Genomic DNA, 115343 nt, shown 5'->3' with positions numbered 1-115343 from the left:
TCGAGGCGATGGGCGGCGTCGTGCCTGCCATCGAACAAGGTTTCTTCCAGAAGGAGATCTCCGACACCGCCTACGACTACGCCAAGCGCAAAGCCAGCGGTGATCGGCCGGTGATCGGCGTCAATAAATATGTCGATGAAACCGAAGACCAGAAAATCGAGATCCACAAGCTCGATCCAGAGTCCGAAGCGCGCCAAATTCGGCGGCTCAAGCAGACCCGAGCCGACCGCGACCCGCAACGCGCGCAAGCTGCGCTCGACACTCTGCTGGCGGTGGCGCGCGACGAGAACGCCAACCTGATGCCCGCGACCATCGAAGCCGTCCGGGCGCATCTTTCCATGGGAGAGATCACCGGTGCCTTGCGGGAGGTGTTCGGCAGCTACCAAGAGACACCGGTGTTCTGACGGCTCGCCGTGATGGCCGACCACGACACGGATAAACCAAGGTGTGGTCGGTACCATCGGGGGAGACGAATTTGTTGCTCACAGAAGTGAGGTGCGAGGTGGTCGAGGAAATTCCGTCGCAATGGAAGCCCATCCCGCGCTTACGCGCGCACGAGCAGGTCGTGGCCGAGATCGAGAGTCGCCTGATCGCCGGAACGTTGAAGGCGGGCGACCGGCTGCCCGCTGAACGGCAGTTCGCCGAGGCACTCGGCGTCAGCCGCGGTGCGGTCCGGGAAGCTCTGCGGATCCTCGAAGCCATCGGGGTCGTCGAAGCAGGAACAGGTTCGGGACCCACGTCAGGATCGATGATCGTCAAAGACAGCATCGCCGGGATGGCGATGGTGCTACGAATCCATCTGCAACTGGCCTCGTTCACTCAGGAGGATCTCGTCGAGATCCGCCTGCTGATCGAAGGGCCCGCAGCACGCAAGGCAGCACAGAGCGCCACCAGCGATGACATCGCCACGCTGCGGGGGCTGATCGACGACATGCGCGGAGTCCACACCACGGCCTCCTACAACGACCTCGACGCCGCGTTCCACGTGCACATCGTGCGAGCTTCCGGCAACGCCCTGGCTGCTGTGCTCATGGCGGCGCTACGAGAAGCCCTGCGCCAAGCGATGGTGACCGCATTCGAGACACTCGAAGACCCCGTCGCGACCATGACGGTGCTCACCGACGAACACGCAGCCATCGTCGAAGCCATCGCAGCGGGTGACGGCGCGCAGGCTGCGGCGCTGGTCAGCGAACACATCCGCGGCTTCTACCGCTCCGTCGGATTCAGTGACATGAAGTGGGCCGGCTAACCGAAGCTGGACACTCAGAACGAGACAGCCAACCACACTGCGGGAGGTCTAGGGCGACCTCACTGTGGATCCCACACGGGAAACGGAGCGTGTCGTCACGCATATCCCTGAGGGATTTCTGCCACCCCTGCACGCCACCGCGTGGACCGTCGCGGCGACGTCGTTTGCCATCCCCGGTGTGCGGGCGGTAGTGCTGCGAAGCCCGAGAACGGCTCGAATGACGCCTGTTGTTACACCGCAGCCGGCGTGTTCACGTTCGTCTTGTCGGCCATCAAGTTGCCATCGCTAACCGGCAGCTCGAAGCCATCCCACCGGTACTGGGCCTGGGCGCGGTGTTGTTCCGGCCCTCGGTCATGGCGTTCCTAGGCGCCGTCGTCCTGCTCTTTCAAGAGCTACTGCTCGGACACGGCGGCATCACCACTCACCCACCAGTTGTCGTTCGGGCAGCGAAAACGGGGCGCCATCGCAGGGGCCGTCGCAATGCGACCCTGTGTGCTCCTGCTGGATGAGCCAACCGCCGGCATCGATCCAGCCGGCATCGAGGCCCTTTTCGCGACTTCAGCCAGATTGGGAAGGGCGGGCACGACCGTAGCGCTATCGACCCATGACACCACATTGGCACTGGAGTGGGCTGACTCCGTCGCGATCATGAGGAGGGGAGTGGCTCGTCAGGGCCCTCCATCGTCGATCTTTGCCGACGGAGATCTGTTGAGTGGAGCGCAGTTACGCGTTCGTTGGCTGGTGGCCCTCACGGGGAGCTGATGGCCGACGGCATTCTGCCTCCCGGCGGCAAATCCAACAACGCCTCAGCAACTACGTATCGCGGTCAAAGCGATGTACACGCGCTCGACACGGCAGATATCCACAGGCAGCTCTTTGCCGTAAACTTTCGGTGCGTGCCCGATGAAGTTGGTGAGATTCCAGCGCAGTCGCGCTACTGTGACATCCCTGCTCATGGGGATGAAGTCAGACCTGACGGCCCGCAGACGAATCCATTTATCAGGGACGCTGTTATCCCTGCGGGAGGTCACTATGGCGAGAGCCGATGCTGCGTTGACGACGCTATGGAAACCCTTGGCGCGCATGCGCACACACGAGCAGGTTGTAGCGGAGATCGAGCACCGTCTGATGACTGGGGTTCTCAAAGCTGGGGATCGACTGCCCGCGGAGCGTCAGTTCGCGGAAGCATTAGGAGTCAGCCGAGGTGCGGTCCGGGAAGCCTTGAGAATTCTGGAGGCCATCGGCGTGGTGGAGGCTGGAACCGGTTCGGGACCGTCATCCGGTTCGATGATCGTCAAGGACAGCGCCACGGGGATAGCGATGGTACTGCGACTACATCTGCAGGTGGCATCGTTCACCCCGGACGATCTCGCGGAGGTGCGGCTCCTGATCGAGTGGTTGGCGGCGCGGAAGGTCGCTGACCTCGCCACCGACGAGGAGATCATTGAATTGCGTTGTGTGGTCGACCGAATGCACAAGACCACCGACGTCACGGAGTTTGACGACCTCGAGCAGGAGTTTCATCGACGCATCATTGAGGCAGCTGATAATGCCTTGGTGAAGGTCTTGATCGGAGCTGTGAGGGCGACCGAACTCCCTGGCGGCACAACAATTCCCGCAGAACCGGACACCGCAGAGGAGGCAGCGCGGTGGCTGGCGGACGAGTACTCGGCCGTCGTGGCGGCGATCATAGACGGTGACGGTGACCGGGTCGCCGAGCTGCTAGCCAACGTGAGTCGAAGTGGCCGCTGCCCGACCAGCGCTAGCGCCCTGAAATGGGGCGGTTGAAGGTCGGCTCTGCGATGACTGGGCCAGCCGCTAGGGGATTCCTGGGTTCGAGGGTCCAGTCTGTGATGTCGAGGACCGCGCGCAGGAATCCTTCAAAACTTCCGAAATGGAAGTGCTTGAGGCCGGGACGTGTCCGGTAGATTTCGCCGGACCATGGTTCGTGGGTGGCGATAATGAATTTACGTTTCGTTGATGGATTCGCGTATGGCGGTGGCGGTTTGGGCTGACAGCGCTTTCGGCGGCCGCTGTGTGTTCGCTCGGGAGTTGTTGCCCGGTCGGTCTTCTGAGGAGAGGTCGCATCAATTGACCATCCGGTGACTGCGAGCAGCGAACTGCAGAAGGTTTCCAGTGTGCTGAAACGCAGTCGGAGTCGGCCGGGATAGGTGCCGTAGATCTCCCCGGCCCACGGCGCTTCTGCGGCAACGATCAGCTTGCAGGACACCGCCGGCGTAGGCGGCGGCGAATCTGGGCGCTGCCGGTCACTGTCTGGCACGATTCAACCCCGCGCAGCGGTTCCCGTGTAGTCCACGTCGACGTCCTGCCGTTGGATCCAGCTCATCAGTTTGCGCAGGTCACGGCCGGTGCCTTCGATGGGATGTCGCTCGCCCTGGGCGCGCAGCTTATGGAACTCAGCTGCACCGGTGTCCTGGTCCTCGATGAAGCGCCGCGCGAACGAGCCGTCGACGATGTCGGCGAGAACAGCTTTCATATTCTCTTTGACGTCCGGTGTGATCACCCTGGGCCCGGAGACGTAATCGCCGAATTCTGCTGTGTCCGAACATGACCAGCGCTGTTTGGCGATACCGCCTTCATACATCAGGTCCACGATGAGCTTCAGCTCGTGCAGACATTCGAAATAGGCGACCTCAGGTTGGTAGCCGGCTTCGATCAGAGTCTCGAACCCGTACATCACCAACTGAGACGCGCCTCCGCAGAGCACCGACTGCTCGCCGAACAGATCGGTCTCGGTTTCCTCGGAGAAGGTGGTCTTGATCCCACCGGCGCGCAGTCCGCCCAGGGCCTTGGCGTACGACAACGCCAAGGGCCACGCCTGACCTGAAGAATCCTGTTCCACCGCGACGAGCACAGGCACGCCTTTACCGTCCACGAACTCGCGGCGTACCAGATGTCCGGGTCCCTTCGGCGCGACCATGAAGACGTCGACATCCGGGGGCGGCACGATGTACCCGAATCGAATGTTGAAGCCGTGACTGAATACCAGGGCATCGCCCGCGCTCAAAGCTGGAGCGATCTCGTCGGCGTACAGCGTGCGCTGACCCTGGTCGGGGACCAGGATGACGATCACGTCCGCTTCCCGGGTCGCCTCGGCGGGAGTCAGTACCGGTAAGCCTTCCTCCTGCGCTTTCAGGCGACTGCGCGAGTCTGGCTGCAGACCGATCCGCACGTCGACGCCACTGTCCCGCAGAGACAGTGCCTGGGCATGGCCCTGACTGCCGTAGCCGATGACTGCGACTCGTTTCCCTTGGATCTGAGACAGGTCGGCATCGGGGTCGTAAAACATCTTGGCGGGCACGGCAAACTCCAACCTTCATCACTAAGAAGATCAACTTGACGGTAGACCAGTGGTGTGGTCGGACCATATCGCGCAATGTCGAGAAGAGTCAAGGGTCGCTATGTGGCGGGTGCAACGTTCCCGTATGGCTTGTGGTGCGAACCACAGTTGTGGTAGGACCATAGTAAGATTCATCCACTATTGGAGACGCCCATGCATCAGGACAGCCCAGCTCTGACCGCTGGCCAAGAACGAACCGCTGAACGTCGTGGCCTGCGCAAAGTCGGAGCCGCCAGCCTCGTCGGCACCACGATTGAGTACTACGATTTCTTCGTCTACGGCACCGCCGCCGCGCTGGTGTTTCCCAAGATTTTCTTCCCCGGTACCAGTCCTGCGATGGGTACGATCGCGTCGTTCGCAACGTTCGGAGTCGCGTTCTTCGCTCGCCCCATCGGCTCGATCCTGTTCGGCCACTTCGGTGACAAGATCGGTCGCAAGCGGACCCTGGTGTGGACGCTGCTGATCATGGGACTCTCGACCGTCTTGATCGGGCTTTTCCCCGGCTATGAGACCGGTGTGTTCGGCATCTTCGACAACGGCATCGGGATCTGGGCACCGATCCTCCTGGTCGGCATGCGCTTCCTGCAGGGTTTGGCCATGGGCGGTGAATGGGCAGGCGCGACGCTCCTGGCGGCCGAATATGCGCCGAAGGGCGAACGCGGACGAATGGCCGTGTACCCACAGCTGGGGCCGGCCTGTGCGTTCTTCCTGGCGAGCGCGACGTTCTTCCTGGCCTCGGTAACGGTCGGTGCCACCAGCGAGACATTCATCAACTACGGTTGGCGCCTCCCGTTCATCGCATCGCTCTTGCTCGTCATGGTCGGGCTTTGGATTCGGTTGAGCGTGGAAGAAACACCGGTCTTCAAGACGCACCTGCAGAACAAGAAGCTCGAGAGCGAACCGGTGAAACTCCCGTTCGCCGACGCTGTGCGGGTGCAGTGGAAACAGATCGTGCTCGCCGGACTGGCAATGTCCACGCTGTTCGCGATGTTCTATATCGGAAGCACCTTCCTCACCAGCTACGGAACCGGAACGCTTGAATTCAGCCGGACGATGATCCTCGGCTTCGGCATAATCGCCGCTGTCGTGCTCGCGATTGCCACAGCCGCAGCCGCCATCCTCTCGGACCGGATTGGCCGCAGGAAAGTCATTGCAGGGTCCTACGTCATCGCGTTCTTTTGGTCGCTTGCGCTATTCCCACTGCTCGACACCGGTTCACCCATTGCCTTCTTGATCGGCGTGACCATCACCCTGTCGCTGTACGGCATCGCCAACGGACCCGCCGGCGCGTTGCTCCCCGAGATGTTCCAGTCGAAATTCCGCTACACCGGAGCGGGTTTGAGCTACAACCTTGGCGGCATCATCGGCGGAGCGATTCCGCCGATACTGGCGGCCCAAATCGTGGCGCATTACCCCAGCATCTGGGTGGGGGTGTTGCTGGCCGGACTCTCCGCCGTCAGCCTGATCTGCGTGTGGGCGTTACCGGAAACCAACAACAACGACCTCAACGACGCGCCCGTCGACGAAGCTCTGCAGCCCTGACCCCGGGCGCGAAGATGTGCTCCGTCAATGCGATCCACGGGCCTGCAGACGGGCGCCTCATTGCCCCAATCCGCTATCGGAACAAGAAATGGATGATCTGTGCGATGAACCATGAATCCGTCCGAAAGTCACGTCAACACACCATAACTCAGCAACCGACGATTCCGATCTGGAAGGCGCAAGCTAATCCGGCGCTTGTTGGAATGGCGCTGTGAGTAGCGCGATCGACGGGGTTGGTGTCGTCGGATGTGGCCTGATGGGGGCTGGGATCGCCGAGACTTGTGCCCGCTCCGGGCAGCCTGTGACCGTAGTGGAACTCAGCACCGCAGCTGCCGACGCCGGGCGGCGGCGACTGGAGAATTCGTTGGCAAAGGCGGAATCAAGAGGAAAGATCGTCTCCGCCGCGGAAGTGCTGGGAAGGATTCGGATCGGCGAAGACATCGACGCTTTGGCCGAGAGCACACTGGTGATCGAAGCAATCATGGAGGACGAGACCGTCAAAACCGCGCTGTTTCGGCAGCTTGACCGGGTGGTGGCCGACCCAGACGCGATCCTTGCCTCGAACACATCGTCGATTCCGATTATCAAGCTGGGTGTGGTGACCGAACGCCCGGAGAGCGTGCTGGGCATCCATTTCTTCAATCCCGTCCCCGTGTTGTCGCTGGTCGAGTTGGTGCCGAGCTTCCTGACCGCAAACGAAACCACCGAACGAGCCCGCGCTTTCGTTCAAGATGTGCTCGGCAAGCATGCAATTAATTGCAAAGACCGCGCCGGGTTCGTCGTCAACGCGTTGCTGATCCCGTTCCTGCTGTCCGCGATCCGAATGGTTGAAGATGGGGTTGCGGTACCAGCGGACATAGATGAGGGACTAGTCCGCGGCTGCGCCCACCCCCAGGGGCCTCTCGCGCTCAGCGACCTAATCGGGCTCGACACCGTCAGAGCGATTGCGGACTCGTTGTACGACGAGTTCAAGCAGCCCCATTATGCGTGTCCGCCGCTGCTGGCGCGGATGGTCGAAGCCGGGCTCCTCGGCCGGAAAAGTGGCCGCGGATTCTTCAGCTATAGCTGAGTTCGCCGTGCCGATAAACACGTTATGGGTGCGGCATGGTGAGTCGACGTGGAACCGCGCTGGATTGATGCAAGGGCAAACCTCCGAGCCGCGGTTAACCCCAATGCCGCTCAGTTAAGGTCATGGGCCGGTTGTCAACTGGCCGTTGATGGTGACGTCGACGGTGATCTTGTAGCTGTTGCGGTCGATGTCGCCTTTGGCGCGGTGTTTGGAGATGGCGCGTTTGACGACGCGGGGACTGGTTCTGCGGCGGTGGGCCGGGAGCAGGTGATCGAGCACGGCGTGGCCGATCTTGCCGATGAGGTCGATAGTGGTGTCGGCGATGACGCCGGCGGCCTGGATGACCTGGTCACGGGCGGTGTTGAGCGCGATGCTGAAGCCCGCGCGGTCAGTGGTGGCGGCGGCGGTGGCGGTGGCATCGGATATCGCGATGCGCAGCGCTTGGTAGGTGACCAGCAGGGCATAGATCTCCTGGGCGATCCCGTCGGGTGTGCGGGCGCGCAGCACCCGGCCGCCGAGGATGGTGGATTTCAGTTCCAGGTAGGAGGTTTCGATCTCCCACCGCTGGTGATAGAGGGCGACCAGTTCGGTGGCGGGGTATCGCCGGTGGTCGGTGAGGGTGGTGATCAGCAGGTAGCGCTCGCTGCGACGTGGGCCCCCGGCGAGTCGCACGGCGACCTGGGCGTCGATCACCCGCACGGTCGTCGTGTCAATCCGCGACAGCCACGAGCCGTCACCGCAGTGGCCGATCACGGGGAGTTTGCGGTTGGTCTTGGCGCGGAACAGCAGGTCAGCGCCCGTGGCGGCGACCTGCTCGATCAGGCCCGCGGCGGCGAAGTTACGGTCGGCGAGCAGCAGCATGCCCTGGCGGAGGCAGCCCAGAAGCTTTGGTGCATAGTTGGTTTCGCCCACGCTCAAGGTGCCGAAGACGGCACCCAGTACGGTGCGGGTGCCGCACGCGACCACGGTCAGCATCCGCAGCATCGGATACCCCGACGGGCCGTTGCCGCCGCCGACCCGGCCGAACGCGGCCAGATTCGACGCGGTGTCGGGGGTGAACATCGACGTGCCGTCGATCGCGCATACCAGCAGGCCCCGCCATCGCGCCGCACCGGCGGCCGGACCGCGGACCAGGTCGAACAGCTCCCGCAGCGGCTTGACACCGATGCGGCGACGGGCCTGCGCCAACGCCGAGGACACCGGATCGGCGACGTCGATCCCGTCCAGGCCCGCGGTCATCCGAGCCCACACCTGGCCGTAGCCGAGCTCGGCGAACAGCGCCGCCGCCAGCAGCAGGTACACCACCACCCGCGACGGCAACGCCCGCACCCTGGCCTGCACCGTCCGGGTCGATTCCAGCACCGCATCGACCATCTCGAACGGGACGATCTGGGTCAACCCACCGAGGTGACCGGGCGCGAACCGACCCGCACCAACCACCACCGAACCACGAATGACAGACTGAACAGACAGCGGAACTCCCAGGTGAGATGGTGTCTTTGGTCGGACAATCCATCCATACCGGGAGTTCCGCTGCCCCAACTCCCCGACACGCCGCACCCGTCACACTTGACCCAACAGTCACACCCTTAACTGAGCGGCATTGCGGTTAACCCTGCGAGGTGTTCGGCAGGCGCATACAGCGGCAGATGAGCTCAGCCGCCACAACCCTGTCCTATTGCTCAGTTCGGACCTAAAGCGGGCTTGTCAAACAGCTCGCATCATCGCAGCCCGACTAGCACTGCCGTTCGACCACACTCCCCTTCTGCGCGAGCGGCATTGGGGAGTATATGAAGGCCGACCCGCGAGCGAAGGGCATCAAGCGGAATCAGCCATAAGTCCCAACGAGGCTGTACCACAGGGTGAGTCACGAAATGAAGTCGCCGAACGACTACACCGCCTGCTGCCGCTGCTGGCCCCGGCACAGGGACCGATCGTGTTGGTCACGCACGGCGACGTCATCCGGGAAGGGATCAGATTGTGGGCAGACGGGCCAGACGAGTATCCACTCGGAAACGGTTGCATCATCAAAATGTCGGGTCAACAAGCTGCACCACAACCATCGTGGACACTGAGCAGGAACTCCGAATGACCGAATCGGATGACGAGCGGACCTCAGACCGAACATCGAGGCGTCGCGCGCTGCGTACCGGGGCCATCGCCATGCTCCCAGTCCTCATCGGGATAGCCCCCTTCGCCGCCGTCGCTGGTCTCGCCGGCACCCACAATGGGTTCACTATCGTTGAGACAGCGGCATTTTCGCTCTTCGCCTACGCAGGTGCGGCACAGATCGCGGCAGTGGATCTGATCGGCAACGGCGCGGCGACAAGTGTCGTGATCACCACGGCTCTCATCATCAACCTTCGCTTTATCGTCTATTCGGCCAGCCTCGCACCAATGTTCGTGGGTGCCAGTGTTAGGACGCGCACCCTGGGTTCCTATTTGCTTGTCGATCATGCTGTCGCGCTCACCGTGACCCGCACCAAAAACCTGCCGTTACGCGACACGGTCGCGTTCATTGATCGGCCTCCTCGCGTCTGGTCCGGCCAACCGCACCGGGAGCTACAATGCCACACTATATGTGGATATGTTGCATACGGCTAGACTGAATCGGAGGAGGCGGTACTCGATGGGTTCTTCCCCGGTGTTGCAACTGCTGCTGAGCGACAACAGCTCCGGCGATGTGGTGGACACCCGCATACTCGACGCGGCACTCGAACAGTTCGCCCTGGTCGGAATCAGACGCACCTCAGCCGACGACATAGCCCGCCGCGCCGGGGTGAACCGCACGACCCTCTACCGCAGAATGGGCAACAAGGACGACATCGTGCGATCCGCGATCATCCACGAGATTCGCCGACTACTCGCCCAGATCGAGGCCGAAATCGGAAGCATCCAGGACGTTTCCGAACGCATCGTGGAGGGCATGGTGGTGACTGTGACGCTGCTGCGCGACCATCGAGTGTTTCGTCAAAGCCTCGCCGTAGACCGAGGCGAAACCTTGGCGCAGATCACCCTCGGCGCTGGCGAAGGCTTACGTGTTGGTGCCGCGTTCGTCGCCGAACAAATTCGCCGCGGCAGAACCGATCTCGGACTACCGGCAGGCGATGACGTCGATACCCTCGCGGCCATCCTCGTCCGCCTAGTCCATTCGCTAGTGGTGATCCCCGACGGACCACCCGATCTCACTAGTCCCGAACAACTCCGCACCTTCGCCCGAACGATGATCCTTCCCCTCATCACCGGGCGTTGAACGCCGCCCGCTAGATCAGTCACTGTCCTCGGGGGGGGCTCCCTAGTGCCGTGCAGTGAGACTTATCTCCAGGTAAGGGTTGTTGGTGGTTATGTCTCTGCGTGAATGCGGTCGGCGACGTAGGCGCCGTATTGGCCGGATCCGCGGCGGGCGTGGCGGATCGCCGTTTGCGGGTTCAGGCCGAGCGCATCGGCCAGCACCGGTGGCGGGGTGGTCTGGGTGATGGTCTGCCAGGTGCCAATGCGCGTGGAGAGCGAGGGAAATCCGAGCTTTTTCAGCCGGATCCGGACGTGGTTGGCGTTGAGGTGGCTTCCGGGTCGATAGCCAGGGAACACCCACGGGGTGACGGCGTTGGCGGCGGTTTGCCGATTGGCAACGGATTGGCTGACCGCGACGACGAGTTCGTCGAGTGGGGGTTCGAGGATCACCGGGTGCTTGCCCAGGGTGATGGCCTGAGCACCGTCGCGGATGGTGATGTCTTTCCATTGCAGCGCAACGACTTTATGGGTCGGTTGCCCAAAGACGAGGATGAGGGCGGCCATCAGCCGATCCTGGGCGTTCATGTCGGGGTGAGCGAACAGATTCTGCAGTTGCTCGATCTGCTCGTCAACGGTCTTTTCCCGGGTGGTGTCTCGCCGATGAGGCGTGATCTCCAACTTCGTCAGCCGATAGCTCTTGATCGCCCAGGGTAGGAATCGGGTCAGCAGACGCCGCGTCTCGGGTCCCTCGGCAATATAGCGGTCGACATCGGTCTGCGAGACTTCGGTGAATGGGATAGATTGTGCCGCAAGCCAATTGAAAAAACTGACCGCGACGGTGACGGCTTGCTTGCTGGCGAGGAATCGGCCTTCGCTGCACGCGTCGTGCAGCTTGTGGGCGAGGTGCCAGCGCAGGTAGCTGCGGAGAACACGTTGGGATGCCGGGTCGTTGACCTCGGCGATCTTGTCCAGCGACCAGGTGTCGAACCTGTCGCGGTAGTCGACCTTGGCGTCGGTGACGCCGTGTTGGGCGAGCAGTGCGCGGATGTGGCTGGTGTGCCGCGATGGAGGAAGGCCCTCCAGCAGTGATTGGTCGATGGTGGGGCTCTGCGCGAGCTGGCGCAGGATGGAACGCACCTGCTGGTTGCGCAACCACGTCACTCCGCTGTTGGGTCGCGACATCGATTTCAGGGCCGAGGCCAGGGGTTCGAGCTGAACGTTGATCGTGCCGGTCGCGGGGTGGGTGAGGAGTTGGTCGACTTGGGCGCCGAGTTCACACCGCCAGCAATGGCCGGCGCGGTAGAGTTCGGCTTCATCGCCGCATTGGACGCAGTCCACGTTGAGGCGGATGCCGCTGCACTTGCGGCACAAGAGCTCTCCGGTGGGGGTGCGGCCCGGACAGATCCCGACGTGCCGGCAGCGGACGCAGCGGCCGGTGGTGCGTTTACCGGCCAGGTAGCAGTAGTTGCAGATCGGCTGGCCTTGCCACCACGCCACGGTCGGGTAGGCCTGGTTGCAGCGCTGGCACGGGGTGTACTTGGTGGGGTCGGGGAGTGGTTTTGGGCGGGCCAAGGTTCTTATGTCTCCTCGTCCTCGACGACGCGAACCCGGCGAACGCCCGGGGCTTTCTGGTTTGTGGGTCTGGCCGTCGATCCGGGGTGCACGTCGGGTGCATTCGCCGTCGCCCGCGCTTCCATCACCACGATCGGTTCGAACAGTTCCGCGGGCGAACAGTCCAGGATGTCGCACAATGCGGCGAACACCCGGGTGTTGATGCGTTCAGGCTTGCCGGTCATCAGCCGGTAGGTTTGTGGTTGTGAGAGCACGATTCCGCGCGAGCGCAGCAGCGGGATGAGTTCGGTGGATTTCCACAGGTTGCGGGCGGCCATGAGCTTGCGCAGGTTCCACTCGAAGTCGACCCGCTTCTGCGTGGTCATGGCGTCTTCCCGTAGCTGATGTCCGCCGATCCAAGGCGCTGGCTGATCATGCGTTGCAGAGTCTTCTGCCGGTAGTCCGAGGACACCTGCGTGTAGAGCGCCGTCGTCGAGGATTGTTCGTGCCCGACCTGCTGCTGGACGAACAGCGGGTCGTAACCGGCCTCGATCAGATGGGTCACATACGACCGCCGGAATCCGTGCAGTGACAAACCGTCGGGCAGTCCCGCGGCGCGGCGGTGATCGGTGAACCGAGTCGCATAAGAGTCGAGCGTCAGCTGGGCGCCGCGCTCGGAGGGCCACAACCAGGGTGATGCCGCACCGAAGGTCATCCGTTGCCGACACTCGGGATCGTTGATCCAGGCATCCAGGATCTCAGGGGCCCAACCCATCAACGGCACCGTCAGGACTGTTCGTCTCTTGGCTTGAGAACCCCGCGATCCCTTGCCCCAACGCACGTACATGGCGCCGAACGCACCGTATTGCGGGACATGAGGATTCGGGCCGAAGTCGACGGTCTGCAGCCACAGCAGCTCTTGTCGTCGCACACCGTACGCGTAGGCGACCTTCGCGATGCAGGCATCGCGCAGCGTCGTCAGCCACGCCTTCTTGTTGGCGGCGTACAGCTCGTCGACGCGGTTGTCGAAGTAGTCGAACAAGGTTTGCACCTCATCGCGTGAGAACGCCCGCCGCTTGGGCTCGGCCTCATTCTCCGAGACGTGGACGGGCAGGTTGTACTCGAAGCACACTTGCGCGGGATATTCGCCGAACAGTTTGTGGCACAGTTCGGCCCACCCGTAGCGCGGTTCGCACAGGAAGCTGCAGAACGACCGGATGACCATCAGATACCCGCGCACCGTCGACTTCGCCGCCGTTGTGCCGCGCCGCTCGTGCGCCCGCGCGTGCAGCACGGTCACGTAGTCGCCCACGTCGGCGGGGCTCCAGTGCCACGGGTAGTCGTTGCAGACCGTCTGGAAATCGGTCAGCACTCGCACATAGTTTCGGATGGTGCCGACGGCGCTATTGCGTGCCAGCAGCGACGCACGCCAGCCCTCCAGCATCTCCGACCAGACCTGCTCGTCGGCTCGCAGCAATCGCGCGTCGCCGCGCAGCAACCGCAGCGGAGCACCGCCTGGGAGTGGCTCGTAGTCAGCCATTCATCGATCATAACACCGTTTCATTCATCTAACGATTGATTTATGGTTCGGCAGTACACCGGCGGCGCGTCAACGCCCGTTACGCCGGCGCGGGCCACCAGTCGCGCTTGATGTCATTCGGCGAGATGCGAATGCCGAGAACCACTGTGACACAGACTATTACGTCACAGTGACGAATGTGCGCCAGGGTGCTGAGACGGGTTGGTGATCAATCGAACGGGATCGGAGAACCCGTCACGCATGTCGTCAAGCGGCCACCGCGCAACTGCAGGTTGCATTCGTTAGACGAATGAAGGTGCAATCCATGCAGGTAGATCGGATGGCCACAGAACCTTCTCGTCACGGCGGCCCGGGGCGGCCGCAGACGAACGTGCAGGTCAGGCCGAAAAGCACTTCGCCGCGAGTATTCATCTAGTGATGACCTCGATAGAAAATTTTGCCGATAAGCCACATTATGTCAACTTAACGTCGCCGTTTTCCGGCCAAACCGTCACACCCACCCACCGAAACTGTCCTGTCTCGATATACCTGGCGGTTTTCGCAAAACATCTGGCGGTCTTCGGCGCGTCGCTATTTTCTCAGTAAACCTGGCGGTAATGTCGGACTGCGCCTGTAGCCTCCGGGCAGCTGGTTCAAAGGGGTCGAGAATGGCAACTCCACGTCTGCGTTCGCTACCGCGGAACGCCACGGACGTGACGCGGGTGCTGGCGTGCGTTGACGGGACCGTTCAAAACCTGGAGCTGTCACTAGGCGTCGGGTCGGTGCGGGTCGAGCGTGCCACGCCGATCCGTGAGTTCTTCTCCTGGCCGGGCAAACGGAACTACGAGGGCCTGTACTGGTCAAGCACAAATCGCGGACACGTGGATTTCGAGTCACTCCTCGAACGTGAGTTCCTACTGTCGGCAGATGCCGCGACCGACGTTGTTGCCATCGCGGCCCAGCCGTTGGCGCTGCTATGGCCACGAGGCACGGGCGGCCACCACGACCACGTACCTGACTTCTTCGTTCGGCTTTCCAACGGTGATGGACGGGTCGTTGACGTTCGGTCTCCCGAGCGAGTCGAGAAGAACGCCGAACAGTTTGCCCTGACACGCAAGGCGTGCGACGAAATCGGTTGGCAATACGACGTCTTCACCGGACTCCCGTCAGAGCACGCGCACAATCTGCGCTGGCTCGCCGGGTACCGGCATGACCGTAATGCTCCCACCATGGGCACTGCTGAGTTGATCCGGGACTGCTTCGAAAGGCCACTTCCGCTTCAAGACGGTCTACGCCGTATCAGCGGCGCGACGGGTCTCAGCACCGAGGTCCTGACGGCCAACGTGCTGCACCTGTTATGGCGGCAGATTCTGTCAACAGATCTGAGCCGGCCATTGTCGATGTCCAGCGAGGTGTGGGCATGAAGTCCGTTCGCCTGTTCGACTGCCTGCAGTATGACGGTCAGACATGGCAGGTCGTAGCCCAGGACGGACCGGAACTGGCGCTGAAAGACCTTATGTCCGGGCGGATTCGCCGGATCGGGGTTGCCGAACTGCTCGGGGACGACAGCTTTCTCCCGGACGTTCCAGATCGGCTTCCCCGCCTCGACTCGGCCGCGGTCTTGGAGACTCTCGATACCGATGCTCGCGAACGCGTATTGTTCCTCCGCCATCATGTCATCGAAGTGCTTACCGGCACACCTCCAGCGAATCTTGACGGCCACGACGAACAAGATGCACCACCGTCCCGTCGGGAGTACGACCCCAAACTTCCACTCAAGGACCGGATTGCCGCGAAAGTGTCCGAGTTGGCAGCGGCCAACACTCCCATTGGCTTCAGGAGTCTGGAACGCCACATCAAGGCGTATCGCAATGACGGTGTTGCAGGCCTGGTCGACGGGCGCATGCATAGGCAGGCCTCTCCTACCGGTCGAATCGACCCGGCGGTGGCATCCCTGCTCGAAAACGCCGTCAGGGCGCAAACGAACGTCTCGACCGGCACGCGCTCGCGCGTAATCAAGCAGATCAGCATAGAGGCCACCCAGTTGGGGCTGCCACTCCCCTCGCGGTCGACTTTGTATCGCGCACTGGACAATATCGAGAAATCCCGGCATCCCTTCGGAAATGCGACAACTCGACGAACACAGGCCAACCGGCCGGACCGAACGTGGGGTCATCAGGCACCTTCGCGGCCAGGTGAACTTACCGAAGTCGACAGCACGCCAATGGATCTGTTGGTCATATACCCCGATGGGACCACGGGACGTGTGGACCTGACGGTAATGCTAGACATCGCCACCCGCACTTTGTGCGCAGCGATTCTGCGACCAGTAGCTACCAAGAGCGTCGACGCGGCAGTACTTCTCGCTCGGGCACTCACGCCCCTTCCAATGCAGCCCGGGTGGCAACCATCCGTAGCGTTTTCACGTTCCATCCTTCCCGCAGGAATGATCGAGGGCGACGACGAAATACGGACCAGCGTCGCCGCCAAACCCGTGATTGTGCCCGAGTCGATCACCGTGGACCGCGGCAAGGTTTACGTCGGCTCGACCTTTCTCAATGCTTGCGAGCGATTGCAGATCAGCGTGACCAAGGCTGCGCCACGCACGCCTACCGATAAACCCCACGTTGAACGAGTCTTTGCGGCCATCAACAGTGGGTTCACCCAGTACCTCGCCGGATACGTCGGACCAAACGTGGTCAATCGTGGAGCGTCCCCACAGACCGAGGCTATTTGGACGTTGGCCGAGGTGCAGAACCTGCTGGATCTTTGGATTGTCGCTGTCTGGCAGAACAAGCGGCATCCAGGACTCCGCCACCCCGCGATGCCGAAGAAGGATCTCACCCCCAACGAGGCCTTCGCGGCGCTGGCCTCGGTTGCACCAACGGTCAATGTCGCGCTGGATCGCGACGACTACATTGGCTTACTTCCGGTGGCGTACCGGACAATCCAGGGCTACGGCGTCAATTTCGAGAGCTTGCACTACGACAGTCCAGCGCTGCACCCCTACCGTGGCGTCAAGAGTGGTTTGCCGCTCCCAGCGAACGACAGATGGGAAGTCCGATACGACCCCTATCGGCTGCAGTCGATCTTCCTCCGTGACCATTTCCGGGGCGAATGGATTGAGGCCGAGTGGAGCCTCGCCAAACAGGCGCTGGCGCCGTTCTCCCTCGACGTTCTGCGCGCCGCCCGCCAGGCAATAGAGCGCCGCGGCGACACGCCCACCGGAGTTGATGTCCTTGCCGAGATCAGCCGCATCCAAACCGGTGGTGCTCGCACAGTCAAGGAACAGCGAGCCGCGAAACGCGACAGCGTGAACAAACCCGTGGTGCCACCGCTCTCCCCCGTCACCGAGAAAAATCGTTCAGATGTGGGGACCGAACACTTGGCGACTGTTTCCGCAATCAACGAGACCGCTGCAGCCCCAACGCGTCGGCCGGCACGGCGCATCGATGACGCGGGCGAGGAGTAGCCGTGGCCGTACCCGATTCACTAGCCGCGTGGCGGGAGTTCGTCAACCGTCGCAACGTCGAGCCTGAGCACCTCAACTTGAAGCAGATCAAGACCCTCTCCCCCGCCGGGAAAGAGGAATACGACCAGCAGCGATTTGCCTGGCTTGGGGCAGACGTCGTGTTGGAGACGCCAGACACCGAGGCGTTGACACATCAGACCCGCGTCTTAATGGCGAGGAACTCTGCTGAGTCTGCCACCGCACGCCGCGGCCTTGCGATCTCTGGGTCCGCGGGCCGTGGCAAGTCCACCGCCGCACTGCTGATCGGCCGCCGCCATGACCGGATGATGCGAGCCAAAATCAACCGTTACGACGACGGGTTCGCCCCGGTGGTCTATACGGTCGTCCCGCCGGGGACTACCCCAAAGATGATGATGCTGGCATTCGCCAACTTCCTCGGCCTCTTGGTTCCGAACAAGTCAACCGCTCAGGACCTGACCGAGCAGATCGTGGGCGTCATGCGGAGCCTCTCGGTTTCGCTAGTCCTGGTCGACGAGGTGCACAACCTCAAGACAAATCACCAGGCAGGCAGCGAAGCCGCATCAGCACTGAAGGTGTTCTCGGAAAGACTCGACGCAACATTCATCTACGCCGGCATCGACCTACTGCAGGCCGATCTGTTCGCCGGTCACATGGGACGTCAGCTCAAGGGTCGAATGGCTGTCCACCAGATGCGGAAGTATGAGTACGGGACCAAGGCGCAACGGGACAGGTGGGCCGAACTCATCCTCGGCATCGAAGCCCTCCTACCGCTAGGTCGCCATGCCGCTGGATCCCTCGAATCAGAGGCGACCTACCTATATGACCGCACCGGAGGTTCAATTGGTTCGCTCCGCGCCCTCCTCAACGACGCGGCGATTGCGGCGATCCTCAGCGGCGACGAGTTGATCAATAGGAAGCTTCTCGACATGACTTCGACTGATTTCGCGTCTGAGGAGGCTGCAGCGCGGACGGTGGCAGGCGACATGGCTACCCCGATGCCGTTGAGGAGGGCTGAGTGAGGATCCCACCCCTTCCAGTTCGCACACGTCTTTATCACGGTGAGAACCTGGACTCGTATATGCGGCGGCACGCTGGCCGGAACTTCTGCTTGCCCTCAGATGTCGACCGCGCTTTGCGCGAGCGCGGTGTCATCAAATCGAAGAGCCGGCGCAATCCCGATCGCCTCCAGGCATGGCGGGATCTCGGTGATCTGCGAGCCGAGGCCTTCACTGCCCCCGAGTACGTCCTCGACCAGGAGGTGACGGAGCGGGCTCTGTGCCTCCGCTGTACCAAAGGCGAGCCCGCCCGAGGAAAACTCACCCGTATTGGGCTGGTGTGCGTACGGCACAGGAGGTGGCTCGGATCTCCTCAGATCGACCTGCATGGCTACTACCCTGCTCTCGCCGCTGAGCGACACTTTCGGCGCCATCTCGCCGCTCGCGACGTCTTGCATGATTCCCTGCTCATGCGGGTTGGCCGAGAGAGCGCTAGTCCTGGGATCGTAGGGGCCAGTGAGATCGCCCGTCGTAGAGACGAATTCGGTATCGATGACGTCGACGCGCTGATGTATCCAGAGCAAGTCAAAATCGCTCGACTACTCGCCCTGCCCGGATTCCTACGCGCAGCGACCGATCCTGACACCGACGCAACTCAGCGCAGTGCGTTGGTCGCAAGGGAAGTAGAGAAGATCATCCCCGCTCGCAACGACTCGGACCCGTGGCGAGCGACCAACCGGGTATGGACTGCGATCACACATGTGACCGCGCGTCGCCGGGACGCACGGATCTACGGGGTTCCGATGCGAGACACGTACTACAACATTCTGCGGTTCATCGATGGACCTTGAAATGAGAGCCCTCTGCAGGGCGAGGAAGGCGGGACAGTTTGAAGACCGATGATCTTGCGCAGGTCCGCCGGACGCTTTGGGCTGCCGCCGACGAGTTGCGTGCGAACTCCACGCTTTCTCCCGCCGAGTATCGCGGTCCGGCGCTCGGCCTGATCTTCCTGGCCTACGCGGAGTTCCGGTTCGAGCAGGTCCGCCCCGAGCTGGAGGCCAAGGCTACGGCGCGTCGGCCGGTGACGCCGGATGACTACCGCGCCAAGTCGGCGCTGTTCGTACCGGACGCGGCGCGCCTCTCACAACTCGTCGACCTTCCCGAGGGCCAAAACCTCGGCAAGGCGATCGACGAGGCGATGAAGGCGATTGAGGACGCCAACCCAGAGCTGCGCGACGTGCTGCCGCGGGGTTACCAACGCATGGAGAAGTCCACGCTCGCCGAGCAGTTGCGGCTGTTCGCTCCGCTGCCGCGCCAGCTGTCCGGTGATGCGTTCGGCCTGATCTATGAGGACTTTCTGTCCAACTTCGCCGCCAGCGAGGGCCGCCTCGGTGGTGAGTTCTTCACGCCCTACTCGATCGTCCGGCTGATCGTGGAGATCATCGAGCCGTTCCACGGACGGGTGCTCGATCCCGCATGCGGGTCGGGTGGCATGTTCGTGCAGTCCGCAAAGTTCGTTGAGCGACATCACAAGTCGGCCGCCCGAGAGCTCTCGGTGTTCGGCGTCGAGCAGAAGGAGGGAACGGTCCCCCTCGCGAAGATGAACCTCGCACTCCATGGGTTGTCGGGCGACATTCGTCTCGGTAACAGCTACTACGAGGATCCGCACGATTCGGCGGGAGCATTTGACTTCGTTATGGCCAACCCGCCATTCAACGTGGACAAGGTCGACAAGAATAAGCTAGCCGGCGACAAGCGATTCCCGTTCGGGATTCCCAAGCCCGACAACGCAAACTACTTGTGGATTCAGCTCTTCTACTCGGCCTTGAGCGAGAATGGGCGCGCTGGATTCGTAATGGCGAACTCGGCGGGTGACGCCACGCACTCCGAACGGAACATCCGGCAGAAGCTAATCGAGTCCGGAGTTGTCGACGTCATGGTCGCAATTGGAACGAACTTCTTCTACACCGTGACTCTGCCGGTGACTCTGTGGTTCCTTGACCGCGGCAAGCGGAGTACGGGGCGCGAAGATACGGTCCTGTTTATCGATGCGCGACACTTGTATCGGCAGATTGATCGGGCACACAGGGACTTCTTACCCGAACACATCGAGTTCCTCGCTAACATCGTGCGCCTATATCGTGGCGAAACCATTGAGGCGACGGATGGCAGCGAGCCGCTCGTCCATGAACATTTCCCGGGTGAGAAGTACGTTGATGTTCCTGGATTGTGTAGGGTCGCCACCCGCACTGAGATCGAAGCGCAGGGCTGGAGTCTCAACCCGGGCCGTTACACGGGAACGGCCGAAATCAAGGATGACGGCGAAGACTTCCGTGAGAGATTGGCTGGTTTGTACGAGGAGTTCTCACGGCTCAGTGACGAAGCCGTCATTCTGCGAGCCGAAGTCGACACAGCGGTGCAGGGAGTGCTGGACGCGTGAGCGAGATTCACGCTATCGGGGACCTGATTGAGGCCCTCATCGATTACCGAGGTAAGACCCCGCCGAAGTCGCCATCGGGCGTCCCGCTGATAACGGCGAAGGTGATTAAAGGCGGATTCATTTTGCCCGAGCCCCGTGAATGGATCGCGGAGGAAATCTACGACAGTTGGATGCGCCGTGGGCTTCCAAGAACAGGTGACATACTAATCACGACAGAAGCTCCGTTAGGTGAAGTTGCGCAGGTTGGGACCGACGCGCGAATCGCACTGGCGCAGAGGGTGATTCTGTTGAGGCCCGACCCGGCGAGCGTTGACCCGCAATTCTTGTTCCACTATCTGAGATCGCCGCAGGCCCGAGCAAGTCTTCAACGGCGTGCCAGCGGAACCACCGTGAGCGGTATCCGGCAGCCTGAGCTAAGAGCGGTAGAGGTGCCGCTACTTTCCCGTCCGCTACAGGAGATCGTGGGACGAATCCTTGACGGACTCGATGGCCTGATCGAAAACAACAGGGAGCGGCTCGAGATACTTGAGGAGATGGCGCGCACACTCTATCGAGAATGGTTCGTGCATTTTCGGTTCCCCGGGTATGAGAACCAGGCGTTCGTCAGTTCGCCCATCGGCCTTGTACCCGATGGTTGGCCCATCGCGAGGGCGTCCGATGCGATCACGATCAACCCGCGCGTTCGCGTGGACCGGACTGTGGCGCATCCGTTCATTGCAATGGCAGATCTGGACGAACGCACGATGTCCTGCTCGCCGAGCGAGATGAGGATCGGTAGTAGTGGATCGAAGTACGAGAACGGTGACACGTTATTTGCAAGGATCACGCCATGCCTCGAAAACGGCAAGACCGGATTCGTGCAGTGTCTCGGAGAGGGAGAGGTCGGACTCGGATCCACCGAGTTCGTAGTTCTCCGCGGTCGCACGATCGGCCCAACACATACCTACTGCATTGCGCGATCGGATGGCTTTCGAGCTCACGCGATCGCCAGTATGAGTGGTGCGAGTGGCCGACAGCGAGTCCGCAACGAGTGCTTTGGTTCCTTTCTTCTCGCCGAGCCGCCAAAGGAGATCAGCGAAAAGTTCGAAGCAGTAGTGCAACCGATGTTCAAAGCGTGTCGAACACTCCAACTTCAGTCGGAACAGCTCTACAGCATGCGTGATTTATTGCTACCGAAACTCGTAGCGGGTCAGATCGATGTGTCGGGCTTGGACCTGGACACGCTGGTCAGTAGTGCGGTGGCGTAAATGGGTGGGAGATACACCGAGAGCGGTCTGGTGGAGCAACCTAGCCTGGGCTTGCTTGAGCAGCTCGGCTGGACAGTCATCAACGGATTTCAGGAAACGTTCGGTCCTGCAGGAACTTTGGGCCGTGACTCGATGCACGATGTCGTGCTCATTCACCGGGTCCGCGATGCCCTCCGAGATCTGAATCCGCTCATCCCCGACACGATCCGCGAGGAAGCACTAGCTGCCCTCGTCCGAGACCGGTCACTGATGGACCAGGTGCGCGCGAATCGCGAAACCTACAAGCTGGTCCGCGATGGTTACCGCGCCGAGTGGACGGACGACCACGGCGAGCGTCAGTACGCGACGGTGCAGTACATCGACTTTCGTGACTCGACGAAGAACGAGTGGGTCGCTGTCCCGCAAATGTGGTTCGCCGGTGACCTGTACCGTCGACGGACCGATACGGTGCTGTTCGTAAACGGCATCCCATTAGTGCTGTTCGAGTTCAAAGACCCCAACCGCCCTGTGAAGGCGGCGTACGACGAGAACCTCACCGACTACCGCGACACGATCCCGCGGCTTTTCGTGCCGAACGGACTTATCGTTCTCTCCAACGGACGAGACGCGAAGGTTGGGGCTACCTACGCATCGTGGGAGTTCTTTAGTGACTGGACTGTTATCGACGCCCAGGGCAACCGAGGCGTTATCGCGTTAGAGACCGCGATCCGAGGCACCTGCACTCCGCACATACTGCTCGACCTAATCGAGAACTTCGTCGCCTACATCGAAAGGCCCGGCGGCCTGATCAAGACGGTCGCCCGCAGCCATCAGTACCACGGCGTCAATGCCGCGATTGACAACCTCTACCAGGTGCGCGCGACAGGCGATAAGCGACTCGGCGTCTTCTGGCACACCCAGGGTTCAGGCAAGTCACTGTCGATGTTGTGGTTCACGCAGAAGGTGCTGCGCCAGATTCCGGGGTCGTGGACATTCGTGATGGTCACAGACCGCACAGAACTTGACCTTCAGTTACACGGCGAGTTCGCTGACGCCGGCGCGATACCTGCGGAGGCCAGGGTTCACGCCTCGTCCATCGCCCACCTGCGCGAGTTGCTCGCCGCCGACCACCGCTACGTCTTCACGCTGATCCACAAGTTTCAACCCGGCAAGGGCGAGAAGTCGATGCCGGTGCTGTCGGACCGATCTGACGTTATTGTCATCACCGACGAGGCGCACCGAAGCCAATACGACACTCTCGCACTGAATATGCGACGCGCGTTGCCGAACGCGTCCTTCATGGGCTTCACCGGAACTCCGCTGATCGTCGGCGAGGAGCTCACCAAGCAACAGTTCGGCGACTACGTCAGTACGTACAACTTCCGTGCCGCCATCGAAGACGGATCGACAGTTCCGCTCTACTACGAGAACCGAATCCCAGAGCTGCAGCTCGTCAACGAGGACTTCGAGGAAGAACTTGAGAACCTTTTGGAGGCGGCAGAACTCGACGAAGCAGCAGAGGGCCAGCTCGCTCGGCGATTCGGCAAGCAGTACACCCTTCTGACCCGTCCCGAACGGCTGCGCAAGATCGCGCAAGACCTCGTCACACATTTTGTAGGACGGGGTTTCACGGGCAAGGCGATGTACGTAGGACTGGATAAAGCCGCCGCTGTCCGCATGTACGACTATGTACGTGAGGCCTGGGACGAGCATCTCGGCGAACTACGGATGCAGCACGACGCCCTACCCGAGCTCGAAAGGCCCTGGCTGGCAAGTCGAATCGAACTAATGGAGACGACCGATATGGCCGTCGTTGTCTCCCAGGGTCAAAATGAAATAGCGGCACTCGACAGCGTCGGCTTGGACATCCGTCCGCACCGCGAGCGGATGAACCGCGAGAATCTGGCCGAGAAGTTCAAGGACGCTGACAATCCGTTGCGGTTGGTGTTTGTCTGCGCGATGTGGATTACTGGCTTTGACGCTCCTAGCGTATCGACAGTTTATCTCGACCGGCCGATGCGCAACCACACGTTGATGCAGACGATCGCGCGCGCCAACCGGGTGTTCCCGGATAAGGACAACGGCCTGATCGTGGACTACGCCGGTGTGTTCCGGAATCTTGAGAAGGCGTTGGCGATCTACGGCGCTGCAAATGCCGACAGCGATGTCGGGTCTCCGATCCAGGATATTGATGCACTCGTCGGCGAGCTAGCCTCCGCGCTCGACAATCTCGTTGCCTTCTGCACCACTCAGGGCGTCGATCTTGCAGCGTTGCGTGATGCGTCCGGATTCGAACACATCGCGTTGCGTGACGCAGCGGTTGAAGCCCTTCTAGCCGATGAGGACGTGCGTACGACTTTTTTGGCCGGCGCTCGGCAAGTACGCAAGCTCTTCAAGGCTCTACTCCCTGATCCGAAAGCTGCTTCTCACCAACAAACAGTGGCCGCAATCCGGGTTGTCGCCGAGCGGATCGCCGATGTAAGCCGGCCAGCGGCGGCCGATATATCCGCTGTGTCGGATGCGGTGGACGCACTGCTTGACCGATCCGTCGGTGCCGAGGAGTACGTCATTCGAGCTGCCGCAGAAGGCAGCGAGCCGGATCCTCTCATCGACCTATCGAAAATTGACTTCGATACTCTGGCAGCCCAGTTCGCTGGACGTAAACGCGCAGAAACTGACCGGCTTGCTGAGTTGCTAAAACAGAGAGCAGCATCTGCAGCGACTCGCAACCCGACTCGATACGACCTCGTTCAGCGGATCGAGGATCTAATCGATGAGTACAACGCCGGCAGTGTCAACATCGACGAGTACCTACGGCGATTGATCGAGCTTTCTCGCACTCTCACCGATGAGGAGCAACGCGCCGCGCGTGAGGACTTGAGCGAAGAAGAGCTGGCCATTTTCGACCTACTCACCAAGCCTGACCCAGTGCTCACAGATGATGATCGCGCCGTCGTGAAGTCCAGTGCCAAGCGACTGCTCTCGCATGTCCATGACAAGGTTGTTCTGGATTGGCGTCGAAAAGCTGCGACAGCTGCTGATGTGCGATCGACTATCCGACAAGTACTCGACGAGAGTCTCCCGGCAGACCCATACCCCCTTGATTTGTTCAATGTGAAAGTTCAGGCGGTGTTTGACCACCTCTTGAGCGCGTACGGCGATGACGGATCCACGGTGTACCGCGGAGAACACGTGCAGCCCGTGCCGTCTCGTGCGTCGGTGGCCACCCTTGAGCTGCCGGACTTGGCGAATATGAGCGATGAAGTGATCGAGCTGATCCGCACCAATGAAGAGGTCGCAGCACGCGTTGCGGACGAACTCCGCCGGAGGGAAGCACAGCTACGTACTGTCGAGCAACTGATCGAGAATGATGAGGATTTCTCCGTGGAGTTCAAGTCCACGGCCAGGTGGGATCTTCGGGAGAGCCGAAAGAGCAAGGCGATTGAAGACGCAGTGGTCAAGACCATCGCAGCCTTCCTCAACACAGATGGCGGAACCCTCCTGATCGGTGTCGACAACCAGGGTGCGGTGCTCGGGCTCGAAATCGACTATGACTGCGTGAGACCGCCCAACGGCGACGGCTTCGTGAACTGGCTGACCACACACTTGATCAATGCGCTCGGTCATAACCCCACAACCCTTGTCCGGGCCAGAATCGTTGTGCATCAAGGAAAGGAGATCTGCCGTGTTGATGTTGGTCGCTACGAGGAAGGTACCTGGGCGAAGACCAGTAAGGGCGAAAGTGTTTTCTTCGTGCGCGTGAACAACTCGACTAGGGCTTGGCCTGAAGGCGATGTGGATGGTTATCTAGCTAGTCGACATCTCTGATGCAGGAATTGGTCAAGGTGATTCCGGGAGTCCTAGTGGATCGCTTTGCCGTAACCAGCGTCAGAATGCGCGACAGGAGGATGCTCCTCATGCCTCGCTCAGGCAACAATGACAACGTGGGGCTCCTCAAGGAGACCGCGGCATCCGAGCGGACATACGCGAATGTGGGAAGTGACGTTCAACTACTCGCAAATGGCTTCGCCCCCACACTTAGGAAGAATCCCTTGATGGAGGCACTCCCCATGTCAAATTGTCCACTTTGGTTGAAAGCGAGGTGCGACGATGCGCGTCACGCACATTAGCGCTAGCAACTGGCGCAACTTCAAATCCCTGGAATTTCCCCTTGAAGATCGACTGTTCATCGTCGGCCCCAATGCGGCCGGTAAATCCAACCTGCTCGACCTGTTTCGCTTTTTGGGCGATGTTGCAGGTCCCGGAGGTGGGCTTGCCGCAGCGATAGACAGTCGCGGCGGATTATCGAAGGTCCGCAGTCTGTTCGCCCGTAACAACAAAAAGGGTAGGCTCATCGTCGACGTCGAGCTGCAGGACGGTGACGATACGTGGCGTTACCACCTGTCAGTGCGTGGGGAAGCAAAGGGACGTAACCGCCCGCTTGTTAGTGCCGAACGTGTGGAACACAACGGCGAAACCCTTCTCGAACGCCCGGACGCGGCCGACGTGGCCGATCCCGAGAGACTCACGCAGACTCACCTCGAACAGATATCGGCAAATCAGAACTTCCGCCCGATCCCTGAGTATTTCGCGAAAGTCCGCTACTTCCACCTAGTCCCGCAGCTGATCCGCGATCCCGCACGGTATGGCGGCGTGTCAGACGATGTCCACGGAGGCGATTTCATTGCGCAGATCAACTCCATCACACCCCGGAATCGGAATGCCTGGTTGAAGCGGATGCAGAATGCCTTGCGTTTTGCGGTACCAGGGTTCGAATCACTGAATTTGGAGGTAGATCCGGCTGGCCGCCCACACCTGGTGGCGGGGTACCGCAACTGGAGGGAGGCGCCGGCTCGCCAGAGTGAAGCCGACTTCTCGGATGGAACATTAAGGCTCATCGGCTTGCTTTGGACGCTGGTGAGCGCTCCGGCCAACGGAGGCGTATTACTTCTTGAGGAGCCAGAACTATCGCTCAACGCTGCCGTGGTCCGGACTCTGCCGACGGTGCTCGCCACCGCTCAGCGAGATCGCAGCATGCAAGTGCTGCTATCAACCCACGCCCCGGAACTGCTTGATGACGAAGGTATCTCGCCTCGAGAGGTTCTAGTTTTGCAGGTTACCGATGATGGCTCAACGGTGACGTTGCTCTCCGATATCGATGAGGTTGCCGATGAACTTGCGGCGGAATTGCCGACGTCGCAGATCGTTGACGGGCTCGTCTCCCCGCAAGACCTTGCTGGCCTCATCGTGGTGGGCGAAGGGAAGCGTCGTTGATCAATCTCGTGGTCGAAGGTGATTCTGACCGAGAAGCGGCCAAAGCGATTGTGGTTTCGACAGGGCGGACGGTCGCGAAAGTCTTTGTCGCCGGAGGTAAGACGCGGCTTGACCCAAAGATCGCCAAGTACAACCAGGCTGCGCGTCAGTCCAGTTGGATCGTCTTCAGGGATTCCGACGGAAAGTGTCCCGCTCGGCTCCGCGCAGAACTCACCGCCGAGATTACGGCGTGGAGCCCAAGATTCTTGCTGCGCATCGCGCATTCGATGACCGAGGCGTGGCTGCTTGCTGATCGGGTCGGCTTCGCTGACTTCTTCCGCGTAAAGGTTGGGCAGGTCCCCGCTGACCCCGAAAGCCTGCCTCACGCGAAGCAAGAGGTTCTGCGACTGTGTGGAAATTCGAGGGCTCGGACAATCCGGCAGGATATGGTCCGATCGACGGGAGAGACCGGCCCGCTATATGTCAACAGACTTAACGAGTTTGCAGCCACGAGATGGGATGTCAGCGGCGCCTCAGCGAGGTGCGACAGTCTTAGCCGGGCAATCCGAAGCATTCAGGGCCTCCCATAACAAGGATCCGCGAGCGAGGTCGGCAGCATCTGCAACTTCATTTGATGCATGTTCGCGATGGTGGAACCTACACACGCAGCCGCGGTTCGTATCGGTGCGATCTTCACGAGTCCTGGTGAGACACGAAACCGCCAATTATTTTGATACAGATATGCGCCTCGCGAATGCAGTTTTGTTGGCGGTTCCCAGCAGGTAACCGCCGACTAAGTTGAGACCGGACAACCGCAGTCATGCTCCCTATCGGTGATGCGGGTGGGTGACCGATCGGAGTTCCAGTCGAGGGATTCCTACGAAGTCGGCGGGATTGCATGTGTATAGCGGTACCGCATGTGCGATTGCGCTGGCTGCGATGAGTGCGTCGTATGCTCGCGCAGCCGGCTTGCGCCCCGACGCGCGCAGCGCCGCCGCTACGCTGCCAAATGCTCGGGCGCAGCCTCCATCAAATGGAAGTACGTCAAAGTCCGCCTCTGCCTGCTGGAGGTGTTGTTGACGGGCACCGCGCTCGGCATCGTCGCGCGCGACGTGCGGACCTACGGACAGCTCGGCCAGCGTTATCGCGCTAATCACCGATTCGTCGGGGAGCTCGGATGGGTCGGATAGCTGGCCTAGGAGGATCACTGTGGAGGTATCCAGCATCCCCCGGTTCTGAGCTTCCGTCACAGCGACGGGTCGATCAGGTTGTCGATGTCGCGTCGAAGGGCACCCGGGTCCACCTGTGGAAGATTCTTACGGCGACCAATCAGTTCCGCTGGTCCGGCGCTGGAACGAGGTAGAGGGCGAAGCTCTGCAACCGGCGTGCCGTCCCGGGTGATGACGATGCGCTCACCGTGCTCGACACGGCGCAGGACTTCTCCTCCGCGGTTCCGGAGTTCGCGCACCGTGACTGTGTCCACAATCGCGAGTGTATCACCGGTGAGACGGTGGCGCGAGGGCCGCAACCTGCGCTTCCTCGTGCGGGCGAATATGCAGGAATCGAATATGTGCAGACCGACCAAAGTCACTTGAGCAGAGGAGTCAACGCGGAACGTTGTCAGGTCGGTCCGTTCGACCTCGGCGGCACGACGAATCAATGCGTCCCGCTCAGGCGTCAGCCGCACCGTGAAACGTTCAGACCACCTACCTACTGTGTGCCCGATAGGCGTACACTCAACCATGACCACGTTTGGCGCGGGCTCGCTGCCCGCGCGGGCCGCGCCAGCAAACGATCGCTCTGCGCCCCGTTCCCTCCGTGTCGGTCCGTCGGAATCAGATACTGCCGCCCGGTTGTCGGGCGCCGCCCCGTCCGCGCCAGCCGAAGTCACCGCCGGCGGGCTGAAGGAATACGGCCAAATCGAATACGGCGGGTTACCAGTACTCTATCCGGCCACACCCACAACCACATCCCGCGCCGCATATCTAACCGGAGAGATGGTCGAGCGGCCCGCACCGTACGCCGTATCGTTCGCGGATCGTGTCGAGGGTCTTGCGGTTGCGGTCGCGCCCACGGCGGTGGTTGAGCCGGAATTTCATGAGGGCGGCCAGCCGCCGCGGCAGCGGATACCAGAGCATCAGGTCGGATCCAAACTCGACGAACACCTTCTTGGGAAGGTGGTCGAAGGCGAGGCTCAAGTTGTACCCGGTCAGCGGGAATACGACCGGCGTCGGCGACTTTCCGGTCTTGGCGCACAACTCTTCGATATCCGCCGCGTATAAAGGGAGGGTGTTGAGCCCGCCGGTAAACATCAGGTGGGTCAGGAAATAGCCCGCTTGTAGCGTGAGCGGGATGACCGCCGATCGGAGCTGTATCGACAGCGTCCGGCCCGAGGGCGAGACGAACGGCTCGAACGGATGCGAGCTGCGGAGTAATAGACCCGTGCAGTTGACGATCCAGGTGCCGTCAGCGAGGCGCTCGGTGTGGCCGCTGCGAAACACGAATTCGGCGGCACCATCGCGGTCGACTACATCGGCGAGGTGTTCGTTTTCGGCTCGGCACAGGCCGTTGGTGATGACCGCCATCTCCGCGTCGGACGTACAACCTCCGAAGCCATGGGCGAACTCGCCTTTGTCGCCCGTTGGACCGGTCCCGAGAACGGAGTAGAACCAGCGCCGGACCTCCTCTTCGTTGGTCCCGTCGTATCGCTTCGCGAACTCGGTGCTCAGGGCGGCGAACGGCAGACCGCCGAGCCAGCGGCGCGCCCCGGTGGCGAACAGGACATCGCGCCGCAGGGCCATGGATCCGCTGCCGACCAGCATGTTCACTTCGCGTCCGGGGCATTGCGTGATGAGCGTGTGGGCGGTGTCGAGACCGGTCTTGCCACCGCCGATGATCCACACCGGGGCGTCGGAGTCGATGATCCGGGGCATGTCGTTCGGGGTCGCCGATTTCACCCGGGCGCTGGAGAAGTTCAGCGGCGGATTCGGCACAACCTGAAATCCGAAGGCCTTGATCAGCCGCTTGGCGGTCACCACCCGGGTCAGCCCATCGGGAGCCCGCAACGTGACCCGGACCAGGCTGCCGGTCTCCTCGTGCGATACGTAGTCCCAGCCAAAACGCTCGTCAACGTCCATCCGACGGGAAAGGACGTCCAGGCAGTGCTGCAGGTGGTCGAGAATCTCCGGCTTGGTCGCCAGGTAGCTGCGCTCCTTATCGAGCGTCCACTTGATGTTCCCGGCGGTGAACAGTTGGTGTGGCTGGTGCAACCGGACGTAGTCGTAGGTGTCGGTCCACATCCCACCGACGCGCGTACGGCGGTCGACGAGCACCACCCGGTCGTTGCGGCCAAGGTACTGACTTGCTGCGAAAAGGGCGTTCAGGCCGGCGATTCCCGCGCCGACAATGCAGATTTCGCACTGATCGATTCGGGGCGTGTCCATGGCTGCCACCCTTCCCCGCAGCTGGGTCCTGGCAGTTCAGTGTCTCGCAGACCAATCCGGCCGACCAGAGTAATCGGCTACTCGATTTCTGGACGCATTCCCGCAGCTTTGTCGGCTCTCGGTGATTGTCAACCAGGCTACTACTCCACTGGGTCGACAGTTCTGACACAGTAAGCGCGGGAGGTTGGCATGGGATGCCGAACGTGACGAACGACGGTGTTTTTCCGGGCGGACCGCTCAGATGGATCCTCCTGCCGTTCCAGCTCACGGGATACGGTTGGTGGCTTCGCGTCATCAACCTTCGTTCCCGGCAACCCGTCGTTGGCACCTGCAACGTAGATGTTTCGCTGGCAAGTCACGGAGTGCGGGTTCGCACGGTGTGGAAAACGATCGAAACAATCGGGCGCGGCGTCGAACGGCCTCGGCGCGTGATCCTCTGGCTGGCCGACGAAACTGCGGTCAAGAGACCGCCCCGTACGTTGCGGCGCCTGGTGCGGCGTGGCCTGGAAATCAACCACTGCGGGGACTTCGGCCCGCACAACAAATACTTTCCCTACGTCATGGCGAGGGAACCGACGCGCACGCTGGTCACTGCCGATGACGACGTCTATTACCCGCGGAATTGGCTGTCACGGCTGGTGGCCGCGCATCGCGACGGCGAGGTCACCGCCTACCGTGCGCGGATTCGCTCCGACGAACCCTACTCGAAGTGGCCTATGTGCACGACCAGCGAACCCTCCGATCGAGTGTTCGCAACCGGAGTCTCTGGTGTCGCTTATCCGCCGGAACTATTGTCGGTGCTGCGGCGTCGTGGTGACGTCTTTGTCACGGTGTGTCCGCATGCGGATGATGTCTGGCTGCACTTCGCGGCGGTAGCCAGCGGAATCCCCGTCCGCCAGGTGTCGAACGTGGCCGCGAACTGGTGGCCGCAACTGGGAGTGGCCGGCATCGGACTGTGGGCCGAGAACGTCATGAACCATGCCAACGACGTGGTCATCGAGCCCACACGCCGCGCATGGTTGGACGGTGCTGACTACCGCAACGGGTAACCAACAACATCACCGCCACGTACAACACGCGCACCGCCACAGCCGCGCATTCTCGGAGTCGGCGGCCTCCAACTCGTAGTCGCGCTGCCGGGCCGCCGTACCCGGTTTGGAAGCGGCCAGCGCCCAGTTGGTCGACAAGGCGCCGGGCGGTCCACCCCGGCCGCACAACGGTCCTACGCATCGCCGACCACTTCCCATTGGAAGCCTACCCACCAGCGGCCGCCGTAGACTTGCGAATAGCGATGTCGTATCCCTCCGCGATGGCCTCGGCGATTCTTGAGTCGGGCCATGTTCATCGGATGGATTCCGCGTTCCGGTTGCCGCACGAACCGCCGCGCTTCCTAGCACTCGGCGGCGGGTTACTCTCAGCGTCGTTGCGACTACTTCCAGTCAAGGGGTGACCCGATAGCAGTCGAACGAGGCGCCAATGACCGAATTAACCCCGTTCTCGAGGTAATCGACAAGGGGCGTTGCAGTGAGGCCCACCCAGCTCCGCTGCTATTCGTTCACGGCGGCTCACATGCCGCGTGGTGCTGGGACGAACATTTCCTAGATTTCTTCGCCGACAGGGGCTATCGCGTTCTGGCCCCGAGCCTTCGTGGTCACGGTAGTAGCCCGACTTCGAAACGCTTGCTGACCTGTTCGATCGCCGACTATGTCGAGGACGTGTGCTCGGTTGCAAACAACCTGACTGCAGCGCCGGTGCTGATAGGGCACTCGATGGGCGGGTTCATCGTGCAGAAGTATCTTCAAACCCACAGTGCCCCCGCCGGTGTATTGATTACATCCACACCGCCGCACGGACACCTCGGCGCCCAGTTGCGATTGATCAGGCGCCATCCGTGGCGTTCAGTTAGATCCCTGATCTTGGGCAAGACGTCGATTCTCTTCTGCACTCCTGATTTGGTACGCGAGAGCTTTTTCTGCGCACACACACCGGAGTCGATCGTCGCGCGCACCACTGCTCGGATTCAGGACGAGAGTCCACGTGCGATCGCTTTGGACATGACGCTTTTGAACCTGGTCAGGTCCAAGGATGTGACAACTCCTCTGCTGGTCGTTGGCGCCGAAGAAGACGGCACCTATAGCCACGCGTATGTGCGGGCCACCGCAGCTGCCTACCACACCGAAGCGGAATTCTTCGCCAGCGTGGGCCACGACATGATGCTCGAGGACGGTTGGCGCGCCGTCGCGGATCGAGTCCACACCTGGCTCGGCTCACACGGACTGTGAAGCCACAAGCAGGATCTGCTCCAGTCGCCGTTTCTCGGTGAACGTCCGCCGCCGGACCCGTTCGGGTACCTCGGGATCGGGACGTCGCGTTCCATCCCGGCCGGTTTGGGCCGGCAGCAAACACCGCGGTGCCGAGCATTCAGCGAGCGAGTCAGCACGACGAGCCCGACCATCACGAGAGCCAGGACCCGACTGGGATCCTGGCTCTCGTACACCGACGTCCACCGACAAGCCTCGTGCTATGCCTGCACCTGTCCGAGGGTGACCTGCACCGTGTGCGACGACCCTGCCGGGTCCTGGTAGGCCAGTGCGACGGCGTCGCCTGGCGCCTTGGAATTGATCGCCGCGACAAGGGCTTCCGGGCCATCGATGACCAGGTCGTCGACCTTGGTGATCATCGCGCCCTTCGGCAGGCCGGCCGCCGCCGCCGGACTGCCCTGAACGACTCCGACCACGGTGGCGCCGTGCCCGCTGTCATCGGAACTCAGTTTCACACCCAGTGAAGCCCGCTGGACGGTACCGGTGGAGATCAGTTCATCGGCGATGCGCTTGGCCTGATCCACCGGAATGGCGAAGCCCAGACCGATCGATCCGGGCTGCGCCCCTGGTGAATCCTGGCCGCCCATCGATGCGATGGCGGAGTTGACACCGATCAGGTCGCCGTTCATGTCCACCAGAGCGCCACCGGAGTTGCCGGGATTGATTGCCGCGTCGGTCTGGATGGCGCTCATCACCGAGTGCTGGCCGGTCTGCTCGTCGCCGGTGGCCACCGGACGGTTGAGTGCACTGATGATGCCGGTGGTCACCGTGCCCTGCAGGCCCAGCGGCGAGCCGATTGCCACGACGTTCTGCCCGACCTTGAGGTCCTTCGAGGAACCGATGGTGATCGGGGTCAGCCCGGAGAGATTCTGCACACGGACCACCGCGATGTCGTCGGCCGGGTCAGTGCCGACAACCTTGAACGGGGCTGTGCGACCGTCCGACAGCGTCACGGTCGCCTGCGGGCCGTCACTGCCGCGGGCTGAGGGCCCGCCGGTGGGCCCGTCGGCCGGATCCTGAGCGTTGGAACCGTCTTGGGGAGCACCCGGCAGCTGCCCGCGCGGCAGGCCGGGAATCTGCCGGTCTGGTGCCCCGTCGGTAGCCAGTTGCCCCGGGTTGCCCGCGCTCTGGGCCACCGCAGCCACCACGTGGTTGTTCGTCAGGATCAGCCCATCGGCGCTGAGCACGATGCCGGAACCCTCCTCGCGCTGCCGCCCGCTGTCGATCTGCAGTTTCACCACGCTGGGCAACACCTTGGCCGACACCTGCTCGACGGATCCGGGCGTGGTGACGGCCGTCTGCTGGCGTTGCGTGGGTGACGACTTGCCCGCGACTACCGGCGCGGGTGCCGAAGCACTCGGGGGGCCCGAATGGTTGACCACAGCCCAAGCTGTGGCGGCGCCGGCCGCCATGGCAACGGCGGCCGTGCCGGCGACCAGGATGCCCGCCCGCGGTGTCTTTCTTTGCCGTAGTTCGCGGCCGGTGGGCGCAGCCGCGAACTGCTCCCCCATGTCGGGACGCTGGCCGTAGGGCTGCTGATACGCCCGGCCGGTGGGTGCCGATCCGTGAGGCGGGTGATACCCGCCCGGGCTCCAGTAAGTCGAGAGCTGTTGGTCGGCAAATTGATTCGACTGGCGCGAATATTCGCTGCCTTGAGACGGATAACTGGAACGGTCGCTCATTGGGCGGGGCTTCATCTTCCTCGAGACACGGACATAATTGCGCCGAACCGGCGATCTCCCCCAGGGTGCCGACGGCGACTGATGATTTGCTGAGAATGGCTTCAGCGCTGCCAAAGACTTTTCGGGTCGCAAACGGCCGTCCGGTCGGGCGCAGCGCTAGCACCGGTCAGCGAAAGCTCGCCCTTTGCAATCCAACTCGCGTTCCGTTCCCCGGCAAACCATGCTTTTCGGCGTGTATGGCCGCTGGTCACAGTTCGGTCTCGGGGGTCGTCCTCGGCTCGGGAATTCTGTTGGCATAACAGCGCTGGTGGGACATGAGCATTTCCGAAGACTCCATTTTCAGCCGGCACGGAATGCGGCTGTAGCGTGGCGGGCGTGAACTCCTCTCGTGTCTCGTCCACTGTCGCACTAGCCGCCTGTGCCGCCGCGTTCGCCATGACCCTCGCCGCATGCGGCTCCGAGGCCAAGACTTCGACGTCGTCGTCAAGCACGCCCTCGGTTGCCGAAGTGGCCACCTCCTCGGTGACGGCGCCGACCACGGCCAGCGCGGCCAGCTCGTGCCCGACGGTGGCGCCCCAGACCGCTGGCACACCGGAGTGGACGCTGACCGGCGCCACCGGCAGCGTCGCGGTCACCGGATCCACCGATACGGCGGCACCGGTGGTCAAGGTCGAAGCGCCGTTCAGCGTGACCGAGACCCAGGTGCACACCCTCAAAGCCGGCGACGGACCCGTCGTCGCCCCCACCGCCACCGTGTCGGTCTGCTACCAGGGCGTCAACGGGCGCGACGGGTCGGTGTTCGACAGCAGCTACGAGCGCGGCGCACCGGCCGAGTTCTCCCTCGACGGAGTGGTGCCCGGCTTCCAGAAGGCCATCGCCGGCCAGAAGGTCGGGTCGACGGTCGCGGTCGCGATGGTCCCGGCGGACGGCTACCCCGAAGGCCAGCCCGCTGCCGGCATTCACAAGGGCGACACGCTTATCTTCGCGATCAAGATTCTCAGCGCCTCGAGCTGAGCCGCCGCGGTGTAGCATTCTGCTACACGCTATTGCGAAGTGCTGCAAGGAGGTGCGATGGCCGACGTCGCAGACCGCGTCATCCGCATGGCCGCCGACCTCGTCGACAGCGCGGCCGCCGAAGGCGCGCGCCAAAGCCGTTCCGCCAAACAGCAACTCGATCACTGGGCTCGAGTGGGGCGTGCTGTCTCCAGCCAGCACACGGCGTCGCGGCGCCGCGTCGAGGCGGCGCTGTCCGGCGATCTCGACCTGGTCGAGCTGACCGTCGAAGAGGGTGTGGTCTTCAACTCCGAGGTCTCCGCGGCCATCGAGGAGAACCTGACCCGCACCCACTACGGTCATCTTCTCGCGGCGAGCGGTGTGGCCGCGGTGGCACTCGACGATGCCGGCGACATCGTCGAGTACCACCCGGAAGGAACCTCGGCGGTGCTGTCCCACGACAGCTGATCGCCGCTGCTCCGCCGCCCGATGAGACGGCTCGACCTCGTCGTTGGACCCAACGGCGCGGGCAAATCGACCTTCATTGCGGTGACGCTCGCGCCACTGCTGTCCCGCAGTTTCGTGGTCAACGCCGACGAGATCGCGTGGCAGCGCTGGCCGCAGGATCCGCCGGGGCACGCCTATGACGCCGCACGCGTCGCCGCTGCCACCCGTTCGGCGCTGATCGCGGGCGGACGCTCCTTCATCGCCGAGACCGTGTTTTCCCACCCCTCCAAGCTGGGGTTACTGGCCGAGGCCCAGGCTGCGGGGTACATCGTCGCCCTGCACGTCGTGATCGTTCCCGAGGACCTCGCCGTGCAGCGGGTGGCCGCCCGGGTGCGCGCCGGCGGCCACAGTGTTCCCGAAGACAAGATTCGCCAACGCCATCGCCGCCTGTGGCCTCTGGTGGCCACAGCGTCGGCCCGTGCCGACCTCGCCACGGTGTACGACAACAGCCGGCTGGTCGGCCCGCGGATCGTGGCTCAGCTCGCTGGCGGTGAGGTCATCGGCTCACCGTCCTGGCCGTCGTGGGCTGCCACGCCACTCACCGCGCGTTGGCCGTGATCGGCTACTGACCGGGAACGGGCACCACGGTCGTCGTCGGCGCGGCCCCGTTCGGCGCGGGCGTTTCGAACTGGTAGCCGGGCGGCGGAGGCCCGCTCGTGGAGTAGTAGCCGGGCGGAAGTGCCGGACGACCGGTCGCCGGCCCGCCACCGCCGCCGGTCGAGGGGGTCTCCGAACCGGGAGCGTTGGTCGACACGTAGCCGGGTGGCAACGCCGGTGCCGGGCCGGCGCCTGGCGGCGGTGCTGCCCCGCCTCCGGAGCCCATGGCTTCCTCGGGGGCGTAGTAGGGGTTCTGGGCCTGGTGCCACAGATCCTTGAGCGTTCCGAGCACGCCTCCGCCGCCGCCGGACCCGTATGTCGGGTTCTGGATCTCCGGCACGTGGGGCTGAAGGACGGGAGGAGCGGGCGGGGCGACGGCCGGATCGCCTGCCGGCGCCGGGGGCTGGTTGGGGGTCATGCCCTGGGGATCCGAAGGCGGCGCAGGCGGTGCTGCCGGGACCGTCGTCACCGGTGCCGGAGCCGGCTCCGCGGGATCGGCCGCGGACAGACCCGCTCCGGCCAGCGCCGCGCCGATGATGCCTGCACCCGCGAGTACCACTGTGATTACGCGATGCCGTTCGGTCATGAATCCGGCGGTCCTCTCTGTTGCGCTCGCTGGGGACTGCTGCCGGGCACGGGATCAGCGAACTCTAGAGGCATCGTCGCACACATCGGCCCCACCGTTACGGCGTGCCGTTGTCCGCCGGTGTGCTGAGATGGTGGTGGCCAACCGGATTCAAACCCTGCTCGGCGTAAACTATCCCGTCGTGCAGGCCCTTCCCCTGGCGGCCGAGGCGTCGACCTGCCCGTCATTGCGGCGGGGGGAATCTGCGACGCGCGCTCGGCAGCGGCGGTATTGCCCCGGTGCCGAGGGCGTCCAGATGGGTCCCCGAATGCTGGAAGGAGGCGATCGTGGCTGCTGACGACGCGGGCACCGTCCTGCTCGACGTTCCGGGCAACCCCACCATGCGGATCCTGCGAACCGGGCGGGGAGTGCAGAACGCGCTGACGTCGGCGACGGCACGCATCGGGTAGCCATGGGCGCTAAGACGGACTACTCGAAGCGGTCGGTGACCTCCGCGGACGGTACGACCATCGGCTTCCGCCAACTCGGCCGTGGCCCCGCCGTCGTGATCCTGCACGGGGGCGCGCTGGCCTCCCAGCACTACATGAAACTCGCGGCAGCGCTGGCTGATTCGTTCACGGTGTGCATCTCCGATCGCCGTGGCCGAGGCATGAGCGGTCCCTACGGCCGGGACTACAGCATCGACCGCGAGGACGAGGACCTGGCGGCGGTCGTCGCCGAGACCGGTGCGCAGTTCGTGTTCGGCGCGGCGGACGGTGGACTGTTCGCGTTGCACGGGTCGGTGGCGGTGCCCGAGATCCGGAAGGTCGCCGTCTTCGAGCCGGTGATCTTCGTCGGCCAGCCTGGTCTCGACGAGTTCATCAAGACCATCGAGCGCGGTGAGGCGCTGGTAGCCAGGGGCGACCTCGCCGCTGCGATGTCGAGCCTGGCCGCCGACGCGGGCAATGACCCTCGGACACAGGCGGTTTCGCGTCCCTACCGGGTGATGGCGCGACTGCTGGCGGCGCCGATCGCGTGCCGCGCCCTGCTCTTTCTCGACGCGCTGGCCGCGCGCGGTGGCACCGTCGCACTGCGCGACCTCGTGCCGGCCCTGATCCCGGAACTGCAGTTGGTCAAGGCCACTGCGGGAACCATCGACTACTACCGCAATGTCACCGCGCAGTGCCTGCTGATGTGCGGCACCGGCGCGCCGCAGCTGTTCACCGCCACCCAGGACGCACTGCAACAGGTGCTGCCGCACTCCAGCGCAGTGGTGCTCGCCGGACTCAACCACGGCGCGGCCCAGGACCAGGGCGGCAACCCGGCCGTCATCGCCGAGCAATTGAGACAGTTCTTCACCTGATCGCGACACGTCCGGCATCTTGATCACCGGGCCACTCCCCTAGCGCCGGCAGGACCGCAACCAGGCCGGCCAACCCGCACCCCAAGCGAAAAGGCAACGGCGCAATGGGTCAATGTACCTTCAGGCTGCCGTCGAGGTATTCCGTACGGCATGCGCGTCGAGCCAGCTTCCCGCTTGTGGTGCGCGGGATCGCCCCGGCCGGCACCAAGTGCGCCTGGGCCACCTCGACGCCGTGCTTGGCCAGGACCGCGGCGCGGATCGCGTCCCGGGCCACCTGCGGGTCGGCGCGGCTGGTGCCGGCCGCACGTTCGGCGATGATTACCAGCACCGGTGCGGCGTCGTCGGTCTGCGATCCCGGTAACTCCCTCGCGGGTGCGCAGAACGCCGCGACGTATCCGCGCCGCACGATCGGCGACGCCTCCGCCGCCGTGGCCTCGATGTCCTGGGGGTAGAAGGTGCGGCCGTCCACGGTGACCAGATCCGCGATGCGGCCGGTGACATACAGTTCGCCGTCATGATAGAAGCCGAGGTCGCCGGTGCGCAGCCAGGTGGCCGAGTTCGGTGTGCCGTCGGCATGGCTACCCACCTCGAGACGCTGTACGAGATTGGCGCCGAACGTCTTTCGGCTCATCTCGGGCTGACCCCAGTACCCGCGGCCGATGTTCGCACCGTGTAGCCAGATTTCGCCCACCTGGGAATCTGGCACTTCAGTACAGTTGTCCGGATCGACCATCACCGCCCATTGGCTCCGGGCCACCTGGCCGCAGGACACCTGCGCCACGGCGTCGGGGTGGTCAGCCGCTACCGGTACAGCCCGCCCCGCGGCCAGTCGGGCACCGTCGAGATGGACGACGGTGGCCGTGGCGTCAGGTGCGATGGTCGAGACGAACAGCGTCGCCTCGGCGATCCCGTAGGACGGCTTGAACGCGGTGGCCGGCAATCCATGTGGCGCGAACGCGACGTTGAACGTGCGGATGGCGTCGATGCTGACCGGCTCGGAACCGATGATCAGCACCACGTTGCTCAGGTCGATGTCCTCGCCCGGATCCGGCAGGCCGCGCTGCGCGGTCCATTCGTAGGCGAAATTCGGTGCGGCAGTGACCACGTGGCCTTCCCGGGATCCGGCCGACATGGCCTGGATCCACCGTTGCGGCCGCCGGACGAACGCTGTCGGTGACAGCAGGGTGGAATGCCCGCCGTAGACGGTGGGAAACCCGATCATCGACAGGCCCATGTCGTGGTAGAGCGGTAACCAACTGACGCCGTGGGTGTTTCGGTCCAACAGGTCGATCGACAGGATCATCTGGATGAGGTTCGTGCCGACGGCCCGATGGGTGATTTCCACGCCCACCGGCGGGCGGGTCGAACCCGAGGTGTACTGCAGGTGTGAGATGTCGTCGACATTGATGACGGTGGCTGCGAAATCCTCCGCCGCCGAGTCCGGGATCTCGTCGATCACGATCACCTCCGGTCGCCGCGCGGACGGCAGCCGGCTCAGGAAGCCGCGTACCGATTCGTGCGCCGCCGCGGTGGTGAGGACCACGCGGGGGGCGGCGTCTGCGAGCGCGATGTCCAGGCGCTCGGCGTGCCCGGGCAGTTCCGGGGCGAACAGCGGCACCGCGATGGTGCCCGCCTTGATCGCGGCGAAGAAGCCCGTGATGTACTCCAGTCCCTGCGGCGCGAGGATGGCCACCCGATCGCCCCAGGACGCGGCCTTCTGGATGTGCGCGCCGACCGCCAGCAGCCGGCGGCCCAACTGCATCCAGGTCAGCTCGGCGACCTGTCCCTCGGCGCAACGGCTGTAGTCGAGGTATCGATAGGCAACGGAGTCACCGACATTGGCGACATTGCGCTCGATCAGCGAGATCAGCGTCACGCCCGCGGGCAGGACCACGCCGCCGTCGGAATCCAGGCAGTCCTCGATGCGGAGCAGGCCGTCCGGTACGTCGTCGTGGCCCCGAGCCATTGGTAGTCAGGGGCGCAGTGCCCGCAGTGCGGGTCTGTTTCCCCATCCCCCTTTCAATCCGTGCGTGCGGTACTCCCGCACACGGCTTACCGATGATCTTCTTGACATGGTCACGCAGCCTTCGGGTAGCGGATGGTGCCGCCACGAAGCCGGTGCAGGCCGTGCCCGTTAAACCACTGTTCGCTCCGCTGATCGGCTCGTCCGGCACGCAGATTACGGCCCCGCTCGTTGACCATCAAGCAGAACACTCGCCACACCTCGATACCCCCGGTCTTCGCCCGACGCAGGCGGGGTAGACGGCCCCCTCCTGTTCCCGACTGAACTGTGCGCACATGCCGCTCCCCGTACCCCCGGAAGGACCCGCTGACCTCAGCCAAGGGCTCGACAAACATAGACCTTCGCCGCGACACGAGCGCCTCGGCTCCGGCTGACCGCGGACGCTGTACTGGCCAATCGCCTCTACATGTTGCCGCACGCCAAGTCGCGCGGATCGATCCGGCGCCGTTTCGACAGGATCGACCGAATCTTCGATGAACAGGCTGCCGAGGGCTGGATGCACTAGCCTCCCACTGCCGTGGTGTTTAGGCGGGGCGCGGTTTGGGAACAAACCCGCATTCGGCCGCGTTTACGCGTCGGTCGAGACCAATAGGACTGGAAAGGCACGGACATGACGGTTGATTACGACGCCCCCCGCCGTACCCAAGCCGAGCCTGAGGAGGAGTCGCTCGAGGACTTGGCGGGCCGGCGCAACGACCCCACCACCGCGGTGATCGACGTCGACGAGGCGGAGGCGGCGGATTCGTTCGAACTGCCGGGTGCCGACTTATCCGACGAGGAACTGACGGTCCGGGTCATCCCCAAGCAGGCTGACGAATTCACCTGCACCAGCTGTTTCCTGGTGCATCACCGCAGCCGGCTCGCCGACCCCGCACAACTGATCTGCACCGACTGCGCGTAGGTCAGCGCACACGCACCACAATGGTCGGGCGCCCAGCGTCGAAAAGCCGCCTTGTTGCCCCGGCCATCCGCCTGAGCGGCCGCGGAAAACCGCTCTTCGGTCCGCCGCGCCGGCTTTCGCGACGACCGCGAGATCACCGTTGCTGATCAGGCGATGACGCGGACCAGGTAGGGGGCCATGTCCTTGGTGCGCACCGGCGAAACGGCGACGACGGTGTCGGTGACCTCGAGCATCTGCCCGTTACCGAGGAACATGGTGACGCTCTGGGTGCCGTCCGGCCCGTAGAAGATCAGGTCACCGGGCAGCGCCTGGTCGGCTGTGACGCGCTGACCGACCTTGTACATGTCGCCTGAGGACCGCGGCAGCTTCGCCCCCACCCCGGCGTAGATGTACTGGATCAGGCCTGAGGAGTCGAATCCGACCGTCGTCGCACCGGGGCCCTTGCCCAGCGTGGGACCGTTGATGTCACCGCCGGCCCACGAGTAGGGCACCCCGCGCTGAGCAAGCCCACGGTCGATCACGATCTTGACGTACTGATCGCGGCTGACCGGCGCGGCGCTCGCCTGACCCGACACCAGGGTAGGGATCGCCAGCAGCATCGCCAGGCTGATCGCGAAGGCGTAGAACTTCTTCATCTCAACTCGCCTCTCCGGGCTCTCCGGTCGTTGCGCCATCGGCCCACTACGTCCCCGTGCAAGTGCCGGGAGCAAACCCGGTCTCAGTCACAAGAGTCACTACTGTCACTTCTATAGCAAACACACAGGCCGCTGCTACCCGGCGACGGGGTTGCTCAGGAGTTTTGTCCGAACCGTGACACGACGGTGTCCCAAGCGCTTCCGAATGTTCGCCGAACAGTTGCGGTTTCGAACGGCACGTCGGTTGCGCCGGGCGCGAACGGCTTGCCGACCAGCCTCGTGCACGCGCTGGCCGTTGGCGCGATCTCCGCGAACTGGTCGGCGACGATCCGCTGGGCCGAGTCGGCCAGCCCCGGAAGGTAATCGTCGCGGGCGGCCGGGCCGGCCAAATCGCAACTTCCGGCCGCCCGGCGCGCAGTGCCGGAAGGTCCAGAATCTCGCGAAGCGTCGGCCGCATTTGACACCTCGATCGCCAGGCGCACCCCGCTCCCGGTGCCCGCGGCCGACTACAGTTTCGGCGGGTGGAAGGCGTCGCTGTTCGGCGACACCCACGCCCACGAAACCGAGGGCGTGCACTTCTTCGCTCGTGGCAAGGTGGTCACCAGCCGGTGGCTCGACCCAGCCGCGGCGGCAGCAATCTCGGCTTCCCACAACAACTGAGCTTGAAAGAGGCACGCACCCCATGACTGCAACCACGTCCGACCTGCTGCCCAACGGCCAGGACGTCGAGACCGCCCGCGCCGAAGCCGCCCGGACCTACGAACTCGACCGCCAGCACGTCTTCCACTCCTGGTCGGCGCAGGCGCAGATCAAGCCGATGACGATCGTCGCCTCGGAAGGGTCCTACATCTGGGACGGCGACGGCAACAAGCTGTTGGACTTCTCCGGCCAGCTGGTGTTCACCAACATCGGTCATCAGCATCCGAAGGTCGTCGCGGCCATCGCCGAACAGGCCGCCAAACTGTGCACCATCGCGCCGCAGCACGCCAACGCCGCGCGCTCGGAGGCCGCCCGCCTGATCGCCGAGCGGACCCCGGGTGACCTGAACCGGGTGTTCTTCACCAACGGCGGCGCCGACGCCGTCGAGCACGCCGTGCGGATGGCCCGCCTGCACACCGGCAGGCGCAAGGTGCTGTCGCGCTACCGCTCGTATCACGGCGGCACCGACACCGCCATCAACCTCACCGGCGACCCCCGGCGCTACCCCAACGACTACGCCAGCGCCGGCGTCGTGCACTTCAACGGTCCGTTTCTGTACCGCTCCTCGTTTTTCGCCGAGAACGAGCAGCAGGAGTCCGAGCGTGCCCTGGACTACCTCGAGCGCCTGATCGCGCACGAGGGTTCGTCCTCGATCGCCGCGATCATCCTGGAGTCCGTGCCGGGCACCGCCGGCATTATGGTGCCGCCGCCGGGCTACATGGCCGGTGTGCGCGAGATCTGCGACCGCCACGGCATCGTGTTCATCGCCGACGAGGTGATGGCCGGTTTCGGCCGGACCGGAAAGTGGTTCGCCATCGACCATTTCGACGTCGTGCCCGACCTGATGACGTTCGCCAAGGGCGTCAACTCCGGCTATGTGCCGCTCGGCGGGGTGGCCATCAACAACGCGGTTTACTCGACGTTCGCAGACCGCGCCTACCCGGGTGGGCTGACCTACTCCGGCCATCCGCTGGCGTGTGCGGCCGCGGTGGCGACCATCAACGCGATGGAGGACGAGGGCATGGTGGCCAACGCCGCCCGGATCGGCGAGCAGGTGCTCGGACCCGGGCTGCGCGAGCTGGCGGCCCGCCACCCGTCGGTCGGCGAGGTCCGTGGCCTCGGCGTGTTCTGGGCGGTCGAACTCGTCGCCGACCAGACGACCCGCGAACCGCTGGCCCCCTACGGCGGCTCCAGTGAGGCGATGAATGCGGTCCTGGCCGCCTGCAAGTCCGGCGGGTTGCTTCCGTTCGCGAACTTCAACCGGATTCACGCGGTGCCCGCCTGCAACGTCACCGCCGCCGAAGTCGCCGAAGGCCTGGCTATCCTCGACAAGGCACTCGACGTCGCCGACACCTACGTCACCGGCTGACCCGAACCGACCGCCGCAGGCGGGCGGCGCACCCTGTACGTCGCCCACCACCCGCCGTCGCTGTGGGTTGCGCGGCTGCAGCATAGCGGGTTCAGTACGGCGACGTGTGCTGGGTCAGGATGAACAACACCAAGCCCATGCACAGCAGCATGTTGATCGCCACGACGATGCCGGCGATCACCATCAGCGAGTGCGTGCACCGGCGTCGGGCGCGTCCGCGTCGGGACCGGCGTTTTTCGTTGAGCAGTTCGGTGACGGTGAGCGCGAAGCTGACGTCGACGAGTTCGTCCTCGGTGGCCGGACGGCCCATGGCGATGGCCCGAATCCGCTCGGGCGCGATCCCGACACCGACGGCCTCGAAGCGGCGACTCATCCGCCGTGACTGCCGACGGCTGACCGACCGTTGCCCGAGCATCACCGGGGCCGACCAGGTCGTCATAGCTCGTTGAGCTTAGTGGCGGTTCGCCTCGGGCGCGCCCGAATTGCGCTGTCTCACAGCTCCTAGAGACCGGGCTGGTCCTCGATGATGCCCAGCCAGATCTGTGCGGCGTCGATGGCCGCCAGCTCGCGCATCCCGCGTGCCACGGCCAGGACCTGGTCCCCCGCCTCGAGTGTCGACGTCATCGTCGTTCTCCGATGTTGTTGCGGCGGCGATGCACAGCCAGTGAACAACTCTGGAAAACTGGATGGACCCGACTAGTGGTGGGGCAAGAACAACTCCGGATCGCTCGACGCGCGCCGTGTCCGCCGATGGGCCATAGTTCACGTGAGCGACTCGCCGGGCTCGCCGGGCTGAAACACGGCAATGCCACACTGCGGTCCTCAGCAGCTGTCCAGAAGCAGGGAGCATGCAATGACCGATGTGGTGAGCACCACGCCCGGGAACGCGGAAGCTTTCGATCCCGCCGCACCGCCCGCACCCGCACCTCACGAGCACAGCCGCACCGGCCTGTCGCCCGACGCGCTGCGCCGCGCCATCAGTGACCACCTCACCTATTCGATCGCCCGGCCCGCCGCCGCGCTGACCGCCGAGCACTACTACCGCGCGCTGGCCCTGGCCGTGCGCGACCGGATGCAGCATCGCTGGATGGCCACCACCCAGGACTGGCTCGATCAGTCCAACAAGGTGACCTGCTACCTGTCGGCGGAGTTCCTGATGGGCCCCCAGCTCGGCAACAACCTGCTGAACCTCGGAATCGAGGAGCAGGCCCGCGAGGCGCTGGCCGCACTCGGTCAGGAATTCGACGAGATCGTGGCGTGCGAAGAGGAGCCCGGACTGGGCAACGGCGGCTTGGGCCGGCTCGCGGCGTGCTACCTGGATTCGCTGGCCACCCTGGAGCGCCCGTCCATCGGCTACGGAATCCGTTACGAGTTCGGGATTTTCGACCAGGAGATCCACCACGGTTGGCAGGTCGAGAAGACCGACAACTGGCTGGTGCGGGGCAACCCGTGGGAGATCGACAAGCCCGACGCCAGTCACATCGTCAACTGGGGCGGGCACACCGAACAGTACGAGGACCTCGCCGGCCACCATCGCGTGCGGTGGATCCCGCAGGAGGTGATCAAGGGCGTCTCCTATGACACACCGATCCAGGGATACGGCGTCAACACCTGCAACACGCTCACGCTCTGGAGCGCCCGCTCCGTCGAGTCCTTCGCCCTGGAGGCCTTCAATACCGGCGACTTCTACAAGGCCGTCGAGGAGGAGGTCGCCGCCGAGAAGGTCTCGAAGGTGCTCTACCCCAACGACGAACCCGAGGCCGGCAAGCGGCTTCGGCTGCAACAGCAGTATTTCTTCGTGTCGTGCTCACTGCAGGACATCCTGCGCATCCACACCGAGCGGGCCGGGCTGCCGCTGTCGGCGCTCCCGCAGAAGTGGGCCATTCAGCTCAACGACACCCACCCGTCGATCGCGGTGGCCGAGCTGATGCGCCTGCTCGTCGACGACCACCACATCAGCTGGGACGACGCCTGGGCCATCACCGTGGAAACCTTCGCCTACACCAACCACACCCTGCTGCCCGAGGCTCTGGAGACCTGGTCACTGGGCATCTTCGGGGAATCCCTGCCCCGGCATCTCGAGATCATCTACGAGATCAACGACCGTTTCCTCGACGAGGTGCGGTCACGGTTCCCCGCCGACGAGGACCGCATCGCGCGGATGTCGCTCATCGGCGAGGAGCACGGACAGTGCGTGCGGATGGCACATCTGGCGACAGTGGGCAGCCACGCGGTCAACGGCGTCGCCGCGCTGCACTCGGAGCTGCTGAAAGCCAGTGTGCTCAAAGACTTCTACGAGCTGTGGCCGGAGCGGTTCGGCAACGTGACCAACGGTGTGACACCACGACGTTTCCTGGCCCTGTCCAACCCGGGACTGCGCGGCCTGCTCGACGAGACCATCGGTGACGGTTGGCTGACCGACCTCGACCAGCTGCGCCGGCTCGAAGACTTCATCGAAGACCCCGCCTTCCGGCAGCGCTGGCGAGAAGTCAAGCGCGCCAACAAAAAACGGCTCGCCGAGTTCGTACACTCCACCACCGGTGTCGAATTGGACCACACCTGGATGTTCGACATTCAGGTCAAGCGGATCCACGAGTACAAGCGTCAGCACCTCAACGTCCTGCACATCATCACGCTCTACAACCGCCTCAAGCAGAACCCCGGTTTCGCCGTCGCGCCGCGCGCCTTCATCTTCGGCGGCAAGGCGGCGCCGGGCTACTTCATGGCCAAGCGGATCATCAGGCTTATCACCGCGGTCGGGGCAACGGTCAACAACGACCCCGACGTCAACCGCTTCATGAAAGTGGTGTTCCTGCCGAACTTCAACGTGCAGAACGCCCATCTGATCTACCCGGCGGCCAACCTCTCCGAGCAGATCTCCACCGCCGGCAAGGAGGCCTCCGGCACCGGCAACATGAAGTTCATGATGAACGGCGCCCTGACCATCGGCACCCTCGACGGCGCGAACGTCGAGATCCGCGAAGAGGCGGGGGCGGAGAACTTCTTCCTGTTCGGGCTGACCGTCGACGAGGTGGAGCGGATCAAGGCCGAAGGGTACCGGCCGGCGAGCTACATCGAGCGCGACCCGGAGCTGGCCGAGGCGCTCGAGCTGATCCTGGATGGCGCTTTCACGAACGGCGACACCGAGATCCTGCGTCCCGTGGTGGACAACCTCATTCACCACGACCCGTTCCTGGTGCTGGCCGACTACCGCTCCTACGTGGACTGCCAGGCCAAGGTCAGTGCAGCGTGGCAGGACGACGACACCTGGTCACGGATGTCGATCCTCAACGCTGCCCGCAGCGGGAAGTTCTCGTCAGATCGCGCGATCGCCGAGTACTGCGACGAGATCTGGAACGTCGAGCCGATGCCGGTCGTTCTGTAGACCTTCTCAGTCCTCTGGCTGGATTGGGGCAGAGGACGGCGGCGGAGATGGTCCCGCCCGGCTGTGCGGGCTCCCCGGATCTGTGCACCTACTCGTCCAGCGTCTTCATCATCGCGTCAGATTTTGCATCGCGTTCACCGTTGATTAACCCCGCCGGACTATACATAACCCCAGTCGATCCGTCAGCCGGAGGGGAGTTGGCGGGTGTCTTGCGGTGTGCCGGCGGCGCATCGTCCTAGTAGGAACTTGTTCGTCTAGGCATTCAACTGAGTCGTGGTGCTATCTCAGCACCTCCAGAGCAGAGCTTTGTCGTGGGTAAGTCCCCTGGGGTGGGGTTTCGGCCCTGGGTCGACGGCCGGGGGGTGTGCCTGGCGTGTCGTTGAGGGTTTGGGGTGGGCGATCGCGTAGGAGTGAGCTACCTCCCAGAGTGACTCAAGCAAAGGACACATCCCGCGATGACCCAGGACCGTCCTGCATTGCTGGCCCATGTCAGGCCCGCAAAGGCGGCCTCAAACCAACAAGCGAACCCACCCAGACCCGATCCCGCGACTGGGGAACCGTTTGCTCACACGCCCAACTTGTCGCAGCCCGGGTTTACCCTCGCATGGTGGCGATAGCGTCGTCGGTGTTGCGCTACCAGCGCCTCCAGAAGGAGTCGCCGGAGTGGTCACTGCTTCGCGCCCGAACCGCAGGCCTGATCGTCGCCGTGATCCAGGACTACTTCCCGCCCGAGCGTCGCACCCGTCCGGCGGCCGAGATAATCGCCGCGCTCGACCAGGATCTCGAACAGCTCAGGGAACTCGGCGCCGAATTTGAATCCACCGCCGCCGCCTACGTGGCTGACTGGGTCGGTGCCGGTTATTTGATCCGCCGCCCGGGCGAGACGCGCGGCAGCGAAACGCTGACGCCGTCTGCGGCTGCCCTGAATGTCGCGGCCACAGTGGGCGGAATCGAATCGCCGCAGCGCACCGCCTCGGCATCCCGACTCGGCTCGATTGCTTCGAACCTTATTGCGCTGCAACGTGACTCAGATCCCAATTCGGCGAGCCGGCTGTCTTTACTGGAGGCCGAGCGCGACGCCGTCGAACTGCGGATAGCCGAAGTACGCAGCGGCGATTTCGCGATACTCGATCCGGACACCGCAAAGGAGCGGGTCGCCGAGACATTGGGCCTCGCGCAGGAAGTTCCCGTGGATTTCGCCCGGGTGCGATCGACCATTGAAGATCTGAGCCGGGAGCTGCGGGCCAAGATCCTCGACGATACAGCTGAGGGCGGCGCGACGCTGAACAATGTGTTCCGCGGGGTCGACCTGCTCGCCGAGTCGGACGCGGGCCGCTCCGTGAACGGTTTCTATGACGTGATCCTCGATGCCGAACAGTCGGCCCGGCTGCAAGAAGCCATCACGGCGATCCTGTCTCGCGACTTTGCCTCCGACCTCGACCCGCAGGCGCGCTCAGACCTGAACATGCTGCTCTCGCGACTGGAAGACGAAGCCGCCACCGTCCGACAGACCATGCTTGTCTTATCCCGGTCGCTGCGCCATTTTGTGTTGTCCCGCCAGTACGAGGAACACCGCCGGTTGCGTCAGTTGATCCAGCGTTGCCAATCGCTGGCGGTGCAAGTGAGTGCCCACCACCGTCCCGAGAAGCCAATGAATTTGGAACTGACGCGGATCGGCATGCAGATCCGGTCCATCGCCGCGCTCAAGCTGCACAATCCCGGCGAGGGGCGGGTGCCCACCGATTTCGAGCGGCACGACACCGACGACGTTGACTTTGCCGAACTCGCTGAGCAGGCACGTGAATCCGATATCGACTTCGAAGAGCTGCGCAGCAACATCATCGCGACATTGCGGCGTGTCGGCGGTCCGGTCACCGCCGCTCAGGTGCTGGCCGAACACCCCGCCACCCAAGGTCTGGCCAGTATCGTCGGGCTAATGGTTCTCGGCGCTGAGCATGGTGACACCGCCACCGAGGACACCGAACGTGTGATGCTGGAGCGGCGCACCGTCACACTGCCAACCATCACCTTCGGTCCCGACGCTTTCGAGGGTCACCGGTGAATCCCGAGGAGATCTTTCCATTCGAAGCCAAGCGCGCGCTCGTCCAACTTCTTCGCGGGCCGGTGGTGACGCACGACGCCCATCGCCAGCAGTGGTCGGCGATTCTGGCCCACCGTACCGAGATCGAACGACGCCTCGCCGACGTATTCCTCGACCTGGTCCTCGATGAGGACGACGGTATCGCGTTCACCCGGCCACAGCCAGCACCCGAAGATCCCAAACTCACACCCCCGCAAGTGCTTCGAACTGAGACGCTGACCTTCATGGACACACTGGTGGTACTCGCGCTGCGATATCAACTCCTGGTGGCAACCCCCGGCCAGCGCGTGATCGTCGAGTACGACGACGTCGTCGCCAACATGGACCCCTACCGCGGGCGCTACGCCACCGATGACGCCGGGTTCCGGAAACGGATCGACGCGTCCTGGGAAAAGATGAAGAGGTATTCATTGGTCTCCGCCGCAGACACCCCGGGCAGGTTCGAGGTTTCGCCAGTGCTTCGTCAGTTGTTCGACGCGGACGAGGTTGCCCTTGTCGAGGCCGAGTACCAGCGCCTCGTCCCGGCTGACAATGACCAACACCCACAACACGAGACCGTCGATGGCTGAGGACCTGCTGCGGCACGGGCAACACCGACTAGCCCGCGTGCAACTGTTCAACTGGGGCACCTACGACGGCTACCATGACCTACCCGTCGCCCGTCGCGGCTTCCTGATCACGGGCCCCTCGGGGTCAGGCAAGTCCACGCTGCTCGACGCGATCTCAACGGTGTTGGTGCCCCCGTCCAAGCTCAGCTTCAACGCCGCCGCGCACGGGCGCGGCCGTACGATGGCGTCCTACATTCGCGGTGCCTACGCCCGTGGATCCGATAGCGAGACAAGAGAACTGCGGGCTCGATACCTGCGTGAGGGCGCGACCTGGAGCGCCGTCGGACTCACCATGACCACCGCAGACCCCGGCGACGACACCGTCACCACGCTGGTTGCCCTGTTCCACCTCAAACGCGGCAGCAACGACGTCGGTGAATCCGGCCGCGCTTTCCTGCTCTTCGATGACCACATGGACATCACCGAGCTGAGGCACGTGGTGACCAACGGGATCGACGTCCGCGGACTGAAGAAACGCTGGCCGAACGTCCTGTACAACAAGAGCTATCCACAGTTCGGGCAGCGGTTGCGCGCCAGGCTGGGCATCGCCGACGAAAACGCGCAGCTGCTGTTGCACCGTGCGATGTCAGCCAAAGGCCTGGACAGCCTGGACCGGCTTTTCCGTGACTACATGCTCGAAGAACCGGATACATTCGCCGAGGCACGTCGCGCGGTGGAGTTCTTCGCCGACCTGGATGAGGCGCACCGCAGAGTGGTCCAGACCCGCGAGCAAATCGCCGCCCTCACCCCGTTGGAGGAGCTGACCGCGACCCGTCGCCGCGCTCATCGGGAAACACAGGAACTCGGGGAGGAACTGGCTGCGCTGGACGGCCTGGCCGCTCGCTTCGAGCTCGACCTAGCGCAGGGCTGGCGCGCCGATGCCGAAGCCGCCCACGCCAACGCGATAACTCAGGAAAACCACGCCCGCTCTGCTCGTCACATCGCCACGATCGCGCTCAAGGAGGCCGAGCGGGCCCGTGACGGCAACCAAACCCTGCGTGAACTCAGCGACGCCCTCGACCATGCCGCCGAACGCGTTCAACGGGTACTCACCCAGCGCGACCGCCTGGCCATGGCGCTGCAGCACTGGGATGCCACGGTACCTGACTCCGCCGAGGAATTCGCCACCGTTCGATCCCAAATCGACAGGGAAGCAAAGGAATTGGAGGACACTTTCGAAAGGCATGATGCCGCGTACGGCCTGCTCATGCTGGCCTCTGCCCGCGCCGATGAGCATGCCGCCACCCTGACACAGCAGATAACCGCACTCGCACGCGAGAAGTCGAATCTCGACCCAAAGCTGCTCGCGGCGCGCGAGTCGATCGCGCGGTCCACAGGGCTGCCCGTTCGATCGCTGCCCTTCGTCGGCGAGCTCATCGACATCACCGACTCTGACTGGGCGGGAGCGGCCGAGCGGGTGCTCGGCGGGCTGGGCCGCACACTCCTAGTCGCAGACGAGCATGCCGACGCCGTGGCGGCCGCCGCCGATGCCTCCCACCTGGGCACCCGATTGGTGTGGCGTCGGGTGGATCTGCGCCGCACGCATCGGGTGCCGGCGGTTGACGCCGAGTCCATCGTGAACGTGCTGAAGATCGCTGACTCACCGTGGCAGCATTGGCTGCATTTCGAACTCGCGTCCAGGTTCGATTACCGCCGGGTCGAGGACGCGCGGGAATTGGGGCGTCATCAGCGCGCCGTCACCCGGGCGGGTCAGACCAAAAGCGGCGACCGCCACATCAAGGACGATCGGTTCGCCATCGACGACCGGACCCGGTACGTGCTGGGAACCAGCAATGACGCCAAGCTTCAGTTCTTGCGCGACAGGCTGCGCAGCGCCGAAGCTGCCGCGGTGTCCGCGCGTCAGCGATCTGACGCCGCGCGCGACGAGTCCCGTCTTCGCCGTAACCGAATCGCATCCGCGCCGATCATCGCGTCGGTGCAGTGGGACGAAATTGACGTCCGAAGCGCCGAATCCCACCACCTGGATGTGAGCGAACGACTCGCCACACTGCGCGGCGACCCCGAGATCGACCGGCTGGAGGCAGCCGTTATCGCAGCTCAGGACTCAGCCAAAAAGTCTGAGGACGCCTACCAGAAAGCGCGCGACGCGCTCCACACGGCACGCACGGATGCCGATCGGGTCGCCGCGCGCATTGAGTCGCTGCGCGAGACAGCGGCGCAGACAGCCGAACCTGCGGACGAGCTGACCCCGCGCTACCGCGCCCGCTTCGATGACGGGCGCCGAGCCGCATTGCGACTCGACGGCTTCCCCGCCGCCGAAAAGGCTGTGGCGAACCAGATTCGGGCCGCACATTCATCCTCCGAGAAGTCGCTGATGCAGGCCCAACACGCCATCGAATCGGTTCTGCAGCGGTACCTGCACAACTGGCCGCACCCCGAGTTGGCCGCCGAGCACGGCTACGGCGACGACGCCGTCACCTTCCTGCGCCGGCTGCGCGCCGACGACTTACCGAGCGTGGAGAACCGATTCTTCGAACTCAACGAGCAGCAGTCGAATCAGAACCTCGGCACGCTGGCGATGCGGATTCGGCGCGCACCGGGCGAGATACGACGCCGGATCGACGAGGTCAATTCGTCACTGGCACGTTCGGAGTTCGATCGCGGCCGATTCCTGAGGATCGACGTTCGTGATTCCCTGCACCCAGACCTCACCGAGTTCCTCGCGGCGATCGCACGGGTGCAGGACCGCTCGCTGCTCGCCGACGACCGCCAAGCTCAAGAGCAGCGGTTCGAACGGATGCGGGAGCTCCTCGGGCGACTCGGTTCCTCAGATCCCGGCGATGTTGTCTGGCGCAATCGCTGCCTCGACACCCGCCGCCACGTCACGTTCGTGGGCGTCGAGCATGACACCGCCGGAACTGCGGTCAATCATCACGACTCATCGGATGCCCTGTCGGGCGGGCAGGCACAGAAGCTCGTGTTCTTCTGCCTCGCCGCCGCTCTTCGGTACCAATTGGTCGGGCCAGACGGCGATCTACCGAAGTACGGCACGGTGATCCTGGACGAAGCATTCGACCGGTCGGACCCCGAGTACACCCGCCGGGCAGCAGACGTGTTCGACCAGTTCGGTTTTCATCTCGTACTTGCCACGCCACTCAAGATGATCCGGACGCTGCAGGAGTACGTCGGCGGCGTCGCCACCGTCTCGATCCGAGATTCGAGGGCGTCCCGGCTGGGAGTCGCGTCGATCACCGAAGCCTCCGATGGCTGATCCACCGAAGCTCGTGCTGCCCGCCGATGTCGCCGAGAAGGCACGGCGGATGTTGGACCGCAACCTTAAGGCCTGGCTGTTCGGTGACGCCGCCGCGTCTCTGACAGTGCGACTGGGCAGCCCCAGCGAAGCAACCGTCGCGGCCCATCGCGTGGCGGTGGAGGCCTGGGTCCGCGCCTGGCAGGGTTCACACCTCGACGTCCGCTGGGAGGAGCGGCACTGGCCCAGTCTCGGCCGGCAACTCCTACCACTGTCGGTGACGCTGGAAGGGCGCGGTTCGATCGCCGCCGCGGCCGGTGCCACCGAGCGCTGGCAGACGGTCCGGCGGCGGTTCGCCAGGTTGCAGGCGCTCCATGAAGAACCGACCTGGAACGTGGTTCTGTCCACTGCGTTCCGACACTGGAATGCGTTGACTGACAACGACTTCGACCGCCTAATCGCCGTACTCGCCTGGCTGCAGCAGAATCCCGCCTCCGGGCTGCTGATCCGCCAGTTGCCGATCCCCGGCGTCGACACCAAATGGCTGGGCACCCACCGCATCGCAGTGACATCGCTTGCGGTTCCGCTGGGCATACCCGAACATCTGGGGCTACGGGAACGCGAACTGCTGCGGGCTGTCGCCATCCTCGATCCTGCGCATCGGCGAGGTCGTCCGCGCCTGTTTGCGGCCTCGGACAGGGAACTCACGGCCCTCAAGCTGGCGCCGCCACAGGTCCTGGTGGTGGAAAACCTCCAGACGTTGGAAGCTCTGCCCGACGTACCGGACACCGTCGCCGTCTTCGGCTGGGGCGGCCACGCGATGGCGGTGGCCGAGTTCCCCTGGGTGCGTGATGCACCACGCGTGCTCTACTGGGGCGACCTGGATACCGACGGCTTCGCTATCCTCACCCGCTTTCGCGCGAAGCGCTCCTGCGAAAGCCTGCTGATGGACCTCGCCACGATAGAACGCTGGCGTGACCTCGCGGTGCCGCACCCCGCGACGGAACCCGTTGACGCCAATCTGTTGACGAAAGACGAACTCGCGGCTCTGGAACTACTGCGCCGCGAACGTCTACGGCTGGAGCAGGAACGGATTCCGATAGATGTCGCCATGGGCCAGATTCGAGTCTGGCGAGCCCCCGCAGTACCTGCCTTAAGGACCTGATAGGAGAATCCTCGACCCATGATCGATGCCGGTCGCATCACCTCCATCTGGCGCTACCCGGTGAAGTCGATGGCCCCCGAGCGCGTCCCGTTCGCCGACGTGGGTCCGCTGGGCCTGCACGCCGACCGGACCTGGGCCGTGCGCGACGTCGAACACGACACCACCACCAGCGCCAAGAAGCTGCCCGGGCTGCTGTGGTGCACGGCTCGCTACGCGCACACCCCGCCCGCGGAGGCCGGCCCGGGAAACGCACCGGAGGTGATCGTCGGACTGCCCGACGGCCGCGAGTTCTCCAGCTCCGACCCCGGCGTGCACCGCGCGTTGTCCGAGCACGTCGACCATGAGGTCGAACTGCGCGCGCTGCCGCCGATCACCGACCGTCAGCAGTACCGCACCCCGATGGCCACCAAGACCGACCTTCGCACTGTGTTCGGTCTCGAGGACGACGAGCCGCTGCCGGACCTGTCGATGTTCCCGGTGCGCAAGCTCGCCGAGATCACCCGCTACGCCACACCGGTGGGCAGCTACGTCGACGCCTACCCCGTGCACATCCTGACCTCGCAGAGCCTGGCCGCCATGGCGGCCGTGGCGCCGGACTCCGAGTTCGACGTGCGGCGTTTCCGGCCGAGTTTGCTGATCGACTCCCCCGACACCTCCGAACATCCGGAGTGGGGCTGGTGCGGCGGGGTGCTGCACGGCCCGCATGCCGACCTGCAGCCGCTGATTCCGACCATCCGCTGCGTGATGCCCTCCCACGACCAGCCGGGGCTCGAGCGCGACCGGGAGATCACCCGCGCCATCGCCGCCCATTCGCGACGGTGCCTCGGGGTCTACGGCAACGTCGTCAAACCCGGCCGGATCGCAGAGGGCGACGTACTGAAACTCGAGCCACCGGCCCGGCCGGCGGCGGAGTCGGGGGCGGTCAAGGTCAAGCGCGCGTTGATGCGCGCAGTGGCCGCAGCCATCCCCAACGGAGGAAGGAATTAGACCTGCGTCACGCAGTCGGCATCGTCGCTGTCACCGACGCGACGTCTCAAACATTCAAATCAGCTCTTGGACGATTCGCAGCAGTTCGCGCCACCGGACGACCCGCGCAGGGTCGCCGACGGCGAACTCGGCGAGCCGGTCGCGGTCCGGCGCCGGTGGCATCGGCGCCACCGGGAGGTGGCCGTCGACCGGAATCAGCGAGCGCCCCGGCGACACCAGGTCCCCAGTGAGCACCGCCGCGGTGCCCAGCCCGCAGTCGTGGGTCAGGTCCGGCAGCGCACCGGCCAGTGCCAGTCCGCCCGCCAGCCCGACGCTGCTGTCCGGTTCGGCGGCGACCACGCACGATAACCCGCAGGTCTCCGCCATCCGCATCGCCCGCCGCACGCCTCCGAGTGCGGTGACCGTCAGCACCGCGATGTCGGCGGCCTCGGTCAGCGCGAGGCTGAACGGGTCGGCGGCCAGGCGGATCGACTCGTCGACGGCGACCGGCACGGACACGCGGCGCCGCACCTCGGCCACGGCCTCCAGCGAGGCGCACGGCTGCTCGACGAACTCGAGCCCCCCGGCCGCCTTGTCCAGTTCCGCAATCACCGCCACCGCGGTCTCGACGTCCCAGGCGCCCCCGGCATCGCATCGGATGACACCGCCGGGCCCCAGCGCGTCGCGGACGGCCTCGAGTCGGGCGATGTCCCCGCGCAGCGACTCCGGCCCGCACGCGACCCGCACGTCGGCGGTTCGGCATCCGCCGGTGCCGGCGATCCTCGCGGCGAGTGCCGGCTCGACGGCCGGCACCGCGACGGCCACCGGCACACGACCGCGCATCGGGTCGGGCCAGCCGACGGTTCCGGCCTCGATCGCCGCGGTCAGGTAGCGCGCTGAGCGCAGGTCGGCGATCCCGTCGGGCGGGCTGAACTCGCCCCAGCCCTGCGGCCCCTCGAGCAGCATGCCCTCGCAGCCGGTGAAGCCGCGGTAGCCGTCGCGCGCCGGGATCGCGAAGACCGGCGCGTTGTCGAAATCGATCAGGGTCTGCACAGCTGGAACGCTACGACGATGCGGGGTCCGGCGGCGACCAGTAGGCCAGCATCGCCGCGAAGGTGTCGAAGGCCGGCCGCGACATTCCGTAGGTGGCCTCGAAATGAATGCTCAGCGCGAAACCCAGCTCGCCGACGCCGTCGATCACCCGCTTGTAGAGGTCGATGAGCATCTGGCACTTGACCTCCGGGTCGCTGGCGGCCAGAGTCCGCACGACGTCCTGTTCGGCGGCGACGGCGGCGTTGCCGGGGTCCTGAATGAGCCAGTTGATGAGCCCGACCCGGGTCTCCACCTTGGGCACGAAGCCGAACGACAGCAGGATCTCGGGGCGGCGCTCGTTGTCTCGTGCGAAGTCGGCCAGGAATCGCACGATGGCGTCGGAGTACAGCAGTTGCGTCAAGCCGTAGGTGGCGCCCTGGCGGCATTTGAAGCCGAACCGTCCCGCCTCCCCTTCCCGCGTGGGGATCAGGATCGCCCCGCGGTTGGGTACCAGGTCGCGATAGATGCCCAAGGCGTCGGTGGGCGCGACGCCCGAGCCTTCGCCGTCGCTCAAGGTCCGGGGCACGCCGACGAAGACGATGCCTTCCATGCCCGCGGCGATCAGCTCGGTCAGCCGGGTGCGCAGCGCGGCTTCGTCCATGAAGGCGGTGACCTGGGTGCACAGCCCCTTGATGCCGGGCAGTTCCGGGGAGATCCTCGACCAGTAGTCGAGGACGTCGAGCTTGGGTTTCATCTCGACCGGCCGGTCGTCGTCCTCGGCGATCATCCCCGGGATCATCACGTGCCGGATCCGGCCCTGCAGGCCGGTCTCGGCCGAGAAACGCACGACCTTGCGCGCCTCGTCGAGGATCTCGTCGGGGCTGCGGTCGGTGTTCGGCGGCACGAGTTCGAGCGCGACCGTGTTGAGGGGCACGACACTGCTCCTGTTGTGAGGACTGGTTCCCGGGGTGCCGGGCGGCTGCGACCGCACATTAGTCATCCGCCGGAAGGTTCACCATACCGATCGGCCTGCGGAAAGCGGTACCCGTCGCTCCACTCACCCCCACCGCAGGTCCCGGGCAGAGCGGTACGGGTCCCCTGATCACGTGCTTCTTCCGAACCTGCGACAAAATCTTGACTCAGTCCAGAAAACGGTGCCACAATCGTAATTGTGACGTCGATGGCGGATTTCGAGGACCAGCTGCGTGCGGCTGACCTGCGGGTGACCCGCCCCCGCCTCGCGGTCCTCGACGCGGTGCACGCCAACTCGCATGCCGATACCGAGACGATCTTCGGCGCGGTCCGGGCCAGCCTGCCCGACGTCTCCCGCCAGGCGGTCTACGACGTGTTGCACGCGCTGACCGCAGCCAGGCTGGTGCGTCGTATCCAGCCCTCGGGCCTGGTGGCGCGCTACGAGTCGCGGGTCGGCGACAACCATCACCACATCGTCTGCCGGATCTGCGGGGTGATCGGCGACGTCGACTGTGCCGTGGGCGACACGCCCTGCCTGACCGCCTCCGACGACAACGGTTTCGCCGTCGACGAGGCCGAGGTCATCTACTGGGGCCTGTGCCCCGAGTGCTCGACTGAGCAAGCTTCGGGATCACGTCCGTGATCGCGGTGGGTGTCTCACCAACTCCTGAGAAAGAAGGACGAAGTGTCTAACAGCGAAAGCCAAAACCCGGGAATCAATCCGCCTGAACCCCAGGCGCACCGGCCCATGAGGAACCAGGACTGGTGGCCCAACCAGGTCGACGTCTCGGTTCTGCACGCCCAGCCGGAGAAGGCCAACCCCCTGGGAGCCGACTTCGACTATGCCGAGGAGTTCGCCAAGCTCGACGTCGACGCCCTCAAGGCCGACCTCGTTGCGCTGATGACCAGCTCGCAGGACTGGTGGCCCGCCGACTACGGCCACTACGGCGGTCTGTTCATCCGCATGAGCTGGCACGCCGCGGGCACCTACCGCATCTTCGACGGCCGCGGCGGCGGTGGCCAGGGCGCCCAGCGCTTCGCCCCGCTCAACAGCTGGCCGGACAACGCCAACCTGGACAAGGCCCGCCGCCTGCTGTGGCCAATCAAGAAGAAGTACGGCCAGAAGATCTCCTGGGCCGACCTGATCGTGCTGGCCGGCAACGTGGCCCTGGAGTCAATGGGCTTCAAGACCTTCGGCTTCGGCTTCGGCCGCCAGGACATCTGGGAGCCCGAGGAAACCCTGTGGGGCTACGAGGACACCTGGCTGGGCACCGACAAGCGCTACGCGGGTGACCGCGAGCTGGACAACCCGTTCGGCGCCACCACGATGGGTCTGATCTACGTCAACCCCGAAGGCCCGGAGGGCAAGCCCGATCCGCTGGCCGCGGCCAAGGACATCCGCGAGACGTTCGGCCGGATGGCGATGAACGACGAGGAGACCGCCGCGCTGATCGTCGGTGGGCACACCTTCGGCAAGACTCACGGCGCCGCCAGCGGCGACCTGGTGGGCCCGGAGCCCGAAGGCGCGCCCATCGAGGCGCAGGGCCTGGGCTGGAAGAGCTCCTACCACTCGGGCAAGGGTGAGGACGCCATCACCAGCGGCCTGGAGGTGGTGTGGAAGCCCAACCCCACCAAGTGGGACAACGGCTACCTGGAGACCCTCTACGGCTACGAGTGGGAGCTGGTCCAAAGCCCCGGTGGCGCATGGCAATTCGAGGCCAAGGATGGACCCGAGGTCATCCCGGACCCGTTCGACTCCACCAAGAAGCGCAAGCCCACCATGCTGGTCACCGACGTGACCATGCGGGTCGATCCGATCTACGGCAAGATCACCCGCCGCTGGCTGGAGCACCCCGAGGAACTCGCGGACGCGTTCGCGCGGGCCTGGTACAAGCTGCTGCACCGCGACATGGGTCCGGTCAGCCGCTACCTGGGCCCCTGGATTCCCGAGCCGCAGCTCTGGCAGGACCCGGTCCCAGCGGTCGACCACGCACTGGTCGACGACAGCGACGTCGCCGCGCTCAAGGCCAAGGTGCTCGATTCAGGCCTGTCGGTCAGCCAGCTGGTCAAGACCGCGTGGGCCTCGGCGTCCAGCTTCCGCGGCACCGACAAGCGCGGCGGTGCCGACGGCGCCCGGATCCGGCTGGAGCCGCAGAAGGGCTGGGCGGTCAACGAGCCCGCCGAGCTGGCCACGGCGCTTCCGGTCCTCGAGAAAATCCAGCAGGACTTCAACGCCTCGGCATCCGGTGGCAAGAAGATCTCGCTGGCCGACCTGATCGTGCTGGCCGGTTCGGCCGCGGTGGAGAAGGCGGCCAAGGATGCCGGCGTCGCGGTCACCGTGCCGTTCGCGGCCGGTCGCACCGACGCCTCGCAGGACCAGACCGACGTCGAGTCGTTCGCGGTTCTCGAGCCGCGGGCCGACGGGTTCCGCAACTACATCCGGCCGGGTGAGAAGACCCAGATCGAGCGTCTGCTCGTCGACCGGGCGTACATGCTGAACCTGACCGCCCCGGAGCTCACGGTGCTCGTCGGCGGTCTGCGTGCCCTCGGCGCCAACTACGGCGGCAGCAAGCACGGCGTGTTCACCGACCGGCCCGGTGTGCTCTCCAACGACTTCTTCGTCAACCTGCTCGACATGGGCACGGAGTGGAAGCCGTCGGCGGAGTCGGAGAACGTCTACGACGGCGTTGACCGGGCTTCCGGCAAGACCAAGTGGACTGCGACGGCCAACGATCTGGTCTTCGGCTCGCACTCGGTGCTGCGCTCGCTGGCCGAGGTGTACGCCGAGGACGACGCCAAGGACAAGTTCGTCAAGGACTTCGTCGCGGCGTGGGTCAAGGTCATGAACAACGACCGGTTCGACCTGCACTGACGCTCAACGCTACGAACCCCCGCGGGCAGCGCCCCCGGAGGTTCGTAGCGACGTGCAGCGGAGTAGATAGCCGCTAGCTACGCCGACCGGGGAACCGCGCTGCGACGTCGCCGTCGTCGCGCCCACACCACCGCTGCCGTCACCGCCAGCAACACGACGGCTAGCACCCACGGCCACGCGCCGTGCTCGTAGACCCACCCCGCCAGAGCCCGCTGTAGCCGGCCCGCGGCGTTGATGACAGGATCCTGCGCGTTGCCCTCGGCGCTGAACAGCCGGATCTCGTAGACGCCGTAGTAGCCGACATACAGCCCGACCACCACCAGCACCACCCCGCTGATCCGGTTGACGTAGGGCAGCACGCGACGCATCCGGTCGACCAGCGCGGCATTGGCCACCGCCACCGCGACCGCGAGCACGCCCACCACCAGCGCAATGCCCGCCACGTAGGCGAGGTAGACCAGCAGGCCGTGGAGAATCGACCCGCTGCGCATGCTGCTGCCGGTGACCGCGAGGAACGGCCCGACGGTGCACGACAGCGAGGCGATCGCGTAGCCGACGCCGTAACCGAACATCGACCCCAGCTGCGCCGTCGGCGTCCACCGGCTACCGAGGCGGGCCGGATTCCAGCTCACCGCGGTCAGCTCCCGGCCCGATAGCAACCAGATGCCAAGGGCCACAAGCACTATGCCGACCACAACTGTCAGATAGGGCGTGTACTGCTGCACGGTCGACGCGACCGACACCGTCAGCAAACCGAACACTCCGAACACCGTCAGGAAGCCCAGCGCCATCGCCGCGGTGGCCGCCAGTGCCCGGCCGATCGCCGCGGGGCGCCCGACATCGTCACCGTTGACCACAAGCGCCAGGTACGCCGGCAGCATGGCGAATCCGCACGGGTTCAGCGCTGCGACCATCCCGGCGGCGAACGCCAGGGCGACCAGATTCTGGTCCACGGCCGCCTCAGGACGCCAGTGCGCGCACCCGGTCGGTGAGCTCCTGCTGCGACATCGCCAAGGTGGGGTTGTTGACGAACGTCGAGGTTCCGTCCGGGCGCAGGAAGACATAGGCCGGCTGCCACGGCACGCTGAACCTGGCCCAGATCGATCCGTCCGCGTCGTTGAGGTTGGTGAAGTTCAGGTTGTACTTCGACACGAAGTTCTCCATCTGGCCGACGTCGGCCCGGGCCGCGACCCCGACGAAGGTGACCTTCGGATTAGCCGCCGCCACCGCGCTGACGCTGGGGGCCTCGGCGTTGCAGAACGGGCACCACGGCGTCCAGAACCACAGCACGGCGGGCTTGCCCTGCAGGCTGGCGCCGCTGAACGGTGCCCCGCTCAATGTGGTGCCGGTGAAGTTGAGTTGGTCGTCGGCGCGGGCCGCCGGCGCCTCGGTGACGCTCACCACCAGCGCGGCGGCGCCCAGCATGAGGGCGGCCGATCGGAGCAAACTGTGCAATCGAAGCTTCATGAGATGACCTCCCGGTCGTCGACTGTCCCGTGCAACGCGCAGCCGACGGTGCAGCCGGCCCGTGTGTATGTCACGGTTTTGGCGGTTCTGGGGTTCACGGTATCGGCGTTGTGACACCGCTGCTACGGCGTGGGGCCCAGGGTCAGAATTGCCTAACCGCCGAGCATCCCCGCGACCGCTTCGTCGGCTGAACCGGGGTGCGGGCCAGCCGCGCCAGGCGGGTTCGGTCGACCAGCACGCAATTGTGCACCTCGGCCAGGTGCTGTGCGGCACTGGTGTAGCGGTGATTCGACACCACCATGGTGGCGGTGCAGTCGTGCACGGCGGCACCCGCGACGACCTGCTGGATGGCCGCACCGTTGACGGCGCGGGCCTGCCGCTTGCACTGCACCGCGGTACGCACGCCGTTCCGGGTGGCGATCAGATCAACACCGAAATCGCCAGTGGCCCTGGTGAACTCGACGCTGTATCCCCTGCCCCGCAGGACGGCGGCCACGTAGTGCTCGAATTCGACACCGGTCATCGAGTCGACAGCGGCCTGCCCGCTCGAGCGGTAGAGCGCCTCGAGCCGCAGATTCCGGCGATGGTTGAGATAGGCCAGTAGCGCGCGCCATGCAGCGACCACAGTGAGCACTGCGGCCGCGGCGGCCAGGACCCACACCGCCCTGTTCAGCAGACCCCCGAGGGCCAGCAGCGCTGTCGCGGCCAACCACAGCGCCAGCCACTGCAGGGCAGTCGTGAAGGCGGTCGACTCCTCGCGCACGCCGTCACCGTATCGGCGCGGTCGGACACGACGGCCCGCGACGGGCCCGGTCTGCCCAAACCGTGATCCGGTGGACGGTATGCCGGTCGAGGTGGCCTGGAAATCGGTGCAGCCGCTGACCAATCGGGTCCTTCCGGCGCTGAACGAGAGGTCAGCGGCGTCGCATTTCCTGCCGACGTTGCTCGATGCGGGGGTCTCCGGTGAAACATGCGTTCTTAACAGGTTTTTAGTCACTGCTCCCGGTGACCTTAACTTTGCGGCATAGCCTACGAGTCAAGGGTGGGGCAACCGCGAGGGGCCACGCGACGCACACTATGACCGGAATGAGGCCGCACATGACGAGTTTCACCTCGCGCTACGGCAACCCTGCTGTTGACCACAAGGGCGCACACGTTCGTGCTCATTTCCGGCATGCGGCGACCGTGGTCGCCATCGGCGGTCGCATCGACGCCTCGAACGTCGACCTGGTCGCCGAATGCGTCAACCGATTCGTCCTCAACGACAAGCCGTTCGTCCTGGACCTCAGTGGTGTGAGTTCGTTCACCCCGCAGTCCGTCCGGTTGCTTGCCGAGATCGACGAGCGGTGCAACGCCGCCGGTGTGGACTGGGCCGTTGTCGGCAGTGACGTCGTGATGCATCGGCTGCGCGCCCGCAACAACGACGTGCTGTTCCCCATCGTCGGCTCGGTGGCCGAGGCGGAGCACGAGTTCGACGACGCCATCCTCAACCGCCGCCGGTTCCTGCTGCCATTGCTGAGCAAGACCGCCTAGCCGGATCGGCTCCATCGCGGGCCCGCGTACCCTGTTGTCGTGGTCCGATCGAACAACATGGTCGTCGCCGCGGCCCTGGCCGCCGGGTTCCTGGTGCTGGCTGCGGGTGTCGCATCCGCTGATCCGAGCACCCCGGCCCCCGCACCGCCGGTCATGCCGCGGACCGCGATGGACCAGGCGGGCACCTATGCGATCGGCACCGACATCGTGGCGGGAACCTACGTCTCGGCCGGACCGGTCGAGGGCGACAAGTGCTACTGGAAGCGCGTCGGTGGCGACGACGGCAAGACCACACTGGACAACGCGATGAGCGCCAAGCCGCAGGTCGTCTGGATCGACCCCACCGACACGGCCTTCAAGACCAACGGCTGCCAGCCGTGGCACCTCACCGACGCTCCCCCGCCGGGTGACACCCCGCCGTGGCTGTCCCAGCTGCAGCTGCGCCACTACCTCGACGTCCTCAACGGGCTGGCCGGTCAGTCCGGAAACGGTCAGCTGCCTCCATCCTGAGGCCGCCTGCTGTGCGGTGGAGTTCGTCGCCGGTAGCTGCGCCGGACAGAAGTCGTGGTCCTGCAACTGCTCGCCCCCTGCGAAGTCACCGGTCTCACCGTCGGCACGGTCGGCCAGCATGATGAACCCGGGTCCACCGCCCACATTGTCAGCGCCGGCGACCACCAGCGTGTAGTTGCCCATGTCGGCGCGGGCACCGGGCACGCCGTCGGCCAGCAAGGCGAAAGGGTCGGCCTCGAGCTCACTGCCGGGCACCGCCATGGCCGTATAGCTATGTCCAGCAAGGGGAATGGGCAACGGAGCCGGCTTGGCGGGTGCCGATCATCCGTATCCGTGAGGCAGCCGAGCTGCTCGGGGTCAGCGACGACACGGTCCGCCGGCGCAACCGGTTCGCCGCGGCGGCCGCCCGGTGGTGTGTGAATGCCCGATTTTCGGCCCCGTTAACGTCATGCGTCGTGATCGTGCTGCTGCCGCCGTCGGAGACCAAACGCCCCGGCGGTGACGGGCCGCCGCTGCTGCTCGACTCGCTGGGCAGTCCGGAGCTCGGCGGGCTGCGCGCGGCGCTGGTCGACGAGTTGGTCGCGCTGGCCGGCGACCGGGAGGCCAGTCGGCGCGCTCTGGGTCTCTCGCCGTCGCAGGACGCCGAGATCGACCGCAACGCCGCGTTGCGTACCGCTGCGACGCTGCCAGCCATCCAGCGCTACACCGGTGTCCTCTTCGACGCGTTGGACGTCGACTCGTTGCACGATGTGGAGGCAGCCCGGGCCCGGGCCCGGCTGTTCGTCTCCTCGGCCCTGTTCGGCCTGCTGCGCGCCGACGACCGGATACCCGCCTACCGGCTGTCGGCGACCTCGAAGCTGCCCGGCCGACCGGGCCTGGCCACCCGGTGGCGTCCGGTGCTCGAGCCGGTGCTGGCCGAACTGGCCGGTCGCGACCTGGTGGTCGACCTGCGTTCGGGGTCCTACGCCGCGCTCGGCAAGGTGCCCGACGCGGTCCGCGTCGACGTTCTGGCCGAGCACCCCGACGGCAGGCGCACCGTGGTCACCCACTTCAACAAGGCGCACAAGGGGCGGCTCGCCCGCGCACTGGCCACGACCAGATCCGAGGCCGGGGACGCGGCGGCTGTCGCCGCCGTTGCCCGCCGGGCCGGGATGAAAGTCGAGCGCAGCGGCAACGAGCTGACCGTCGTCGTTTCGGCCTGACCCGCCCGGGCGGAGTTCTGCCACGATGAAGGGCATGACCCGGTGGCAGTAATCCGAGGCACCGCGCGGTGATGACTACGACGCGCGCTGGCGCATGCAGGCGGCGGCGACGTCCAAGGCGCCCGAGCTGTCCTGGATCGAAGCCGACCTGGCGGAGTTGGGGTCGGCTGTGCCCGGGCCCTTCGACGTCGTTGTGCTGGCCGGCAACGTGATGATCTTCCTGGAGCCGGGCACCGAGGCCAGGACGTTGGCCGCACTGGCCGGCCGGCTGACCGCGGGCGGTCTGCTGGTCGCCGGCTTCAGTATGCGAGCCGACCGCCTGACGCTCGAGCGCTACGACGGGCTGGCCGTCGCCACCGGTCTGCAGCTCGCGGCGCGGTGGGCGACGTGGGACCATGAACCGTTCGAGGGCGGCGATTACGCCGTCTCGGTGCACAAGCTGGCCAGTGTCGGTGGTGTTCGCTAGGCTCGGGTCCCGGCTATGGCGGACGGGGTGTTCGGGGATTGCTGGGCACACCGGGGATTGCTGGGCACACCGAGCAGTCAGCGTGATGACTGAGGGGAACCAATGATGAGGTTGGGGTTCAACGGCCGCAGCCCCGATCACTATTACCGCCTCACCGCCATGCTCGCCGCCCGTGGTGCGCAGACCCTGACCTCTAGGGTGATCGCGGCGATCAGCTTCGGCCTGGGGTTTCTGGCCGCGCTGGCCACGTTCAGTTCCGCAGCCTCCCAGCTGCCCATGGGCCGGTTGATCTGGGCGGTGGCGTCGGCTCTGGCACTGGTCAGCGGGTTGAGCTGGCTTCGGCGCCGCTGGCCGACGCGCCGCGAATCCATCATCCAGGTGTTCGTCGTGACCGTGGCCATCGTCGTTGGCTCCGTGATCCCCAAGGATCCGCTGCAGGGGGTACTCGGGGCGACGGCGCTGACGTTCGTCATCGGCTACACCTCGCTGTTCCACGCCCTGCGGCTGACGGCGCTCATCATGGCCACGGGGCTGGCGACGACGGTGTTTCTCGCGGTGCGTATCGCCGCACACGATATTGCCCTCGGCTTGATCGCGGTGGTGCTCAACACCCTGCTGTACGTCTTCGCCGCGTTCTCGCGCCGGGTGGTGGTCGAGTTGACCGGCACCGACGCCTGGCCCGACGGAGTCGAGCCACTGACCGGGCTGTTCAACCGCGACTCGTTCTACGAGCAGGCGGCCACCCTGCTCGGCGCGCGCAACCGGACCGACGACCGTTACTTCGTGATCGCGGTGGTCAACATCGACAGCTTCGCGGCCATGGTGAGCATGCTCGGCAATCGCGGGGGCGACCGTGCGCGCGTCTCGGCCGGGCAGGCCCTGCGTGAGACCGTTCGCCGCGACGCGATCCTGGCCCATGTGGGCGAGGCGGAATTCCTCATCGCCGACACGTTCACCGGCCCCGACCCCTCACCCCTGGTCGAGCGGGCCCGTGGCTCGATCGCGACCACGCCGAACGGGATGACGGTGAGCATCGGGGTGGTGAGCACGCCGCTGCGTCCGTTGACCGAGCATCCCCCCCACGGGGTGCTCGACGAGATCGTCGCGCTGGCGACCACGGCGATGCACGAGGCGCGGCGGGCCGGGGGCAATCAGGTCCGTTTCGTCACCGACCCCGACCTCAGCATCTCCGACGACGACGATGATGATCTGCCCGAGTCACTGATCTGACTGTCCGGCGACGGGATTCAGCGCGGAATAGTGTTGGCGGCGCGCCGTCGAGCGCACGGCGCAGCGTCGCCCGGACCCGCTCGGACCACCCGCTGACCCCGAGGCCGAGCTTGGCGATGGTCCCGGAAGCTTCGTGGCCCTGGGTGACCACCGGGCGCTGAGCGGGGAAGGTGCCGTTGATCAGGCTCAGGTCGGAATGGCAGATGCCACTGAACGCCACCTTGACCAGGACTTCACCCTCGCCCGGCGCGGGATCGGAACATCCTCCTGCGCAACAGTTTTGGTGTCGGCGTCGAACCGCTCGGAGCGCGTGGTCGCCATGGCTACTCGACTCCGATCATCACCTCGGTCGACTTGACCAGCACCGTCGCCGGCTGGCCTTCGGCCAGCCCGAGCTCCTCGGCGGCATCCTTGGTGATCGAGGCGGTCACCACCTGATCGCCGCCGCCGAGGCGGACCTTCACCGTCGCCATCACCGCACCGAGCTGAACCTCGACGATGGTGCCTTTGAGTTGATTGCGGGTCGACAAACGCATGAGATCCTCCGTTGGTTCGAAGTCGGCCGAAAGCGGTGCCTCCCGAGCCTACGCAGAACTCTCGCCGTCGGGCTTAAGTTCTGTGGTGAGACGCCGTCGTCACACCGGCGGAGAGTCAACAAGACCGCCATCTGAGGCGGCGGCGCGCCGGGCGGAGCGCTCATGCCAGCGCAGGCGCAGGATCAGCAGCCCGCGATGCGCCTCGAAACCCACCGACAGCGGATCGCGCAGCCGGCGTGCTCGGTGCCGACGTGTTGGTGCCATGTCACCAGTGAACCGCATCTCGGCGAACCCGCGCTGACGTACAGGTGGCGACCGGTGTGCCGGCCGGCCACAACTCGATATCGGACGTGGTGGCCCGGCTGTCAGCGTGCCCCCAGCCGCTGCACAGGGAATCACCAGAAAAGTGGGCCTGACCTGTTGTTTCGCCTCCCGCTGTCGGTGACGCACCGGGGGGCGCTCGCCGGGCGGCAACTAGCGCCGCACCCGGGTTGCCACCCCCGGCCGGGGCGGCGAAGATCCGTGCAATGGATGCGACGCTGGCCGCTGAACTCGCCGACACCGACGCGATAGGACAAGCCGAGCTGGCCGCTGCCGGCGAGCTGTCGGCCACCGAGCTGCTGGAAGCGGCGATCCTGCGGCTGGAAGCCGCCCGCGGACTCAATGCCGTCATCACCGACCTATTCGATCGCGGCCGTGAGCGGGCCGCCGCCATCGACGCCTCCGGCGTTGTGCGGGCAGGCTCGGCCGGCCCGCTGGCCGCAGTTCCGTTCCTGCTCAAGGATCTTGGTGCCTCGCTGGCCGGTGCGCCGGAGGCGATGGGTTCGCGCGCGCTTCGCACCCACGTGGCGCAGCACAACGCCTGGATCGTCGATTGCTACCTCGACGCCGGGCTGGTCGTGTTCGGCAAAACCAACACCCCGGAGTGGGGCAACCACTGCACCACCGAGCCGTCGCTGTTCGGTCGCACCGTCAACCCGTGGTCGCCGTTGATCACCCCTGGAGGCTCCTCGGGCGGGTCGGCGGCGGCGGTGGCCGCGGGCGTGGTGCCCGCCGCCTCCGGCGGGGACGGGACGGGATCGATTCGGGTGCCCGCGGCGTGTTGCGGACTGGTCGGGCTCAAACCGCGCCGCGCCCGCACCTCGTTCGCGCCGGACGGCCATCTGCTCGAGGGCCTGGCCGTCGAACATGCGCTGACGAGGACCGTTCGTGACAGCGCCGCCCTGCTCGACGCGGTGACGGGATCGGCTCCCGGCGATCCGTACAACGCAACACCGCCGAGTCAGCCGTTCCTGCAAGCCATTCGGCAGGCACCGAAACCTCAGCGCATCCTGGTGTCGACCTGCTCCCCGTTCCCGGCACCCGATACCGACCCGGGCGTCGTCGACGCTGTCGAATCGGCGGCGCGGGTGTTCGAAGGCCTCGGGCACCGGCTGGAAACGGGCGCGCCGTCATTCGATGCCGACGCAGTGGCCGATGCGATCGCCGTCCTGCACAACGTCAGCAACGTGCGGCTCTACAGCTTCGCCCGCGCGCACCTGGGCCGCGACCCACGCGAGGACGAGTTCGAGCCCAGCACCTGGGTGATGATCCGGGAGGGTTTCACCACCACCGGCGTGGCCTACGCCGACGCCATCGGCACCGTTCATTCCCAGACCCGCAGCTTCGCCGCAGGTATGGCGAACCACGACGTGTTCCTGGCTCCGACACTGGTGAGCCCGCCGCCGTCCTATGGCGTGCTGGACCAACCGCAGGGCACCACCCGGGCCTTCTTCGACGTCGAGTTCGCGCACACCGGATGGACATCTCTGGGCAACGTGACCGGATGGGCGGCCATCTCGCTACCGCTGGCGGTCAATGCCGACGGGCTGCCGATCGGCGTGCAGTTGATGGCGCCCGAGGAAACGGTTCTGCTGCAGCTCGCCGCCGCGCTCGAGCAGGAACTGCCCTGGTCAGCGCGTCGGCCAGCGGGGTGGGTAGGTCGATAGCCCGGTGGCCGCTTCGCCGTTGGCGGAACCCGCGGGCGCCGCATGTGGCGCGTGGGACACTGGGCCCATGGCCCTCTCCGTCGCCCGCCCCAAGCTTGAGGGCAACATCGCTGTCGGCGAGGACCGCCAGATCGGCTTCGCAGAATTCGGCGATCCTGCGGGCCGGGCCGTCTTCTGGCTGCACGGAACGCCGGGCGCGCGGCGCCAGATCCCGATGGAGGCGCGGGTCTTCGCCGAGCTACGCAGCATCCGGCTGATCGGCATCGACCGCCCCGGAATCGGTTCGTCGACCCCGTTCCAGTACGACAACGTGCTGGCCTTCGCCGGCGATCTGAGCACCATCGCCGACACACTCGGTGTCGAGAAGATGGCGGTCGTGGGGCTGTCCGGCGGTGGGCCGTACGCCCTGGCATGCGCCGCCGCGATGCCCGAGCGGGTGGTGGCTGCCGGTGTGCTCGGTGGCGTGGCGCCGACGGTAGGGCCGGATGCGATCGGCGGTGGGCTGATGGGGCTCGGGACGGTCGTCGCCCCGCTGATCGAGGTCGCGGGCGGTCCGATCCGGCTGGCCGCCAGCACCATAATCCGGCTGATCCGGCCGGTGGCCGGGCCGGCGCTGTACCTCTACGCCGGGATCTCCCCGGAGGCCGACCGCAAGATGCTGGTCCGTCCGGAGTTCAAAGCGATGTTCCTCGACGACCTGCTCAACGGCAGCCGCAAGCAGCTGGCGGCACCGTTCGCCGACATCGTCGTCTTCGCCCGGGACTGGGGATTCCGGCTCGACGAGGTGAAGGTCCCGATCCGGTGGTGGCACGGCGACCGCGACCACATCGTGCCGTTCGCCCACGGCCGGCACGTGGTCGACGGGTTGCCCGACGCCGAACTCTACCACCTGCCCGGTGAGAGCCACTTCGCCGGACTCGGCCGGGCCGAAGACATTCTGAATAGCATGCTCGACATCTGGGACCGTGACGAAAAGGATTGACAGTAAACTGATTTCGCTCGTCGCAGCCGCGATGTCGTGGCGGTGGCGGCCTCGGCACCTGCCGACCGGATGATCGCCGGCTACGCGCCGAGTCGACTCTTGATCAGCGCATCCTGTTTCTGGCCCATTTCGATCACCAGGTCCGAGGGTGCCGGGTCGGCGGACGGACCGGCGAATTCGATTGTCGATGCCGCATTGCCCTCGGTGAAATACAGGACGCTCAACGACCGCGTTCCATCCGGTGATGTGCCGCTGATCAGTTGGCCGCCGGAGCCGACGGGTGCCGACACCAGTTTCTGGTTGGCGATGGCGAGGTTGCCCTGCGCCTGGTTGATGGCGCTGCTGGCGGCGGCCGGATCGGTCAACACCCAGACCGTGTCGGTGATCGTGCGGCCGTCGCGGTGGGTGAATACCGTCCTGGCCCCCGGCTGGCCACCAGGGTTGAGCGTCGGCGGTGTCGCGGTGTACGCCTGCGAGTCGGTGACCACGTTGGGGTCGATGATCAACGCGGTGTAGTCACCGGGGTCCGCCACTGCCAGGCCGGCACCGAAGGTCAAAGCTGACGAGAAGAGCGCGGCGGTGAGCCCGCCGAGGCGACGAGTGTTCATGGCGAAGCCTTCCATTCGGGTGAATGCTTGGACGGATCCGGGCTGAGTGCCGGGTCAGCAGGGGTAACAGCCCCACCCGCGCCAGCCGTCACGCCAGAAGAAGCCGGGCCCGCAGCCCATGTTGCCGGTGGTGCCGTGGCAGTCGAGCGCGGTGACGATCGGTGCGGAATTGTTCGGACTCGACGGGGTGGCATGGTTCGGTTGCGCTGCATTGGCCGTTTGCGCACCCGTCAATGAGCCGGCAATGATGCCGGCCGCGGCAAAGCCCATGATGATTTTTCGCATTCTCGTTCTCCCACCGACAATGAGACGCACTGAGCGGACGGGGATTACGTTACGCGCGCAATTCCGCTCGAACCGGGCAAACAGATTGATTGTTCACGGGCGTTTTGACCTCTGGTCGGTTTGTCAAATTGCCCGCCAAGACAGGGCCACAAGTCCCTGTCGGCGACGGCGCCGGAGCGGCAGTCTGAACGCGTGCTGAAGAAACCGGTGCACGGACGGCTTGGTCGCCGCACCGCCATCGAAAGGCTGCCCGAATGAGTGAATTCGCAGACGAGCGGCGTTACGCCCGGCGGATGATCCGCGCGGCGCGTCAGGTCCAAGCCGCCGGCCTTCGTGTCAACGGCGCGGCGATGTGCCGTGACGAGATCCTCGGCTTGCTCGACGCCGCCCTCGATGCCGGCCTTGACCGCGCCGAACTCGTGGTGGAACTGGCGAACCTCGGTGCCCGTTTCGACACGCTGTGCGATCCGGACAGCGCCGTGGCGTATGACCTGGCGGTCGAAGACGCCCAGATCTGCCTGAATTAGGCTTCCAGAGCGCCGAATTCGCCGAGGAGCGTGCGCCGCAAGAGGTGCATGGCCACGGTCGTGGACCGGTCCCGGATGTCCGAGCGCTGCCCGGGCAGACGAAGAGATCGAATCACCGTGGTGCCCTCGGCCAGCTTCACGCAGAACCAGACGGTGCCCACCGGCTTGTCCGCCGTCCCGCCGCCGGGGCCGGCGATCCCCGTGATCGCCACGGCGGTATCGGCGTCGAACCGGCGCAGCGCCCCGTCCGCCATCGCCTTGGCCACTTCCTGGGACACCGCGCCGTGTGCGTCGATCAGAGCCGCGTCGACTCCCAGCAGATCGACCTTCGCCTCGTTGGCGTAGGCCACCACCCCACCGGCGACGTAGGCCGACGAGCCGGCGATGTCGGTCAGCCGGGCCGCGAGCAGACCGGCGGTGCACGATTCGGCGGTCGCGATCCGCCGGCCGGCCAGCAACCGTGCCACCAGGTCGTCGACCAGGGATCCGTCCTCGGAGAACACCAAGGCGCCGTGCCGGTCGCGGACGACGGCCATCAACTGCCGGTACGCCCCCGCACTACGCGGCTCATAGCGGGTCACCATCTCCAGCTCGCCGCGGCGCAGGCAGGTGGTGATCTCAAGGTCGGCGAATCCCGGAACGACTCTCTCGGCCTCGCGCAATGTCTCGGCCAGACCTGACTCGGCCAGCCCGAACATGCGGACGGTGTCCTGGTGATAGATGGTCCGGCCGACGATCGCCTGCTGCACGGCGTCGCTGGCCATCGCGGCCGGCCACATGGCCTGCAGTTCCCAGGGCGGCCCGGGTAGAACCAGCACTGTCGGCTTGCCGGGCACCACCACCCCGGGCGCGGTACCGACCGGGTCGAGGACCTGCGCGCCGACGGGAACCATGGCCTGCTTGCGGTTGGCGGCGCGCACCGCATCGAAGTCGACGCCGGTGTAGCGCGCCATCAACGACTTCAGGACCGCCGCGATCCTGGCTTCCAGCTCAGCGTCCAGGACCAGCTCCCGGCCGCAGAAACGGGCGACGATCTCCACCGTCATGTCATCGGCCGTCGGTCCCAGCCCGCCAGTCGTCACGATCAGGTCCACGCCTTCAGCGGCGAGGAAACGCAGCTGCGCCTCGATGTCGCTCGCCCGGTCACCGCAGATCGTGATGTGCGCCAGCTCGACGCCGAGCTCGAACAGCCGGTCGGCCACCCACGGGCCGTTGCGGTCGGCCACGCGTCCGGTCAGCACCTCGGTGCCGGTGACCACGATTCCCGCACGCGTACTCATACCGTGCGACACTACGCAGCACCCCGCGCGCGGCTCAGGTCTGGTCGACAGCAATCCCGGCGAGGTCAGCCCGCGCCGCCCCCCGGTGCGCGCACCACCAGTGGAACCGCCGGGAAGTGCGCCGCCATCTCCGATCGGGATTTGCGCAGCGCGGCGGTGCCGTAGCCCTTCTTGCGGTGGTCCGGGTGAATCCAGATGCGGACGTTGACCTCGCCGCCGGCGAGCTCGCCGAAGACCATGCCCACCTTGTCCTCACCGTCGACGGCGACGAACCACGCCGCCTCCTCGGCGTGCAGACGCTCTCGCGCGGAACGGATCTCGGCGTCGAGATCGGCGGCCGGGGAACCCGATCCGTCGCCTGCGGCACCCATCTCGTCGGTGCGGACCGCGAAGATGTCGCGGTCGGCGTCGTGGGAGAACGGCCGCAGATACAGCCGGTCGTCGGAGCTTGCCGGGCGCTCACCGAGGGTGAAGCTGAGCTGGCTGTTGAGGTCGTCGAGTTCCTTGGCGATCCGGCGTCGCGAGTCCTTCGTCAACTGGTCGAAGGACATGCCCATGATGGCTTCACCGCCCCTCCGGGACTTGCCCAGCAGCGCGGTGATGGCCTCGATCGCCGAGGAGCGGTCGGGCGATTCCACGATGACGTCGAGCACCTCGTGGCGGCGTTCGAGCGCGGTCAGCAGGGCATCGGCAATCTCGCGGCGGGCTGCCGCGCGGTCCTGATCAGTCATGGCGTAAGCCTAGATCGACGGGCACGGTTCCGCGGCGTCCCTGCTAAGTCGGCTTTCCCTGGGTCTTCGGCGCGGGGTCCACGAAGTGGTCGTAGCGGCGCTGGTCTCAGTGGGAACCGAACTGTTCCCGGATGTTGTCCGCGACGTTGAGGCGTTCGGTCAGCTCGTACGGTTGCATCAGGTACCTGTGCTGCGTTCCACATAAACCAGACACGACGACCAGACTGCGGCTCTGCCAAGATGTATCGGCGACACCCGGCGTTCGCCGAGCCGTTGTCTTGTCGCAACATCGATGCAAGGAGTTGGAGGACGGTGGCGAAGACGTTCGGAGCGATCGTCGTCGTCGTGCTCCTGTTGGTGTACGCCGGGGACTGCCGGATCTTCGGAGCTTCCCCGCCGCAGGCCGCCCAGGACCTCGAACTGTCCACCGGCTGGAAGCTCCAGTCCGCCACCGATCTGGGCGCCGACGGCAAGGCGGTGTCCAGCACCGGTTACGACGACTCCGGGTGGCACCCGGTGAACCGGATGCCGGCCACGGTTCTGCAGACCCTCCAGGATGACGGCACCTACCCCAACCTGTACTACGGCAAGAACATACTCACCGAGGTCCCGCAGGATCTCTACAAGCAGGACTGGTGGTACCGGACGACCTTAAGTCCCCCGGCCGGGCAGCGCACCTACCTGCTGGATTTCCCGGGCATCAACTACCGCGCCGAGATCTGGCTCAACGGCCACCGGGTGGCCGACAACCGCCAGATCGTCGGGATGTACGACGACCACCAACTCGACGTGACCCCGTGGATTCAGCAGGGCACCCCGAACGTCTTGGCGGTCAAGGTGACTCCGGAACGGGCCATCCAGGACATCAACGGTGTCGAACTGGCCGACAGCTGGTACGACTGGATCAACTGGCGTTACCTGGGCTACCAGGGGCCGGACAAAAATCCGGCCAACGGTAACTCGTTCGTCCCCGACCGCAACGCCGGCATCTGGAAACCGGTGTACCTCAAGACATCCGGCGCGGTGGCCATCGGCGCCGCCACGGTCAACACCGAACTGCCGCTGCCGGACACCGACAGCGCGCGGCTGACAATCTACACCGGCCTGCGCAACTACTCCGACGAGAGAGTGAGCGGTGTGCTGCGCGCGACGATCACCCGCGACGGCAAGGCCCCCATCCACGTCGACGAACCCGTCTCGCTCAAACCAGGCGAAGAGCGGGAGATCAGCCTGACCCCGGACCGGTTCGCCGCGCTGACGGTCAGCCACCCCGACCTGTGGTGGCCCTACACGATGGGTCACCCCGACCTGTACGACCTGAAGCTGGACTTCGTCCAGAACCGCACGGTCACCGACACCGCCTCTTCAAAGTTCGGGATCCGCACCATCACCCAGGGGCGCGACGGCGATGACTCGTTCGCCCAACTGGGCACCGGGGGCAACTTCTACCTCGAGGTCAACGGCAAGGACTTCCTGGTACGCGGGGCCACCTACACCCCCGACCTGCTCTACCGGTACGACCCCGACCGCGACGCCGCGATCCTGCGCTACGCCAAAGACCTCGGGCTGAACATGCTGCGACTGGAGTCCAAGATCTCCTCCGCGCGGTTCGTCGAGATGGCCGACGAGATGGGCATCCCGCTGATGTACGGCTGGATGTGCTGCAACCAGTGGGAGAAGTGGCAGCAGTGGGACGACGAGGACCGCCGCGTCGCCCAGGAGAGCATGCGCTCGCAGATCGACATGCTGCGCTCGCACCCCTCGGTGTTCGTCTGGGCCAACGGCAGCGACGGCCGCCCGCCGGCCGAGGTGCTCGCCGACTACCACCGCATCCTGACCGACCTGCACTGGCAGAACGCCACCGTCGACACGGTGTCGTCGCTGAACCGGGACAGCAGCGGCCAGCCGACGTGGGACGGCATCCAGATGGCCGGCCCGTACAGCTGGCGGCCGCCCTCCTACTGGTTCAGCGGCCGCTACGGCGCGGCCCGCGGCTCCTCGGCCGAGCAGGGCGACAACGAGCACATCCCGCCTTATTCCAGCTTGCGCAAGTTCATCCCGCCCGACAAGCTGTGGCCGATCAACGACACCTGGTTCTTCCACGCCGGGTCGGGCCCGCAGAACTCTCAGCTGGTCAACGTGCGCCGGGTGATAGACCGCCGCTACGGTCCCTCGCCCAACGCCCAGGTATTCGCCGACAAGGCGCAGCTGGCCCACTACGAGGCCACTCGCGCGCAGTTCGAGTCATTCGCCGCCAACGGCTGGGACGGCCACAAGATGACGATCTATTGGATGCTCAACAGCCACTGGCCGTCGTTCTTCGGCAACATCTTCGACTACTACCTGCGGCCCGGCGGGGCCTACTACGGCGCCAAGAAGGGCCTGCGTCCGCTGTCGGTGGTGTTCGACTCCTATGCCACCGGCAACCACCGCCAGGCGCACGTCACCGTCGTCAACCAGACCCCCTACGGGCAGGACAAGCTGCGGGTACGGGTACGCACCTACGACGTGTCGGGCCGGCTGCGCGACGACCGGGCCTCCGACGACATCGCCATCGGCCCCGGCAGCGCTGCACCGGTCATGACGCTGCCGCCCGGGCCACCGGACTCCCCGGTGTTCTTCGTGCGCTGCGAACTGCTCGACTCCGCCGGTCACCTTGTCACCGGCAACGTCTACTGGCAGTCCCGGCGGGTCGACGATGTCGGGCCGCCGTCCAATGACGCGGCCTTCGACACCAAACAGGTCAGCTGGGCCGACATGACCGCGCTGAACGCGATGCCCAAGGTGCCGCTGGACATCAGCGCACACGCCGACGGCGACGACGACGCCCAAGGCCAGAAGGTGACCATCACGCTGCACAACCCGACGCCGCGCGTCGCCTTCTTCGAGCGCGCTGAGCTGCTGCCGAGTCCGTTGGCCGACGAGATCCTGCCGATCGAGTACGACGACAACTACGTCACCGTGTTTCCGGGCGAGACCGTCTCCATCGGGGGGCGCGTTCCCGCCGGCGGGCCCCCCGCCGACTGGGTACGGGTCACCGGCTACAACAGCACGCCGACGGTCGTGCAGGTGCGCTGACGCTCGCGTGGCCTACATTCGGTGCTACAGCCGACACCGCGGAAGGGACTGACGACATTGCTGCAACACGCCCTGGTTGTGGCAGCAGCCCTCGCGGGTGCGGTGTTCGCAGCCATCGGCATCGTCGTCCGCCAGCGGGCGACGATGGACGTTCCGGCTGACCAAGGTGTCAGCACCGTCATGGTGTCGACGCTGCTGCGCCGGCGGTTGTGGTGGGCCGGTACCGCCGCGGCAGTCACCGGGTACGCGTTCCAGGCGGTCGCGCTGGCCTTCGGCTCGTTGCTGCTCGTCGCTCCCCTGCTGGTGTCCGCGCTGCTGTTCGCCCTTCCGCTCAGCGCCCGGCTGGCCCACCGGCGGGTGACGCGCGCCGAGTGGGGCTGGGCCGTTCTGCTGACCGTGGCGCTGGGCATCTTCGTGGCACTGGCCCGCACGAAGCCCGGCGACTACGACGGTGCCGTGTTGCCCGCCGGACTCGTGGCGGGCATCAGTCTGCTGTTCGTCGCAGGTTGCGCGGGCGTGGCCGTGCGGTTCTCCGACTGGCGGCGGGCGATCCTGCTGGCGGTCGGGGTCGGCGTGCTGTTCGGTGTGGTGGCGGCGCTGACCAAGCTCGTCATGCACATCGTCACCCACGGCAACATGGTCAAGCTGCTGGCCTCCCCCATCCTGTACCTGCTGATCGTCATCGGTGTCATCGCGACACTGCTGCAGCAGTCGGCGTTTCACGCCGGCTCACTGCGGGCCTCGGTGCCGGCCATGCTGGTGCTGGAGCCGGTAGTGGCGGTGCTGCTGGGTGAGGTACTGCTCGGCGAGCATCTGGCGGTCAGCAAGCCCTCGGCCGTCGTGCTGGCCGTCGTGGTGGGTGCGATGGCGGCGGCGACCATCGCGCTGGGCCGCGACGAGGGAGCCTGGGAAGACGAGCTGGAAGCCTCCGTCAGGGAAGCCTCCGTCAGGGCGGACACCCGCCGGAGCGCCTAGCTCACGAATTCCGGGGGCCGACGCCCCCGATCGAGTCGCAGGCAGCCCTTGGGTGGCCTGGTCGGGACGGATCTTCCGGATCCCGGCGGACCTCGTGGCCAGCGCAAAGCTCGGCGGCGGGACCGTCACTCGGTGGCTCGACTGAGCCTCGGCCATGATGGTGTGGTGATGCTGTCACCGGACCCCGTCACACAGATCGCCCACAGCCCCGAGGGGCCGGCCACCGGGGCGTTCTTCGACCTCGACGGAACGCTGGTGGCCGGCTTCACCGCGACCGCGCACGCCAGCGACCGAATCCGGCGCGGGCAGGCCCGGATCGGCGAGGTTCTCGGCGTCATCGAGGCTTCGCTGCGCTACAAGCTGGGCCGCATGCAGTTCGAGCGGCTGCTGGTGCGGGCGGCGGGTTATCTGCGCGGTGAGTCACTGGCCGACCTCGACGAGATCGGCGAGCGGCTGTTCGCCGAGCAGGTGTCCGAGCGGGTGTACCCGCTGATGCGCGAGATCGTCGAGGCGCACCGGCAGCGCGGGCACACCGTGGTGCTCAGTTCCTCGGCGCTGACCATCCACGCCGAGCCGGTCGCTCGCGCGCTGGGCATCTCGAACGTGGTGTGCAACACCTTCGAACTCGACGAAGCCGGGCTGTTGACCGGCCGGATCAACCGGCCCGTCGTGTGGGGGACGCAGAAAGCCGCTGCCGCCCAACGTTTTTGCGAGGCCAACGGAGTCGACCTGGCGCGCAGCTACTTCTATTCCGACGGCGACGAGGACGCGCCGTTGATGGCACTCGTCGGCCACCCGCGGCCGGTGAACCCCCGCGCCGGATTGGCGGCAATGGCCGCCGCGCGCGACTGGCCGGTCCTGCGATTGAGCATTCCGGGCCGGCGCGGCGGAGCGGCGAATGCGATCGGGCACTTCCCGGCGCTGGGCCGAGCCGCCCTGGGCGCGGCGTTCAGTTCCCTTGCGCTGCGGGTGCGCCGCAACGGCAGGAGCTGACCGCGCCGATCACATGGTGCGGTGCGGGACGTCGGTGATCTCAGGGCCCGTAACTCGGGTACCCGGGGACCAGCAGGGCGCCCGGATAGTTCACGTAGTACGAGATGCACATCGGGACGTGCCGACAGGCGATGATCGCGCCGGCGTCCGGAGCGGCGCCGATGATCTGCTTGCCGCGCGGCGGCAGGTTGCAGTTCACGACGTACGGGTTGAGCGGGATGATGCCGTTGACGCAGTCGGGCGGTCCGGCGCTGGCCGACGGCGGCGGCGGGGAGAACGTTTCGGCGACCGCGGGAGCCAGCGCGGCGGCGAGCGTGGTGGCGGCGAGCCCGGCCATCAGGATTCGTCGGGTTCTGTGCCGTGAGGCGATCATGGCGAGCCTCAATTCGTTGAGAAGTGCTCCCCTTCGAGCACACAATCAAGGGTACTCGTGTTCGCATCGCAGTTAAGGGATGCTGCGATGACGCCGCGAGCGGGTTCCGGTGGAGGGCGCCGTGCCGACGCCACCGCCACCCCGCAGGCGGAGGTGGCGCCCCAGCATCCCAAGGTGACACTGATCGCCAACGCGCTGGGCGCTCCGCCAGCCGACATGATCAAGCACATCCGCGAATCCGGCCGCAAGGTGGCCGCAAGGTGGCCGCGTTGGGCGGCTCTCCCGCGCAAGCGACCGGCAGTTAGCCCGCCGGGTTGAACGAGCTTCCGTTGCCCCACTCGCCCGACGTCAGGTAGCCGGGCTGCCAGCCCTGCGCGCCGAGACACAGCATGGGCAGGCCGTCCGGAGACTGGGCCGCCGACTGCGGGCCGGGGCACGGCGAGCCGACTGCCTGCTCGCCGTAGAGCTTGTAGGAGGCCACCCACGCACCGGCGTCGGCCGGCGAGCGATCCATGCCGAAGGGCGACTGGTTGGGAATCCAATGACACGCCAACGGCTCTCCGCCGGGCCCGCGACCGTAGATGAAGCGGTCGAAGTTGTAGCAGGGGGCATGCAGATAGGCCTGATAGTTGGTGCCAGGCGGATCGCCCGCGAACGGGCCGTGGGGCTCATCGGCCGAGGCGCACGGTGCGGCACACAGCGCGCTCACCGCGACGGCTGCTGTGACGACGAGTTCGCGGAACATGTTCCAACCTCTAGGTCGTGTGCGTTCGGGCCCTATGCCCCCGCCGGCCTTGCGCTGAGCCTAACGGCATTGCCTCCGCCGGTTCGGGAGAAACCGCAAAGGCGTGGGTGTGCGGCGGCGCACCCGATTGCCCGGCGAAACGCCGCCTCGCCAGCGCGGAAAACACCCCGCGAGGTGGTTCGCTTAGACCAACATCCGAGTCGGAGGGATCCCATGTCCGTTGACCACCCGCTTGACCCGAATCCGGGCACCTCGCAGCGCTCCCGGCTGCTGGCACCGCTGGCAGCCGGCGCCGTCCTCGCCGCGGTGAGCATGGTCGTGGGGGTGACAGTGAATTCGGGCTCGGCGGACAGCCTGCCGGTGGCCCAGGCAGCCCCGAGCACAACGACCATGACCACGGCGACCTCGAGCGCCGCCTCGTCGTCGTACAAGGCCGACAGCAAGGGGTACCTCGACACGAAAGCGCGCTGCGACGACAGCCAGATTGTGGCGGCCTACGGCCGCACCCAGCGATCCCTGGTAGCCATCTGCGTCGATCCCAGCGGCGACCTCCAGTACCGCGGTGTGCGACTCAGCGACAACGCGTCGCTGAAGCTGTCCGCCACTCGCGGCTCCGACGGCACCGTCACCGCCGGTAACGACGGTGTCACGTACTCGATCTCGCCCAAGTTGTTCCTGGTGTCCGAAGGCGACAACGTTATCTACCGCGATTCGTGGATCGAGTTCGAGCAGCCCGGATTCTCTGGCTCGAGCACATCCTCGGCCGCCACCACGACCGCGACCACCTCGGGTAGCGCGACGACGACGGTGAGCACCACGACCGTCACCGTGACCACGTCGGTGACGCCGACGACGTCGAAGTCCGGCGGCTGAGCGACTCGCCCCGGCGCACCGCTGGCCCGGGTCGCCATCCAGCGCTTACTCGAGTGGACCCGCGGGAAAGCCTGCCGGAGAACGCCATCGGGTGCGAGCAAGTCCAGTGTCGCCCAAGGCGATACAGTCGGGACGTGACGGATTCCACCTGGACACTGACCGCTGCCGACGGTGAGCTGCAAGTGCTCACCGGGGTCGGCGGCCCGGCGGCGAAGATGGGCCACCGCCTGACCATCGCGATGGCCTCCTGGCGGGCCGACGTGACGTGGCGCGGCAGCAAGCCGATCGCGGCCGAGCTGGTGGTGGACGTGGACTCGCTGCAGGTGCTCAAGGGTGAGGGCGGTGTGACGCCGCTGTCCGGGCCGGAGAAGGTGGTGGTCCGCTCGAACGCGCTCAACGCGATGGACGTCAAGAAGTACCCGCAGATCCGGTTCTCCGCCGACGACATCGCCAAGACCGACACCGGCTACCGGCTCACCGGAACCGTCGAGATCCACGGCAAGTCGCGGCCGCAGTCCGTCGACCTCGAGGTGGACGACCACGGCGGGACCTGGGTGATGACGGCCGAGGTGCCCGTGGCGCAGACCGAGTTCGGCGTCAAGCCGTATTCGCTGCTGATGGGCACCATGAAGGTGGCCGACGAGGTGATGGTCAAGTTCATCGCGCGCCACCCCAAGTAGGCGCGCTGGAAAGCCCCGCGGTCCGCGGCTAGGCGCTGACGACGACCGGGTCGCCGATGTTGACCTGGTTGAAATACCAGGACGCGTTGTCCGGGCTGAGGTTGATGCAGCCATGGCTGACGTTGGCGTAGCCTTGCGACCCGACCGACCACGGTGCCGAGTGCACGTACACCCCACCCCAGGTGATGCGGACGGCGTCGGCGACGGTCAGCTTGTAGCCCTCCGGATCACTAAGTGGGATGCCGATGGTGCGGGAATCCATCACCACCGAGGACTGCTTCTCCAGGACGGTGAAGGACCCGACGGGCGTCGGATGCCTGGACTTGCCCATCGAGGCCGGCATCTGGCGGACCACCTGCCCGTCGATGCTGACGGTGAACGTGTGCGCGGAGATGCTCGCCACCCCCAGGACCGTGGCGCCGGTGCCGAAGGTCCGCGGAACGCCGCCGGCCATCATCGTGATCTCCGAGTGCCCCGGCCAGTAGTGGTCCGGGACGAACTGGACCACGGTGTCGTCGAGCCACTCGAACCGGCCCGTCACGTCGGCCGGCGAGGTGACGCTGATCGAGCGTTCGGCCGCCGAGCGGTCCGCCACCGGCTGGGTGAACGTCACAATGATGGGGTGGGCCACGCCGACCACTTGGCCGTTCGTTGGCTGAACCGAGGCCACCGTGGCCCCGCCGAACGACGGCGCAACGGAGGCCGAACTGGAGGGAACCGAAGCCATCAGCGCCAGGGCCGCGATACTCGCGGCGGCAAGTGCTCGTCGAACTGCTCGGGCCATTGACTCCCGTCCTCTGTGATCAGCAAATAATCAGTCTAGTTGCCGGTCGCGGCTCCGCCCAGGAACACGCGAAGTACGTGCCAGAACCGTGGTGCGGTGCCAGTGAAGGCGTACCACTTCGGGATATCAGCGAAACTTCGTCAGCCGTTACCGGCGCGCAGATCGGCCAGGCGCTCCAGGATCCGGGTCCGCAGCGAAGGCTTGGAGGTGGTCACCGGCGGAACGCTGGGCTGGACCACCGGCGGCGGCGGCGCGAGGGCGTCGGCCGGCGGCGCATCGGGGGCCGGGGCGGGGACGTCCGTGGGGACGTCGGCGGGGACGTCGGCGGGAAGCTGAGCGGCGGGTTCCTCGGCGACGGGAGCCTGCGCGACCGGCTCGGACACCGCTTCCAGTGGCGGCGCGGGCAGCGGCGGCTCCTGCGGCGGCGGCGCCAGCACCTGCGGAGGCGGGGGCGCCAGTGGAACGCTCACCGGCCGCGGGGAGGCCGTCTCGGCGGTATTGACCACCGGACGCTGTTCGGCATGGGATCCGCCGCGGTCGGGAAGCAGCGCGATCCCGGCGGCCGCCGAGGCGGACACCACGAATGTCAGGACGCCGCCGACGAGCATCGCCACCGGGCCGCTGCGGACAAGCGACCGGTGCCCGTCGCGGGCCGATTCGGGGGCGATGAACAGCGGATCATCGAACAGGCCGAAGCTGTTGACCGACGCCAGCGCCGCACCGCGGGCCAGCGCCAGTTCCGCCTCGGCGGGCGCGAACACCGGCATTCCGAGCACCTGCTCGAGCCGGCGGGCGATGATGTCGAGTTCGTCTCCCGAGCCCAGCAGAACCAGGCCGTCGGCGCGCCAGCCGTCGCGGCTCAGGACGTCGGCCAGCCAGCCGATCAGGTCCTGGTCGGTCTCCAGCTGGTAGCTGACGGCGGTCTGCACCGAGTTCTGGTTGGAGTCCACCGCGAGCGCGACGACGGCGTCGGGTTCGACGACGCACACCGTGCTCACCTCGGAGCCGATCACCTGGCCGATGGCGCGGGCGAACGCCTCGGTGGCCTCCGGAAGCCGGATCGGGACGATGTTGTCGAAACCGGAGTCGGCCAGCGAGTCCAGCAGCAGGGAGGCCTCGACGGCGGCGTCGTCGCTCCAGGTCACCCCGATCGACTGCAACCGCTGGCCGCCCGCGATGGCCTGGGTGCGCGAGAGTGCTTCGGCGACGAACTCCGAGGTGGTGACCGGGCTGAAGCCGCCGCGGCGCACCTCGAACACGTCGTGGTGCTTGGTCGCGCCGTCTGCTCCGTCACCCTCGACGAGCACGAGTCCGACGGTGGTCGGCGTCATCGACAGCCCCAGGACGGTGTCCAAAGAAGCACTCCTCTCCTGCCCTGTCCGCCGTCACCGCGCACGCGACTAGGCTGTGGTGCCTGGGCGGCGGTACTTCGCTGCCAGCGCCGGAAGCGAGCCGGGACAGCGCGGCCTTCGTCGACCTCCGTGGAGCCTACCCGCACCGGCGTATACCAGCGAATGGCTGCGGTCGGGCGACGCCCCGGCCGCGATGCTGTAACGAAAAGCTGCAGTTGGAATACATCGTGAGGCATCGTGAGGCATACATCGTGAGGCATACAGTGGCGTCATGCCCGAACATGGCCACTACCACCAAGTCCTCGACGATCTGCGTCCCCAGCACCGTGCGCTGAGGCAGCTCATCCCCGACGTCTACCGCGCGTTCAACGACATGAGCGGCGCCGCCATGGGTGCCGGCGCGCTGGAACCCAAGGTCAAAGAGCTGATGGCGGTGGTCGTCGGGATCGTCAACGGCTGCGACGGGTGCATCGCCTCGCACGCTCACGCCGCCGTCCGCGCCGGAGCCACCAGGGAAGAGGCCGCCGAGGCCATCGGGGTGGCGATCATGATGCATGGCGGTCCGGCCACGGTCTACGGCGCGCGCGCCTTCGAGGCGATCAGCGAATTCGCCGATGCGACTGAACCCAAGGCCACCTAGGGCGCCGGGCATGAAAGGGCCCGGGCGGCTGGCGCCGCCCGGGCTCGTGTCGGTCTGGTGATGTCCGATCAGGCGTGCGCGGGCGCCGCCTGGTTCTGCGGCAGCGCGGCGACCATCGGCGTGTCCACTCCGACGGGTCCCAGTTCGCTTGAGCTGCCGGGGTTTCCGAGCGGAGCATCGCGGCCGGGCAGGATCTCGTTGAAGAACGCCGCGTTGTCGGCGAGGAACTTCTTCTCCTCCTCCGGCAGGTCGGACTCGAAGTAGATCGCGTCGACCTCGCACAGGAGACGGCACGCGCCGCACTCCACGCACTCCTCGGGGTTGATGTACACGGTCCGGTCGCCCTCATAGATGCAGTCGACCGGGCACTCCTTCATGCATGCCTTGTGCTTGACGTCAACGCACGCACTGGTGATCACGTAGGTCATGACCGGAAGCATATCTGTAACTGGCCGTACCAGACACGGGTAGAAGGCCCGACGCGCCGGGGACTTAAGTCCCCAATTACCCGGACCGATGGCGAAGAAGGCGTTGTAGCGGTCGAAGCCGAAGTGCGGGCTTCCCGACTGCGTGACCGACAAAACGATGACGTCCGGCTAGCAGCGTCCCGGGTGGCGTGATGCCATGCCGGTCGCTTTTCAGGCACAGTTGACGTATGGACGCACAGCTTCCACCTCGTCGCGGTCGCCGCCTGGCGGCACTTCTGGCCGCCGTTTTCCTGGTGCCGGCCTTCCTCGCCGCGCCCGCCCACGCCAGCCCGGCACCGCCGCTGCCGGTGGCCCCCCAGGCTCCGCTGGACCAGTCCGCGGTCATGGGGCAGGTCAGTCCGGGCCTGGTCGACATCAACACCACGCTGGACTACCAGGGTGCGGTGGGGGCGGGCACGGGCATCGTGCTCAACCCCACCGGGGAGGTGCTGACCAACAACCACGTCATCGAGGGCGCCACCGAGATCTCGGCCATCAGCCTGGCCAACGGGCGAACCTATCCGGTCGACGTCATCGGGTACAACCGCACCGATGACATCGCGCTGGTGCGGCTTCGAGGTGCCAGCGACCTGCCGGTGGCCTCGTTGGGAACGTCGTCGTCGCTGGCCGTGGGGGACGCGATCGCGGCGATCGGGAACGCCGGCGGCGCCGGCGGGGCGCCGAGCTTCGCCGGCGGCACCGTCACCCACCTCGGGGCGTCGGTGCGCGCGTCCGACGAATCAGGCGGCGGCTCACGCGAACTCAACGACCTCATCCAGGTGGCGGCCGACATACGCCCCGGCGACTCGGGCGGCCCGCTGGTCAACAGCGCCGGTCAGGTGGTCGGCGTCACCGTCGCGGCGACGCTGACCTACCGGATGGGCGACGCGCGCGGGGGCGAGGGATTCGCGATCCCCATCGACCGGGCTCTGGCCGTCGCCAACCAGATCCGGGCCGGCGCCGGACCGGGCGTCCACATCGGCGACACCGCCTTCATCGGCGTCGGCATCGCCGACGGCAACGGGGCGGGCGCGGCGGTTCGCCAGGTGCTGCCCGACACCCCCGCTCGTCGGGCCGGCCTGGTCGCCGGCGACATGATCACCGCGGTCGACGGCACCCCGATCAATTCCGCGTCGAACCTGTCCGACGTCATGGATGCACGCCACCCCGGTGACACCGTCACGCTGAGCTGGCTCGACCGCGCGGGCGACCCGCGCAGCGCAACGATCGTCCTGGACCGCGGCCCCGTCGGCTGAGCGCTCGAGTGTGCAGGTCGGCCCGCATCTACCGTCACCGCCGAGCGAGGATTCGACGACCTCTATCGCGAGGCGCTCGACGTCGCCACCCGGTCCTACTGTCCGGGCGGCTAATTCCTCTGGTGGGGCGGTCCCAGATACGGGAAGACGTCCAAAGTGTCGGTGTGCGGCGACAATCCGGTCGGCGGGCAGTCACCCTTGGTGAGGAACGCCAGCCGGTAGTCGATGACGTCGTCGGTGAAGACCCGGCCGTTGGGATACTTCGCCGGCTTCGACGGGTTGAACGTCAGCATGTCGGGCAGGGTGCCCTCGGTGTCGATCGCCTCGATGGCTTCCTCGCGGGTGTAGTCACCGGTGTGGCCCATCAGATGGATGAACTGTCCGATCCACCGTTGCCGGTCGTGGACGGGCTCACTGGCGTTGTACTCCTCTTTGGTCTCGTCGGTGTTGAAGAAACTGCTCACCGACGGATGGCCGGCCCGGTCGACGTGGAGAAGTTCACCGTCGCGCAGCACGCTGCAGCGGCCCCAGATCCTGATGTCGGGGTCGGCACCGAGCTGGGCGGTCGGCAGTTCGATCGCGATCGAGAAGACGTTGGCCTCGGTATTGGAGTCCACCCCGGTCCACGGCGACGTGCCGCCGAGGTGCGGCGCGGTGAAGTTGCGCCCGCCGGTGGTGTCGAACAGGTTCTTGATGCCGTCGAAGTCGAAGAAGAACGCGTCACTGCGCGCGCCGGCGCAGAAGGTGATGCTGTCCGAGTGTGCGATGTTCGGCGTGGGCCCGAAGGACACCTCGACGGCCTCGAAGATCTTCTCCCCCACCGCATGTGGTGATTCGGCTTCCTCGCCGACGGCCCGGAACACGTCGACGGTCTGACGCCCGTCCTGCGGCTCGGAGAAGACGAAGCTGAACGCGATGTCGTTCTGCAGATCACCGTCGTTGTCGACGGCCAGCCGGTAGATCGCCTCCGGGTGCAGCGCGTCGGCGTTCGGGTTGGCGTTGAGGATCAACACCGTGCGCGTCGGGTCCGCCGGTGACTGGAAGGCGTACAGATCACACAGATCGAGCCGCTGGTCACCCAGTGGTGGGCCGAGGCTGAGACCGGTGAAGTGATTCGACATGGAGCTCCTCTACCGCCGCTCTTTCGTATTCACCAACCTACCGCTTCACCCGCACTCTGACCGATCAGCCCTGGCACGGCAAGGGTTCCGCGACGAAACGGTCGATGAACTCTCCGACTGGTGCGGCGCCAACCGGCTGGATGACGAACTTGGTCAAGCCGGCCGCCAGCAGGTCAGAAGTAGCCGTTGGCCGGTGGCCACACCCCGTTGACGGGGTAGTTGCCGGCCGCGTGTGCCTTGTGGGCCAGCGGGTTGTGTGTCGAGACGGTGCGCACATTGCGCCAGTGCCGGTCCAGGTTCAGCGACCGCGCGGTGGCCGACGCTCCCCCGGTGTCGAACAACCGCTCGGCCGCCGAGAGCGCGAGCTTCTCGGCGATCAGCTGCGCCTCGGCGACCGCGATCGCCACCCGGGCCAGTTCGTCGGCGTCGTCGACCCGGCCCGAATCGACCAGCCGATCGTTGGCGTCAGCGGCGTTGAGGATCAGCGCTTCGGCTGCCGAGGCGTGCGCCGCGATCTCACCGACCGCATGCAGGGTGAACGGATCGCCCGCAGCGCCGTCGGCCAGCGAGTGCGCCGCCGGCCGGGCCTTGTTGCGCACGTACCAGACCGCATCGTCGCGCACCGCCGCCGCGATGGCGAGTAGGCACGGGTGTCGTCCTGGGTCGGTGACCCGTCCGGTTGCAGCAGATAGAATTCGAACTCGACGCCGACTTTCGCGGTGTATCCCAGTGCGGCAAGCCGCGCCAGCACGCGGCGCAGCACCCCGCGCGGGTCGAGAAGCGATGGCGTGCCGTCGGGGCGGACGATGTCGGAGATGACGTGTCCCACGCCGGGTCGCCACGGCAGCGGCCTGAACGTCGAGAAGTCCGGAATGGCATGGACGTCGGGATATCCCCCGTCCCAGTTGGTCAGGCGCAGACCGTCGATGACCGTCCCGTCGATGTTCCAGCCCAGCGCCGCCTCGCAGAACGCGAACCCGTGCCGGGCACGATCCAGGAACTGCGGTGCGGGGATGCGCTTTCCGGCCGCGTGCCCGAACGGGTCGCTCCAGGCCACCTCGATCTCGGTCAGCGAGCCGTCGTGCAGCCGCGCCAGCAGTTCGGTCTCGGCCTCCGAGACCCGCGCGGTCAGTCCGTCGTGCAGCTGGGTCACACCCGGCAAGGTCGGGATACCGGCCGCCATCGCAAAAGGTTTGCAGTCAGCCTGAGCAATACGGCGCCGACGGCAGCAACGCGAATCGCAGGGCGGTCGACGTTTGTGAGCGGCGGGTTCTAATGTCGATCCCATGGGCATCGCCACTCGCGTCAACCCGGGCACGTTCGAGTTCTGGGAGTTCTTCCACGGGATCAAGCGTCTGCCGGCCAGCTGGACCCCGCGACCTGACGCGAGGCAACGATGAGGCAACGGCTGCACTGGTTCGCGATGCACGGGGCGGTGCGCGCGACGGCGGGATGGTCGGCCCGGCATGGTGATCCGCAGGCCCGGCTGGTCGCCGACCCCGCGGTGCGGGCCGACCCGGTGCCGTTCTACGAGGAGTTGCAGGCGTACGGCCCGCTGGTGCCCTCGCGTGCGGGCTACCTGACCGCCGACCACGGCGTGGCTCACGAGCTGCTGCGGTCCGAGGACTTCCGGGTCATCACCTTGGGGTCGAACCTGCCCGCGCCGCTGCGCTGGCTGGAACGACGCACCCGCGACAACCTGCTGCACCCGCTGCGCCCGCCGTCGCTGCTGGCCGTCGAACCACCCGAGCACACCCGTTATCGCAAGACGGTGTCCTCGGTGTTCACCACCCGCGCGGTCAACGTGCTGCGCGACCGCGTCGAGGAGACCGCGGCCGAGTTGGTGGCCGCGCTCTCCGACGGGCCCGGGGTGGTCGACATCGTGGCGCGCTATTGCTCACAACTGCCGGTCGCGGTCATCAGTGACATCCTCGGCGTGCCCGACGCCGACCGCCCGCGGGTGCTGGAGTTCGGTGAGCTCGCCGCGCCCAGCCTCGACATCGGCTTGTCCTGGTCGCAGTACCAACGGGTGCAGGAGGGCATCGCCGGGTACGACTCCTGGCTCACCGAACATCTGCGCACGCTGCGCGAGCATCCCGGTGAGGACCTGATGAGTCAGCTGATCGAGGTGGCCGACGAAGGCGCTCTGCTCGACGAGACCGAACTGCGGGCGACCGCGGGCCTGGTGCTGGCGGCCGGCTTCGAAACCACAGTCAACTTGCTGGGCAACGGAATTCGGCTGCTGCTGAACTCACCGGATCAGTTGGCCCTGCTGGCCGCCGATCCGTCGCTGTGGCCGAACACCGTCGAGGAGATCCTGCGGCTGGAGTCGCCGGTGCAGCTTTCGGCGCGGGTGGCGCGAAACGACACCGAGGTGGCCGGCAGGACAGTACAGCGCGGGCAGATGGTCGTCATCTACCTGGCCGCGGCCAACCGCGATCCCGCGGTGTTCGACGATCCGCACCGCTTCGACGTCCAGCGGGCCAACGCCGGCAAGCACTTGGCGTTCTCCGGGGGCAGGCACTTCTGTCTGGGGGCGGCGCTGGCCCGGACCGAGGGCGAGGTCGGGCTACGCCGGTTCTTCACGCACTTCCCGCAGGTGCAGTTGGCCGGGTTGGGTACCCGTCGCGACACCCGGGTGCTGCGCGGCTGGGCCGAACTGCCGGTCAGCCTCAACACCGTCAGACTCATCGCCTCGCGCGACTGACCTCAGTTTCAGCGATCGGGTGCCTCGGCGGTCAGCAGCCACCGCGCAGTGCGATCAGCATTCCGGCCGCCGAACGCGGCCAGGTGAAGTTCTCGGCGCGCCGCCGGGCGGCGAATCTGCGCTGCGGTTCGGGCCGATCCATCACCGCGGTCACCGCGCCGGCGATAGCCAGCGGATCGTTGTCGGCGCTGGCCCCGCTGTCGGAGGACAGAATCTCGGTGAGCGCTGAGGTGCGCGACACCACCGCCGGCGTGCCGCATGCCAGGGCCTCGAGCGCGGCCAGTCCGAAGGTCTCGTGCGGTCCGGGCGCCAGCGCGACGTCGGCGGACGCCAGCAGGGTGGCCACGGTGCTGCGCGACTCGACGAACCCGGTGAAGTCGACTGGCAGCCGTGCGGCCTGCCGCTGCAGCCGAGCTCGCAGCGGCCCGTCCCCGACGATCACCAGACGCGCGTCGATACCCGAATCCCGAAGCGCGGCAAGCGCATCGATGCTGCGGTCGGCGCGCTTCTCCACCGACAGCCGGCCACAGTGCACGAGCAGTACCTGACCCGGCGCCGCCCACCGGTCACGGGTGCGAGTGCAGTAGCGGCGCGGGTGGAACATCTCCAGGTCGACCCCGAGTGGCACCGTCATGACATTGGTCGCACCGATCCGGTCGAACTCTTCACGCGCAAAGCTGGTGGTGCACAGCACGGTGTCGTAGTCGGCGGCGGTCCAGCGGTTGGCGATGTCGGCGAGCCGGCGCGCCAGCGGTTTCGGCAGGATCTGGCCGGTCAGCCGGTCCAGACGCTCGTGGGAGATCATCACCGTGGTCACGCCACGGCGTGCCCCCCACGAACCCAGCGAGCGAAGGGTGAAGCGGTCGGACACCTCGATGGCGTCCGGGGCCAACCCGTCCAGGACCTGTGTGACCAGCGCCGGCATCACGGCTCGGTAGCCGCCGGTGAACGGAATCTGCCTGGCGGGCACCGTGATTCGAATAACGCCGCTCGGCAGCGTGACGGTGCCGGCCGAGCTGCCCGGCACGATCAGGAACACTTCGTGGCCTGCGGCGCAGTACTCCGCGCCCAGTCGGTCCACCGCCGTGCGCAGGCCCCCCGAGCGCGGGCCGTAGAAATTCGCGACCTGCGCGACCCGCATCATGGCCGTATCTGAACGCGCCCCGATGTGCTGACGGCGACCACGCGCCTGCGGTGTCCTGAACAGGCGGTGAACTCCGCTACGCCAGGTAACGGGTGAACCAGTCCTGGAGGCGCCCCCACGCGTCGGCGGCGGCCGCCGCGTTGTACCGCGGGCCGGTGTCGTTGAAGAACGCGTGATCGGCGTTCGGTTCCACGACGAGCTCGTTGACCAGCCCGGCGCGGTCCAGTGCGGCTCTGGCCGCCGGCTCCGAGGAGGTGACCCGCTGATCGAGAGCGCCGTAGAATCCCAGCACCGCTGCGTTCTTCGATCCGGCGAAGTCCGGGTTGTCCGGCAGCGGGCCGTAGAATGGCACGGCCGCCGACAGTCGCGGCTCGCCGGAGGCCAACAACCGCCACACCAGTCCCCCGCCGAAACAGAATCCGACCGTCGCCACCTTGTGGCCTGGCACTCGGCGCTGCAGTTCGTCAAGACCTGATCTGAGGTCGGCGATGAAGCGGTCCGGTGCGATGCTGCCCAGCGCGGCGGTCGCGGCGGCGGGGTCGGCGAAAGTCGCGGTGCCGCCCTCCTCGGAGAGCAGGTCGATCGCGAGCGCCGAGTAGCCCACACCGGCAAGCCGCCCGGCCACCGATCGAACCCAGTCGTTGAGTCCCTTGTTCTCGTGGATCACCAGCACCGCGCCGCGCGGCGTGGCGGCCGGTGCCCAGCTGCCCAGCAGCGTGCCGCGTGGACCCGCCCAATTGGCCGGTGTCGTCGGCGGTGCGGTCGCCATCGCCGGTGGCGGCGCCGTGGACGCAGTCGGCGATGGCGACGACGATGCCGACGAGGCGGCGGGCGGCGGTCTGTTCGCGCCGCATGCGGCGATCAATGCGGAGGCCGCGGCCCCGCCCACTCCCAGCAGTGCCAGCCGGCGCATTGCCTCGCGGCGGCTGAGCAGTCCGTCGACGTGATCGGTGGCGATCTCTTCTGCGATGTAGCGCTGCAGCGGTGTCACCTTCGCGAGTATGCGCCCGTTGGGTACTCCTGCGCAGTAGTCCGACGTGCCTCACCTCCTACGAGCGCGTGGCCGTGTTCGATGCGACGGGGCTGGCGTAGTCCGGCGTACCGGCGGTGCGGGCATTGCTGCCCGGCGAGGCCACCGGCGGGTAGTTGATGCACCCGTCACTCGGGTTGACCCACAGCGACGGTGTGGCGGCGATCGGTATGCCGAAGTTGTTCATGTGCTGCGGCGGCGTGCAAGCCTGAAACGGGTCCGCCTGTGCCTGTGCGGGTGCACCGAGGGCGCCGACCAGCAGTACCGAAATCATCAATCGCTTCATCGTCCCGACTCTCTGAGCTCTGACCCCCAGTTGAGTGTGCACGCAGGGCGGGATTTCGGCGGAGATTCCGCCCTACGCGCACACCGGACGCGACTACGCTCGACCGACCGCAAGCCAATCCTCGCCGGGGGCGGATATGCGCACGATCATCGTCGCGGCGGCGGTCGCCTCACACACGCTCACCGCTTACCTTCCCGGCGTACTCTGGCCGAACTTCCGGACAGGTAATAAGGTCGAGGAGAACGAATGGCGAAGTCGTCCAAGAACACCACCAACTCCGCGCCGGCAGCCGCCCGGGCTGGCGTGCGCCGTGACGTGCTGCCCATCCCGGACGTGCAGCACGTGGGGCTGACCACCTACGACGCCAAGGATCCCAACACCAGCTATCCGCCGATCAACACGTTGCGCCCGCCTTCGGGCGCCCCCAACGTCCTGATCGTGCTCATCGACGATGTCGGCTTCGCGGCCTCGTCGGCGTTCGGCGGACCGTGCGATACCCCGGTCGCCGAACGCCTCGCCGGAGAAGGTGTGAAGCTCAGCCGCTTCCACACCACCGCGCTGTGCTCGCCCACCCGCCAGGCGCTGCTCACCGGGCGCAACCACCACTCGGTCGGGATGGGTGCGATCACCGAGATGGCGACGTCGGCACCGGGCAACAGCAGCGTCCGGCCCAAGGACAAGGCGCCCATTGCCGAGACGCTTCGGCTCAACGGTTATTCGACGGCGCAGTTCGGTAAGTGTCACGAGGTGCCGGTCTGGGAGGTCTCGCCCGTCGGACCGTTCCACCAGTGGCCCACCGGCTCGGGCTTCGAGTACTTCTACGGATTCATCGGCGGTGAGGCCAACCAGTACTACCCCGGCCTGTTCGAGGGCACCACGCCGGTCGAACCGCCCCGCACACCTCAAGAGGGCTACACGCTGACCCAGGACCTTGCCGACCACGCCGTCACCTGGGTGCGTCAGCAGAAGGCGCTGATGCCTGACAAGCCGTTCTTCATGTACTTCGCGCCGGGTGCCACCCACGCCCCGCACCAGGTGCCCCCGGAGTGGTCGGACAAGTACCGCGGCAAGTTCGACGAGGGCTGGGATGTATTGCGGCAGAAGATCTTCGACCGGCAGAAGAAGCTGGGGGTGATCCCGCAGGATGCCGAACTCACCCGTCGCCACGACGAGATCCCCGCGTGGGACGACATGTCCGATGACCTCAAGCCGGTGCTGGCTCGGCAGATGGAGATCTACGCCGGGTTCTTGGAGCAGACCGACCATGAGATCGGCCGGGTCATCGACGCCCTCGAGGACCTCGGCGCGCTCGAAGACACCTTGGTCTACTACATCATCGGCGACAACGGCGCCTCCGCGGAAGGCACGCCGCAGGGCTGCTTCAACGAGATGACGGTGCTCAACGGGATGGCGGGCATCGAGACCACCGAATTCCTGGTCTCCAAGGTCGACGACTTCGGCACCCCGGACGCTTACAACCACTACGCGGTCGGCTGGGCACACGCGCTGTGCACGCCCTACCAGTGGACCAAGCAGGTGGCCTCACACTGGGGTGGCACACGGAACGGAACGATCGTGCACTGGCCCGCCGGCCTGTCCGACAAGGGCACCTTGCGCAGCCAGTTCCATCACGTCATCGACGTGGCGCCGACCATCCTGGAAGCGGCGGGCATCCCGGCACCGTTGGCCGTCAACGGGATTGCGCAGGCGCCGCTGGAAGGTGTGAGCATGCTGGGAACCCTGCGCGACCCCCAGGCACCGGAGAGCCACCTCGTGCAGTATTTCGAGATCATGGGCAACCGCGGCATCTACCACAACGGCTGGACCGCGGCCACCAAGCACCGCACGCCGTGGAAGGCCGACACGCCCCCTCCATTCGACGATGACGTCTGGGAGCTCTACGGTCCCGACGACTGGACTCAGGCCCTCAACCTGGTATCCGAAAATCCGGAGAAACTGGCTGAGCTGCAACGACTTTGGCTCATCGAGGCGGTCAAGTACGACGTGGTGCCGCTCGACGACCGCTCCTACGAGCGAATCAACCCCGACATCGCCGGGCGCCCGCAGCTCATTCGCGGCAACAGCCAGCTGCTGTTCTCCGGTATGCGGGTCAGCGAGAGCTGCGTGGTGAACATCAAGAACAAGTCGCATCAGGTGACCGCGAACCTCGCGGTCCCAGCCGGCGGGGCGAACGGCGTCATCGTCACCCAGGGCGGTCAGGTGGGGGGCTGGGCCCTCTACGTGCACGACGGACGCCTGAAGTACTGCTACAACTTCTTCGGCATCCAGCACTTCATCATCGCCGCCGACCCGCCACTGCCACCGGGCAGGCATCAGGTGCGGATGGAATTCGCTTATGACGGAGGCGGATTGGCCAAGGGCGGCACCGTCACCCTGTATCACGACGGTGCGGCCGTCGGGTCGGGACGGGTGGAGATCACGATCCCGATGGGCTTCTCCGCGGATGAGGCCTGCGACGTCGGGCGTGACACCGGGTCGCCGGCATCGCCGGATTACGGGCCGGCCGACAACGAGTTCACCGGCACCATCGAGTGGGTGCAGATCGACATCGGCGACGACAGCCACGACCACCTGATCACGCCGCACGACCGACTCAAGCTTGCGATGGGCAAGCAGTGATCAGTCGCGCAACCAGCTAGAGTCCGTGGCTTTCGCGCCGAGTGCGGTTTCGTACGCGGCCGGCGGCGTGTCGCGTACAAAACCGCACACTCACGCACCGACGGCGTTTTCGTTCTGCCCGGTTGCATTGCTGTCGGGACAACTCGGGCTGACCTAGGGTGAGCGCCATGGCGGTTCCGCTCGGCGACACCGAGCCGTATTACGACCTCGGCGACTACCACCGGCCCGTCGACACGCCGTCGCCCCAGGCGCAGCTGTGGTTCGACCGGGGACTGGTGTGGGCGTACGCGTTCAACCACGAGGAGGCGATCCGCTGCTTCGAGCGGGCGCTCGCCCTGGATCCCGGGCTGGCGCTGGCCCGCTGGGGCATCGCCTATGCCATCGGGCCCAACTACAACAAGGCTTGGGACGCGTTCGACCCAGTCGACCTCGCGGCCTCGTTGGCGCGTGCCCGCAGGGAGTTGCAGCTGGCCGCCGACGGCCGCGCCGGCGCTGTCGAACGCGGCCTGATCGCGGCACTGGCCACCCGCTTTCCCGCCGACGACCCCGAGGACTCCGACGCTCTGGCGGCCGGCCACAGCGCCTATGCCGACGCGATGGCCGAGCTGGCCGAGGCCTACCCCGACGACGTCGACGTCCTGGCGCTGGCCGCCGACGCGTTGGTCAACGTCACCGCATGGGCGTTGTGGAACACCGCGACCGGTGAGCCAGCACCGGGGTCCCGGGTGGTGCAGGCCAAGCGGTACCTGGACCACGCGCTGAGCACCGACGTCGGGCGCCGCCATCCCGGCGTGCTGCACCTCTACATCCACGCCATGGAGATGTCGGCGCACCCGGAGGAGGCGCTGCCCGCCGCCGATCTCCTGCGCGGACTGGTCCCCGACGCCGGGCACCTGGAGCACATGCCCTCGCACGTCGACGTGCTGTGCGGCGAGTACCGGTCGTCGGTGTTGGCCAACCAGTCCGCGGTGCGCGCCGATCGGAGGTTCGTCGAACACGAAGGGCCACTGAACTTCTACTCGCTCTACCGCGCCCACGACCTGCACTTCGTGGTCTATTCGGCGATGTTCGCCGGACAGTCGCAGATCGCCCTGCAGGCCGCCGGCAAACTGGCCGGCCAGCTCACTGCAGAACTGCTGTCCATCTCCTCACCGCCGATGGCCGACTGGCTGGAGGCCTTCGCCCCGTTGCGGGTGCACGTGTTGATCCGGTTCGGCCGCTGGGACGAGCTGATCGCAGAACCCCTGCCGGACGACACCGACTTGTACTGCAGCACAACAGCAACCATTCATTACGGCCGGGGTGTTGCGCATGCCGCCAAGGGGCAGGTTGCCCAGGCTGCCGCCGAGCGGGAGGCGTTCACCGAGGCCTACGCCCGCATCCCCGAGTCGCGGTACCTGTTCAACAACACCAGCCGCGACATCCTCGCCGTCGGTGCGGCCATGCTCGACGGCGAGATCAGCTACCGCGAAGGCAACTTCGAACAGGCCTACGCCCATCTGCGGCGCGCGATCGCGCTCGACGACGCGCTGCCCTACGACGAGCCGTGGGGCTGGATGCAGCCCACCCGGCACGCCTATGGCGCACTGCTGCTCGAGCAGAACCACGTAGAGGAGGCGGCCCGAGTCTATGCCGCCGACCTCGGCCTTGACCCGACGTTGAGCCGACCGTGCCAGCACCCGAACAACGTGTGGAGTCTGCACGGCTACCACGAATGCCTGCAGCGGCTGGGCCGCACCGAGGAGGCCGTCATCATCGGCCGGCAACTGGAGTTGGCCAAGGCACGCGCCGACGTTCCGATCCTGGCCTCGTGCGCGTGCCGGCTGGAGGTGTTCGCGAAGGACTGCTGCCACTGACGCCGGATCGGCTGCTGTCGCGCATTCGCCGGCGGCGACGGCCCGCTGCGTAGAGTGAGACAGCGTGGCGCTGACCGATGAGGACATGCGGTGGCTCGGCCGCTGCGCCGAACTCGCCCGCGAGGCTCTGGACGCCGGTGACGGTGATGCCACTGCCCACCCGGAGCTCGCGATTGCTCGCTTGCCGGTGAGCGCCGTCGCCGCACACCTCGTCGCCGATGGGCCGGCCCCGGAGTTGCGCGAGGAGATGATGGCCCTCTACGCCGCGAGGTTTCGTCCGTGAGCGCGCCGGCGTGGGTGAAACACGCGATCTGGTGGCACATCTATCCGCTGGGCTTCGTCGGCGCCTTCCCCACCCAGGACCCCCCCGGGCCCCGCGAGCGCCGGTTGGGTCGCATCGTCGACTGGCTCGACCACGCCGTGGAACTCGGCACGTCGGGCATTGCGCTGGGGCCCATCTTCGCATCGCGAACCCACGGCTACGACACCACCGACCACTACCGGATCGACCCGCGCCTGGGTGAGGACACCGACTTCGACCGGCTGGTCGAGGAAGTCCACAAGCGCGGACTGCGAGTGCTGCTCGACGGTGTGTTCAACCACGTCGGAACGGATTTCGAACGCTACCGGCAGGCGGTGGACGGCGACGCCGGCGCCGCGGCCTGGTTCCGCGGCCGCCAGGGCCGGTTCCACACGTTCGAAGGCCACCGGGAGCTCATCACGCTCAACCACGCCAGCCCGGTGGTCGCCGACTACGTTGTGGACGTCATGAGGCACTGGCTTGACCGCGGCGCCGACGGCTGGCGGCTCGACGCCGCTTACGCGGTGCCCGAAGCGTTTTGGGCCCAGGTGCTGCCGCGGGTCCGTCAGGACCATCCCGAAGCGTGGTTCGTCGCCGAAGTCATCCACGGTGACTACGTCGGGTTCGTCGAGGGATCCGGCGTCGACTCGGTGACCCAGTACGAGTTGTGGAAGGCGGTGTGGAGCAGCCTCAACGACGGCAACTTCCACGAGCTGGACTGGGCACTGCAGCGCCACAACGGCTTCCTGAGCCGGTTCGCACCGCAGACCTTCGTCGGCAATCACGACGTCACCCGCATCGCCAGCCGGCTGGACCGCTCCGAGCATCTGGCCCACGCCCTGGTGTTGCTGTTCACCACCGGCGGGGTTCCGACCGTCTACGCCGGCGACGAACTCGGCTATCGCGGGGTCAAGGAGGAACGGGTCGGCGGCGACGACGCGGTGCGCCCCGAATTCGGCTCGCCCCCAGCATCTCTCGACGACACCGGTCGCGAAGTGCTCACCCTGCACCAGTATCTGATCGGGCTGCGCCGCAGGAACCCCTGGCTGCACGAGGCGACGACCACCGCGTTGCACCTGCAGAACAAGGGCTACGCCTACCGGACGGCACACGGTGACGATGCCTTGATCGTCGCCCTCAACATCGACGAAGAGCCGATGCCGCTGCCCATCGCCGAACTGACCGGAAGCCGCGCCCGGCTCATCGGCGGTACCGCGGCCCCGCCCGACGATGTCGTCGACGAGGTGGTCGTGCCCGCGCAGGGCTGGCTGGTGCTGCGGCCGGAGTGAGCTGGAGCAGCTCCAGGGTCCGCGGATCCTGCCAGGTAGGCGCACGCCTCGTCCAGCGATCCGATGCCGAAAGCCTTTGCCGTGGAGCGGCTTCTCAGTTCACTCGGTCGCCCAGAGTGCCGAACCAGGGTCAACCGGCCGTTGCTGGAGCGTGACCGTCCCGCAATCGACTGCCCCTCGGCAGGACGGCCGCGCGGCAGTATCTGCCCACGTCAGGACCATCGGTTCCGATCACGACCGAGGTGAAAGTGACCGGTGGGACAAAGAACCTGAGTCCGGCGCGTCTCCTGATCGTTAGCTAACCGCGACTTGGCGCACCGCTTCGCGTACCGAATTCAGCCTTCGCCGCGTGTTTAGCTACCCGCGCAGAACAACTTGACCGCTAACCGAATACGTACTGAAAGGTGATGGTTGTCGTCATGAAGATCGTCGAGATGATGCGAGGCACTCGGTTGCGCCGCCTGGCCGCAGCCTTCGTGGCCGCACTCTTCCTGCCCGGCCTGATCGGCGTTGTCGGCGGTTCGGCGACAGCGGCCGCCTTCTCCAAGCCCGGCCTCCCCGTGCTCTACCTGGATGTCCCGTCGGCGTCGATGGGCCGCAACATCCGTATCCAGTTCCAGGGCGGCGGACCGCATGCGGTCTTCTTGCTGGACGGCCTTCGCGCCCAGGACGACTACAGCGGCTGGGACATCAACACCCCGGCCTTCGAGTGGTTCTACAACTCGGGTCTGTCGGCAGTCATGCCCGTCGGTGGGCAGTCCAGCTTCTACACCGACTGGTATCAGCCGTCGCAGGGCAACGGCCAGAACTACACCTACAAGTGGGAAACGTTCATGAACCAGGAGCTGCCGGCCTACCTGGCAGCCAACTACGGCATCAATCCGAACGGCAACGCGGTCGTCGGTATCTCGATGGCCGGCAGCGCGGGATTGACCTACTCGATCTACTACCCGCAGAAGTACATCTACGCCGCATCGCTGTCGGGCTTCCTCAACCCCTCCGAGGGCTGGTGGCCGATGCTGATCGGTCTGGCGATGAACGATGCGGGCGGATTCAACGCGCAGAGCATGTGGGGCCCCTCGTCCGACCCGGCATGGCGGCGCAACGACCCGATGATCAACATCAACCAGTTGGTCGCCAACAACACCCGGATCTGGATCTACTGCGGCACCGGTACGCCGTCGGAGCTGGACACCTCCGGTGGTGGCGGCAACCTGATGGCCGCCCAGTTCCTGGAGGGCTTCACCCTGCGGACCAACAAGACCTTCATGGGCAACTACCTGGCGGCCGGCGGACGCAACGGCGTCTTCAACTTCCCGGCCAACGGCACCCACAGCTGGGGCTACTGGGGACAGCAGCTTCAGTCGATGATCCCGGATCTGCAGCGGGTTCTGGGGGCCACCCCGACCGCGGGCTGACCCGGTCACACCTCACAGCGAGCCTGTCGCCACCCGGCGGCAGGCTCGCTGCTTTGTACGCTCGGCCGAACGTCACACCAGCGTGATGGCGAACGCCGAGCGGTGCGCCAGGGTGACGCTCGGCGCAGCTCTCAGCGGCAGTTCGAGCGGATGCTGGCCAAGGCGATGCGCAAGGTGACCACCAAGCTGGACCGCCGCATCCACGTGCACGTGCCCGCGGGCGCGGTCCCCAAGCTGCTGGCGGCCCAGCGTGCCGGACTGTCAACGGTTTTCATCCCGCGGCGCAACGAGCCCGATCGGGACGACGTTCCGGCCGAGGTGCTCGAGGCGCTGGAGGTCAAGCCGATGACCGATGTGGCCACATCGTGGCCCAGGCTCTGGAGGCGGTCACCACCGCGGCCTGACAGCCCACCACCGCGAGCAGACGCAGAGTCGCATCAACCACCGGTGAAGCACGCGACTCTGCGTCTGCTCGGCGTCTGGACACCGTTGCGTGGCGAAGCCGTTAAGGTGAACGCGCACAAGGGGATGCGAAAGGCGGTGGGATTCGAGCATGCTGAGTACCGACCAGCGTTCGGCGCTCCCCGACCGTGAACTACAGCGGCTCATCGGCCAGTGGAGCAGGGTCCGGATCGGCACCTCGGGGTGGTCTTATGACCATTGGGACGGCGTGCTGTACCGCCCGGGTCTTCCGGCGGCCAAACGGCTGGCCCGCTATGTGGAGGTCTTCGACACCGTCGAGCTCAACGCCAGCTTCTACCGCTGGCCGCGCGACGTCACCTTCGAAGGCTGGCGCACCCGGCTGCCGGAGGGTTTCACGATGTCGGTCAAGGTCCATCGCGGCCTGAGCCACTTTCGCCGGCTGTCATCGCCGGAGCCGTGGGCCGACCGTATCGAGCGCTGCCAGCGCGCGCTCGGCGACAAGCGCGAAGCCGTACTGGTCCAGCTGCATCCGGACCTGCAGCGCGACGACGCCCGCCTCGATCACTTCCTCAGCGTGGTACCCGACTGGATCCGCGTTGCGGTCGAGATGCGCCACCCGTCGTGGCATGATCCGCACGTCTACGAGGTACTCGAGCGCCACCGCGCTGCCTACGTGGTGACCAGCGGCCCCGGCATGGGCTGTAACCTCTGTGCCACAACGGATTTCGTCTACGTTCGGATGCACGGGCCGGATACGGCTGCGATCTACGCGGGCTGCTACACTGGCGAGGACCTGCGGTGGTGGGCCGACCGGGTCCGGGAGTGGCAGGACCAGGGTCGGCGGGTGCTGGTGTATTTCAACAACGACGGCAGCGGCCATGCGGTACGCAACGCACTGGACCTGCGCGACCTGCTGGCGTGAGCTCAGGTCAGGAGTTGAGCAGCTGGTCCTTCGCCCTCGCGAACTCGCAGGCCTGCGACTGAGCGGCACACCAGGGCGTCGGCCTGCCTGCCGACGGGTGCTGCGATCCGGACGATCAGGTTGGGCGCCCGCCCGGTGAGCACCAGATCGTCGGCCTGCTCCCAGACGCGGGGTTCCAGCAACGACAGCGACGGGAAGACCACCCTGGCGCCGCCGCGGGCGGCGGCAGCGCGACAAACGTCGACAGCATCCGGCCCGCCTAAGCCATGGCCGGCAAGGGGTGAACGCCTTGACCTAACCTAACGCCGATTTTCGCGGAGCGGTGATTATCTGATCGTGGGTTCGCGCAGATCGTAGCTGATGGCGTCGCCAGGTTTGGATGGGTTGCGTAGCAAGGCGATTCGGTGCGCGGCGATGTGATCGCGGCGCGACATAGTGAAGGCATCTCGCTGACTGGTCAGTTAATACGCGTCTGGCACTGAGCCCATCCGGTCGAAGGACCCGAATGTCAACCGACGGCAACTGGAACTACATTGCTGCTATTACAAGGGTTTTAGCGCGATCAACCGCCGAGTGAGGCGACACGCGTTCAGAGGTCCTTGATCGCCGTGACCGAGCACGGTTGACTATCGGTATCAACCAGTCAGCGAATACCCCGCAAGCAGCCCGGGTGGGTGGCGAGTTCTTCGCCGTCCCCGCCGTGGGCCCGCAGACCCGCTACGAGGCATTGCGGGCCTATCTGCTCGACGGCGAACCCGCCGCGGCCGTAGCCGAGCGGTTCGGCTACACCACCGCCGGGCTGCACTCGGCGGTGGCCGACTTCCGCGCCGGGGCGAAGAACTTCTTCCTCGACGCCCGTCCCGGCCCCAAGACCGCACCCGGCAAAGACGCCGCCCGGACCCGGATCATCGCCCTGCGCGCGCAGGGGTACTCCATCGATGAGATCGCCGCCGAGCTGGCCGCCGAGGGCATCGGGTTGAACCGCACCGGGATCAGCGAGGTCATCAACGAGGCCGGCCTACCCCGGATCTGGCGCCGGCCCGACGCCGCCCGCGGCGGCCCCCGGCGCCAAGACCTGCCCCGGGCCCGCGCACTGGCCGCCGACGACTACCCGCAGCTGCCCACCGACGCGCCCACCCGGATGGCCGGGCTGCTGCTCGTGCTGCCCGACCTGCTCGCCGTGGACCTGCCCGCACTGGTCACCGCCGCCGGCTACCCCGGCACCCGCGACATCCCCGCGATCAACTACCTGCTCGCTCTGCTGGCGGTCAAGCTCACCGGCACCCGCCGTGTCTCCCACGTGCACGATCTGGCCGCCGACCCCGGCGCCGCGCTGTTCACCGGGCTCACCGCCCTGCCCAAGACGACCGCGCTGACCACGTACTCCTACCGCCTGCAACACGCCGCAGAAGAAGTTCCTGACCGCGTTGGACAAGGCTTCCGTCGCCGCGGGCCTGGCCACCGGCGAGGTGCTGAACCTGGACTTCCATGCCGTCATGCACTGGGGTGAGGACGCCGCGCCGGAAAAACACTACGTGCCCTCACGCTCGCAACGCACCCGCAGCGTGTTGACCTTCTTCGCCGAAGACGCCGACTCCCACGCCCTGCTCTACGCCAACGCCGACCTCGTCAAAGCCACCCAGAACAACGAGGTCCTCGACTTCGCCGAGCACTGGAAAACCGTCACCGGCACCCACCCCGCCCTGCTCGTCATGGACTCCAAGGTCACCACCCAAACCCAGCTCGGCGAACTGACCCAGCGCGGCATCGGCTTCATCACCCTGCGCGCCCGCACCCCCAAACTCACCGCCCACCTGCACGCGCTGCCCACCAGCGCCTGGACGAAGCTGACCGTGGCCCGCGCCGGCGGCCGAACGCGCCGCGTCCAGATGATCGAAGACCCCGCCGCGAAACTATCGACCTACCCCGGCACGCTGCGTCAACTCGCCGTCGCCGGCCCGGGCCACGACGAGCCCACCATCCTGATCACCAACCAGCACTCGATGCCCGCCAAACAGGTCATCGAGACCTACTCCCGCAGAATGAACATCGAACAACGCCTCGCCGAAGCGATCCGCTCCTTCCACCTGACTCCTCACCGGAGCCGTCCCCCTCAACATCGACCTCGACGTCGTGCTCACCGTCCTTGCCCACACCCTTTGCGCCGCCCCTGCGCCGCCGCATCCCCGGCTACGCAACCGCCACCCCCGACACCCTGCAACGCCGGTTCCTGTCCACCGGCGGGCACATCCTCAACCACGGCAACCAGATCGTGGTCCGCCTCGACCGGCGCACCTACTCACCCGTACTGCGCCAAGCCAACCTGCCCACCACCTCCGTCCCCTGGCTCGGCGGCCGCACCGTGCGCTACGAGTTCGCATGAGCAGGCATCAAAATGAGGGTCAATTCGCTGAGTGAAAATCGGCGCTAACCTCGATTTTGCGTGCGAATTGGTCGGAGTGCGGTTCGGGGTCGGCTGGGGCTGTTCGGGCGCGGTTTCGGTGGGTGGGTGTGACGGTTTGGCCGGTGTCGCTCGGTGTGGCGGGCTTTCCAGGGCCGGTGGGTCTTTCGGGTCGTGGTGGACGTGTGGTGCGGTGGTCAACCGAAGGCAGTGCGCAGACGCTGCCATGCGGTGGCGATGGCGTGGGCCCAGCGCCATGTGGCGTCGATGCGCAGGTGGGTGCGTCGGGCGGCGCGGGTGATGCGGGCGGCGACGTGCAGGACGCGGTAGCGGAAGGTGTCGATCTCGCAGCCGGCGATGTCGGGCTGGTCGGCGAAGCCGATGAGTTTGGTCCAGGCCACGAGATCGGTTGCGGTGAGGATGATTTCGAGCCAGGCAGCGTTGGCATCGAAGCCGTGGCAGGGCAGGTTGCGCAGCCCGGTGGTTTTGGCCTCGCGGATGCGGTCCTCGACGCGGGCGTGTTGGCGATGCCGCAGCTCCAGGCCGGCGAGTTGCCCGTCGACGACGCCGTTGGGTGTGTCGGTGATGAAGGCGGTGACCCGCATCCCGTCGGCGTCGGTGAACCGCAGCTGCGCGCCGGGGTGGGGGCGTTCCCTGCGCAGGATCAGCCGGGTGCCCTCGGGACTCTTTGCTCATCTCGACCAGGCCGGTGGCCTCGGCGACCCAGGCGCCGTCGCGGATCGCGCCGCTGGAGTCGATCGCCGGATACCAGGCCTCGGCGAGGTTGAGGGTGTCGACCGCGTCGCGCACGCGGGCGTCGACGGCGAACCCGAACGAGAACCCCACCCCTTGCCTGCGGCATTCGGCGGCGAACTTGTGCGTGGCACCGGCGGAATCCGACCGCACCAGGATCTTGTGGGCGGTGGGATCGTGCGGGTCGGGTCGGTAGGCGGCCGGCAGCGATTCCAGCGCCCAGCCCAACACGGTGATGTGATCGGCGGCGGTGTTGCTGCCGGCGTTGCCCGCTCGCAGCAGCCCGGCCAGCGCTTCGCCGCCGGCGACCTCGGGGCGGTCCAGGAACGCCAGCAGCGGGTGGTGACCGTAGGTCTTCTTCCAGGTCGCGGCCGCGTTCTCCTTGTTGTCGGAATGGTCGATGGTGATGGTGGCGTCGAGGTCGATGTGCAGCCACCTGCCAGCGGCCGGCGCAGCCCCGGCAGCCCACGCCGCCGCCCGCGCATCGCAGCGCGCCGCCCGGATCGCCGGCAGGTGCGCGGCGTCGATCCGCTCGTCGACCAGCCGCCACATCGTGGTCGTCGAGGCGGCCGGACCGAACACGTGCTCACGGTCCCCGCACAACTGCCCGACCCCGTCGATGCAGGTCGCGCCGTCAGCGACCGCCGCGGCGAGATCGGCGAACACCGCCCCCGGCGGGTAGATCCACGGGCCCCGATAGGTGTCGGCCAACGCCGCGGTGACCCCCGCCGACAGCCCGGACAGATCCGCCAGTTCCCGCAGCATCCCCACCCCGGCGTGAGACACGACGCCATGACCATCCGCGGACACTTTCACTCGGGAAACCGCTGCGCTACTCTTCACCTGCGAAGTGCCTTCCAGCCAGGCTAATGGAACCGTTAAGAAGTCCTATTATTCCTTGCAGGACAGGCACTTTCGCGTATCAACACACTCCACCCGGGGCATTGCGCGAAAAATCGAGGCTAAGGCGCGGCGCGATAACGACCCGGGGTGGTGCCGAGATACTTGTTGAATACGCGTGTCATGTGACTTTGGTCGGCAAACCCGCAGCGTGTCGCGATGTCTGGCAGCGCAGCGGAGGTCCGGGTGAGCATCGTCTTGGCCTGCTCGACGCGCTGGAGAAGCACGAACTCGTGCGGACTGGCGCCGGTAGACCGTCGGAAGCGGCGAGCGAAGTGGTAACGGCTGAGCGACACCGATGCGGCGAGGTCGTCGAGCGTGATGACCTCGCCGAGGTGAGCGCGTACGTAGTCGGCAACGGTGCGCTGTTGGGTGAAAGTGAGGCCGTCGTGACTGGCTGACTCGCGGAAGAGCACGTTGGCGTGGCGGCGCAGGATGTGCACGCTGAGTTGCACCGACAGCGAGTCGACCAGCAGTCGGCTACCGGTGCCGCCTTGGGCGGCCTCATTGGCGATGGCCATCGAGGTGCGGTGGATGGCGGGATCGTCGGCCCTGACCTCGTCGCGCAGTTCGACGTCTTCGACGTCGCGTTCGTACATCTGGCGGCAGGTGGCGGCGAGTTCGTCGCGGGTGAGATAGACGTGGACCACCTCGATGTCGCTGGGCCAGACCCAGTGGGATGCGGCCGCACGAGTCAGCAGCGAGACATCGCCGGGATGCAGCATCTCCTCGACCCATGCGCCGTCCACACGGCGGCGCATCGCAGTGGTACCGCGGCGGTAGGCGACAATCAGGAAGTCCCGCATCGGCGGCACCCTCACGTCCGAGCTGCGGTACCGGTAGCCCCGCACCGCAAGGCCTCGCCAGGTATCCGGGTTGTGCACAGTCAGCTGTCCGGGCACCCAGGTCGGAAGCTGCTCCGGCAAAATCAAACTCTTTGCCATCGCCATCCCTCCTGATCACGGCGAGCGCGGCCGACCCGCTGGACGCAGAAACCAGGATAGTACGACGTGAGCTATCTCACAGGGAACATCGCCTCGATCGGTCGTCGGCTAACCCACCCGGCCAGGTTGCGCACGTCTGTTCTACGAATCCACCCGAATGTTCAAGATTTGGCCGTCGCCGACTTGTCACGCTCTGTCCCATAGGCTGGATTTCTGTGACGAAGCGCACAGGGACCCGCTTCGGACGTGATGGTGGAGTCGGGCCACCGGCTAAGGAGGGCGAGGATGACCGCAGTCGCACCAGATACCCGGGGGCAACGCGCGGGTGTGGACGTCGATGTCGACGCGATCGTCATCGGGGCCGGATTTTCCGGGGTGTACATGCTGCACCGGCTGCGTAACATGCTGGGGTTGTCGGTGCGGGTGCTGGAGACCGGCGACGGGGTCGGCGGAACCTGGTATTGGAACCGCTACCCGGGGGCGCGTTGTGACTCGGAAAGCTACGTCTACTGTTACATGTTCGACAAAGAGTTGTGGCAACAGTGGGAGTACAGCGAGCGCTACCCCGAGCAAGACGAGATCCGTGCCTACATCGAGCATGTCGCCGAACGGTTCGACCTGTATCGCGACATCCAGTTCAACACCAGGGTCACCGCGGCGACGTTCGATGAGGCCAACGGCACCTGGACGGTGAGCACGCAAAACGGTGACCGTCTCACCGCGCGGTTCGTGATCGCCGCCGTCGGCACGCTCTCGGTGTCCAATACTCCGAAGTTCCCGGGCATCGGCTCCTTCGCCGGCGAGACGTATCACACCGGGTGCTGGCCGCACCGGCCGGTCCACTTCGTCGGCAAGCGGGTGGCCGTCATCGGCACCGGCGCCAGCGCCATCCAGGCCATCCCGCGTATCGCTCAGGAAGCCTCCGAGCTGACGGTGTTTCAGCGCACTGCCGGCTACACGCTCCCGGCTAATCATGGTCCGGTGCCCGAGGTGGTCAAACGGGCCCGCAAGGCCGACTACGAGGGGATCAAGCGGCGGATCAGCGAGTCCGCCGCCGGGTTCGAACTCTCCTTCCTGGAGAAGGGGGCTGCCGAGTCAACCCAGGAGGAGGTCAACGCCGAACTGAAAACCCGGTACAACCAGGGCGGATTCGGAATCTGGCTCGGCGGCTACCTCGACCAATTCTTCACCCAAGACGCCAACGCCAAGATTCGCAAGTTCCTGGAGGACCGGATCCGGGAAAGGGTCAACGACCCGGCCACCGCGGAGTTGCTAGTCCCGAAGGGCTACCCGTTCGGCGTCAAACGGGTTCCGCTGGAATCTCATTACTATGAGACCTTCAATCTGCCGCACGTACACCTGGTCGACGTGAAGTCCAACCCGATCGCTGCAATCACCCCGACCGGGCTGCGGTTGTCCGATGGCACCGACTACGAATTCGACACGATCGTCTATGCCACCGGCTTCGACGCGCTCACTGCGCCGTTCACCAATATCGATTTCCGGGGCCGCGGCGGCCGGCGGCTCGAAGAAAAGTGGGCGGAAGGCCCGCGCACCTATCTGGGCCTGATGAGCGCCGGATTCCCCAATCTGTTCACCATCACCGGCCCGCAAAGCCCGTCGGTGCTGTCGAACATGACGGTCTCCATCGAGCAGCACGTCGAGTTGGTCTCCCGCATCATTGCCGACATGGCCGACCGGGGCGCCGATACCGTCGAAGCCACCCGCGAGGCCGAGGACGCCTGGGTAGCCCACAACCAGGAGGTGGCCGAAGCCACCCTGTTCCCCACCGCCGCAACCTGGTACATGGGCGCCAACATCCCCGGCAAGCCCCGCGTTTTTCTGCCCAACCTCGACTTCGTCGGGCCCTACCGGGCCAAATGCGATGAGATCGTCAACAACGGCTACGAGGGCTTCGTCTTCGACGCCACCATCACCCAGGAGGTCGTCGCGTGATCGACAATCCGTTCTACAGCCACGAGTTCCACGGCGACTACGACCTTTTCAGCGTTGGGGCGCTCGACCTCGAAGACGGCGGCACGATCCCAGATTGCCGCCTCGCGGTAGCCACCTTCGGCCAACTCAACGCCGCCAAGGACAACGCCATCCTGATCACGACCTGGTATTCGGGCACCCACCAGACCTGGCGTGACATCTACATCGGCCCCGATCATGCGCTCAACCCCGAGCGATACTTCATCGTCTGCGTCAACCAGATCGGCTCGGGTCTGTCGACCTCGCCGCACAACGCCGACGGGGTCAACGCCGGCATCGCCATGTCGAAGTTCCCGCACGTGCGCATCGGCGACAACGTAGTCGCCCAGGAGCGGTTGTTGCGCGAGCACTTCGGCATCGATCGGCTCGCCTTGGTGCTCGGCGGGTCGATGGGCGCCCAGCAAACCTACGAGTGGGCCGTGCGGTTCCCCGACAAGGTGTTGCGCGCCGCGCCCATCGCCGGCACGGCGCAAAATACGCCGGGCGACTTCCTGATCGCCCAGATCATGCGGGAGGCCACCCAGTCCGACCCTGGTTGGGCTGGCGGGGAGTACCGTTCCAACGCCGACGTGTTCAACGGTCTCGTCCGAGAAGCGCACATCTGGGGTGTGGTCGGTCTGTCCACCGAGTTCTGGAAACAAGAGGTGTGGCGGGTGCTGGAATTCGAGACCAAGGACGCCTTCTTGACCGGGTTCCTGGAGCCCTACTTCACCGCTATGGACCCTAACGACCTGCTCACCCAGTCCTGGGCCTGGCAGCGCGGCGACGTCGCCCGCCACACCGGCGGTGATCTGGCGGCCGCCCTCGAGCGGATTACCGCCAAAACCTTCGTCATGCCCATCGACGAGGACCAACTGTTCCCGGTCCGTGACTGCCGAGCCGAACAGGAGTTGATCAAGAACAGCGAACTTCGGGTTGTCGAAGACGTGCTTGGCCACCTGGCCCTGTTCGGCATCGCTCCCACCTATATGCCCCAAATCGACCGGCACCTCGGTGATCTGCTCGCCACCGATGCTTGAGAGCGACGATCCGGTCGTCCCGGCCGTCAACGCCGCGATCGTGCAGCGGTTCCTGCCGCGATCGGCATCGCAACTGCATCCCGGCGAACGCCTCGAGGTGTGCTCACCGCCGCTGCCCGGTTCGGGCCGCTGATCGCGCAAAAACAGGGCCGCTGCGGCACTCCGGAGGAGGTCGCGGCCGTCGCCGTGTTCTTCGCCAGCGATCAGTCGTCCCGGGGCAAATGGCGCGCCCGGTTCGTCGACAGACGCCTCGACGGGCTGATCGACGAGCCGCGTCCCGGTCGCCCGCCGTCGATCCTGTTGGACAAGGTCGGAGAGGTGATCGTGGCGACGCTGGAGCACAAGCCGGCCGACGCGACACACTGGTCGCGGGCCTCGATGGCCAAACGCAGCGGGCTGTCGCCCTCGACGATCGGGCGGATCTGGCGCCGCTTCGAGCTCAAACCGCATCTGGTCGACGGGTTCAAACTGTCCACCGATCCACTGTTCGTCGACAAGGTCGTCGACGTCGTCGGCCTCTACCACAATCCGCCGGAGATGGCCGTCGTGCACTGGATCGTTCCCAACCGGTGCTGCCGATGATGCCGGGCATGCCCGAGCGGCGCACTCACTACGACGCCCGTCGCAGCGTCATCGACCGGACAGCTGACACTCGGTGTCGAGTTCATCCGCGACGGCGCCGGCGAGCACATGGAGTCGGTGGGAACCGCGAAACTCTATGTCGGAGAACAGGTTGTCGCCGAGGGTCCGATGCGGGCGCAGATCGGACCGTTCACCCTGTGCGGTGACGGCCTGTGCGTCGGCTACGACAGCGCCGACCCGGTGAGCCGGTCCTACCCGCCGAACTTCCCGTTCACCGGTGGACGCATCGTCGGCGTCGACATCGGCGAGGACCAGTACCTCGACCTCGAGAAGATGGCGGCGGCGGCCTTCGCACGCGAATAGCGGCGGCGGTGGCCGCCCAGTCAGCCGTCCGCCGGACCGACCCGGTAGATCGACTTCAGCGCGAAGAAGGCCTCGAGACCCTCGGGCCCCAGTTCGCGGCCGATGCCGCTGGCCTTGACCCCGCCGAATGGCGCGCGGAAGTCGAGTTGGTAGTCATTGACCCCGATGGTGCCCGTGCGCACCGCACGGGCCACCTCGGTGGCACGCTCGTCGTCGGTCGACCACACCGTGCCGGCCAGTCCGAACTCGCTGTCGTTGGCCAGGGCGATCGCCTGGTCGTCGCCGTCGTAGGGAATCACCGCCAGCACCGGGCCGAAGATCTCCTCCTGGGCGATCCGGTCGGAGTTGTTCACGTCGGCGAACACCGTCGGCGAGACGAACCAGCCGCGCGGCTGATCCCGCGGAACACCGCCGCCGGCAATGAGTTTGGCATCGCTGTTCTTGCCTGCCTCGATGTAGCCCAGCACGCGGTCGCGCTGCCGGGCGCTGACCACCGGCCCGATGTCGGTCGACGTGTCCAGCGGATCGCCCACCTTGAGGCCGTCGACCAGCTCGCTGAGCGCGGCAAGTATCTCCTCGTAGCGTGAGCGCGGTGCCAGGATGCGCGAACTGAGGTAACAGGTCTGCCCGTTGTTGACGAACGAGGCCGCCCGCAAGCCCTTCATCGTGGCGCCCAGATCGGCGTCATCGAGGATGATCGCCGCTGACTTGCCGCCGAGCTCAAGGGTGACCGGGCGCAGCAGCCGACCGCACACCTCGCCGACGATCCGGCCCGCGGCCGTCGACCCGGTGAACGTCACCTTGTCCACGCCGGGGTGCGAAACCAGGTGGGCCCCTGCGGTCACGCCGCCGGGTACGACGTTGAGCACCCCGTCCGGCAAGCCGGCCTCCGCGGCGGCCTCGGCGAACACCAGAGCGTCGAGCGCTGTTTCGGGCGCCGCTTTGAGCACCACCGCGCAGCCCGCAGCCAGCGCCGGCGCCAGCTTGAAGGCGGCCAGGGCCTGCGGGTAGTTCCACGGCACGATCGCGGCGACCACGCCGACGGCCTCACGGCGCACTATGGTGTGCCCGATCATGCTGGGCCGGATCTCCTCGATGGTGGTCTCGGTGATCAGCTGTGCGTAGTAGCGCATCAACGCCGCCGGGAACCGCCCGTTGGCCCCGCGGGACAACGACATCGGCATCCCGTTCTCCCGGGTCACCAGTTCGTTGGTGCCGCGGGCGCGGCTGTCCAGCGCCGCGGCGAACGCGACCAGAAGCTCGGCACGGTGATCCGGGGAGGTCGAGGACCACTCGGGTAGGGCGGCGCGCGCGGCGCCCACCGCGGCGTCGATGTCGGCCACGGTGGCGCTGGCACCGTCGCCGAGCTTCTCCCCGGTCGCCGCCTCCAGGACCGGCTCGACCTGATCGGCCGTCACGAACCGGCCGTCGATGTACAACTGTGCTGGCGCGCTCATGTCCTGGCTCCTGTTCTCTCGCTGTCACCGGCGGTGAACAGCACACCGTCGGCGATCAGGCTGTCGATCTCAGCATCGTCCATGTCCAGCACGACGCGGCATACTCGGCGGCTGTCGGCACCGGGAAGCGGCGCCGGGTTCTGCGCGGCCGGTGGGATGTTGCGGTAGGGCGCGGGGCCGGCCTCGGTGACAAGCGGATGCTCGAAAAGCGGATGGGCCATGTCGCTGAACACATTTCGCAGCCGCAACTGCGGGTGCTCGAGAACGTCTTCGGCGCGGTTCATCGGCCCGGCGGGCACACCGGCGGCCTGCAGCGCTTCGGCGACCTCCGCCGGTGAGCGCTCCGCGGCCCAGCTGGTCACCGCCGCGTCGAGATCCCCGGCGCCCTCACCGATCGCGGTCGCGATACCGCGGCGGTCGGACTCCGAGCGCAATGAGGCCACGCACCATTCGTCCTCACCGGCGCAGGCGAGGATGCGATGGACGGTCGGGTCCCCGAGGACGTCTCCGACGCCGTACACCTCGGCGGCCTGGGTGACGTAGAGCGTGTCGAGTTGGTTGATGACGGCCTCGGCCTGTGAGACGTGGATGCGCGCGCCGGCGCCGGTGCGGTGCCGGCTGATCAAGCCCGCCAGTGCGCCGATCGCGCTGATCCGGCCGACCACGTGGTCGGGGAAGATCGTGATCGCGTCGTAGAACGGATGCCGGGCGTCCTGCGAGGCCCCCTGATCGGAAGTCCACATCCGGGTCACCCCGATGGTGGCGCGGACCAGCGGGCCGTAGCCCATGTGTCTGCTCCACGGGCCGGTGTCGCCGAAGGCGCTGCTCTCGGCCAGCACCAGGCCGGGGTTGAGCTCCTGCAGCCGCTCGTAGGAAAAGCCAAGTGCCGGAAGCGTTCCCGGCTTGAAGTTGGCGAACACCGCGTCCGAGGCGCCGACCAGGCGGGCGAACAGCTCAGCACCGGCCGGGGTGCGTAACTCCAGACCCAGGCCCAGGTTGTTGCGGTGCGCCCGGGCGAACGAGTCACTGATGGCTTGATCGTCGCGCTTCTGGCGCAGACCGTCGGGGTAGGTCGAGCTCTCGACCTTGATCACCTCGGCGCCGAGATCGGCGAACAGCCGGCTGAGCTCACCGCCGGCGACGATGACACCCAGATCGATGACCCGGATGCCGTCGAGGGGAGGTTCACCCACCGGCCTGGTCGGCGTGGGCGCGAAAGATGTTGTCCGCCACTCGACGTCGCTGCTGCCGACAGCCGGGGCCGGGGTCCGGTAGCCGGCATGCGCACCGTCGACGACCCAGTAGCCCACCGGCACGCGGGCGCAGACCCCCGGTGCCAGCTCGGTGTCGGTGAGAGCCCCGACGTCGGTCAGATGCTCCGACTGCAGCGCCTCGGCGGGGGCCAGCACCGCCGCTATCGGCACGCCGTGCGCCTGACCGTCAGCCACCAGTTGCGCCATGCTCTGCCCGGCGAAGAACTCGGCGATCAGCACGCCGAGCTGGCCGAAGGCCTCGGTGCGGGCGGCGATGCTGTCGAAGATCGGGTCCTGGAAGTCCGCGGGCTCCCCCAGCCATGCCCGCAACCCGCGCCACTGCCGCGGCGCCAGTACGCAGATGCGGACGTAGCCGTCGCGGCAGGCGAAGATCGGATACGCGTCCTGGTATCTGGGCCTGCCCCGCCACCGGCTGGCCGCGTTGCGGGCGGTCGCGGCCTGCCCCTGCGTCCCGAACGGCGGATCCAGCGCCAGAACCACCGCGTCGAACCTCGAGAAGTCGATGTAATCGCCTGCACCACAACGTAACCGGTTGAAATAGGCGACCAGCACGGCCCACGCCGCCTGGACCGCCGCGGTGGTCGAGGCGATGCCGTCGGGCGGCAGCACCGGCATGCCGGTGGCCGGCCCGGAGCGCGAGAGCGCGGTCGACATCGCATAGAGCACCGGGTCGGTGGCATGCCAGGACGCGTACGGGCCGTCGAGGCCGAAGTCCGTGACCGACATAGCGACCAGCTGCTCGAAGCGGTCGGCCAGCTGCGCGCACGACGCGCCGAACGCGGCAGCCTGGCCGGGGATGCCGCTGTCGACGACGATGTCGGCTCCGCCGGCCAGTTCGAAGAACAACCTGCGGTCGGCTTCGTTGGTCGGGTCGAGAACCGTGCCGCGCTTGTTGGCGTTGTGCAACGCGAAGGGGATGCTGACACCGTCGATCATCGGCAGCGCGTGGCGGGCGTCGCTGCCTTCCGGCGGTTCGATCTTGAGGACGTCGGCACCCAGGTCGGCCAGCAGTCGGGTGACCGCGTCGCCGGTCCCCTCGCACAGGTCGAGCACCCGCGCACCGGCCAGTAACGGCTCCTTGTCACCCATGACGGGGCTCCCCTTTCGTGAGCGGCCGGCTGCAAGCCGGCTTCACGATAGCGAAGCCCGGGTAAACAACCCGTTTTCGTTCCTGCTGCCGGCAACGATCAGGGGTTGAATGACGTCATGACCGACTCGACGACGCGTGCCAGCGACGAAGTGCTCGACCAGATCGACCGCTGGTGGCGTGCCGCCAACTACCTGTCGGTGGGCCAGATCTATCTGCTGAACAACCCGCTGCTGAGGACGCCGCTGGCGCGCGACGACGTCAAACCGCGTCTGCTCGGGCACTGGGGCACCACACCCGGGCTGAACTTCCTCTACGCACACCTCAATCGGGCGATCACGCAGCGTCAACAGTCGACGATCTACATCACCGGTCCCGGCCACGGCGGTCCGGGCCTGGTCGCCAACGCCTATCTGGACGGCACCTACACCGAGACCTACCCGGACATCACCGGCGACGCCGAGGGCCTGCGCCGGCTGTTCCGCCAGTTCTCCTTCCCCGGCGGTATCCCCTCCCACGTCGCACCGGAAACGCCGGGCTCCATCCACGAGGGCGGTGAACTCGGCTATGCCCTGTCGCATGCCTACGGGGCGGCCTTCGACAACCCCGACCTGCTGGTGCTGGCGGTGGTCGGCGACGGAGAAGCCGAGACCGGGGCACTTGCCACCAGCTGGCACTCCAACAAGTTCCTGCATCCGGTCAACGACGGCGTGGTACTCCCGGTCCTGCACCTCAATGGCTACAAGATCGCCAATCCGACTGTGCTGGATCGTATTCCGCAGGAGGAGCTGCTCAGCCTGATGGTCGGCTACGGCCACAGGCCGTACTTCTTCGAGGTCACCGACGACGACGCCGGCGACCACGCCGGCGCCCACCGCCGGTTCGCCACGCTGCTCGACGAGGTCCTCGACGAGATCGCCGCCATCAAAGCCTCGGCCGGCGAGGAGCGCCCGGCGTGGCCGATGATCATCTTCCGCACGCCCAAGGGCTGGACGGGTCCGGCGTATATCGACGGCAAGAAGACCACCGGATCGTGGCGGGCCCACCAGGTGCCGCTGGCCAACGCCAGGGACACTCCAGAGCATCTGCAGGTCCTGGCCGACTGGCTGACCTCCTACCGGCCCGAGGAACTCTTCGACGACGACGGGCGGGTCGACCCGACGATCACCGCACTGGCCCCGAGCGGTCAGTTGCGCATGAGCGACAATCCGCACGCCAACGGTGGGCTGTTGCTCAAGGACCTGCGGTTGCCGGACTTTCGCGACTTCGCCGTCGAGGTGCCCGCACCCGGCGCGACGATCGCCGAGGCCACCCGCGTGCTCGGGCAGTGGCTGGCCGAGGTCATCCGGCTCAACCCGCACAACTTCCGGATCTTCGGCCCTGACGAGACGGCGTCCAACCGGCTGCAGTCGGTGTTCGACGTCACCGACAAGCAGTGGGACGCCGAGTTCTTCGGCCCCGAGGTCGACGAGCACCTGGCACGCGCCGGCCGGGTGGTCGAGATGCTCTCCGAGCATCAGTGCCAGGGCTG

The 115343-nt window shown here is 66.1% G+C and carries 104 protein-coding genes and 9 pseudogenes (2 of these 113 cut by a window edge); 67 read left to right on the top strand and 46 right to left on the bottom strand.

Going from position 1 to position 115343, the window contains the following annotated elements:
- The 4 genes from K9U37_RS13290 to K9U37_RS13270 all read left to right on the top strand — a co-directional run.
- Positions 1-404: the end of a methylmalonyl-CoA mutase family protein gene (locus tag K9U37_RS13290; RefSeq protein ID WP_243072084.1), read on the top strand. It extends 1315 nt beyond the left edge of the window; 404 of the gene's 1719 nt are visible here — the last part of the coding sequence; its start codon lies off the left edge, out of view; its stop codon occupies positions 402-404.
- A 98-nt stretch (positions 405-502) separates the two neighbouring features.
- Positions 503-1249, top strand: a complete 747-nt coding sequence (locus tag K9U37_RS13285) for a FadR/GntR family transcriptional regulator (protein ID WP_243072083.1) — start codon at positions 503-505, stop codon at positions 1247-1249.
- Between the two features lie 432 nt (positions 1250-1681).
- The gene (locus tag K9U37_RS20545) at positions 1682-2011 is read left to right on the top strand and encodes an ATP-binding cassette domain-containing protein (RefSeq protein WP_372489514.1); all 330 of its coding nucleotides are present in this window, start codon (positions 1682-1684) and stop codon (positions 2009-2011) included.
- A 141-nt stretch (positions 2012-2152) separates the two neighbouring features.
- A complete protein-coding gene (locus K9U37_RS13270; protein ID WP_243072082.1) occupies positions 2153-3037 on the top strand; it encodes a FadR/GntR family transcriptional regulator in 885 nt (294 codons plus the stop codon).
- Here the strand turns inward: K9U37_RS13270 and K9U37_RS13265 are convergent.
- Positions 3012-3530, bottom strand: a complete 519-nt coding sequence (locus tag K9U37_RS13265) for a hypothetical protein (RefSeq protein WP_243072081.1) — start codon at positions 3528-3530, stop codon at positions 3012-3014. The genes K9U37_RS13270 and K9U37_RS13265 overlap by 26 nt on opposite strands.
- Before the next feature lie 3 nt (positions 3531-3533).
- Positions 3534-4571: a ketol-acid reductoisomerase gene (gene ilvC, locus K9U37_RS13260; protein ID WP_243073368.1), complete on the bottom strand. Its 1038-nt coding sequence runs from the start codon at positions 4569-4571 to the stop codon at positions 3534-3536.
- Between the two features lie 192 nt (positions 4572-4763).
- Between ilvC and K9U37_RS13255 the strand changes: the two genes are divergently transcribed.
- Together K9U37_RS13255 and K9U37_RS13250 are read left to right on the top strand one after the other, a co-directional pair.
- Entirely contained in the window at positions 4764-6152 is a 1389-nt protein-coding gene (locus tag K9U37_RS13255; RefSeq protein WP_243072080.1) for an MFS transporter, read from the top strand.
- A gap of 211 nt (positions 6153-6363) precedes the next feature.
- The gene (locus tag K9U37_RS13250; RefSeq protein ID WP_243072079.1) at positions 6364-7221 is read left to right on the top strand and encodes a 3-hydroxybutyryl-CoA dehydrogenase; all 858 of its coding nucleotides are present in this window, start codon (positions 6364-6366) and stop codon (positions 7219-7221) included.
- A gap of 120 nt (positions 7222-7341) precedes the next feature.
- On the opposite strand, the gene K9U37_RS13245 is transcribed toward K9U37_RS13250, so the two are convergent.
- On the bottom strand, positions 7342-8661 hold the full coding sequence (locus K9U37_RS13245) for an IS4 family transposase (RefSeq protein ID WP_243070403.1): 1320 nt from the start codon (positions 8659-8661) through the stop codon (positions 7342-7344).
- A 163-nt stretch (positions 8662-8824) separates the two neighbouring features.
- Here K9U37_RS13245 and K9U37_RS20540 point away from each other — a divergent pair, with 163 nt between their 5' ends.
- Genes K9U37_RS20540 through K9U37_RS13235 form a run of 3 tightly spaced genes read left to right on the top strand, consistent with a single transcriptional unit; the run spans position 8825 to position 10474 of the window.
- Positions 8825-9313 (top strand): histidine phosphatase family protein, encoded by a 489-nt coding sequence (locus K9U37_RS20540; RefSeq protein WP_372489513.1) that lies wholly within the window; start codon positions 8825-8827, stop codon positions 9311-9313.
- Positions 9286-9825, top strand: a complete 540-nt coding sequence (locus tag K9U37_RS13240) for an AzlC family ABC transporter permease (RefSeq protein WP_243072078.1) — start codon at positions 9286-9288, stop codon at positions 9823-9825. The genes K9U37_RS20540 and K9U37_RS13240 overlap by 28 nt, the downstream gene beginning before the upstream one ends.
- Complete coding sequence (locus tag K9U37_RS13235; protein ID WP_243072077.1) at positions 9740-10474, top strand: TetR/AcrR family transcriptional regulator; 735 nt, start codon at positions 9740-9742, stop codon at positions 10472-10474. The genes K9U37_RS13240 and K9U37_RS13235 overlap by 86 nt, the downstream gene beginning before the upstream one ends.
- A gap of 89 nt (positions 10475-10563) precedes the next feature.
- On the opposite strand, the gene K9U37_RS13230 is transcribed toward K9U37_RS13235, so the two are convergent.
- The 3 genes from K9U37_RS13230 to K9U37_RS13220 are packed head-to-tail and all read right to left on the bottom strand — an operon-like array spanning position 10564 to position 13543.
- A complete protein-coding gene (locus K9U37_RS13230) occupies positions 10564-12024 on the bottom strand; it encodes a tyrosine-type recombinase/integrase (protein WP_243072076.1) in 1461 nt (486 codons plus the stop codon).
- Positions 12025-12029: 5 nt separating this feature from the next.
- Positions 12030-12389 carry a helix-turn-helix domain-containing protein gene (locus K9U37_RS13225; protein ID WP_243072075.1) on the bottom strand — a complete coding sequence of 120 codons (360 nt, stop codon included), beginning with the start codon at positions 12387-12389 and terminating at the stop codon, positions 12030-12032.
- The gene (locus K9U37_RS13220; protein ID WP_243072074.1) at positions 12386-13543 is read right to left on the bottom strand and encodes a tyrosine-type recombinase/integrase; all 1158 of its coding nucleotides are present in this window, start codon (positions 13541-13543) and stop codon (positions 12386-12388) included. Before K9U37_RS13220 ends, K9U37_RS13225 begins: the two co-directional genes overlap by 4 nt.
- A 692-nt stretch (positions 13544-14235) precedes the next feature.
- Here K9U37_RS13220 and K9U37_RS13215 point away from each other — a divergent pair.
- Genes K9U37_RS13215 through K9U37_RS13205 form a run of 3 tightly spaced genes read left to right on the top strand, consistent with a single transcriptional unit; the run spans position 14236 to position 18034 of the window.
- Positions 14236-14946, top strand: coding sequence for a TnsA-like heteromeric transposase endonuclease subunit (locus K9U37_RS13215; protein WP_243072073.1), 711 nt, complete (start codon positions 14236-14238; stop codon positions 14944-14946).
- On the top strand, positions 14943-16994 hold the full coding sequence (locus K9U37_RS13210) for a TnsB C-terminal domain-containing protein (RefSeq protein WP_243072072.1): 2052 nt from the start codon (positions 14943-14945) through the stop codon (positions 16992-16994). The genes K9U37_RS13215 and K9U37_RS13210 overlap by 4 nt, the downstream gene beginning before the upstream one ends.
- Positions 16995-16996: 2 nt before the next feature.
- The gene (locus K9U37_RS13205) at positions 16997-18034 is read left to right on the top strand and encodes an ATP-binding protein (RefSeq protein ID WP_243072071.1); all 1038 of its coding nucleotides are present in this window, start codon (positions 16997-16999) and stop codon (positions 18032-18034) included.
- Positions 18035-18129: 95 nt separating this feature from the next.
- Here the strand turns inward: K9U37_RS13205 and K9U37_RS13200 are convergent, their stop codons facing one another.
- Positions 18130-18468 (bottom strand): hypothetical protein, encoded by a 339-nt coding sequence (locus K9U37_RS13200; RefSeq protein WP_243072070.1) that lies wholly within the window; start codon positions 18466-18468, stop codon positions 18130-18132.
- A 431-nt stretch (positions 18469-18899) separates the two neighbouring features.
- Between K9U37_RS13200 and K9U37_RS13195 the strand changes: the two genes are divergently transcribed.
- The 4 genes from K9U37_RS13195 (at position 18900) to K9U37_RS13180 (ending at position 26950) form a co-directional block, all read left to right on the top strand.
- A complete protein-coding gene (locus tag K9U37_RS13195) occupies positions 18900-20450 on the top strand; it encodes a type I restriction-modification system subunit M (protein WP_243072069.1) in 1551 nt (516 codons plus the stop codon).
- Positions 20447-21697: a restriction endonuclease subunit S gene (locus K9U37_RS13190; protein ID WP_243072068.1), complete on the top strand. Its 1251-nt coding sequence runs from the start codon at positions 20447-20449 to the stop codon at positions 21695-21697. The genes K9U37_RS13195 and K9U37_RS13190 overlap by 4 nt, the downstream gene beginning before the upstream one ends.
- Positions 21698-21727: 30 nt before the next feature.
- Entirely contained in the window at positions 21728-25504 is a 3777-nt protein-coding gene (locus K9U37_RS13185; RefSeq protein WP_243072067.1) for an HsdR family type I site-specific deoxyribonuclease, read from the top strand.
- Between the two features lie 282 nt (positions 25505-25786).
- Positions 25787-26950 (top strand): AAA family ATPase, encoded by a 1164-nt coding sequence (locus tag K9U37_RS13180; RefSeq protein WP_243072066.1) that lies wholly within the window; start codon positions 25787-25789, stop codon positions 26948-26950.
- 806 nt (positions 26951-27756) lie between these two features.
- On the opposite strand, the gene K9U37_RS13175 is transcribed toward K9U37_RS13180, so the two are convergent.
- From K9U37_RS13175 to K9U37_RS13165, 3 genes are all read right to left on the bottom strand, one after another.
- Complete coding sequence (locus K9U37_RS13175; RefSeq protein ID WP_243072065.1) at positions 27757-28155, bottom strand: type II toxin-antitoxin system VapC family toxin; 399 nt, start codon at positions 28153-28155, stop codon at positions 27757-27759.
- A 20-nt stretch (positions 28156-28175) separates the two neighbouring features.
- Positions 28176-28616: a type II toxin-antitoxin system prevent-host-death family antitoxin gene (locus K9U37_RS13170; RefSeq protein WP_243072064.1), complete on the bottom strand. Its 441-nt coding sequence runs from the start codon at positions 28614-28616 to the stop codon at positions 28176-28178.
- A gap of 298 nt (positions 28617-28914) precedes the next feature.
- On the bottom strand, positions 28915-30372 hold the full coding sequence (locus K9U37_RS13165; protein WP_243072063.1) for an FAD-dependent oxidoreductase: 1458 nt from the start codon (positions 30370-30372) through the stop codon (positions 28915-28917).
- 194 nt (positions 30373-30566) lie between these two features.
- On the opposite strand from K9U37_RS13165, the gene K9U37_RS13160 reads away from it, so the two are divergent.
- Positions 30567-31421 carry a hypothetical protein gene (locus tag K9U37_RS13160; RefSeq protein WP_243072062.1) on the top strand — a complete coding sequence of 285 codons (855 nt, stop codon included), beginning with the start codon at positions 30567-30569 and terminating at the stop codon, positions 31419-31421.
- A gap of 435 nt (positions 31422-31856) precedes the next feature.
- Positions 31857-32654, top strand: a complete 798-nt coding sequence (locus K9U37_RS13155; protein ID WP_243073367.1) for an alpha/beta hydrolase — start codon at positions 31857-31859, stop codon at positions 32652-32654.
- Between the two features lie 239 nt (positions 32655-32893).
- Here the strand turns inward: K9U37_RS13155 and K9U37_RS13150 are convergent, their stop codons facing one another.
- On the bottom strand, positions 32894-34132 hold the full coding sequence (locus K9U37_RS13150; RefSeq protein ID WP_443627159.1) for a S1C family serine protease: 1239 nt from the start codon (positions 34130-34132) through the stop codon (positions 32894-32896).
- Between the two features lie 609 nt (positions 34133-34741).
- On the opposite strand from K9U37_RS13150, the gene K9U37_RS13145 reads away from it, so the two are divergent.
- From K9U37_RS13145 to K9U37_RS13135, 3 genes are read left to right on the top strand one after another with little or no spacing between them, the layout of a single operon-like run.
- Positions 34742-35389, top strand: a complete 648-nt coding sequence (locus K9U37_RS13145) for an FKBP-type peptidyl-prolyl cis-trans isomerase (protein ID WP_372489512.1) — start codon at positions 34742-34744, stop codon at positions 35387-35389.
- A 57-nt stretch (positions 35390-35446) separates the two neighbouring features.
- Positions 35447-35836, top strand: a complete 390-nt coding sequence (locus tag K9U37_RS13140; protein ID WP_243072061.1) for a TA system antitoxin ParD family protein — start codon at positions 35447-35449, stop codon at positions 35834-35836.
- A 21-nt stretch (positions 35837-35857) separates the two neighbouring features.
- Positions 35858-36433, top strand: a complete 576-nt coding sequence (locus K9U37_RS13135) for an ATPase (RefSeq protein ID WP_243072060.1) — start codon at positions 35858-35860, stop codon at positions 36431-36433.
- A 4-nt stretch (positions 36434-36437) separates the two neighbouring features.
- Here the strand turns inward: K9U37_RS13135 and K9U37_RS13130 are convergent, their stop codons facing one another.
- Complete coding sequence (locus K9U37_RS13130) at positions 36438-37058, bottom strand: hypothetical protein (protein ID WP_243072059.1); 621 nt, start codon at positions 37056-37058, stop codon at positions 36438-36440.
- 210 nt (positions 37059-37268) lie between these two features.
- On the opposite strand from K9U37_RS13130, the pseudogene K9U37_RS13125 reads away from it, so the two are divergent.
- Positions 37269-37459: pseudogene (locus tag K9U37_RS13125) on the top strand (nitronate monooxygenase); the annotation flags it as partial.
- A gap of 50 nt (positions 37460-37509) precedes the next feature.
- Positions 37510-38400, top strand: coding sequence for an alpha/beta fold hydrolase (locus K9U37_RS13120; protein WP_243072058.1), 891 nt, complete (start codon positions 37510-37512; stop codon positions 38398-38400).
- A 109-nt stretch (positions 38401-38509) separates the two neighbouring features.
- Here the strand turns inward: K9U37_RS13120 and K9U37_RS13115 are convergent, their stop codons facing one another.
- Complete coding sequence (locus K9U37_RS13115; RefSeq protein ID WP_243072057.1) at positions 38510-40366, bottom strand: fatty acyl-AMP ligase; 1857 nt, start codon at positions 40364-40366, stop codon at positions 38510-38512.
- A 424-nt stretch (positions 40367-40790) separates the two neighbouring features.
- Here K9U37_RS13115 and K9U37_RS13110 point away from each other — a divergent pair.
- Both K9U37_RS13110 and K9U37_RS13105 read left to right on the top strand, forming a co-directional pair.
- Positions 40791-40928, top strand: a pseudogene (locus K9U37_RS13110) (SDR family NAD(P)-dependent oxidoreductase); the annotation flags it as partial.
- 105 nt (positions 40929-41033) lie between these two features.
- Positions 41034-41324 carry a DUF4193 domain-containing protein gene (locus K9U37_RS13105; protein ID WP_243072056.1) on the top strand — a complete coding sequence of 97 codons (291 nt, stop codon included), beginning with the start codon at positions 41034-41036 and terminating at the stop codon, positions 41322-41324.
- 152 nt (positions 41325-41476) lie between these two features.
- On the opposite strand, the pseudogene ripD reads toward K9U37_RS13105, so the two are convergent.
- Both ripD and K9U37_RS13095 read right to left on the bottom strand, forming a co-directional pair.
- Positions 41477-41959 (bottom strand): annotated as a pseudogene (gene ripD / locus K9U37_RS13100) (NlpC/P60 family peptidoglycan-binding protein RipD); the annotation flags it as partial.
- A 155-nt stretch (positions 41960-42114) separates the two neighbouring features.
- Positions 42115-42348 (bottom strand): hypothetical protein, encoded by a 234-nt coding sequence (locus K9U37_RS13095; RefSeq protein ID WP_243072055.1) that lies wholly within the window; start codon positions 42346-42348, stop codon positions 42115-42117.
- Between the two features lie 94 nt (positions 42349-42442).
- On the opposite strand from K9U37_RS13095, the pseudogene K9U37_RS13090 reads away from it, so the two are divergent.
- Together K9U37_RS13090 and K9U37_RS13085 are read left to right on the top strand one after the other, a co-directional pair.
- Positions 42443-42645 (top strand): annotated as a pseudogene (locus tag K9U37_RS13090) (hypothetical protein); the annotation flags it as partial.
- On the top strand, positions 42642-44027 hold the full coding sequence (locus K9U37_RS13085; protein ID WP_243072054.1) for an aspartate aminotransferase family protein: 1386 nt from the start codon (positions 42642-42644) through the stop codon (positions 44025-44027). The pseudogene K9U37_RS13090 and the gene K9U37_RS13085, both read left to right, overlap by 4 nt.
- Positions 44028-44118: 91 nt before the next feature.
- Here K9U37_RS13085 and K9U37_RS13080 read toward each other — a convergent pair whose 3' ends face one another.
- Complete coding sequence (locus K9U37_RS13080) at positions 44119-44466, bottom strand: hypothetical protein (protein ID WP_243072053.1); 348 nt, start codon at positions 44464-44466, stop codon at positions 44119-44121.
- Between the two features lie 62 nt (positions 44467-44528).
- Positions 44529-44651: a hypothetical protein gene (locus K9U37_RS20055; protein ID WP_272888036.1), complete on the bottom strand. Its 123-nt coding sequence runs from the start codon at positions 44649-44651 to the stop codon at positions 44529-44531.
- 229 nt (positions 44652-44880) lie between these two features.
- Here K9U37_RS20055 and K9U37_RS13075 point away from each other — a divergent pair, with 229 nt between their 5' ends.
- From K9U37_RS13075 to K9U37_RS13050, 6 genes are all read left to right on the top strand, one after another.
- On the top strand, positions 44881-47412 hold the full coding sequence (locus tag K9U37_RS13075; protein ID WP_243072052.1) for a glycogen/starch/alpha-glucan phosphorylase: 2532 nt from the start codon (positions 44881-44883) through the stop codon (positions 47410-47412).
- A 607-nt stretch (positions 47413-48019) separates the two neighbouring features.
- Positions 48020-49474 (top strand): DUF3375 domain-containing protein, encoded by a 1455-nt coding sequence (locus K9U37_RS13070; RefSeq protein WP_243072051.1) that lies wholly within the window; start codon positions 48020-48022, stop codon positions 49472-49474.
- Positions 49471-50082, top strand: coding sequence for a DUF4194 domain-containing protein (locus K9U37_RS13065; protein WP_243072050.1), 612 nt, complete (start codon positions 49471-49473; stop codon positions 50080-50082). The genes K9U37_RS13070 and K9U37_RS13065 overlap by 4 nt, the downstream gene beginning before the upstream one ends.
- A complete protein-coding gene (locus K9U37_RS13060) occupies positions 50075-53353 on the top strand; it encodes an ATP-binding protein (protein ID WP_243072049.1) in 3279 nt (1092 codons plus the stop codon). Before K9U37_RS13065 ends, K9U37_RS13060 begins: the two co-directional genes overlap by 8 nt.
- A complete protein-coding gene (locus K9U37_RS13055) occupies positions 53346-54497 on the top strand; it encodes a DUF3322 domain-containing protein (protein ID WP_243072048.1) in 1152 nt (383 codons plus the stop codon). Before K9U37_RS13060 ends, K9U37_RS13055 begins: the two co-directional genes overlap by 8 nt.
- A gap of 18 nt (positions 54498-54515) precedes the next feature.
- Positions 54516-55484: an MOSC domain-containing protein gene (locus K9U37_RS13050; protein ID WP_243072047.1), complete on the top strand. Its 969-nt coding sequence runs from the start codon at positions 54516-54518 to the stop codon at positions 55482-55484.
- A gap of 54 nt (positions 55485-55538) precedes the next feature.
- Here K9U37_RS13050 and K9U37_RS13045 read toward each other — a convergent pair whose 3' ends face one another.
- Together K9U37_RS13045 and K9U37_RS13040 are read right to left on the bottom strand one after the other, a co-directional pair.
- Positions 55539-56516, bottom strand: a complete 978-nt coding sequence (locus K9U37_RS13045) for an o-succinylbenzoate synthase (protein ID WP_243072046.1) — start codon at positions 56514-56516, stop codon at positions 55539-55541.
- Between the two features lie 10 nt (positions 56517-56526).
- A complete protein-coding gene (locus K9U37_RS13040; RefSeq protein WP_243072045.1) occupies positions 56527-57429 on the bottom strand; it encodes a mycobacterial-type methylenetetrahydrofolate reductase in 903 nt (300 codons plus the stop codon).
- Positions 57430-57675: 246 nt separating this feature from the next.
- Here K9U37_RS13040 and K9U37_RS13035 point away from each other — a divergent pair, with 246 nt between their 5' ends.
- Positions 57676-58110 carry a Fur family transcriptional regulator gene (locus K9U37_RS13035; RefSeq protein WP_252394570.1) on the top strand — a complete coding sequence of 145 codons (435 nt, stop codon included), beginning with the start codon at positions 57676-57678 and terminating at the stop codon, positions 58108-58110.
- Positions 58111-58215: 105 nt separating this feature from the next.
- Positions 58216-60339 carry a catalase/peroxidase HPI gene (gene katG / locus K9U37_RS13030; RefSeq protein WP_243072043.1) on the top strand — a complete coding sequence of 708 codons (2124 nt, stop codon included), beginning with the start codon at positions 58216-58218 and terminating at the stop codon, positions 60337-60339.
- A gap of 77 nt (positions 60340-60416) precedes the next feature.
- Here the strand turns inward: katG and K9U37_RS13025 are convergent, their stop codons facing one another.
- From K9U37_RS13025 to K9U37_RS20210, 3 genes are all read right to left on the bottom strand, one after another.
- Entirely contained in the window at positions 60417-61292 is an 876-nt protein-coding gene (locus K9U37_RS13025) for a cytochrome c biogenesis CcdA family protein (RefSeq protein ID WP_243072042.1), read from the bottom strand.
- 7 nt (positions 61293-61299) lie between these two features.
- On the bottom strand, positions 61300-61806 hold the full coding sequence (dsbE, locus tag K9U37_RS13020; protein WP_243072041.1) for a disulfide bond-forming protein DsbE: 507 nt from the start codon (positions 61804-61806) through the stop codon (positions 61300-61302).
- 142 nt (positions 61807-61948) lie between these two features.
- Positions 61949-62569: a restriction endonuclease gene (locus tag K9U37_RS20210; RefSeq protein WP_243072040.1), complete on the bottom strand. Its 621-nt coding sequence runs from the start codon at positions 62567-62569 to the stop codon at positions 61949-61951.
- A gap of 335 nt (positions 62570-62904) precedes the next feature.
- Here K9U37_RS20210 and K9U37_RS13010 point away from each other — a divergent pair, with 335 nt between their 5' ends.
- Both K9U37_RS13010 and K9U37_RS13005 read left to right on the top strand, forming a co-directional pair.
- Positions 62905-63339, top strand: a complete 435-nt coding sequence (locus K9U37_RS13010) for an STAS domain-containing protein (protein ID WP_243072039.1) — start codon at positions 62905-62907, stop codon at positions 63337-63339.
- 57 nt (positions 63340-63396) lie between these two features.
- Positions 63397-63849, top strand: a complete 453-nt coding sequence (locus tag K9U37_RS13005) for an Rv1352/Rv1906c domain-containing protein (protein ID WP_252394567.1) — start codon at positions 63397-63399, stop codon at positions 63847-63849.
- 63 nt (positions 63850-63912) lie between these two features.
- Here the strand turns inward: K9U37_RS13005 and K9U37_RS20050 are convergent.
- A pseudogene (locus K9U37_RS20050) lies at positions 63913-64146 on the bottom strand (CDP-diacylglycerol diphosphatase); the annotation flags it as partial.
- 158 nt (positions 64147-64304) lie between these two features.
- Here K9U37_RS20050 and yaaA point away from each other — a divergent pair.
- The 3 genes from yaaA to K9U37_RS12985 all read left to right on the top strand — a co-directional run bounded on the left by yaaA (position 64305) and on the right by K9U37_RS12985 (position 66747).
- On the top strand, positions 64305-65051 hold the full coding sequence (gene yaaA / locus K9U37_RS12995; RefSeq protein ID WP_243073364.1) for a peroxide stress protein YaaA: 747 nt from the start codon (positions 64305-64307) through the stop codon (positions 65049-65051).
- Positions 65052-65145: 94 nt separating this feature from the next.
- Entirely contained in the window at positions 65146-65517 is a 372-nt protein-coding gene (locus K9U37_RS12990; RefSeq protein WP_243072037.1) for a class I SAM-dependent methyltransferase, read from the top strand.
- Positions 65518-65622: 105 nt separating this feature from the next.
- The gene (locus K9U37_RS12985) at positions 65623-66747 is read left to right on the top strand and encodes a GGDEF domain-containing protein (protein ID WP_243072036.1); all 1125 of its coding nucleotides are present in this window, start codon (positions 65623-65625) and stop codon (positions 66745-66747) included.
- Between the two features lie 61 nt (positions 66748-66808).
- Here the strand turns inward: K9U37_RS12985 and K9U37_RS12980 are convergent.
- The 3 genes and pseudogenes from K9U37_RS12980 to K9U37_RS12970 all read right to left on the bottom strand — a co-directional run.
- Positions 66809-67068 (bottom strand): annotated as a pseudogene (locus K9U37_RS12980) (alcohol dehydrogenase catalytic domain-containing protein); the annotation flags it as partial.
- Positions 67069-67070: 2 nt separating this feature from the next.
- The gene (locus K9U37_RS12975) at positions 67071-67283 is read right to left on the bottom strand and encodes a TOBE domain-containing protein (RefSeq protein WP_243072035.1); all 213 of its coding nucleotides are present in this window, start codon (positions 67281-67283) and stop codon (positions 67071-67073) included.
- A gap of 99 nt (positions 67284-67382) precedes the next feature.
- On the bottom strand, positions 67383-67547 hold the full coding sequence (locus K9U37_RS12970; RefSeq protein WP_243072034.1) for a hypothetical protein: 165 nt from the start codon (positions 67545-67547) through the stop codon (positions 67383-67385).
- A 263-nt stretch (positions 67548-67810) separates the two neighbouring features.
- On the opposite strand from K9U37_RS12970, the gene K9U37_RS12965 reads away from it, so the two are divergent.
- Complete coding sequence (locus K9U37_RS12965; RefSeq protein WP_243072033.1) at positions 67811-69271, top strand: amidase; 1461 nt, start codon at positions 67811-67813, stop codon at positions 69269-69271.
- Positions 69272-69338: 67 nt separating this feature from the next.
- The gene (locus tag K9U37_RS12960) at positions 69339-70253 is read left to right on the top strand and encodes an alpha/beta fold hydrolase (protein WP_243072032.1); all 915 of its coding nucleotides are present in this window, start codon (positions 69339-69341) and stop codon (positions 70251-70253) included.
- Between the two features lie 80 nt (positions 70254-70333).
- On the opposite strand, the gene K9U37_RS12955 is transcribed toward K9U37_RS12960, so the two are convergent.
- Together K9U37_RS12955 and K9U37_RS12950 are read right to left on the bottom strand one after the other, a co-directional pair.
- On the bottom strand, positions 70334-70861 hold the full coding sequence (locus tag K9U37_RS12955; RefSeq protein WP_243072031.1) for a hypothetical protein: 528 nt from the start codon (positions 70859-70861) through the stop codon (positions 70334-70336).
- Between the two features lie 54 nt (positions 70862-70915).
- Positions 70916-71146 carry a hypothetical protein gene (locus tag K9U37_RS12950; RefSeq protein ID WP_243072030.1) on the bottom strand — a complete coding sequence of 77 codons (231 nt, stop codon included), beginning with the start codon at positions 71144-71146 and terminating at the stop codon, positions 70916-70918.
- A gap of 254 nt (positions 71147-71400) precedes the next feature.
- Here K9U37_RS12950 and K9U37_RS12945 point away from each other — a divergent pair, with 254 nt between their 5' ends.
- Positions 71401-71673 carry a hypothetical protein gene (locus K9U37_RS12945; RefSeq protein ID WP_243072029.1) on the top strand — a complete coding sequence of 91 codons (273 nt, stop codon included), beginning with the start codon at positions 71401-71403 and terminating at the stop codon, positions 71671-71673.
- On the opposite strand, the gene K9U37_RS12940 is transcribed toward K9U37_RS12945, so the two are convergent.
- Entirely contained in the window at positions 71670-72953 is a 1284-nt protein-coding gene (locus tag K9U37_RS12940) for a competence/damage-inducible protein A (protein ID WP_243072028.1), read from the bottom strand. The genes K9U37_RS12945 and K9U37_RS12940 overlap by 4 nt on opposite strands.
- A gap of 65 nt (positions 72954-73018) precedes the next feature.
- The gene (locus K9U37_RS12935) at positions 73019-73684 is read right to left on the bottom strand and encodes a GNAT family N-acetyltransferase (RefSeq protein ID WP_243072027.1); all 666 of its coding nucleotides are present in this window, start codon (positions 73682-73684) and stop codon (positions 73019-73021) included.
- 312 nt (positions 73685-73996) lie between these two features.
- Here K9U37_RS12935 and K9U37_RS12930 point away from each other — a divergent pair, with 312 nt between their 5' ends.
- The 3 genes from K9U37_RS12930 to K9U37_RS12920 all read left to right on the top strand — a co-directional run bounded on the left by K9U37_RS12930 (position 73997) and on the right by K9U37_RS12920 (position 78730).
- On the top strand, positions 73997-76762 hold the full coding sequence (locus K9U37_RS12930; RefSeq protein ID WP_243072026.1) for a glycoside hydrolase family 2 protein: 2766 nt from the start codon (positions 73997-73999) through the stop codon (positions 76760-76762).
- A gap of 57 nt (positions 76763-76819) precedes the next feature.
- Positions 76820-77737 carry a DMT family transporter gene (locus tag K9U37_RS12925; protein ID WP_243072025.1) on the top strand — a complete coding sequence of 306 codons (918 nt, stop codon included), beginning with the start codon at positions 76820-76822 and terminating at the stop codon, positions 77735-77737.
- Between the two features lie 168 nt (positions 77738-77905).
- Positions 77906-78730 carry an HAD family hydrolase gene (locus K9U37_RS12920; RefSeq protein WP_243073363.1) on the top strand — a complete coding sequence of 275 codons (825 nt, stop codon included), beginning with the start codon at positions 77906-77908 and terminating at the stop codon, positions 78728-78730.
- A gap of 40 nt (positions 78731-78770) precedes the next feature.
- Here K9U37_RS12920 and K9U37_RS12915 read toward each other — a convergent pair whose 3' ends face one another.
- Complete coding sequence (locus tag K9U37_RS12915; RefSeq protein WP_243072024.1) at positions 78771-79103, bottom strand: hypothetical protein; 333 nt, start codon at positions 79101-79103, stop codon at positions 78771-78773.
- Positions 79104-79229: 126 nt separating this feature from the next.
- Here K9U37_RS12915 and K9U37_RS12910 point away from each other — a divergent pair.
- A pseudogene (locus K9U37_RS12910) lies at positions 79230-79361 on the top strand (nitronate monooxygenase); the annotation flags it as partial.
- A gap of 43 nt (positions 79362-79404) precedes the next feature.
- Here K9U37_RS12910 and K9U37_RS12905 read toward each other — a convergent pair.
- Positions 79405-79848: a hypothetical protein gene (locus K9U37_RS12905; RefSeq protein ID WP_243072023.1), complete on the bottom strand. Its 444-nt coding sequence runs from the start codon at positions 79846-79848 to the stop codon at positions 79405-79407.
- A 213-nt stretch (positions 79849-80061) separates the two neighbouring features.
- Here K9U37_RS12905 and K9U37_RS12900 point away from each other — a divergent pair, with 213 nt between their 5' ends.
- Both K9U37_RS12900 and K9U37_RS12895 read left to right on the top strand, forming a co-directional pair.
- The gene (locus K9U37_RS12900) at positions 80062-80721 is read left to right on the top strand and encodes a hypothetical protein (protein WP_243072022.1); all 660 of its coding nucleotides are present in this window, start codon (positions 80062-80064) and stop codon (positions 80719-80721) included.
- Between the two features lie 134 nt (positions 80722-80855).
- Positions 80856-81401: a YceI family protein gene (locus K9U37_RS12895; RefSeq protein ID WP_243072021.1), complete on the top strand. Its 546-nt coding sequence runs from the start codon at positions 80856-80858 to the stop codon at positions 81399-81401.
- Positions 81402-81429: 28 nt separating this feature from the next.
- On the opposite strand, the gene K9U37_RS12890 is transcribed toward K9U37_RS12895, so the two are convergent.
- Entirely contained in the window at positions 81430-82185 is a 756-nt protein-coding gene (locus tag K9U37_RS12890; protein ID WP_372489511.1) for a L,D-transpeptidase, read from the bottom strand.
- Positions 82186-82325: 140 nt separating this feature from the next.
- The gene (locus tag K9U37_RS12885; protein ID WP_243072019.1) at positions 82326-83540 is read right to left on the bottom strand and encodes a DUF7159 family protein; all 1215 of its coding nucleotides are present in this window, start codon (positions 83538-83540) and stop codon (positions 82326-82328) included.
- A 268-nt stretch (positions 83541-83808) separates the two neighbouring features.
- Between K9U37_RS12885 and K9U37_RS12880 the strand changes: the two genes are divergently transcribed.
- On the top strand, positions 83809-84177 hold the full coding sequence (locus K9U37_RS12880) for a carboxymuconolactone decarboxylase family protein (protein ID WP_243072018.1): 369 nt from the start codon (positions 83809-83811) through the stop codon (positions 84175-84177).
- 68 nt (positions 84178-84245) lie between these two features.
- On the opposite strand, the gene fdxA is transcribed toward K9U37_RS12880, so the two are convergent.
- A complete protein-coding gene (fdxA, locus tag K9U37_RS12875) occupies positions 84246-84605 on the bottom strand; it encodes a ferredoxin (protein WP_243073362.1) in 360 nt (119 codons plus the stop codon).
- Between the two features lie 227 nt (positions 84606-84832).
- On the opposite strand from fdxA, the gene K9U37_RS12870 reads away from it, so the two are divergent.
- Positions 84833-85900, top strand: a complete 1068-nt coding sequence (locus K9U37_RS12870; protein ID WP_243072017.1) for a S1C family serine protease — start codon at positions 84833-84835, stop codon at positions 85898-85900.
- Between the two features lie 110 nt (positions 85901-86010).
- Here K9U37_RS12870 and K9U37_RS12865 read toward each other — a convergent pair whose 3' ends face one another.
- The 3 genes from K9U37_RS12865 to K9U37_RS12850 all read right to left on the bottom strand — a co-directional run bounded on the left by K9U37_RS12865 (position 86011) and on the right by K9U37_RS12850 (position 88204).
- Positions 86011-87021: a DUF4331 family protein gene (locus tag K9U37_RS12865; protein ID WP_243072016.1), complete on the bottom strand. Its 1011-nt coding sequence runs from the start codon at positions 87019-87021 to the stop codon at positions 86011-86013.
- A gap of 173 nt (positions 87022-87194) precedes the next feature.
- On the bottom strand, positions 87195-87620 hold the full coding sequence (locus K9U37_RS12855) for an acyl-CoA dehydrogenase family protein (protein ID WP_243072015.1): 426 nt from the start codon (positions 87618-87620) through the stop codon (positions 87195-87197).
- Positions 87503-88204 (bottom strand): hypothetical protein, encoded by a 702-nt coding sequence (locus K9U37_RS12850; RefSeq protein ID WP_243072014.1) that lies wholly within the window; start codon positions 88202-88204, stop codon positions 87503-87505. The genes K9U37_RS12855 and K9U37_RS12850 overlap by 118 nt, the downstream gene beginning before the upstream one ends.
- 213 nt (positions 88205-88417) lie before the next feature.
- Between K9U37_RS12850 and K9U37_RS12845 the strand changes: the two genes are divergently transcribed.
- Positions 88418-89728: a cytochrome P450 gene (locus K9U37_RS12845; RefSeq protein ID WP_243072013.1), complete on the top strand. Its 1311-nt coding sequence runs from the start codon at positions 88418-88420 to the stop codon at positions 89726-89728.
- Positions 89729-89759: 31 nt separating this feature from the next.
- On the opposite strand, the gene K9U37_RS12840 is transcribed toward K9U37_RS12845, so the two are convergent.
- From K9U37_RS12840 to K9U37_RS12830, 3 genes are all read right to left on the bottom strand, one after another.
- The gene (locus K9U37_RS12840) at positions 89760-90869 is read right to left on the bottom strand and encodes a glycosyltransferase (RefSeq protein WP_243073361.1); all 1110 of its coding nucleotides are present in this window, start codon (positions 90867-90869) and stop codon (positions 89760-89762) included.
- A 79-nt stretch (positions 90870-90948) separates the two neighbouring features.
- On the bottom strand, positions 90949-91863 hold the full coding sequence (locus K9U37_RS12835; protein ID WP_243072012.1) for a dienelactone hydrolase family protein: 915 nt from the start codon (positions 91861-91863) through the stop codon (positions 90949-90951).
- A 58-nt stretch (positions 91864-91921) separates the two neighbouring features.
- A complete protein-coding gene (locus K9U37_RS12830) occupies positions 91922-92188 on the bottom strand; it encodes a hypothetical protein (RefSeq protein WP_243072011.1) in 267 nt (88 codons plus the stop codon).
- A 246-nt stretch (positions 92189-92434) separates the two neighbouring features.
- Between K9U37_RS12830 and K9U37_RS12825 the strand changes: the two genes are divergently transcribed.
- The 7 genes and pseudogenes from K9U37_RS12825 to K9U37_RS12795 all read left to right on the top strand — a co-directional run bounded on the left by K9U37_RS12825 (position 92435) and on the right by K9U37_RS12795 (position 101037).
- Positions 92435-94828 (top strand): arylsulfatase, encoded by a 2394-nt coding sequence (locus K9U37_RS12825; protein ID WP_243072010.1) that lies wholly within the window; start codon positions 92435-92437, stop codon positions 94826-94828.
- Positions 94829-94995: 167 nt separating this feature from the next.
- Positions 94996-96684: a tetratricopeptide repeat protein gene (locus K9U37_RS12820; protein WP_243072009.1), complete on the top strand. Its 1689-nt coding sequence runs from the start codon at positions 94996-94998 to the stop codon at positions 96682-96684.
- Positions 96685-96748: 64 nt separating this feature from the next.
- Positions 96749-96967 carry a hypothetical protein gene (locus K9U37_RS12815; RefSeq protein ID WP_243072008.1) on the top strand — a complete coding sequence of 73 codons (219 nt, stop codon included), beginning with the start codon at positions 96749-96751 and terminating at the stop codon, positions 96965-96967.
- Positions 96964-98274, top strand: coding sequence for an alpha-amylase family protein (locus K9U37_RS12810; protein ID WP_243072007.1), 1311 nt, complete (start codon positions 96964-96966; stop codon positions 98272-98274). The genes K9U37_RS12815 and K9U37_RS12810 overlap by 4 nt, the downstream gene beginning before the upstream one ends.
- A 419-nt stretch (positions 98275-98693) precedes the next feature.
- Positions 98694-99692 (top strand): esterase family protein, encoded by a 999-nt coding sequence (locus K9U37_RS12805; protein ID WP_243073360.1) that lies wholly within the window; start codon positions 98694-98696, stop codon positions 99690-99692.
- Positions 99693-99878: 186 nt separating this feature from the next.
- Positions 99879-100096 (top strand): annotated as a pseudogene (locus K9U37_RS12800) (S16 family serine protease); the annotation flags it as partial.
- Between the two features lie 149 nt (positions 100097-100245).
- Positions 100246-101037 carry a DUF72 domain-containing protein gene (locus tag K9U37_RS12795; protein WP_243072006.1) on the top strand — a complete coding sequence of 264 codons (792 nt, stop codon included), beginning with the start codon at positions 100246-100248 and terminating at the stop codon, positions 101035-101037.
- A gap of 2 nt (positions 101038-101039) precedes the next feature.
- Here K9U37_RS12795 and K9U37_RS12790 read toward each other — a convergent pair whose 3' ends face one another.
- Positions 101040-101240 (bottom strand): hypothetical protein, encoded by a 201-nt coding sequence (locus tag K9U37_RS12790; protein ID WP_243072005.1) that lies wholly within the window; start codon positions 101238-101240, stop codon positions 101040-101042.
- A gap of 419 nt (positions 101241-101659) precedes the next feature.
- Here K9U37_RS12790 and K9U37_RS12785 point away from each other — a divergent pair, with 419 nt between their 5' ends.
- Both K9U37_RS12785 and K9U37_RS12780 read left to right on the top strand, forming a co-directional pair.
- The gene (locus tag K9U37_RS12785) at positions 101660-102547 is read left to right on the top strand and encodes a COG3415 family protein (RefSeq protein WP_243072004.1); all 888 of its coding nucleotides are present in this window, start codon (positions 101660-101662) and stop codon (positions 102545-102547) included.
- A complete protein-coding gene (locus K9U37_RS12780; protein WP_243072003.1) occupies positions 102465-103436 on the top strand; it encodes a hypothetical protein in 972 nt (323 codons plus the stop codon). Before K9U37_RS12785 ends, K9U37_RS12780 begins: the two co-directional genes overlap by 83 nt.
- Positions 103437-103635: 199 nt before the next feature.
- Here K9U37_RS12780 and K9U37_RS12775 read toward each other — a convergent pair.
- Both K9U37_RS12775 and K9U37_RS12770 read right to left on the bottom strand, forming a co-directional pair.
- Positions 103636-105034 (bottom strand): annotated as a pseudogene (locus tag K9U37_RS12775) (IS1380 family transposase).
- A gap of 119 nt (positions 105035-105153) precedes the next feature.
- A complete protein-coding gene (locus K9U37_RS12770) occupies positions 105154-106035 on the bottom strand; it encodes an AraC family transcriptional regulator (RefSeq protein ID WP_243072002.1) in 882 nt (293 codons plus the stop codon).
- Positions 106036-106320: 285 nt separating this feature from the next.
- On the opposite strand from K9U37_RS12770, the gene K9U37_RS12765 reads away from it, so the two are divergent.
- The 5 genes from K9U37_RS12765 to K9U37_RS12745 all read left to right on the top strand — a co-directional run bounded on the left by K9U37_RS12765 (position 106321) and on the right by K9U37_RS12745 (position 109994).
- Positions 106321-107991 carry a flavin-containing monooxygenase gene (locus K9U37_RS12765; RefSeq protein WP_243072001.1) on the top strand — a complete coding sequence of 557 codons (1671 nt, stop codon included), beginning with the start codon at positions 106321-106323 and terminating at the stop codon, positions 107989-107991.
- Positions 107988-109049: an alpha/beta fold hydrolase gene (locus K9U37_RS12760; RefSeq protein ID WP_243072000.1), complete on the top strand. Its 1062-nt coding sequence runs from the start codon at positions 107988-107990 to the stop codon at positions 109047-109049. The genes K9U37_RS12765 and K9U37_RS12760 overlap by 4 nt, the downstream gene beginning before the upstream one ends.
- On the top strand, positions 109042-109182 hold the full coding sequence (locus K9U37_RS12755) for a hypothetical protein (protein ID WP_243071999.1): 141 nt from the start codon (positions 109042-109044) through the stop codon (positions 109180-109182). Before K9U37_RS12760 ends, K9U37_RS12755 begins: the two co-directional genes overlap by 8 nt.
- On the top strand, positions 109149-109631 hold the full coding sequence (locus tag K9U37_RS12750) for a helix-turn-helix domain-containing protein (RefSeq protein ID WP_372489510.1): 483 nt from the start codon (positions 109149-109151) through the stop codon (positions 109629-109631). Before K9U37_RS12755 ends, K9U37_RS12750 begins: the two co-directional genes overlap by 34 nt.
- Positions 109632-109748: 117 nt before the next feature.
- Positions 109749-109994: a hypothetical protein gene (locus tag K9U37_RS12745; protein ID WP_243073498.1), complete on the top strand. Its 246-nt coding sequence runs from the start codon at positions 109749-109751 to the stop codon at positions 109992-109994.
- Positions 109995-110014: 20 nt separating this feature from the next.
- Here K9U37_RS12745 and K9U37_RS12740 read toward each other — a convergent pair whose 3' ends face one another.
- Both K9U37_RS12740 and K9U37_RS12735 read right to left on the bottom strand, forming a co-directional pair.
- Entirely contained in the window at positions 110015-111451 is a 1437-nt protein-coding gene (locus K9U37_RS12740; RefSeq protein ID WP_243071998.1) for an aldehyde dehydrogenase, read from the bottom strand.
- The gene (locus K9U37_RS12735; RefSeq protein WP_243071997.1) at positions 111448-113814 is read right to left on the bottom strand and encodes a CaiB/BaiF CoA transferase family protein; all 2367 of its coding nucleotides are present in this window, start codon (positions 113812-113814) and stop codon (positions 111448-111450) included. The genes K9U37_RS12740 and K9U37_RS12735 overlap by 4 nt, the downstream gene beginning before the upstream one ends.
- A 117-nt stretch (positions 113815-113931) precedes the next feature.
- Between K9U37_RS12735 and K9U37_RS12730 the strand changes: the two genes are divergently transcribed.
- A protein-coding gene (locus K9U37_RS12730) for a phosphoketolase family protein (protein ID WP_243071996.1) crosses the window boundary here: on the top strand, positions 113932-115343 show its 5' portion. 1027 nt of this gene lie beyond the right edge of the window; 1412 of the gene's 2439 nt are visible here — the first part of the coding sequence; the start codon lies at positions 113932-113934; its stop codon lies off the right edge, out of view.

This window comes from Candidatus Mycolicibacterium alkanivorans (assembly GCF_022760805.1).
GTDB classification, from domain to species: Bacteria; Actinomycetota; Actinomycetes; order Mycobacteriales; family Mycobacteriaceae; genus Mycobacterium; species Mycobacterium alkanivorans.
This window is presented reverse-complemented; position numbering and strand designations above follow the sequence as displayed.

Bases quoted from the DNA above. Each gene is read 5' to 3' on its own strand.
- K9U37_RS12945 (WP_243072029.1), top strand. From the start codon at position 71,401: ATGAGTGAATTCGCAGACGAGCGGCGTTACGCCCGGCGGATGATCCGC.
- K9U37_RS13075 (WP_243072052.1), top strand. From the start codon at position 44,881: ATGACCGATGTGGTGAGCACCACGCCCGGGAACGCGGAAGCTTTCGAT.
- K9U37_RS13010 (WP_243072039.1), top strand. From the start codon at position 62,905: ATGACGAGTTTCACCTCGCGCTACGGCAACCCTGCTGTTGACCACAAG.
- K9U37_RS12795 (WP_243072006.1), top strand. From the start codon at position 100,246: ATGCTGAGTACCGACCAGCGTTCGGCGCTCCCCGACCGTGAACTACAG.
- K9U37_RS12825 (WP_243072010.1), top strand. From the start codon at position 92,435: ATGGCGAAGTCGTCCAAGAACACCACCAACTCCGCGCCGGCAGCCGCC.
- K9U37_RS13160 (WP_243072062.1), top strand. From the start codon at position 30,567: ATGCCGAACGTGACGAACGACGGTGTTTTTCCGGGCGGACCGCTCAGA.
- K9U37_RS13035 (WP_252394570.1), top strand. From the start codon at position 57,676: ATGGCGGATTTCGAGGACCAGCTGCGTGCGGCTGACCTGCGGGTGACC.
- K9U37_RS12830 (WP_243072011.1), bottom strand. From the start codon at position 92,188: ATGAAGCGATTGATGATTTCGGTACTGCTGGTCGGCGCCCTCGGTGCA.
- K9U37_RS12915 (WP_243072024.1), bottom strand. From the start codon at position 79,103: ATGATCGCCTCACGGCACAGAACCCGACGAATCCTGATGGCCGGGCTC.
- K9U37_RS12935 (WP_243072027.1), bottom strand. From the start codon at position 73,684: ATGACTGATCAGGACCGCGCGGCAGCCCGCCGCGAGATTGCCGATGCC.
- K9U37_RS12985 (WP_243072036.1), top strand. From the start codon at position 65,623: ATGAGGTTGGGGTTCAACGGCCGCAGCCCCGATCACTATTACCGCCTC.
- K9U37_RS13120 (WP_243072058.1), top strand. From the start codon at position 37,510: ATGGGCGCTAAGACGGACTACTCGAAGCGGTCGGTGACCTCCGCGGAC.
- K9U37_RS12940 (WP_243072028.1), bottom strand. From the start codon at position 72,953: ATGAGTACGCGTGCGGGAATCGTGGTCACCGGCACCGAGGTGCTGACC.
- K9U37_RS12870 (WP_243072017.1), top strand. From the start codon at position 84,833: ATGGACGCACAGCTTCCACCTCGTCGCGGTCGCCGCCTGGCGGCACTT.
- K9U37_RS12880 (WP_243072018.1), top strand. From the start codon at position 83,809: ATGCCCGAACATGGCCACTACCACCAAGTCCTCGACGATCTGCGTCCC.
- dsbE (WP_243072041.1), bottom strand. From the start codon at position 61,806: ATGAAGCTTCGATTGCACAGTTTGCTCCGATCGGCCGCCCTCATGCTG.
- K9U37_RS13050 (WP_243072047.1), top strand. From the start codon at position 54,516: ATGATCGATGCCGGTCGCATCACCTCCATCTGGCGCTACCCGGTGAAG.
- K9U37_RS13085 (WP_243072054.1), top strand. From the start codon at position 42,642: ATGACTGCAACCACGTCCGACCTGCTGCCCAACGGCCAGGACGTCGAG.
- K9U37_RS13200 (WP_243072070.1), bottom strand. From the start codon at position 18,468: ATGCAAGACGTCGCGAGCGGCGAGATGGCGCCGAAAGTGTCGCTCAGC.
- K9U37_RS13210 (WP_243072072.1), top strand. From the start codon at position 14,943: ATGAAGTCCGTTCGCCTGTTCGACTGCCTGCAGTATGACGGTCAGACA.
- K9U37_RS13005 (WP_252394567.1), top strand. From the start codon at position 63,397: ATGGTCGTCGCCGCGGCCCTGGCCGCCGGGTTCCTGGTGCTGGCTGCG.
- K9U37_RS12955 (WP_243072031.1), bottom strand. From the start codon at position 70,861: ATGAACACTCGTCGCCTCGGCGGGCTCACCGCCGCGCTCTTCTCGTCA.
- K9U37_RS12740 (WP_243071998.1), bottom strand. From the start codon at position 111,451: ATGAGCGCGCCAGCACAGTTGTACATCGACGGCCGGTTCGTGACGGCC.
- K9U37_RS13220 (WP_243072074.1), bottom strand. From the start codon at position 13,543: ATGGCTGACTACGAGCCACTCCCAGGCGGTGCTCCGCTGCGGTTGCTG.
- K9U37_RS12965 (WP_243072033.1), top strand. From the start codon at position 67,811: ATGGATGCGACGCTGGCCGCTGAACTCGCCGACACCGACGCGATAGGA.
- K9U37_RS13165 (WP_243072063.1), bottom strand. From the start codon at position 30,372: ATGGACACGCCCCGAATCGATCAGTGCGAAATCTGCATTGTCGGCGCG.
- K9U37_RS13055 (WP_243072048.1), top strand. From the start codon at position 53,346: ATGGCTGATCCACCGAAGCTCGTGCTGCCCGCCGATGTCGCCGAGAAG.
- K9U37_RS12890 (WP_372489511.1), bottom strand. From the start codon at position 82,185: ATGGCCCGAGCAGTTCGACGAGCACTTGCCGCCGCGAGTATCGCGGCC.
- K9U37_RS12765 (WP_243072001.1), top strand. From the start codon at position 106,321: ATGACCGCAGTCGCACCAGATACCCGGGGGCAACGCGCGGGTGTGGAC.
- K9U37_RS12755 (WP_243071999.1), top strand. From the start codon at position 109,042: ATGCTTGAGAGCGACGATCCGGTCGTCCCGGCCGTCAACGCCGCGATC.
- K9U37_RS13255 (WP_243072080.1), top strand. From the start codon at position 4,764: ATGCATCAGGACAGCCCAGCTCTGACCGCTGGCCAAGAACGAACCGCT.
- K9U37_RS12805 (WP_243073360.1), top strand. From the start codon at position 98,694: ATGAAGATCGTCGAGATGATGCGAGGCACTCGGTTGCGCCGCCTGGCC.
- K9U37_RS13270 (WP_243072082.1), top strand. From the start codon at position 2,153: ATGAAGTTGGTGAGATTCCAGCGCAGTCGCGCTACTGTGACATCCCTG.
- K9U37_RS12850 (WP_243072014.1), bottom strand. From the start codon at position 88,204: ATGGCGGCCGGTATCCCGACCTTGCCGGGTGTGACCCAGCTGCACGAC.
- K9U37_RS12960 (WP_243072032.1), top strand. From the start codon at position 69,339: ATGGCCCTCTCCGTCGCCCGCCCCAAGCTTGAGGGCAACATCGCTGTC.
- fdxA (WP_243073362.1), bottom strand. From the start codon at position 84,605: ATGACCTACGTGATCACCAGTGCGTGCGTTGACGTCAAGCACAAGGCA.
- K9U37_RS12770 (WP_243072002.1), bottom strand. From the start codon at position 106,035: ATGGCAAAGAGTTTGATTTTGCCGGAGCAGCTTCCGACCTGGGTGCCC.
- K9U37_RS12970 (WP_243072034.1), bottom strand. From the start codon at position 67,547: ATGGCACCAACACGTCGGCACCGAGCACGCCGGCTGCGCGATCCGCTG.
- K9U37_RS13180 (WP_243072066.1), top strand. From the start codon at position 25,787: ATGCGCGTCACGCACATTAGCGCTAGCAACTGGCGCAACTTCAAATCC.
- K9U37_RS13140 (WP_243072061.1), top strand. From the start codon at position 35,447: ATGGCCGACGTCGCAGACCGCGTCATCCGCATGGCCGCCGACCTCGTC.
- K9U37_RS12735 (WP_243071997.1), bottom strand. From the start codon at position 113,814: ATGGGTGACAAGGAGCCGTTACTGGCCGGTGCGCGGGTGCTCGACCTG.
- K9U37_RS13175 (WP_243072065.1), bottom strand. From the start codon at position 28,155: ATGCTGGATACCTCCACAGTGATCCTCCTAGGCCAGCTATCCGACCCA.
- K9U37_RS13080 (WP_243072053.1), bottom strand. From the start codon at position 44,466: ATGACGACCTGGTCGGCCCCGGTGATGCTCGGGCAACGGTCGGTCAGC.
- K9U37_RS13105 (WP_243072056.1), top strand. From the start codon at position 41,034: ATGACGGTTGATTACGACGCCCCCCGCCGTACCCAAGCCGAGCCTGAG.
- K9U37_RS12865 (WP_243072016.1), bottom strand. From the start codon at position 87,021: ATGTCGAATCACTTCACCGGTCTCAGCCTCGGCCCACCACTGGGTGAC.
- katG (WP_243072043.1), top strand. From the start codon at position 58,216: ATGAGGAACCAGGACTGGTGGCCCAACCAGGTCGACGTCTCGGTTCTG.
- K9U37_RS12845 (WP_243072013.1), top strand. From the start codon at position 88,418: ATGAGGCAACGGCTGCACTGGTTCGCGATGCACGGGGCGGTGCGCGCG.
- K9U37_RS12820 (WP_243072009.1), top strand. From the start codon at position 94,996: ATGGCGGTTCCGCTCGGCGACACCGAGCCGTATTACGACCTCGGCGAC.
- K9U37_RS12950 (WP_243072030.1), bottom strand. From the start codon at position 71,146: ATGCGAAAAATCATCATGGGCTTTGCCGCGGCCGGCATCATTGCCGGC.
- K9U37_RS13130 (WP_243072059.1), bottom strand. From the start codon at position 37,058: ATGACCGAACGGCATCGCGTAATCACAGTGGTACTCGCGGGTGCAGGC.
- K9U37_RS13115 (WP_243072057.1), bottom strand. From the start codon at position 40,366: ATGGCTCGGGGCCACGACGACGTACCGGACGGCCTGCTCCGCATCGAG.
- K9U37_RS12920 (WP_243073363.1), top strand. From the start codon at position 77,906: ATGCTGTCACCGGACCCCGTCACACAGATCGCCCACAGCCCCGAGGGG.
- K9U37_RS13225 (WP_243072075.1), bottom strand. From the start codon at position 12,389: ATGACCACGCAGAAGCGGGTCGACTTCGAGTGGAACCTGCGCAAGCTC.
- K9U37_RS12900 (WP_243072022.1), top strand. From the start codon at position 80,062: ATGTCCGTTGACCACCCGCTTGACCCGAATCCGGGCACCTCGCAGCGC.
- K9U37_RS13135 (WP_243072060.1), top strand. From the start codon at position 35,858: ATGAGACGGCTCGACCTCGTCGTTGGACCCAACGGCGCGGGCAAATCG.
- K9U37_RS13060 (WP_243072049.1), top strand. From the start codon at position 50,075: ATGGCTGAGGACCTGCTGCGGCACGGGCAACACCGACTAGCCCGCGTG.
- K9U37_RS20055 (WP_272888036.1), bottom strand. From the start codon at position 44,651: ATGACGTCGACACTCGAGGCGGGGGACCAGGTCCTGGCCGTGGCACGC.
- K9U37_RS12905 (WP_243072023.1), bottom strand. From the start codon at position 79,848: ATGTTCCGCGAACTCGTCGTCACAGCAGCCGTCGCGGTGAGCGCGCTG.
- K9U37_RS12990 (WP_243072037.1), top strand. From the start codon at position 65,146: ATGCAGGCGGCGGCGACGTCCAAGGCGCCCGAGCTGTCCTGGATCGAA.
- K9U37_RS12840 (WP_243073361.1), bottom strand. From the start codon at position 90,869: ATGCGGGTCGCGCAGGTCGCGAATTTCTACGGCCCGCGCTCGGGGGGC.
- K9U37_RS12975 (WP_243072035.1), bottom strand. From the start codon at position 67,283: ATGCGTTTGTCGACCCGCAATCAACTCAAAGGCACCATCGTCGAGGTT.